This is a genomic window from Pigmentiphaga sp. NML080357 (assembly GCF_002188465.1).
Taxonomy (GTDB): domain Bacteria; phylum Pseudomonadota; class Gammaproteobacteria; order Burkholderiales; family Burkholderiaceae_B; genus Pigmentiphaga.
This window is the reverse complement of record NZ_NINW01000024.1, coordinates 225817-338935: the sequence shown is the minus strand read 5'-3', so window position 1 is coordinate 338935 and position 113119 is coordinate 225817. Positions and strand designations below refer to the sequence as shown.

The window sequence follows — 113119 nt, the reverse complement described above, 5'->3', positions numbered from 1 at the left end:
TGATTTTAGCACAGCGCCCCCTTGCGGCCCAGCATGGAACTGGCCGCGCGGCCGCAGGAAAAAGCCGTTCAACCGCTGCTCGAGCGCATGGGCGATCCATCCGGCGGTTCGGCCCATGGCCCAGAGCGCGCTCGCGCTGCCCGGCGGCAGGTCCCAGGCGGCGCAGGCGGCGGCCAGCCCGAGTTCGATGCGGGGCGGGATGCCCACTTGCGCCTGGATTTCGTCGAGAAACCGCAACAGCATCTCGGCGCGGCGAGTCGGACGCGGATGCTCCCGGGCCATGCGGATCAATTGAGCGGCGCGCGGATCTCCCTGCGGATAGGACTCGATCCCGAAGGCGGACGATCGCGCCCGGTCGCGCACCACCCGCGATACCCAGGCATCGAGGTGGGCGCGCGTACGGATGCCCGCCAGCGTCTCTTCGATGCGGTCGCAGCCGCCGGCCAGCCCCGAGCCGGAAAGCGCCGCCAGCGCCGCGCCGACGCAGGCGTGCAGTTCCGCGCCGACCGAGGCGGCGATCCGCGCGCTGAACGTCGGCGGCGACAACTCGTGGTCGGCGCTGAGGATGAGCATCGCGTTCAGCGCCTTCAAGAACTCCGGCGTCGCTTCGCGGGCCAGCGCTTCGGCGACGTGCTGCGCCAGCGGCTTGGCGCCGGACGGCGGACGGTAGCGGCGCTGGTCCGACAGCAGGCCGCAGCACCCTGCGAAGGCCAGCACGAGCTGGCGCGCGGCGGGAATCTGCGCGCCGCTGCGCACCTCCTCGTCCACCGACCCGCCCCCCAGCGCGAGGGCGGCGCCCTGGAACACGCGCACCATGCGCGGCGTCTCCCCCGGCCCGGGCATCAGGCTCCGCAATGCCTGTCTGGCCCTAGGGGGCAGCGGCTCGACCGGCCATATGCTGGCGCCGTGGGGCAAGACGCCCGTCCAGAGCAACTCTGCCACGTTCTCGAACACGCCCGGATACTCCACCAGTTCGGCCGCGAGCCGCCCCCTGTAGCGAGGCCCCGCCGGGGTGATCTCGGTAATGCCGGTATCGATCACCGGCTGCCCCCACCGCAGGGCCGTGGCCGCCACCGCGCCATGGCCCATGCGCGCCTGGCTGCGGGTGCGCAGCCCTTCGACTTCCTCGCGCAGGTAAAGCCGGGTCTTGCGTCCCGGCTGCGCGACGGGGTGCAGCAGGCCGCGGCTGACATAGGTGTACAGCGTGGCCGCCTTGATTTCCAGGATGCGGCAGGCTTCTTTCGAATCGACGAAGCCGCCTGCGGACCAGGCCTCGGCGGCGGTCTCGGATGCGTTCATGAGCGATGCTCGCGCGCCCGCGAGGGCGCGGTGGGTGGGTGATACATCGATTATGCAATCGAGATTGATTCGACGTAAATCGATCCATACACTCTGCGCCATATTCCCCATCGAGCGGACGCCGGCCGCGCTTTCCCTCCGGCGCAAGACAGGAGACATCACCATGACCCAGTACATGGTCCGTGCGGGCCGGACAGTGCTCGCGCTCGCCCTCGCCGGCGCTTTCGCCGCCCCCGCCTTCGCGCAGCCGGGCGCCTACCCTTCCCGTCCGGTGACCATCGTCGTGCCGTTCCAGGCCGGAGGCGGCGCCGACACCATCGCCCGCATGCTGGCCACCAACGTCACCCGCCACTTGAACGGCCAGACAGTCATCGTGGACAACCGGGCGGGCGCGTCGGGCAACATCGGCGCCAACTACGTCTCGCGCGCCGCGGCCGACGGCTACACCCTGCTGCTGACCAACAGCACCATGACGATCAATGCCGCGCTGAACTTCACCCAGGGCTACGACGTCCAGAAGGACCTGCAACCCGTCGCCATGCTCGTGTCCTCGCCCGTGGCGGTAGGCGTGAACAGCGGCTATCCCGCCAAGACGGCCGCGGAACTGGTGCAGCACGTCCGCGCCCACCCCGGCAAGGCCAACTACTCGTCGTGCGGCAACGGATCGCCCCAGCATTTCGCCGGCGAGGCCTTCAACCAGTCGGCCAAGGTCGACATGGTGCACGTACCCTACAACGGCTGCGCCCCGGCCGTCAGCGACGCGCTGGGCAACCAGGTGCCGATCCTGTTCAGCACTATTCCCAACATGGCGCCGCACGCCAAGACCGGCAAGCTGCGCCTGCTGGCCGTGGCCTCGGCCAAGCGCCTCTCCTTCATGCCCGAAGTTCCGGCCCTGTCGGAAACTCCCGAGTTCAAGGACCTGGACATCACGGTCTGGTTCGGCCTGTTCGCCCCCGCCGCGACGCCGGCCGACGTCCGCAGCCGCATCGAGCAGGCGGTGCTCGCCACGCTCAAGGATCCCAAGCTGCGGCAGGAATTCCAGGCGCGCTACTACGAAGTCGACGCCCTGGGCGCCGACGGCATGGCGCAACAGGTGCGCAAGGACCTCGCCATGTATTCCCAACTGGCCAAGCAGGCCGGCATCAAGCTGGAATAGCGCCGCAGCGCCCACCCTTTTCCATCACAGAGGAACCACGCATGTCCAATTCCGCCTCCTCCGCCGGCGCGCCCCTGGAGCAGCACGTCGACGACCTGGTCGTCGCCAACCGCGTGCTGGCGAAATACAACGTGCTCGACGGCTTCGGCCACGTCAGCATCCGCCATCCCGAGCGGCCCGGACACTTCCTGCTGTCGCGCTCGCTGGCACCCGAGCTGGTTACGGCCGCCGACATCATGGAATTCGACGCGAACTCCGACGCGGTCGGCGGCGACACGCGCACGCCTTACCTCGAGCGGTACATCCATGGCGAGATCTACCGGGCCCGGCCGGACGTGAACGCGGTAGTCCATAGCCATTCGCCCTCGGTGATCCCGTTCGCCGGCTCCTCGGTTCGGCTGCGGCCCATCTATCACATGGCGGGTTTCCTCTCGGGCGGCGCGCCGGTCTTCGACATACGCTGCTGCTTCGGCTCCACCGACCTGCTGGTGCGCTGCCGCGAGCACGGCGAAGAGCTCGCCAAGACGCTGGGCCAGCAGAACGTGTCGCTCATGCGCGGCCACGGATTCGTGGCGGTGGGCGCGGACGTGCGCATCGCCGTGTACCGGGCGATGTACACCGAGACCAACGCCGCCCTGCAGCAGAAGGCCATCGGGCTGGGCGGCGAGATCACCTACCTGAGCGAAGAAGAAGCGGCCAAGGCCGACGCCATGATGGCGGGCGTGATGTTCCGGCCGTGGGAGCTGTGGAAGAAGAAGGCGATGGAGGGCTGAGCCGGAATGGACCAGCCGGGGAGCAAGCCGATTCGGCTTGCCTCGACGGCCGGTCGGCCCCGTGGCCTAGATGGTCTGCGGGAATGGCAGGTTGCGAAGGCGCTTGCCGGTCAACCTCGCCACGGCATTGGCCACGGCCGGCGCCACGGGTGGCAGGCCGACCTCGCCCATGCCGCCCGGCGGGTTATCCGTCGGCAATACCGTCACCTCCACCACGGGCGCCTGGTTCGCGCGCAAGAGCGGATACGTGTCCAGGTTGTGCTGCTGCACCTGGCCGCCCTTGTAGACCAGCCTTTCACCCAGGGCGGCCGACAGGCCGAACAGCGCGGCCCCCTCGACCTGGGCCTTGATGTTGGCAGGACTGATCGCATGGCCGCAATCGACCGCGGCCCAGAGGCGATGGACCACCGGCCGCCCCTCGCTCATGGAGACCTCGGCCACCATGGCGATGAACGTGCTCCATGCGTCCGAGAAAGCCAATCCCAATGCATGGCCGGGCTTGCGCGAACCGCCCCAACGCGCCATGGCGGCCGCTTCGCGCAGCACCGCCTGGGCGCGCGGCGTATCCGAGGTCAGATCGAGCCGGTACTGGAGCGGATCCTTGCCCGCCGCGCCGGCGATCTCGTCGATCAATGTCTCGATGGAGAACTTGGTATAGCCCGCCCCTACGGCCCGCCAGAAGCTGACGTCCACGCCGCGCTGCTCGCGGCAATGCTCGACCAGTTGGTCCGCGATCTGGTAGACGCCGTCCGCGCCTTCCATCACCGGGGCGTCCCTGCCGCCCGATTTCTGGTAGGCGGCTGGAGCGGTACGGGCCACGATGCCCTCGGACACCAGGCGGTGGCGCCAGCCTACTATGCGTCCCTCTGCGTCGATGCCTGCCACCAGGTGCTGCGCGGTCATTGGACGGGGCCGCGCTCGCTGGAAGTCGTCTTCGCGGGTCCAGATCACCTGGATCGGCACGCCCGGCATGGCCTTGGCCAGCAGCGCCGCGTCCAGGCTGTAGTCCGCCTCGGCGCGCCGGCCGTAGCCGCCGCCCAGCAGCGTGATGTGCACCTTGATGTTCTCCGGCTTGTAGCCGGCCCCCGCGGCCACGATGCCGATCACCCCGGACGGCGACTGCGAAGGCACCCAGATCTCGATCGCTTCGCCTTCGGCGCGTGCGGTGCAGTTCATGGGTTCCATGGTGACATGGGCGACGTGGTCGGTGGTGTACGTGGCCCGAAAGACGCGGGCGGCTCCCGACAGTTTCTGCGCCGCGTCGCCATGCTTGTGCCAGACGGCTCCCCCTTCGTCCAGCCGTTCGGCGCGGGCCGCGAATTCCTTGAGCGCCGCCTCGCTATCGTAGGAACGGGCCTTGGCTTCTTCGCTCCACTTCACTTCCAGCAGGTCCCGCGCCTTGCGGGCGGTGGCGAAGGAGTCGGCCACCACGGCAACCCCGGCGGGCAACCGCACGACCTTCTTGACGCCCGGCACGGCGAGGGCCGCGGAATCGACGACCGCGAGCGGCTTTTCGCCCTGCACGGGCGCATGCAGGATGGCCGCCCACAGCATGCCCGGCAGGCGCACGTCGATACCGAACGCGGCGGAGCCGTCGGACTTGGCCGGCACCTCCACCCGCGGCAGGTCCTTGCCGATGATGGCAAAGGCCGACATGGGCTTGAGCATGCTCTTGTCCACCTTGGGCAGTTCCGCCGGCACCCGCGCGCCGTCGACCAGGTCGCCGTAGGCCATGCGGCGCCCGGTGGGCACGTGGATGAGCGTGCTGCGCTCCGCGCGGATGTCAGCGGCCGGCACGCCCCATTTCCCGGCAGCCGCCTGGACGAGGACGAGCCTGGCCTGCAAACCGGCCAGGCGCAGGGCGTCGTAATAGCCTTTGACCGTGCGCGAGGAGCCCGTCACCATGGCTCCGCCGAATCCCGGATTGCCGAATCGCCGGGGATCGGCGGGCGCCTGCTCCACCCGCACCTTGTGCCAGTCCAGTTCCATTTCCTCGGCGACGATCATGGGAATGGCGGTCATCGTGCCCTGCCCCATTTCGGAAGCGGGCGAATAGATCACGGCCGTGTTGTCGGGAGCAAGGCTGACCCAGGCAACGGGGCTGAAGGATGCGTCCGCCGCGGCCGCCTCGGGCAGCAGCAGGCTGGCGCCGCCGCGCGCCCCCGTCCATCCGCCCAGCATGACTCCGAGGGCGACCGAGCCGGAGCCGGCGATGAAGGCACGGCGGGATAGCTTGTTCGTTTCCATGCCTGCCTCCTAGGTCGCCGATTTCTGGACGCTGACGACCGCGTCCGCGATCCGGTTATAGGTGCCGCACCGGCACAGGTTACCCGCCATGCCTTCGAGCACCTGCTCGCGCGACAGCGGTCCGTCCGCGCCGGCCAGCATGCCGGCGGCAGTCATCAACTGGCCGGACTGGCAGTATCCGCACTGCGGCACCTGGTGCGCGACCCAGGCCTTGCGCAGCGCCTGGCCGGCGTCCGTGCGCATCAACCCTTCGACGGTGGTGACGGATGCGCCCTTGACGGCAGCCGCTGGCAGGACGCACGAACGCGTGGGCTGCCCGTTGAAATGCACCGTACAGGCGCCACACTGCGCCATGCCGCATCCGAACTTGGTGCCGGTGAGCTGGAAGTCTTCCCGCAGCACCCACAGCAGGGGCTTGTCGTCGGCGACGTCGGCCGACACCTGCTTGCCATTGAGCATGAATTCGATCACGGACTCCTCCTTGGATTGCCTGGCCTCTCCTGGGCATGACCTCGCGCCATGGCTCGGCGTCACGCCGATCCTACCGGAGGAGTGAAGCAAATTCCACAAATTTTGAGCACGTTCATCCATTTTCCGCGAAAGCGCGCGCCTGGACCGTTATGTTCTTATTTTGGCAACATCATGTTCGCAATACGCTTCTTTTTGTCAACTAACCCGCGTGGTAGATTCCTTGCGCTCCCTCCCCCAAGGAACCCCACATGCCCCGCTCGCTCTCGATCCGCCTGCCCCGCGCACTGGCCGGGCTTGCCGCCGCCTGCCTCGCCGTCTCCGCCGCCACGGCCACGGCCGCCGCTCCCGCCAAGCCGCTCAAGAAAGTCACCATCACCGTCGGCACGCAGGTCCTCAACGTCGCCTATCCCTGGCTGATGCTTCCGATCGCCAAGGGGTACTGGCGCGACGAGGGCTACGACGTGGAAGTCATAGGGGTGTCCGGTTCCGCGCAAGGCCTGCAGCAGCTCGCCACCGGAGGGATCCAGTTCGCACAGCTGAATTCCACCGGCCTGATCCAGGCCAATACCGACGCCAACCTGGCCGTGCGAGGCATCCTGGGCACCGGCGTCATCGACTGGGGCGTGGCGGTCATGGACGACAGCCCCATCAAGAAGGTGTCGGAATTCAAGGGCAAGCGCATCGGCATCGTCAGCCTGGCGACGGGCGGCTATCCGCTGCTCAAGGGCTATCTGCGCAACAACGGCGTGAATCCCGACACCGAGGTCCAGATCATCGCCGTAGGCGCCGGCGCGCCCGCGCTGGACGCCCTCAAGAACAACCGCGTGCAGGGCCTGATGTTCTGGCAATCGGCGCTGACCGGGTTCGAGAATGCCGGGGCCAAGCTGCGGGTCTTCCGCTCCCCGGATTGGCGCAGCATGCCCGACTTCACGCTGGGCACCATGCAGAAGACCATCGATTCCGACCCCGCCATGGTCGAGGCCATCGCGCGCGGCGCCGCCAAGGGATGGCTGTTCGCCATGACCAATCCCGACTGCGCGCGCAAGGTCCACTGGGCCGCCTTTCCCAGCACCAAGCCCACCGGGGCCGATGAAGCCACGCTCGCCAAGTGGGACCTGGCCTTGCTGAACGCCCAGCTCGACACCATGCGCGATGCGCACAAGATGAATGGCGGCAAGCTCATCGGCGCCATGGACCTGGGCGCCTACGGCCGGTTCCAGGACTTCATGTTCCAGGAAAAGCTGATCAAGCGCACCCTGCCGGCCGCCACGTTCATCATCGACAAGCCCGGATTCATCGAAGCCGTCAACCGTTTCGACCACGAGGCGATCATCGCCGACGCCAAGGCCTGCAAGTGAAAGCCCCCCTACGCGCTGACGCGCGCCCCCCAGGGGGCGGCACTGGCGGACCGGCAAAGCCGGATCCGCTGTGCCCTGGATCGGGCAGCGTACTTTCATGCGTCGCACTTGGCGCACAGCGACCTGGAGAACTGACATGGCACTAGACGCTGCGCGCTACGTGGCCGGGCTGCCCAAGGCCGAATTGCACATGCACATCGAAGGCTCGATCGAGCCCGAGCTGATGTTCGAGCTGGCCGCGCGCAACGGCGTCCCGCTGCGCTGGAAAACGGTCGAGGAGGTGCGGCAGGCCTACCGGTTCCATAACCTGCAGTCCTTTCTGGACCTCTACTACGACGGCTGCAGGGTCCTGGTGACCGAGCGCGACTTCCACGACGTCACTCGCGCCTATCTGCGCCGGGCCCATGCCGACCGCGTCCGGCACGCCGAGATGTTCATCGGTCCGCAGGGGCATACGCGCCGCGGTGTCGCGCTCGAGACCGTGCTCGAAGGCGTCCTGGCGGCAATGGATGCCGCCGAGCGCGAGGACGGCATCACCTCCGGGCTGCTCCTCGGCGCGCAGCGCCACCTGCCGGAGGAAGACGCGCTGGCGATGCTGGAGGCGGCCGAGCCGTGGCGCGACCGCATCCTCGGCTATGGCCTGGGCGGAGCCGAAGTGGGCAACCCGCCGTCCAAGTTCGCGCGCTTCTTCGCCGCCTGCCGCGAGCGGGGCTTTCGCGTCACGGCCCATGCGGGCGAGGAAGGTCCGGCCAGCTACGTGCGCGAATCGGTGGAGCTGCTGCAGGTGGACCGCATCGACCACGGCAACAGCTGCCTGGACGATCCCGCTCTGGTGGCCGAGCTGGCGGCGCGGGGCACGCCGCTGACCGTCTGTCCGCTGTCCAACCTGCGGCTGCGCGTGGTCGAGGACATGACGCGCCACCCGCTCGCGACGATGCTGCGGGCAGGCTTGAATGCCACGGTCAACTCCGACGACCCCTCCTACTTCGGCGGCTACGTCAACGACAACTACCTCGCCTGCCACGAGGCGCTCGGCCTGGACATCGACGATCTCACGCTGCTGGCCCGCAACAGCATACGGGCCTCGTTCCTGCCCGCCGAGCGGCAGGCGGCGCTGCTGGCCGACATCGATGCCTGGCGCGCGGCCGCCGAGGCACCATGATCTCGACCACCGCGCTCCGGTACTTTGCCGAAGTGGTGCGCAGCGGCTCGTTCCGGGCGGCTGCCGACAGCCTCTACGTCGCGCCGTCGGCCATCAGCCGGCAGATCGCGGCGCTGGAAGAAGACCTGGGCGCGCCGCTGCTCGAGCGCGGCCGCGGGCGCACCACGCTGCGGCTGACCGCCGCCGGCGAGCTGCTGATGCAATTCGTGCAGACGGTGGGCAACGAAATCGACCGCGTCCGCTCCGATATCGAGGCGCTCAAGCAATTGCGCCGCGGCCAGATCCGTTTCGGCGCGCCCGAGACCTTCGCCCGCGACTTCATTCCCGATTTCCTGGCGAGCTTCAACCAGCGGTATCCCGGTATCACCTACCAGGTCCAGGTACACGGCACGCCGCGGCTGGTCGAGATGGTGGCCGACGACGAACTCGAGGCCTCCCTGGCCTTCAACCCGCCCCCGGTCACCGACGTGCGGCACATCTACGAGCGATTGCTGCCTACCCGTGTCCTGGTGAGCGCGGGCCATCCCCTCTGCGAACGCGAGTGGGTCAAGCTGTCCGACTGCGCCGACTACGGGCTGGCGCTGCCCGATGCCAGCATCGGCTCCAAGCGCGACTACGACGAAATGTTCGCCAGGGCCAAGATCCGCCCGCGCGCCGTGCTGGTCTCCAATTCCTACGAGTTGCTGCGCAGCGCCGCCACGGCCGGCCTGGCGGTCTCGCTGGTGAACGAAGAACTGACCTACAAGCGGGAGGCGCCGCTCGGCTACCGCTACGTGCCGCTGAAGGACTCCCGCGTCAAGCCGCAGCGCCTGACCCTGTGCGTGCGGCGGGGACGCAATCTTCCCGTCTCCACCCTCGCCTTCATCGACAACCTGGTCGAGACCCTGAAACAACTGGAGCAAGAGTGACTGCCGCCGCCTTTGGCTTTTCTTCCATCAACAAGTCGTTCCGCAGCAAGGACGGCGGAGACGTCATCGCCCTGCATGACGTCGAATTCGACGTGCGCCACGGAGAATTCGTGACCGTGGTCGGCCCCAGCGGCTGTGGCAAGAGCACGCTGCTGCGCATCCTGGCTGGCCTGGAGACCCCGAGCGCCGGGACGGTGTCCATGGGCGGCGTGCCGGTATCCGGCCCCAGCCGCGACATAGGCGTGGTCTTCCAGGCGCCGGTGCTGCTGCCCTGGCGGACGGTGCTGCAGAACGTGCTGGTGCCGGCCCAGATCCAGCAGCGCGACATGGCCGGTGCTACCGCCAAGGCGCGCGAGTACCTGGACATGGTCGGCCTGCGGGGCTTCGAGACCAAGTATCCCGGCGAGCTCTCGGGCGGCATGCAGCAGCGGGTCGGCATCGCCCGCGCCCTGGTCAACGATCCCAAGGTGCTGCTGATGGACGAACCATTCGGCGCGCTCGATGCCATGACACGGGAAACGATGAACCTGGAGCTCTTGCGCATCAAGGAGCGCAGCGGCACCACCATCATGCTGGTCACCCACAGCATTCCCGAAGCGGTGTTCCTGGGAGACCGCGTGGTAGTCATGTCGCCCCGGCCGGGACGGGTCACGCAGATCGTCGACGTCGACCTGCCCAAGCCCCGCCCCCTGGACATCATCAACTCGGACGCTTTCGGCGCCTACGTATCCGGCATACGCGGCAACCTCCAAGCCGTCGGCGGACTGGACTGACCTCATGCCCAACCTCGTATCCTATTCCCAGACTCCGAACGGCCGCCGCACGCTGGTCGCCGCCTTCTTCGTCCTCGTCATGCTGGCCTGGCATTTCGGCCTGCGCGTGTTCGAGGTCTCGCCCCTGGTCTTTCCAGGCCCCGTGGACGTGGCGAAATCGCTGTATGCCGGCTTCGCGACCGGGGAGTACTGGGAGCACCTTGGCGTCACGCTCTACGAGATCCTGGTGGGCTTTGCCATCGGCGCGGCGGCGGGCTTCCTGCTGGGCGCGGCCATCGGGCAGTCGTCCCTGCTCGAAGCCGTGCTCTACCCCTACGTCGTCGCCTTCCAGGCCATGCCCAAGGTAGCGGTCGCGCCGCTGTTCGTGGTGTGGTTCGGCTTCGGCGCGGCGTCCAAGATCGTCATTACCGCCACCATCGTCTTCTTTCCCGTGCTGGCCAACACCATCGTCGGCCTGCGCTCGGCGCCGCGCGACCAGATCGACCTGATGCTGGCATTCACCGCCTCCCGCTGGCAAGTGTTCCGCATGGTGCGGCTGCCCCAGTCCCTGCCCTACGTCTTCGTCGGCCTGGACATAGGCATCGTACTGGCCGTCATCGGCGCCATCGTGGGCGAATTCGTGGGCTCCCAGTCCGGCCTGGGATACCTCATCCTGCAACGCAATTTTTCGCTCGACACCCCCGGCGTATTCGCCATCCTGGTGGTGCTGTCGGTCATCGGTATCGGCCTGCACATCGCCATGAAGACCATCGCCCGCAAGGTGATTTTCTGGGCGGACTCGTTCGCCGACCTGACCGGCGCCTGAGCCCAGGATACGGCTGCGCCCATTTTCGATCACAAGGAGAAGGCGCCAGGCGCCTTCATCGACGAGGAGCCCATCATGCTGCAAGCACCCCGCAAGGCCTCAACCACCGAAGTCCCCATCCTCGACCTTTCCTCCTGGCTGGCCGGCGGCCCGCCCGACGAGCTGGTCGCGCAAATGCGCGCGGCCTGCCAGGGCACGGGCTTCTTCTACGTAGCCGGCCACGGCGTGCCGGAGGAGGTCATCTCCGGCATATTCGACGCGACGCGCCGCTACTACGACATTCCGGAAGAGATCCGGCTGGCGGACAAGATCGATGAACGGTTCCGCCGCGGTTTCATGCCTTATGGCATCAACCAGCATCCGGGCTACGACCCGGACCTCAAGGAAAGCTACGAATTCGCGATGGACCTGCCGCTGACCGATCCCGACGTCGTGGCGGGCCGCCCCCTGCACGGCCCCAACCGCTGGCCGGACTGCGCTCCCTGGCTGCGGCCCGCGGCGGAAGCGTATTTCAACCATACGCTGCGGCTGGGCAAGGACTTGCTGCGGCTGTTCGCGCGGTCCCTGGACCAGGAGGAAGGCTTTTTCCTCCAATGGTGCAAGAAGCCCATGGTGCAGAGCCGCCTCTTCCACTACCCGCCGCAGATCCCGGACGTGGAGAAGGCGCTGGGCGTGGCGCCTCATACCGACTACGGGATGATCACCATCCTGACCCAGGATCCGATAGGCGGGCTGGAGCTGAAAAAGCGCGACGGCGAATGGATCGCCGCGCCGTATATCGAAGGCACCTTCGTCATCAATCTCGGCGACATGGTCAAGGTCTGGACGAACGACACCTATGTGTCCAACCTGCACCGCGTCGTGAACCGCACCGGCAGGGAACGGTTCTCCATTCCCACCTTCTTCAACCTGGACTACGACGCGCCGGTGCGCTGCCTGCCCAACTTCCAGTCGGAAACGAATCCGCCCAAATACGAACCGATCAAGTCCGGCGACTATCTGGTCAAGCGCTTCCGCGAGGTGCAGAAGTACAAGGCTTGATCCCGCGGCCCCGCAAACGCTCCACCGTAGCCTAACCGGAAGTTAACCTCAGGTGGAGCGCTCACCCGCGCGCGCGCCGCGCGGATGCACCCAATGATCGCCCCTTCAGACCGGCCGCGACCGCTTGCACGTGGCCGACCAGCGCCGCTGCCTCGGCCGAGAGCGGGCGCACGGCCGAGTAGTACACCTCGGTCCAGAGCACGATGCGGGGCCGGAAGGGGCGCACTACGATATCGGAGAAAATGCCGCCCGCCAGCAGCAAAGGATTGATCAATGCAATGCCGACCTGCTCGCGCACGAGGGCGCACGCCGCCAGCGAATTCCTCGCCAGCACCGGCGCACGCACACGCACGCCGGACTCTTCGAGCGTCGCCTCGACGAGGATCGTGGTCGGCGAATCGTCCGGCAATGCGATCAGGGTCTCGCCCAGCAGGTCGTCCGGCCGGATGAGCGCACGTCCGGCAAGCCGATGCCCGGGCGGCAGCGCCGCCACCAGCAGGTCCTCCGAGATCGTGCGCCGTTCGCACAGTTCGAGGTTGCTGGCGGACTGCGGCAGCGGCTGGTTGGTGACACCCACGTCTATCTCCTGGTGGGCGACCAGTTCCAGCGTGTCGTGCGGCGTCTCGACTCTCAGGTCCACCTCCACGTCCGGCATCTCGCGCCGCAGCCTGCTGACCGCCTCGGGCACGATTGCAATCAACGGCGGCGCATGCGCCGCGATGGTCACCCGGCGCTGCTTTCCACGCGCGAGCGTATAGGCCATGTCGAGGGCGAAATCCAGTTGCTGGGCCGCCCGGTGGGCATGAGGCAACCACTGTTTGGCAGCGGCCGTGGGCCGCAAGCGCCCTCCCGAGCGATCGAACAAGGCCACGCCCGTCTCGTGCTCCAGGAGCCGGAGGATCTTGCTGACCGCAGGCTCGGACACGCCCAGCTTGAGGGCGGCCTCGGCCAGGTTGCGGCTCTTCATGACCGCCGCGAATACGCGCAGGTGGCGGCTGGTCAGGACGCGCGGCATGGGTATTCACCTTAACTGAAAGTTAAGTAAATGTAGGCGAATCGAGGCCGGACGGCAACCTACACTGGCTTTCCCATACGCCTCGCGGCGCCGGCCGCTGAACCAGGAGTCGCCATGCCAGTCCGACTGTTCGGCTTGTTCTTGCTCTGTATGCCTCTTTCCCTGGCCGCCCAGCCCGCGGCCTTTCCCAACCGCCCGGTCAGCATCGTGGTCACGACGGCGGCCGGCGGTTCGGTGGATGCCATAGCCAGGGCCGTCGCCGCGGATCTCGGCAAGACGCTCGGACAGCCGGTGGTGGTCGAGAACCGGCCCGGCGCCAACGGCAACATCGCCGCCCAGCATGTCAAGACCGCCGCGCCCGACGGACACACGCTGCTGATGCTGAGTTCCAGCACGTTCACCCTCAATCCCTTCGTCCTGGAACGCGTCCCCTTCAATCCCGAGAAAGATTTCGTCCCCGTGGCCATGACGGCCGGACTCAACATGGTCCTGGTGGTCGGCCCGAGCATCAAGGCGGCCACGCTGAAGGAACTGGTCGCCGCGATGAAAGCACGGCCAGGAGAACTGAACTACGGATCGTCCGGCAACGGATCGCTGCCGCAGGTCGCGGCGGAGCTGCTCGCCATACGGACCGGCACTCGCGCCACCCACGTCCCTTACAAGGGCATCGCACCCGCCTTGAACGACCTCCTCGCGGGCCAGATCGACTTCATGTTCGATTCCGGCACGGCGATGTCCCACATACAGGCCGGCAAATTGCGCGCGCTGGCCGTAATCGGCCCCAACCGGCTACCCATTTTCCCGGACGTACCGACATTCAAGGAAGCCGGCGTCGACGGCATGGAAGTGGCCGCCGGCTGGCATGGCATCTTTGCACCGGCAGGCACGGATCCGGCCATCGTCGATCGGCTCAATGCCGGCATCAACAAGAGCTTGCAATCGGCCGCGATGCGGGAACGGATGAACGCCATGGGATTCGAGAGCGTCGCCCTGCCTGCCGCCGAACTCGGCCGCGCGCTGCGCCAGGACCTGCAACGCCTGGGACCGATCGTCAAACAGGCCGGCATCACTGCCAATTGAGCCGAGCACGGAACCGTTCCACGATGAATCGCGATGCCCGCGCCCCACTGGTGCTTATTCCCGGCCTGCTCTGCAACGAAGTCTTGTGGGAGCCGCAGCGGGCGGGCCTGCATGACTGTGCCGACATCTGGATTCCCGACATATCGCGCCACGCCAGCCTTCCCGAGGCGGTAGATCAAATTCTCGCCGACGCGCCATTCCAGCGCTTCGCGCTGGCCGGCCTGTCGATGGGAGGCTATATGGCGGCGCTCGCGGCCTTGCGCGCGCCCGGCAGGATCGAGCGGCTGGCCCTGCTGAATACACGTGCCCATGCCGAGGAGACCGAAGCCGGACGCCGGCGCCGCGCCGCCCAGATCGAACTGGCCCGCGAGGACTTCCCGGCGCTGATCGAGCAACTGCTGCCCGCCCTGCTCCGGCCGCAAGCGCTACGGGACCCGGCCCTGACGCATGCCGTCCGCGGCATGTCGCTGTCGCTGGGCGCCGATGTATTCATCCGCCAGCAAGAGGCCAACATGAAGCGGCCGTCCATCGCCGGCATGCTGGACAGCATCGCCTGCCCGACCTGGGTCATCGGCGGCGACCAGGACGCCATCGCGCCGCAGGAAAGCCAGCATTCCCTGGCGCAGGCCATCGCGTCCGCGCGCTTGCACGTGCTGCGCGATTGCGGTCACCTGTCCACGCTGGAGCATCCCGGCGCGGTCACACAATTGTTGAGACAGTGGCTCCGCCACCCGAGCCATCACCCACTACACCAAGGAGCAACATCATGACGTCCCGCACCACGGCTGCCGTGCCGGCTTCCACCTGCCTGACGATCGAGCAGATCGGGCTGCGCCAGGTAGCACGCTTCCGTGACCGCAAACCCGACTGGGAGGCGTTCGAAGACGCCAAGCTCGACGGCTTCCGGCGCGCCCAGCACCGCTTCATCGGCGCGGGCGGATCCGGCAAGCATGGCGACCCCAGCGTCATCCCGCCGCTCGGTTTCACCCTGAGCGTGATGTTCGTGCCGCCGGGCCAGGGCAACGCCGCTCACACCCACGAAGTGGAGGAAGTGTTCTTCGTTTTGCAGGGGTTTCTGGACGTCTTCCTCGAAGACGAAGCCGGCAACCGATACGAAACCCGCCTGGGACCGTGGGAGTGCATATCCTGCCCGCCCGGCGTCATGCACGGCTACCTGAACGCCAGCCTGGAGCCCGTCTATTTCCAGGTCATGCTGGGCAAGTCCCGCCCCGGCGCGCTCAATTATCAGGACGAAGCCCTGCGCGCCGCGGTGGCTGCCCGCCCGGCCTGAGCCCTGTCCGGGCACCAGCCGGCTGGGCATCGAACCGCCAGCGCCCGAGCAAAAGCCATGCAAAAAGGCCCGGCACGAAAATTCGTGCCGGGCCCCGGGAATCTGGTAGGCGCGATTGGATTCGAACCAACGACCCCCACCATGTCAAGGTGGTGCTCTAACCAACTGAGCTACGCGCCTGCTGTTTGTGCAGCAAAGAATTGAATTCTACAGGGAATTTTCGAAGTGTGTCAAACACGGCCCTCGATCAATCGCCCGCGTAGAGATCTTCGTACAGGAACGTATCCGGCCTCCTCGTCAGCAGGGCCACGACGGTCGCGGCAATGCCCTCCTTGCGTCCGAGGAAACCCAGGGATTCGTTGGTCTTGGCCTTGATGTTGACGCACGGGACCGGCACGCCCAGGTCAGCCGCGATGTTGGCCGCCATGGCGCCCGCGTGTGGCCCGATCTTGGGCGCCTGGGCATGCACCGTGGCATCGATGTTGATCGCCATCCACCCGGCCTCGGCCACGCGCTGCATGGCGGTACGCAGCAACAGCCGGCTGTCGGCGCCCGCATAGGCCGGATCGGTATCGGGAAAATGGCGGCCGATGTCGCCAAGGCCCGCGGCCCCCAGGATCGCATCCGTGACCGCGTGCAGCAGCACGTCGGCATCGGAGTGGCCGAGCAGCCCGTGCGTATGTTCGATCCGCACGCCGCCGATGACCAGCGGCCGGCCCTCGACCAGGGCATGGACGTCGTAGCCCTGCCCGATGCGATAAGGATAGGCGGCGGGGTCGATGGGTTTGTCTTTGTTCATGTCTGATCCAGCAGTTTTTCCATCAAGGCGAAATCCTCGGGCCAGGTCACCTTGAAATTCGACAGCGTGCCGGGCACCAGCCTGGGCGCCAGGCCCAGGGCCTCGATCGCGCCCGCCTCGTCGGTCACGGGCAGGTTGCGCACCTCGGCATGGGCCAGCGCCTTGCGCAGCAGGCCCGCACGGAACATCTGCGGCGTCTGCGCCTGCCACAGGCCTTCGCGCGGCACGGTGCGCGCCACCCTCGGGGCCTGCGCATCGTCCTGGGCCTTGATGGTGTCGGCCACGGGCATGGCGACCAGGCCCCCCACTTCGTCGTCCAGGCAGGCATCGATCAATGCCCCCAGGACGGCGGGCGGCAAGCCCGGGCGCGCGGCGTCGTGCACCAGGATCCAGTCGTCGGCCCCGGCGTCGCAGCGCGCCAGCGCGTTGGCCACGGTCCGGGCCCGCGTCTCGCCGCCGCAAGGCAGGCAGACCACGCGCGGCAGGCCGTCCAGGGCGGCCTGCGCGTGGCTGTCGCCCGGACCGACGGCGACCACCACACGAGCGATGCGTTCGTCCCCCAGCAACGCCCGGACGGCATGGCGCAGCATGGGCTGGCCGGCGATCCGGCGGTATTGCTTGGGAAGCACGGGTGCCCCGTCCCGCGGCGGCTCGGCCGCGCGCGCGCCCACGCCGGCGGCGGGCACGATGGCGATCAATCGGATACTCGGTCTCATGGCTTCTATAATACGGAATTGCCGTCACGCCCGCGCCGGCCCGCTGGCGACGCCCTTTCCACGATACCGATGTCCCTCCCAGCCAGTACCGCGTCCACATCCCCCGTCCGCACGCCATCCGCCTTGCCCTCGGCGCTGACGCAGGCCGTGCTGGCCGCGCTCAGGCCTGGCGACCGCTACGCCCAGCCGCGCCCTCCCGGCGCCGGCGATGCCTGGCTGCTGGCGGATCTCGCCCGCCAGGCCGGCAAGCCGCTCGCCGTCCTGACCGCGGACCCGCTCGATGCCCAGCGCCTGGCCGAGGAGATCCGGCAATTCGCCCCAGAATTGCGGGTTCACCAGTTCCCCGACTGGGAAACCCTGCCCTACGATGCGTTCTCGCCGCACGAAGACCTCATTTCCGAACGCCTGAAGGCCTTGCATGCCTTGCTGCAGCAAGGGGTGGACGTGCTGACGGTTCCCGTCACGACGGCGCTCTACCGGCTGGCCCCGCCGGCGTTCCTGGCCGCCTACACCTTCTCGTTCAAGCAGGGCGACACCCTGGACGAGGCGGCGCTGCGCGCGCAGCTGACGCTGGCCAATTACGCCCACGTCACGCAGGTCACGGCCCCCGGCGAGTTCTGCATACGCGGCAGCCTGATCGACCTCTTTCCCATGGGCTCGGCCCTACCCTACCGGCTGGACCTGTTCGACGACACCATCGAGTCCATACGCAGTTTCGACATCGACACCCAGCGCAGCCTCTATCCGGTCAAGGAAATCCAGATGCTGCCCGGGCGCGAATTCCCGATGGACGAGGCTGCCCGCAATGAGTTCCGGGCACGATTCCGGGAGGTATTCGAGGGCGATCCCTCGCGCGCCATGCCCTACAAGGACATCGGCAACGGCATCGCGTTTCCGGGCGTCGAGTACTACCTGCCGCTGTTCTTCGACGAAACGGCCACGCTGTTCGACTATCTGGGCGCGCAGGCCATCGCGGTCACGGTGGGCGATACGGAAGACACCATCCGCCGCTTCCTGCAGGACACGGCCAGCCGCTACGAATTCCTCAAGAGCGACCGCGAGCGCCCCATCCTGCCGCCGTCGCGGATCTTCCTCGACGCCGAAGGCCTGTTCGGCCACCTCAAGCGCTTCGCCCGCCTCGCGCTGACCGGCGAACGCCAGCACCCCGCCTTCACGTCCCCGCCCGAGGTGGCGGTGCAGCGCAAGGCCGAGGATCCGGTGGCGCGCCTGCGCGCGCTGGCTTCGCGGCCGGACCTCAAGGTGCTGCTCTGCGCGGAGTCGGCCGGCCGGCGCGAGACCATCGCCCAGATGCTGGCCGAATTCGGGCTCGATCCCGAGCCGGTCGATTCCATCCAGGACTTCCTGGCCCGGCCCAGCGCCTTCGCCATCGGCATCGCCCCGCTGTCCTCGGGCTTCGGCCTGGCCGAGGCGCAGTTGCTGTTCCTGACCGAGAGCGACCTGTTCGCCGGCCACGCGGTGCGCCGCGGCAAGCGCGGGCAGGAGCGCGCCAGCAACGTCGAGTCCATGGTGCGCGACCTGTCGGAACTGCGCGTGGGCGATCCGGTGGTCCATGCGCAGCACGGCATCGGACGCTACCAGGGCCTGGTCAGCATGGACATCGGCGAAGGCGAGATGGAATTCCTGCACCTGGAATATGCCGGGGGCAGCACGCTGTACGTGCCGGTCTCGCAACTGCACGTGATCTCGCGCTACAGCGGCGCCGACCCCGATACCGCGCCCCTGCACCAGCTGGGTTCCGGCCAGTGGGAAAAGGCCCGGCGCAAGGCCGCTGCCCAGGCGCGCGACGCCGCCGCCGAGCTGCTGAACCTCTACGCCCGGCGCGCGCTGCGGCAAGGCTACACGTTCAAGCTGCCGATGTCGGACTACGACGCCTTTGCCGAATCCTTCGGCTTCGAAGAGACGCCCGACCAGGCGGCCGCCATCCAGGCCGTGATCCAGGACATGACATCGGGCCGGCCCATGGACCGGCTGGTGTGCGGCGACGTCGGCTTCGGCAAGACGGAAGTGGCGTTGCGCGCGGCGTTCATTGCCGTGGCCAACAACAAGCAGGTGGCGCTGCTGTGCCCGACCACGCTGCTGGCCGAACAACATGCCCAGAACTTCTCCGACCGCTTCGCGGACTGGCCGGTCAAGGTGGTCGAGCTGTCGCGCTTCAAGTCGGCCAAGGACATCAACGCCTCCATCGAGCAGATCAACGACGGCCGGGTCGACATCGTGATCGGCACGCACAAGCTGCTGTCGGACAAGGTCAAGTTCAAGAACCTCGGCCTGGTGATCATCGACGAGGAGCATCGCTTCGGCGTTCGCCAGAAGGAAGCGCTCAAGTCCTTGCGCGCCGAGGTGGACGTGCTCACCCTGACGGCTACGCCGATTCCCCGCACGCTGGGCATGTCGCTGGAAGGCATACGCGATTTTTCGGTCATCGCCACGGCGCCGCAGAAGCGGCTGGCGATCAAGACCTTCGTGCGGCGCGAGGACGGCAGCACCATACGCGAAGCCCTGCTGCGCGAACTCAAGCGCGGCGGGCAGGTGTACTTCCTGCACAACGAGGTCGAGACCATCCACAACCGCCGCGCCAAGCTCGAGGAACTGGTGCCCGAGGCGCGCATCGCCGTGGCCCATGGGCAGATGCCCGAGCGCGAGCTGGAACAGGTGATGAAGTCCTTCTACCAGCAGAAGTACAACGTCCTCCTGTGCACCACCATCATCGAGACCGGCATCGACGTGCCCACCGCCAACACCATCGTGCTGCACCGGGCCGACCGCTTCGGCCTGGCCCAGTTGCACCAATTGCGCGGGCGCGTCGGCCGTTCCCACCACCAGGCCTATGCCTACCTGCTGACGCCGGGCGAGGACGCCATCACCAGCAACGCCAAGAAGCGCCTGGAAGCGATCCAGGCCATGGAGGAACTGGGCTCGGGCTTCTATCTCGCGATGCACGACCTCGAGATCCGCGGCGTAGGCGAGATTCTGGGCGAATCGCAGTCAGGCAACATCCAGGAAGTGGGCTTCCAGATGTACACCGACATGCTCAACGAAGCGGTCAAGGCGCTCAAGAACGGCCGCGAGCCGGACCTGAACGCGCCGCTGTCGGCCACCACCGAGATCAACCTGCACGTGCCCGCGCTGCTGCCGCAGGACTATTGCGGCGACGTTCATGCGCGGCTGGCCATCTACAAGCGGCTCGCCAACTGCGAGGACGCCGGCGACATCGACGCGATCCAGGAAGAGCTGATCGACCGTTTCGGCAAATTGCCCGATGCGGCTCGCGCCCTGATCGAGATCCACAGGCTGCGGCTGGCTGCCAAGACGGTGGGCGTGATCAAGATCGACGCCAGCGAAAGCGCGGCCGTGCTGCAATTCGAACCCAATCCGCCCATCGATCCCATGCGGGTCATCGGCCTGGTCCAGAAGAACCGCCACATGCGGCTTTCGGGCCAGGACAAGCTGCGCATCGAGATCAAGGGCGCCGACCTGAAAGCCCGCGTGGACGCCGTGCGCGCGGTGCTGCGCTCGCTGGCGTGAACGCCCTTTTCCTTCCATCCTCACCATGCCCCATCTCGTCATCCAGTCCCCCCACCTCGCCTCCGAGGCCGTCGAACATCTGGCGCGGCTCACGCAGGCCGGAAAGACCGTCGAACTGGCGCCCGGCGCCGTTCGCCTGACCGACGCCGGCGAGGCGCCGGCCGTACGCGCCCAGGTGGCCGCCTACTGCCAGCAGGCCGGCGTGGACTGGGCCTACGTGGCGCCGGGGGCTCGGCTGGCCGACTGGAAGGTCCTGGCCATGGACATGGATTCGACCCTGATCAATATCGAGTGCATCGACGAGATCGCCGACATGGCCGGGCTCAAGCCGCAGGTGGCCGCCATCACCGAGGCCGCCATGCGGGGGGAAATCGCCGACTTCAGCGAAAGCCTCATCCGCCGCGTCGCGCTGCTCAAGGGCCTGCCGCTCGAAGCGCTCGAACAGGTCTACGTCGAGCGGCTGCGCTTGAACCCGGGCGCCGAGCGGCTGCTGCTGGCGGCCCACCGGCTGGGCCTGAAGACGCTACTGGTCTCAGGCGGGTTCACCTGGTTCACCAGCCGCCTGCAGCAGCGCCTGCAACTGAACGAAGCTCACGCCAACACCCTGGAGGTGGAAGACGGCCGGCTCACCGGCAAGGTCCTCGGCGCCATCCTGGATGCCGACGGCAAGGCCGCGCACCTGCGCGACTTCGCCGGGCGGCACGGCGCGCCGCTTTCGCGCGCGATCGCCATCGGCGACGGCGCCAACGATCTGAAGATGCTCGGGCTGGCGGGCCTGAGCGTGGCCTACCACGCCAAGCCTGTCGTGCGCGAGCAGACCACCCATGCGCTCAACGTCTGCGGCCTGGACGGCATTCTGAACTGGTTCGAGGATACCCTGGGCTGATCGGCGCGCGCTTCTGTTGTAGTGTTACGCTCCAGTTCATTTTCAGGACATCGCCGCCATGCCTGCACGCCCAGCCAAGCTCGCTGCGGACGCCCCGCGCATCCGCGATGCCGAGCGCACGCGCCAGATCATCCTGGAAGCCGCGACCGACGAATTCGCCGCACTGGGCCTGGGCGGCGCGCGCATGGACCGCATCGCCGAGCGCGCCAAGGTCGACAAGCGGCTGATCTACTACTACTTCAACAACAAGGACGACCTGTTCCTGTCCGTGCTCGAACGCGCCTACGCCGCGATCCGGCAGGCCGAGCAGGAACTCCACCTGGAGGCGCTCAGCCCGCCCGAGGCGGTGCGCAAGCTGGTGGAGTTCACTTGGCAGTACTACCTGGAAAACCCGGAGTTCCTGTGCCTGCTCAATAGCGAAAACCTGCACCAGGCGGCTCACCTCAAGCGCTCCTCGCAGGTACGGGAGATGCATTCGCCCTTCGTGCAGTGGCTGGCCGACATCCTCAAGCGCGGACACGAGCAAGGCCTGTTCCGGGACGGCGTCGACCCGGTCCAGCTCTACATCTCGATCGCCAGCGTGGCCTATTTCTACCTGTCCAACAAGTTCACGCTGTCGGAGATCTTCGGGCGCGACCTGATGGCGCCCGAGGCGCTGGACGTGCGCCTTGCCCACATGGTGGACGTCATCCTGGGCTACCTGCGGCCCTGACCCGGCCTGCTTCGGCTACCCGTGGCGCGTTATCCCCAGCCACTGTGGAAAAGCTTGGGGATAGCCGCGGAACAACCGTCCTGCAGCCAGAATCCACGCGGGTTTTCGGCCGGCGATGAAAAAACGGGCAGTCAGTTGCCGTCGCGATACACGGTAGGCGCCACCCCGGCCAGGCGCCGGAAAGTGGCGGCGAAATGGCTGGGTGTGGCGAATCCGACGTCGAGCGCGATGTCGGCCACGCTCCGGTCGGTCGAGACCAGCCAGGCCTTGGCCTGTTCGATGCGCGTGCGCAGCAGGTACTGGTAGGGAGTCGAACCGGTGTGCGCCTTGAACCCGGCCACCAGGCGCGACACGCTGGTGCCGGCCAATTGCGCCAGCCTCTCTACGGACAACGGCTCGGCCGGGCACGCATGGATGTGATCGATCGCGCGGCGGATCGCGGCCGGGGGCGCATCAGCGCCCTCGTCTTCGTCGGCCAGCACCGCGGCATGGCGCGTCGCCAGGTGCATGACCGCGGTGCGGGCCAATTGGCCCGCATAGGCCGGATCCGCCGCAACCTGCCGCCGCAGGCACGCCAGCAGGGCCAGGCTCAGCTGCTCCAGCAAGGGGTCGAACTGCGCCACCTTGGGCGTCAGCGCGGCGTCGGCAGGAGCCATGCCTGGCAGCAGCTCCGCCTTCAGGCGCGCATGCAGATACACCAGCAGGATGTCGGGCGTGCCGCTCACCGACCACTCCGAGGCCCGGTCGGCCGGGATGATGCTGAACATCCGCGGCTTGAGCAGGGCCTGCCGCGCGTCGGCGCCTTCGACCGAGCGCTCGATGCGGGCCTTGCCCGCCAGGCAGTACACCAGGCAATCGTGCGGCAGCGGGGCAAGCCTCGCGCGCCATGGACGCTCGGCCGCAAGCGACACGTAGACGCCGCCCCACCCCCTCCCGCGGCTATCGGCAATGAGGCGATTCTCGGGCATGGCGGGAATGCGGTGGGTGTCCCGCTCGCTCAGTGGGCGCGGGTCATCGGCTCTCGGTCGGAAGTACATGGACGGCCCCGTCTGCGGACGATGGTGCAGATCCCATCGTAACCGGCGCCGGCTCGGACGGGCCAGCGGTGGCCGGGGCGAAGAGCTCGCCGAACGGCGCGGCAACGGGATGCGCGCCGAAATTGGCCGCCAGCCGCAGGATGTCCGGCCGCGCATAGTGGCCGGCCGAATCGCAGGCGTACTTGAGATAGACGATCTCGCCCAGATCGACGTCTGCCACCAGCACCGCCTCCTGGTCCAGGTTCGGTCCGGCCAGCATGCGTCCGGTAGGCGACACGATGGCGCTCCAGCCGCCGCCGGTGCGTATCATCTCCGGCTGGCCGACCAGGTCCAGGCGCGCCAGCACCTCGTCGTCGATGACCGAGCTGGCATTGAGCACGAAGGTCTGCGCGGCCCAGGCATGGTAGCGGGCCGCGGTCTCCACCACCCCATTGAAGAAGCCCGAGTTCGGATCGTGGGTCAAGGCCGAAATGCCGGGCCACGCGGCGATGTGCACTTGTTGCCCTTGGCTGGTCAGCGCGTAGCGCGCCAGGTCCATGGTGTGCTCCCAGCAGATCAGCCCGCCGATGCGGCCGATGTCCGTATCGAATACCTTCAGATCCGAACCGTCGCCCCTGCCCCAGATGGTGCGCTCCACGTGAGTGGGCTGCAACTTGCGATGCCGGCCCGCCAGGACCCCGCGGCGGTCGAAGAAAAGCTGGGTGTTGTAGAGGGTGCCGCCGTCGCGCTCGGACACGCCGAGCGCCACATGGATGCCGGCGCGGCGCGCGGCCGCCGCGATCCGGTCCGTGGCCGGGCTGCCGGCCACGACGCTGTTCGTGAAGAGCTCGTAGAACAGCGGTGCCCCCCGCGTCGGCGTGTGCGTCCAGATCCAGAACGGATAGCCCGGTACGAAGGTCTCGGGAAAGGCCACGATGTCGGCGCCTTGCTCCGCCGCCTGTTCGATCAGGCGGCAAGCCTTTTCGATGGATGCGTCGCGATTCAGGAAAACCGAGGCGGCGTGGACGACCGCTGCCCGGAATCGTGGAAAGGTATCGGCCATGTCGATCTCCGTAGTGACGAGACGATTGAAGCACCGGCAACGCGCGGCCGCTGTCCAGAAACCCGGGCGACTTTCGTAAAAACCGCAGGCCGGCGCTGCCCCCGGCCGACGAAGGCGCTCTCCCGGGGCGAAACGCATCCATTGCGCAATTTTTGCCCGCCGCCGCAATTTCCTGGCATCGCCTCGCGCGGGCCGGCGCTATGTTGCGCGTTCGTCCACCCTGCACCCGGAGGCAAGATGTCCCCATCCGTCCCCCTAGACAAGAACAAGGCGGTCCTGCTGGTCATCGACATGCAGAACGATTTCGTCCGCGAACGCGCTCCCATGGAAGTCCCGGCCGCGCGCCAGCGGGTTCCCGCCATGGCGGCGCTCGTCGCCCAGGCCCGCCGGACCGGCGTTCCCGTGATTTATACCCAGCACGTGCTGTACGACGAGTTCGACGTCTCCCCGCTGGAAACGACCCAGATTCCGCACTTGCGCAACGGCGGCATGCGCGCCGGGACCGCGGGGGTCGAAATCATCGACGAACTGGCGCCGCGGCCCGGGGAAATCGTGATTCCCAAGCATCGCTACGACGCGTTCTACAACACCCGCCTGGAGACCGTCATCCGCAACATCCGCGGCCGCAACGTGGTCGACAGCGTCATCATCACGGGCACGGTCACCAGCGTCTGCTGCGAATCCACGGCGCGCAGCGCCTTCATGCGCGACCTGCGCGTCTTCTTCGTCGACGATGCCACCGGCGGTTTCGACGATGCCTCGCACCAGGCCACGCTCGCCACCATCGACCGCGTGTTCGGCAAGGTCGTGACGACGCGGCAAATCCTCGACGCGCTGGGCGGGGCATGAACATGGCCAAACCATCCGCCCACGATACGTCGTACGAGTGGAAGGCCGTCACCATCCTGGCGCTGGGCTTCGGCCTGATGGGGCTGGACCGCTGGCTGCTCGCACCCATGTTCCCCTTCATGATGAAGGACCTGAACCTCTCCTACCAGGACCTGGGCCTGCTGATCGGCACGCTGGGCCTGGCGTGGGGGGTGTTCTCCATCACCATGGGCCGCGTGTCGGACGGCATCGGGCGGCGCAAGGTGCTGATCCCCGCCGCCATCGCCTTCTCGTGCCTGTCCGGTCTTTCGGGCGTGGCGACCGGACTGGTCAGCCTGCTGGTGATCCGCACGGTGATGGGCATCGCCGAGGGCTCGTTCTGCCCCACCAGCGTGGCCGCAGCCGGCGAAGCCTCGCACCCCAAGCGCCGCGGCCTGAACCAGGGCCTGCAGCAGAGCGCCTTCCCGCTGTTCGGGCTGGGGCTCGCGCCCATCATCGCCACGCAGCTGATGGGCGTGCTGCCTTCCTGGCATTACGTCTTCTTCCTGTCGGCGGTGCCCGGGCTGATCCTGGCATGGCTCATGTACAAAGTCATACGCGAGCCGGGGGCGGCGGCGCCGAGCGGCCTGCCGGCAGCGCCAGCTCGCGGCGAAACGCTGTCCTGGAAAGAACTGCTGCGTCGCCGCAACCTGCTGCTGGGCGTGGGCTCCATGCTGTGCGCGATGACCGGCATCTTCGTGGTGGGCGCCATGGTGCCCAACTACCTGACCGACTATCTGAAGCTGACGCCGCAACAGATGGGCCTGGTGGTGTCCGCCATCGGCATAGGCGGCTTCTTCGGCGAGTTCGGCGTGCCGGGCATCTCCGATTTCATCGGCAGGAAAGCCGCCGCCTTCCTGTCCTTCATCGGCGCGGCGCTGGCGCTCTACGGTTTCGCCCGGCTCGGCGCTTCCCCCTGGGCGCTGTTCGGCGTGCTCCTGCTGGTGTCCTTCTTCTGCTTCGGCCTGCTGGCGCTGATGACGGGGCCGGTGGCGACCGAGGCGGCGCCGCCCGGCATGGTTGCCTCGGCCATCGGCATCGTGAGCGGCCTGGGCGAGATCTTCGGCGGCGGCGTGGCGCCCGTCGTCGCGGGGTTCATCGCGCAGCACCACGGCATCCAGTACACCCTTTACCTCGCGCTGGGCGGTGTGGCGGTGGGCGTCGTGATCTCGTTCTTTCTCAAGGAGACCGCGCCCCGCAAGGTTGGCTACCGTCCGCAGGCTCAGGCATCGTAGTGCCCGGCGATGGCGCGATAGGCCGAGGCCGAGCTGCCCACCGCCTTCTTCAGGGCACGGCCCATCGCGCCGGCCGACGCGAAACCGCATGCGCTGGCTACGTACGAAACCGGATAGGCCGTCGTCGCAAGCAGGTGGCGGGCACGCTCGACGCGCATGGCCGTCAGGTAGCGATAAGGCGACACACCCAGCGCGGCCTTGAAGCATCGCAGGAAGTGATAGCGGCTCAGGCCGCATAACGCCGCCAGCTCGGCCAGCGAAATATCGTCGGCCAGCCGCTCGTCCATATAGCGGGTGACCTTCTTGAGCGCCTGGGCGCTCAGCCGGGACGACGTGCCGGTTCCCGGCTCGATGCGCCACTTCTTGCCCAGCTCGTTCAGCACCAGCGCGCCGAAGCTGTCCGACAACAGCCGGGAGGCATGGCCCGCGCCGAGGTCCTGCATGAACGAGCCCAGCGCCGTATAGATCAGCGGACTGACGAAACCGCGCTGGGCGACCGACCACAGGCCATCCACCGGCTGGCAAAGACCCAGCTCGTCGAACATCTCCAGTGCCGCCCGCTGATCGAAGGTCAGCAGGGATACCCGCGCCGCGCCATCCTTCACCCACCGGAACGCGGTGCCCGGGGGTATCAGGTGCAGCGGGTTGATGAAGTTGACGAAATGGTCGCGGTATCCCCAGCCAAGGTCGAACATCGCCGACTTCAGGTGATACTCGTGCGATACCAGGAGGACAATGTGGGGCAAGGCCGGGCAGTGCAGTTCATGCGCGTCGAAACTGCAATGGATGATGCCGCCGGCCAGCCGTCCGCCATAGTCGAACGACTGGTGCAAGGTGTAGGCGCCGGTTTCCATCAAGACCTGGCGCAACGGCTGGACGGCGGACGGATGATGGTTGAGGCTCACGGGACCTCCGGGACGGGAAGAACGGACTCGTCATCCCCATATACTACCCGGCGCCCCGCCTACGCGGCTGACAGGGAAGCCGCCAGATTTCCCTTGACGATCTTGCCCGCCGAATTCCGCTCGAAGTCGCTGACGAAGCGGAAATGCTTCGGGACCTTGTACGGTGCCAGCCGTTCCCGGCACCAGGCCGCGAGCGCGGCGGCGTCCTGCGCCCCTCGCGGCAGTACGAAGGCGGCCACTTCTTCGCCGAACTCGGTCGAGGGCACGCCCACGACCGCGGCCTCGAGCACGCCGGGATGGGTCATCAGGACGGATTCGATCTCCAGGGGATAGATGTTCACCCCGCCACGGATGATCATGTCCTTGGCTCGCCCGCAGAGGAAGAGATAACCCTCTTCGTTCAGGTAGCCCAGGTCGCCCGGATAGAAGAATCCGTCCCGGAAGGCTTCCCTGCTCGCGTCGTCGTCCCGGTAGAACCCCCTGGCCACGGTGGCGCCGTCGTAGCGGATGCGCCCCACCTCGCCGCGGGGCAGCGGACGGTCGTGCTCGTCCACGATTTCCAGGCGTACCCCGAACACCGGCCTTCCCACCGAGGCGGGGTATGCGGCCTGCTCCTGCGCCGACAATACCGTCACCCCTCCCCCTTCGGTCGAGCTGTAGTATTCGATGAAATCGGGACAGATCTCGTCACGGATGCGGCCACGCTCCTCGGCCGTCAGCGGCGAGCCGGAGGCGATCAGCGTGCGCAGCCGCCGGAATGGCGCCCTGGCGGCCGGCTCGGCCTGCAGGATGCGGCGCAGGAGCGTGGGGACCAGGAAGGTAATGGTGGCGGCGCGGCGTTCGATTTCCGCGGCGAGCTCTTCGACCTTATAGGGCGGCGCGCACAAGACCACGGTCGCGCCCACGTACAGCGACGACACCGAAAATGCGCGTCCGCCGCCGAAGTACAGCGGCGTGGCGTTGACATAGACCTCCCGGCTGCCGAAACCGAGATCGGCATAGTGGGTGAAGAACCGGCTCATGAATTGCGCGTGCGACAGCAGCGGCCCCTTCGGCCGCCCGGTCGTGCCGGACGACAGCGACAGGCAGAAACCGTGGTCCCCGCCGGGAAACTCCTCCCTTGCCGGGGCATGCTTCCCCTGTGCCAGCCAGGACGCGTCGGCAGCCACGCAAAGACCGGGCGCGAACAGGTCATCCGGCTCGACCATGACGCGGCGGGCGCCGAAGTGCTCCGCCACGCGGCGTTTTTCTTCGCCCGTCCAGCGGCAGTCCACCGGCAGCACGACCGCTCCCGCCCGCGCCACGGCGTAGAGGAGGATCAGGTGCTCGGGCGTATCCTTGAGCGCCACTCCCACGACCTCGCCGGGGCGCACGCCCATCTCGAGCAGCAGCGCGGCGCGCTGGCGCACCATCCGGTCGAGCTGCCGGTAGTCGATGACGGTGTCGCGATGGATGATGGCGGGCTTGGTGGGACGCTGCACGGCATGCAGCGACAACTGGTCGGCGATATTGGGGCCGGGCGTGGCCATGGCGGCGCCCCCTTTCATCGATCCAGCCCGTACACGCGCAGCGCGTTGCCGCGCAGCAGCTTTTCCTTGGGCGCCGGCCGCAACCCCAGCGCTTCGATTTCGTCGCGGGCGCGCCCGAAATCGAGGATGGGGAAATCGGTGCCGAAAATCACCTTGTCCTGGCCGTAGCTGTCGATGTACTTGACGAAGGACTCGGGCCAGTACTTCGGGCTGTGCGCATCGGTGCCGATGTAGACGTTGGGATGCTTCCAGGCCATGGCGATCATTTCCTCAGTCCAGGGAATGCCGATATGGATGCCTATGATCTTGAGCTCGGGAAAATCGCAGGCCACGGCATCCAGGCAGATCGGGCGGCCCACGCTGCGCAGCCGGTGCGAAGGGTCGTAGATCATGGACTGGCCCACCTGCAGTTGCACAGGCACGTCGAGTTCGGCGCATTTCGCGTAGAACGGATACCACTTCGCGTGGTCGGGCGCGAGCTCGAACCAGTGCGGATAGAAGTGCGCCCCGATGAAACCGTATTCCTTGACCGCCTTCTCCAGCTCCCGCACGCCGCGCATACCCTCCGTGGGATCCAGGCCGGCCAGCCCGTGGAACCGGTCGGGATGGCGGTTGACCGCTTCGGCCACCGCCTCGTAGGGCACGTGGTAACTGGCGCGGTGCTGGATAGGGCCGACCTTGGCCGCGATCAGAAAGGCCTTCTCCACGCCCGCGGCGTCCATGCGGCGCAGCATGTCCTCATGCGCGAGCCCTTTCATGATGCCGGTGTCGACATTCATCTTGCCGCTGTAGAACGCGTCGCGTTTGGGACGCTGCGCGAGCAGCTCGGGGGTCCAGATATTGACCACGGCGTCGATGGCCGGGATGTCGTAGCGCTTGTCGTTCATCGCCTTCTCGGTACGGATGTGCGGGCCGGCGGCGGTGCCGCCCGCATCGGGACTATGGGGTCAGGTTGGCGTTGGCCACGGCCCGCTTCCACGCGGCCAAATCCTGCTCGATCTTCTTGCCGAAGGCCTCCGGTCCGGTGAAATTCGGATCGAGGCCGCTGGCCAGGAGGCGTCCCTTGATGTCGGGCATCTCCATGGTCGCTTTCAATGCGGCGGACAGCGCCTGCACGATCTCCACGGGGGTACCCGCCGGCGCCATCAACCCATACCAGACGTTGAAATCGAAGCCCGGCACGGTCTCGGCCACCGCCGGCACGTCGGGCAGCACCGCGGAGCGCGACTGGGTGCTGACGGCGATGGCCTTGAGCTTGCCTGCGCGTATCAATTCCAGCGCCCCGCCCAGGTTGACGAAAGCCGACTGGATCTGCCCCGACATGATGTCGATCTGGATCTGCGACGATCCCCGATAGGGAGCGTGGACCATCTCGATGTCCGCCATCTTGGCCAGGGTCGCCCCGGCCACGTGCGTGCTGCTGCCCAGGCCCACCGAACCGTAGGTGATCTTGCCCGGATGCTTCTTGGCGTAGTCGATGAATTCCCGCATGGTATTGGCCGGGAATGAAGGCGCGACCACCAGCACCGTCGAACCTGAGACGATCTGGCCGATGGGCTGGAAGTCCTTCTGGGAGTCGTAGTTGGGCTTGTCCGGCAGCCACGGGCTGATGGCGATGGGCCCCACGTTGGCGAACAGCAGCGTATAGCCGTCGCTCCTGGCCCGGGCAACGTAGCTCGTGCCGATGCTGCCGTTGGCGCCGCTGCGGTTCTCGAGCACGAAAGGCTGCCCGAACCGCTGCGAGAACTTCTCCAGCAGAGGGCGGATGATGGCGTCGGACGGCCCGCCGGGCGCCCAGGTATTGACCACCATGACCGGGCGCGAGGGATACTCCTCGGCACGGGAGGCTGGCGCCGCCCCCGCCGCCAGCGCGGCGCACAGTACGGCCGGACATGCACGAACAACGTTGATGCCGTATTTCATCTCGAATACCTCATCGTCAACAGGCCGTGGTAGCGGCAATCCGCGCGGGCGGCCCCTGCCCCGCATCACTCGCGCCGCAGGATCAGGTTGCCGTGGTCGTCGGTGGTGGCCGTGAAGCCGGGCTCCAGCCACACGGTCGTATCGGGCTGCTCGAAAATGGCCGGCCCGCGGATGCACGCTCCGACGGGCAGCTCGAGCCGCGCATGGCGAGGCACTTCCATCCAGCGTCCGTCGGCATGGACGCGCTGCACGCCGGCCGGCTCGGTCGATCCTCCCGCCGGCGGCGCCAGCAGCCGCAGATCGAACTTGGGCCGCACTCCTATCAAGGCATAGCGCAGGTTCAGCATGCGCGCGGGAATACCCGGCAACAACCGGCCGAATTCGGCCTGGTAGGTCTTCTCGAAGGCTTCCGCCACCGCCTGGGCGTCCAGCCGCTCGCGCGTCGCCGGCACCATGACCGTGTGGGTCTGTCCCTGGTAAAGCATGTCGAGGAACAATTCCTCCCGCACCGACGCGATGGCCACGCCGGCCGATGCCAGGTGCGCCTCGCATTGGGCCCGCAAGGCGTCGACCAGGTCGCGCAGCTGCCCGAAATCCGCGTCGCCCAACGGTTGGTTGATGGTGCGCACGGCATCGTGGCGCAGGTCCGCCATGACGCAGCCCAGGGCCGAGGTCACCCCCGGATAACGCGGCACGATGCCCGTTGCGACACCGGTCTCCCGCATCATCGCGCACACGTGCAAGCCACCACCGCCGCCGAACGGCATGTAGGCGAATGCGCGGGGATCGTGCCCTTTTTCGATGGATACCAGCCGCATGGCGCCGGCCATCTTGGCGTTGGCGACGGTCAGAATGGCTTCCGCCGCCGCCAGCACGTCGAGCCCCAGCGGCTCGGCCACGTGCGCCTGGATCGCCTTGCGCGCCAGCTCCACGTCCAGGCCGCCGAGCAGCCCGCCTCCCAGCGGCCGCTGCGCGGCGATGCGGCCCAGCAGCACATTGGCGTCGGTCACGGTGGGATAAGGGTTGCCGCGGCCATAGCATGCCGGGCCTGGCCGGCTGCCCGCCGACTCCGGTCCCACCCGCAGCATGCCGCTGGCGTCCACGGCGGCGATCGACCCGCCGCCGGCGCCTATGGTCTCGATCTGTATCATCGGCGTGCGCACGACCATGCCGAAGTCGATACTGGTCTGGTCCGCCAGTGCGACGCGTCCGTCGGCCACCAGGGACACGTCGAACGAGGTCCCGCCGATATCGCCGGTGATCACGTTGGGATAGCCGGCCGCCCGGGCCACCGCGGCGCAGGCGATGACGCCTGCCGCCGGTCCCGAAAGCGCGGTGCGCACCGGCAGTTCGCAGGCGGTCTGGCGCGACATCACGCCGCCGTTGCTCTGCACGATCATCAACTGGCCGTCGAATCCGCGAGCCCGCAAATCACCCTCCAGCCGGTGCAGATAACCGCCCACCACCGGCTGGAGCGATGCGTTCAGGCTCGCCGTCGAGACCCGCTCGAACTCGCGGATCTCCGGCAGCACCTCGGTGGACGCCGTTACGCAGGCGTTGGGCCAGGACGCGCGCACCCGGCGCACCGCCCTGGCCTCGTTGGCCGGATTGGCGTAGCTGTTGATGAAGAATACGCAGAGCGCCTCGCATCCTTGTTCCAGCAGCGATTGCGCGCATTGCTCGACCTGGTCGAGATCGACTTCGGTATGAATGCTGCCGTCGGCCAGTACGCGTTCGTCGACCTCCCGACGCAGGCTGCGCGGAATGAGCGGCAGGTAGTCGCCGCGCAATCCCCACGTCTGAGGGCGGTCGCGGCGGCGCATCTCGAGCACGTCGGCGAACCCGCGCGTGGTGATCAAGCCCGTGCGGGCGGCCTTGCGCTCCAGCAACGCGTTGGTGCCCACCGTGGTGCCATGGATGATGGTGCCGATGCGCGCCGCGCCATCGCCCGTGCGGCCGATGCCGTTCATGAAGCCCACGGCTTCCTTGCCCCGGGTGGAGGGTACCTTGACGATGGATACGGATTGGTCCGCTTCATCGAGCACGAACAAATCGGTGAACGTACCGCCCACGTCCACGCCCACGACCCGCTGCCGATCGCTCACCGCTTGTCCTCCGTTACGTAGCCCATGGCGAGATCGCGCGCATGAGCTTCGGCGCTGCGCGCTGCGGTCTCGCCATATCCGCCGCCTCCCGGCGTCTCCAGCCTTACCCGGTCGCCCCGGGAAAGCGAGATGCCCAGCATCTTGGAGACCATGGGCGGAACATGCCATTGGCCGTTCACGCAATAGCTGAACCGGTTCAACGCGCCATTGCCCCCGCCCGCGATCCCCTTGGGGGGCGATTTGCCGCGCTCGCCGAAAATGAAGGCCTGGGCGCTCTCCTCGAGCAGTTCGATCTCGTAGACGGCTCCCAGGCCGCCGCGATGCATGCCTGGCCCACCGGAATCGGGCCTGAGGGCCCATTGCGTGAAACGAACCGGATAAGCCGCTTCCAGGATCTCCAGAGGCGGTATGGTGGCCGTGGAAATCGGGGCGTTGCCGTGGCTCAGGCCGTCGCCGCCGGCGTGGGCGCCATGGCCGCCCCCGAAGAAACTGAACATGACCCAGCGCTGTCCATGGCGTTTTTCGTCGCTGCGCAGCCCGGCGATGGACAGCGCATTGATGGTGCCGTAGGCCTGGGCCACGGCGCGCGAGGGATCGGCCAGCGCAGCGGCGCTGAAAACCACGTCGATCATGCGCAGGATGGTCTCGGTATAGCCGCCGACCGGCCGCGGCCGCTGGGCCGTGATCAGGAGTCCGTCCGGCATCACGAACTCGACGGCATCGAGCACGCCGGCATTGGCCGGCACGTCGGGAAACAGGTGCTTGAGCGCCACGTAGCAGGCGGCCACCGCGGTGGCGCGCGATATGTTGACCGCCCCTGCGCACTGGCCCGACGTGCGCGAGAAGTCCAGCACCAGCCGCTCGCCCTCTACCGTCATGTCGAGGGCGATGCGCAGCATCTCGTCCCGTATGCCGTCGTTGTCGAGGAAATCTTCGAATGAATAGCAGCCGTCCGGCAGCGAGGCGATGTGGGCCTGCATCAGCTTGCGCGCACGTGCGCGCAGCGCGTGCATCGCGGCCAGGATACGGTCCTCGCCGTAGGCATCGAAGAGTTCGCGCAAGCGGCGATCGCCCAGGTCCAGGGCCGCCAGTTGTCCGTTCAGGTCGCCCCACAGGCTGTCGGGCATGCGGGTATTGGCGCGCAGGATGGCGAGCACGTCGGGATTCACCTGCCCCTCCGTCACGATGCGCACCGGCGGGATCTGGACCGCTTCCTGCCAGCATTCGGTGGCGGCCGGATTGTAGTTGCCCGGGACGTTGCCGCCCACGTCGTGCCAATGCGCAGCCGAGGCGAGGAAACAGACCAGGCGGCCGTCGCGGAAAAAGGGCTTGACGAGCTTGAAGTCGTTGGCGTGCGTGCCGCCGTCATAGGGGTCGTTGAACAACCAGACCTCGCCCTCGCGCATGCCGCCCAGCGGCTGTGCAGCGGCCGCCGCGGCACGCACCGCGAAGGCCATGGCGCCGACGAACACCGGCAGGCCGGACTTGCCCTGCACGAGCGTGTCGCCCGTCGCGCCATCGTAGAGCCCATGGCAGGCATCGTGGGCCTCGGCGATGATGGGATTGAACGCGCTGCGGTAGAGCGTGGCGTCCATTTCGTCGGCGATCTGTTCCAGCCGTCCCTTCAGGACCGCCAGGGTGACCGGGTCGAGCTCGGCTTCAGGCATGCGCTCTCTCGTTCATTCAGGATTCTTCTCGGGCACTGTATGGATGATCTATTGTTCTGTCAATAGGACAATTAAAGTGGAACGCGCGGCTCCGCCCGGCATGCTCACGCGCCCGGCGAAAGGTCCTCCACCGACCAGATGCCGTTCCACAGCGCCCGTGCTTGCGCCTCGGGCAGCGCGGCGCAGGCCAGGCCCAAGAACTTGCGTTCCACACCGCCCCGGTCCAGGGGCGGCACGTTGGTTCCAGGCGGCGAATACGGCCCGTCTTCCGAAGGCGTGCCGTACTCCATCATGCATATGCCCGCGCGGCGCGCGCCGTCGCGCAACGTGACTTCGACCCGGGCCGGCAGATAGCGCGGATAAAGGACCGCGTAGTCTTCATCGACGTGAAGACGGATGCGGGCGCACAGCGCATCCACCTCGGGATCCACCGCGGGCGCACGCACGTTCGACAAATCGTATCGCCCATGCCGCAGCGCGCTGGCCACTGCCCAGACGACGCTCATCAGCCGGTCATACAGTTCGTGCCCCGCCCGGGGCGCCTTCCCGAACCGCAGCGCCACCGGATAGGTATGCACATCGACCCCGGCGATGTCCCGGGCGGCGAGCGGCCCATCGCGCCAGATGGCCTCGATAGCGTCGATGGCCGGCTGCGCGTGGCGGCATGCGGGAATGGGCTTGAAATACACCCCGTCCAGCGTCTGTCCGCGCCATGCTTCAGGCGCGTCCAGGCCGCTGCTGCGCAGCACCGTCAGCACGCCCGGGTCGCCGCCGTCCTCGAAGATGCGTTCGCCCGCGGACAATCCGGCGCATGCCATGCGCACTGCCTCGATCGCGCAGCGGGCCGCCAGGCCGCCATGAAGCGGCACCGCGGAGCCGTGCTCCGTCAGGCCGCGCAGAGCCGCGGCCGGGAACGAGAATGCGGCGTTGCTCAAAGCGCGCGCGAGGGCGTCCTCGTCCAGCTCGAGCAACCGGCCCAGCGCGGCAGTGGCCCCGATGGCACCGGTGCAGGAGGTCGGCGCCAGCCCGGCCAGTGTCAACGCCGGGTGCGCGCTGGCCGCCAACCGATTCGCGACTTCGTAGCCGACCGCGATGGCCATGTGCACCGCCTGCATCGGCCTTGCACCGCGCATGCACCACACCGCCGGAATGATCGTGTTGCAGGGATGATTGCCGCCATGGCCGTACCCGTCGTGCAGTTGCAGCAGCGACCCCATGGCGCCCATCGCGATCGCGGCCGACTCGGCGGTGAGGCCTTCGGCAACCCCGGGAATCCGCACCGGCCCCGGCTGCGCGAGCACCCATGCGCTCGAGGCCTCGGGCAGCGTCGACCCGGCCAGGACACAACCGATGAAATCCGCAAGGATCAGCGCAAGCTTTTCGCGCCGTGCCGGCGACAGGTCCGCGCGGCGCAGGCCGAGGGCAAAGGTCGCGAGGCGCCGCGCCAATGGCGGTGCGGAGGTTGGCTCCCCTTCCATCGCCTGCCCCCTACTTCAGCAGAGCGCGTGCAATCAGCATGCGCTGGATTTCGGAAGCGCCCTCGCCTACCCGGTAGTGGCGCACGTCGCGATAGAAACGTTCGACCGGCACACCCCGGATCAGCCCCGATCCGCCAAAGATCTGCACCGTGCGGTCCGCGACCCGGCCCACCATTTCCGAGCAGAAGAGCTTGACCATGCTGGGAGCCGTCTCCACGTCCTCGCCGCGATCGATGCGGCGCATGGTGTCGTAGGCGAGCGAACGAGCAAGCGCGAGTTCGGTCGCCGAATCGGCGAGCATCCATTGGATCGCCTGGCGCTCGGCCAGCGGCTGTCCGAAGGTGACGCGCGTCTTGGCATAGGCCACGGCATCCTCGAGCAGGCGGTCCGCCGCGCCTATGCAGGCCGCCGACACGCCCATCCGGCCGCTGGCCAGCGATCCCATCGCGATCCCGAAACCACCGCCGACGGTGCCCAGCACCGCATCGTCGGGCACCAGGCAGTCGTCGAAGCGGATCTCGGCCAACTCGATGGGATCGGAACCTATCGTCTTGTCCACCCGCTCCACGCGCATGCCCGGCGTGCCTTGATCGACCAGGAAGGCCGTGATGCCGCCCCGGGCGCGCCGGGCCGCATCGGTCACGGCCAGCACCATGACGACTTGCGCGCGGTGGGCCGCGCTGATGAATTGCTTCAGGCCGCGTATCAGCCAGCCGCCGGCCACTTTCTCGGCCGTGGTGCGCAGGGCCGCCGCATCGGAACCGGCTTCAGGCTCGGTCAGCGCGAAGCTGGCCAGCCATTCGCCGCTCGCCAGCTTGGCGACGTATTTTTCGCGCTGGGCCGGCGTGCCATGCCGCGCGATGGCGATGGGCGTCAATCCGCTCGTGCAATCCAGCATTACGGTGAAGACCCGGTGCGACCGCGCGACCTCTTCCATGACCAGGCAATAAGTAGCCAGGTCGAACCCGCCACCGCCGTACTCGGCCGGCAAGCGCATGCCCAGATAGCCTTGTTCCCGCATCTCGGCCAAGGCCGAAGGCGGTACCGTGCCTTCCCGGTCCATCTGGCGGGCAAGCGGCTCCAGCCGTTCGGTCACGAAACGCCGGACGGCCGGGCGCATTTCCGCCAGTTCTGGCGTGCAATCTTGCTTCATGGGCTGCAAAAATTCACTATATGAATATATAATTCATAAAACGAATTCATTGTGGCTATTGGCACCCCCCGGTGTCAAGGCCCCTCTTCGCCATGAAAGAAACCGATCCCCTCTTCGTCACGGCACTGGCCCGAGGCCTGCAAGTCCTGCGGTGCTTCACGCCGGACCGGGCGGAACTGGGCACGACCGAAATCGCCAAGCTCACCCGATTGCCGCAGCCCACGGCATGGCGGTTGTGCAAAACCCTGGTCGCGCTCGGCTATCTCGTGCCGACGGCGAACGACAAACTCCGCGTAGGCGCCGCCGCCCTGTTGCTGGGCTATGCCGTAGTGGCCCAGACCGAGATCAACCAATATGCCGCGCCATTGATGAAAACCGCCGCCGATGCACTGGGCACCACCGTGCTGCTGGCGGAACGGCACGACGCGAAGATGGTGATCATCCAGCGCAGCGAGCCCGCCAACGTCCGGCGCGTCATGCTGCACATCGGCTCGACCGTGGGCCTGACCGATTCCTCGCTGGGGCTCGCCTATCTGGTCGCGCAGGACGCCGCGGAACGCGACCGCATCGTCCAGATGCTGCAAGCCGAAGGCATGTGGGAGCCGGCCCGCGATCCGGGCCGCCTGCAAGCCGCGCTGGCCGAGTACGAGCGGCACGGCGCGGTGTTCATGCGCTACCCCCAGGAGAATTTCAACGCCCTCGGCGTCCCGGTGCAGCCGGCCGACCGCAACCGCACCCTGGTCCTGACCTGCGGCGCCTCGGACGCGCTCTTCACCGACGAACATCTCGCCGCCACCGTCGCGCCCACGCTGAAGCGCCTGGCCGGCGAGATCGCACCGCTGCTCATGGCTAGACGGTAGGCCCCCCCCCTACGCGCTGACGCGCGCCCCCCAGGGGGCGATGCGGGCGGACTGGCAAAGCCGGATCCGCGGCGCCCTGGGTCTAGTGCCGCTTTCTCCAATTGCCACATTGTTGCTACCGCTGGCAGCCAGCGAAGCACAGGCGCGACAACCCAAGAAACTCCTACTAGACCCCGGATGCGGTGGATCCGGCTCCGCCGGTCCACCTGCATCGCCCTCTGGGGGGCGCCCGTCAGGGCGTAGGGGGGGGGCTACACACTCCCCCAGAGATCGTGATCGTCGGAGCGGGCGATGCGCACCGAGATGATGTCGCCGACCTTGTAGCGCTTCCAGGGCTTGTCGGCGGGGGCGACGTAGACTTTGCCGTCGATGTCCGGCGCATCGGCCATGGAACGGGCCACGCCGCCTTCGGGCGTGACTTCGTCGACGAGGCACTTGAGCACCTTGCCTACCCGGCGGGCGAGGCGTTTGCGGGAGATGCCCTGCTGCACCTGCATGAAGCGGGCCTGGCGCTCCTGCCGCAGTTCGTCCGGCACGGGATCGGGCAGTTCGTTGGCGGCGGCGCCTTCGACGGGCGAATAGGCAAAGCATCCCACCCGGTCGAGCTCGGCCTCGCGCAGGAAGTCCAGCATTTCCTCGAACTCGGCCTCGGTTTCGCCGGGGAAGCCCGCGATGAAGGTGCTGCGGATGGTCAGGTCGGGGCAGATCTCGCGCCACGCGCGGATGCGATCCAGGTTGCGCTCGGACGAGGCCGGCCGCTTCATCAGCTTGAGGATGCGCGGGCTGGCGTGCTGGAAAGGCACGTCCAGGTACGGCAGGACGCGGCCACCGTTCTCATGCACCTCGTTCATCAGCGGCAGCACCTCGTCCACGTGCGGATACGGGTACACGTAGTGGAGCCGTACCCAGGCGCCGAGCCTGGACAGCTCGCGCACCAGTTCGGTCATCCGCGTGCGCACCGCGCGGCCGTTGACGAAGCCGGTGCGGTATTTCACGTCGACGCCATAGGCGCTGGTGTCCTGGGAAATGACGAGGATTTCCTTCACACCGGCCTTGACCAGGTTCTCGGCCTCTCGCATGACCTCGTGGATGGGACGCGAGACGAGGTCGCCGCGCATCGACGGGATGATGCAGAAGCTGCAGCGATGGTTGCAGCCCTCGGAGATCTTCAGGTAGGCGTAGTGCTTGGGCGTGAGCCGCACGCCTTGCGGCGGCACCAGGTCGCTGAACGGATCGTGCGGCTTGGGCAGGTGCAGGTGCACCGCGTCCATGACTTCCTGGGTCGCATGCGGTCCGGTAACGGCCAGGACCTTGGGGTGCATCTTCTGCACCACGCCGGCGCCGTCGGCTTCCTTCTTCGCTCCCAGGCAGCCGGTGACGATGACCTTGCCGTTGGCTTGCAGGGCTTCGCCTATGGTGTCCAGGCTTTCCTTGACGGCATCGTCGATGAAGCCGCAGGTATTGACGATGACCAGGTCGGCTTCTTCGTAGGACCTGGAAGTTTCGTAGCCTTCGGCCCGAAGCTGGGTCAGGATCTGTTCCGAGTCGGACGCCGCCTTGGGGCAGCCCAGGCTGGCGAAGGCCACGCGCGGAGCCGGAGCGCTCATTGGACGGCCCTCCCGTGCCCGCGCGGCATCGCCGCCAGGAAAGAACAGGCCGCCAGCGGACGGCTACAGGAAAAAGCGGCGGCCGCCCGTGACAGGGCGGCGAACGTTGGACGAGCTGACTTGGAAGACATCGGGCGTACCGCGGGCATGGCCCCCGGCCGGAATTTTGCGGAATCCGGGGATTTTACCGGGTTCCGGAACGCCAGCGGCGGCTGCCGCTACTTGCGCTCGTCCTCCTTGGACGTGGGCGCGAACGGGAAGGAGGTGAACATCGACCGGGTCTGGCTCTGCATCTGGTCCTGCATCTGCACGAACAGGTTCTTGCTCTGTTCGATGTAGTTGCTCATCATGCTCTGGATCATCGGCGTCTGGACGTTCATGAACTGCGCCCAGGCCTCGGGCCCGAACTGGCCGCCGTACAGGCTCTTGGACTGCTCGCCGAGCTTGTTCTGGATTTCCATGAACGCCTGGATGTTCTTCTCCAGGTACGAGCCCATGATGCCCTGCATCGCGTGCCCGTAGAAACGGATGATCTGGGCCAGCATGTTGGAGGTGAACATGGGCGCGCCGGCCGTTTCCTCTTCCAGGATGATCTGCAGCAGGATGCTGCGGGTGAGGTCCTCGCCGGACTTGGCGTCGACCACTTCGAAGGCCTCGTTGTCGAGCACGAGCTGCTTGACGTCGGCCAGCGTGATGTAGGTGCTGGTCTGCGTATCGTATAACCGGCGATTGGGATATTTTTTTATCAACCGCAACGCGTTGCCGGCTCCGGCTTGCTGCGCCATGCTTGCCCCCAACTTTGTGTTGTATGAAACCGGCGCGGTCCGCCGACCGCACCAGCCGCCAAGTGTAGATCAACCCGGCGAGAAACGCTGCGGGCCGGATCCGGGCTTACCCCATGTGGAGGCCGCCGTTGAGGGAAAAATCCGCGCCGGTGGCGAATCCCGCATCGTCGGAGGCAAGCCAGGCGATGATGGAGGCGATCTCCTCGGGCGTTCCGAGGCGCTTGACCGGAATGCTGTCGACGATGGACTGGAGCACGTCGGGACGCACCGCCCGGACCATGTCGGTGCCGATGTAGCCCGGCGACACCGTGTTGACCGTGACCCCCTTGGACGCGACTTCCTGCGCCAGCGCCATCGTGAATCCGTGGATGCCGGCCTTGGCGGTGGAATAGTTGGTCTGGCCGAACTGCCCCTTCTGCCCGTTGACCGAACTGATATTGATGATGCGCCCCCACTTGCGCTCGATCATGTCGCCGATGACCTGCTTGGTGACGTTGAACAGGCTGTTGAGGTTGGTGTCGATGACGGCGCGCCAGTCGTCCAGCGTCATCTTGCGAAACAGGCCGTCGCGGGTAATGCCCGCGTTGTTGACCAGCACGTCGATCGGGCCGACCTCTTCCCGCACCTTGGCGAATGCCGCGACCGTCGAGTCCCAGTCCGCCACGTTGCCCACCGAAGCGCGAAAGGCGTATCCGAGCGCCGCTTGCTCGTCCAGCCATTGCTGGAAATTCCGGTTGGGCCCGCAGCCCGCCACGACGGTGAATCCCGCCTTGGCCAGCCGTTGGCAAATGACGGTGCCGATACCGCCCATGCCGCCCGTCACGTAGGCTACCTTTCCGCTCATGATGCCTCCTTGATCGCAGGCACGATCGCCCGCCGCTTGTACTGCAGAATCCGCATGCCCGCGCTCATACCGCCCTCACCTTGACGTATCTGCCCGGCGCCGGCTCGATGGCGGGATGGTCGGGGCTGCCCAGGGTGTCCTTGGCCTTGGCCAGGCGCCCGCCGTGGGACTTGATCCAGCGCGCCCAGTCGTTCCACCAGCTGCCGGGCACTTCCTGCGCGGCGCCGGCCCAGGCGGCAGCGTCGGCCGGCAAGTGGTCGTCCTCGCGCACCCAGTAGCTGCGCCGGTTGCGCGCGGCCGGGTTGATGACGCCGGCGATATGTCCCGAGGCGCCCAGCACGAAGCGCATGGGGCCTCGCAGCAGCGTGGTGGAGGCATAGGCCGATGCCCACGGAACGATATGGTCTTCCCGGGAGCCGTACACATAGGCCGGCATGTCGAGGCTGCTGAAATCGAGCGCGACCCCGCAGGCGCGCACCTTACCGGACACCCTGAGGTTGTTTTCCAGATAGGTATTGCGCAGGTACCAGGCGTAGAACGGCCCGGGCAGATTGGTGCTGTCTGCGTTCCAGTACAGCAGGTCGAAGGCCGACGGCGCCTGCCCTTTCAGGTAGTTGTTGACGACGTAGTTCCAAACCAGGTCGTTGGGCCGCAGGAACGCGAAAGTGGTCGCCAGTTCGCGCGCGGCCAGGACCCCTCCCGCGGCGAACTGCTGCTCGCGAAGCAGGACCTGGGCCTCGTCGATGAAGACGTCGAGCACGCCCGTATCGGTGAAATCGAGCAGCGTCGTCAGCAAGGTCAGAGATGCGACCGGGTCTTCGCCGCGCGCCTTCGCCACCGCCAGCGCCGACGCCAGGAGCGTGCCGCCGACGCAGAACCCCAGGGCGTTGATCTGCTTCTGCCGGCTGATGGCCGAAGCGACCGAGATCGCCTCGAGCACGCCCTCTTCCAGGTAGGCGTCCCAATCCGCGTGCTGGATGCCGTCGTCGTCGGCGGCCAGCGGATTGCGCCACGACACCATGAAGACCTGCAGGCCTTGTTCCAGCGCGAAGCGCACGAAGGAGTTGTGCGGCTGCAGGTCGAGGATGTAGAACTTGTTGATGCACGGCGGCACGATCAGGAGCGGCCGCGCGTAAACGCGCGGGCCCGCGGGCCGGTATTGGATCAGCTGGAACAGCCGGTTCTCGAACACCACCGCGCCTTCGGTGGTCGCGAGGTTGCGTCCCACCTCGAACGAGGTTTCGTCGGTGTGCGAAATGCGCCCCTTGCGCAAGTCGGACAGCAGATTGGCGACACCCTGCTGCAGGCTTTCGCCGCCGGATTCGATCAGGCGGCGCTGGGCCTCGGGGTTGAGGGCAAGGAAGTTCGAGGGCGCCATGGCGTCCACCCATTGCATGGTGGCAAAGCGCAGGCGGTTGAGCATGTGTTCCGGCGCCTCGATGCTGTCGGCCATCTTCAGCAGTGTGCGCGCGGACAGGAGATAGGCATGGGCCAGGAACACGTGCGCCGGACTCGCGGACCACGCTTCGCCGGCAAAGCGCTGATCGGAAGGCGCTTCGAGCGTGCCCTGGGAAGCGGCCTGCCAGAGCCCGGCCCATTCGCGGGTGAACTCCTGCTGGATCTCGAGCAGCTTTTCGGGCGCCATGGCTTGCCCGCCGGACAGGATGTGGCTGGGCGCCTCGGCGGACGGCGGCGGGACGGGGCTCGCCGGACCCAGCATTTGCTGCCACGTTTCCAACCATGCCAAGGGGTTCGTAGAATCCTGCCGGGACTGACTCACTAAGAACACCTTGATGATTCGATTGCGCTAGATGTGATAGTGCATAGCGCGCCTGCGCCTGTCAAATCGCGCGGACGGCCGAACTCGCGTAGATTATCGGCTGTATCGCCGAGTGCGCGTTTTCCCGCCCCCATCCGCTCATGCACTTTTCCGCCATCATCGCCATCGGCTGGCTTTACGTGACGCTACTGATGTCGCTCGCCCAGCCCACCGTGCTTGCCGGCGTCGCCACGCTGCTGTTCTACGGATTGCTGCCGGTTGCCATCCTGCTCTACATCGTCACCACGCCGGCACGCAAGCGCAGGCGACGCGAACGCGAAGCCGCGCAGCCCGGCGGGTCTGCGGCGGATGCCACGCATGCCGACGGGAACGGCCGCCCCCGCTCCCCGTGAAAAGGCCGCTCAGGACGTCAGCCAAGCCAGTGTGGCGAAACGCCCCGTCGCGCCTTCCTTGCGATACGAATAGAAGCGATCGTTCCCGGCCACGGTGCACAGGCCGCTGCGCACGACCATGCCTACGCCACACGCGCGCAGGCGCTGCTCGGCCAAGGCCGGCAGGTCGGCCAGCCACTTGGGCTTGCCGGCGGCGTCGAACGTGCCGGCAGGCGCGAAAGCGCCGTCCGGCGGGGTCTGCCCGAGCCCGAAGGCGGCCCTGACCTCGTCACCCACTTCGAACGCGGCCGGACCGATGGCCGGCCCTATCCACGCGCGCAGCATCCCGGCGGGTACCGCCCCCATCGCGGCAACGGCGTTTTCCAGCACGCCGGCCGCCAGCCCCCGCCAGCCGGCATGCGCCACCGCCAGCACGCCGGCATCGGGGGCTGCGATCACCACGGGCAGGCAATCCGCGGTCATGACCGCCAGCACCTTGCCGCGCGTGCGCGTGACGGCGGCATCGGCCGGGCCGGGGTCCTGCTCACGGTCGGCGTCGGCCACCCGCGTGCCATGGACCTGGTCCAGCCACAGCGGCGCCGACGGCAGCATGGCCCGCAGGCGGGCCCGGTTCTCGGCCACCGCCTCGGGTGCATCGCCCACGTGGGCGCCCAGGTTGAGCGACGCATACGGCGGGCGGCTGACGCCGCCGGCGCGCGTGGTGGCGAATATCCGCACGCCGGGCCAGTCCGGTCCGTCATGCACGGGCAAGCCAAAGCTCTCTGCGGTCATTTCAGGTCCATGACGCTACGCGCCATCCAGGGGTCATGCAGGGGCGTCACATCCAGCCCTCCTCTTCCGGTAGAAGGGAATCCTCTTCCCACTCGATGGCCTCGGCCACGGCCCGCATGTCGTCGGGCGGCGGGGCATGGAAAACCCGCGGCGCGCCGTCGGCGGGGTCGTCGAACTGCAGCCGAGCGGCATGCAGCATCTGGCGCGCGGCCGGCTCCACCATCTTGCCGCCGTACAGCGTATCGGCCAGCAGCGGATGGCCCATGCTCGACAGATGGACGCGTATCTGGTGCGTGCGCCCGGTCTCCAGGCGGCACTCGACTTCGGTCACCGGCATGCCGGTGCGGGCGCTGCCCCGGCGCAGCGGCTCGAAGTGCGTGACCGCCGGCTTGGCGGCGATCGGCCGCTCCACGCTCATCCGCACCGGCACGCGCGGATCGCGGCCGATGGGGCGGTCGATCGTGCCGCCCGTGCGCAGATGGCCCGACACCAGGGCGATATAGCGCCGGCCCACCGTTCGCGCCTGCAATTGCCGCACCAGCGAGGTCTGCGCGGTGATGGTGCGCGCCACCACCATGAGTCCCGACGTATCCTTGTCCAGCCGGTGCACGATGCCGGCGCGCGGCACCTGCGCAAGCTCCGGATAGCGGTGCAGCAGCCCGTTGAGCAAGGTGCCTTGCCAATTGCCCGCGCCCGGATGCACCACCAGTCCCACGGGCTTGTCGACCACGATCCAGCCGGCGCTTTCGGCGACGACGGGAAAATCGACGGGCTGCGGCACGAAAGCCATCGACTCGGGCGCGGCTTCCTCCCAGACGGTCAGTTGGTCGCCGGGGCCGACGATTTGCCGGACCGTGGCCTCTTTGCCGTTGACCAGCACCCCGCCCCGTTCTATCCAGCCCTGGAGCCGGCTGCGGGAATGTTGCGGCAAAAGCTGCGCGAGGACCTTGTCCAGGCGGTCGGCGCGGGTGCCCGCGGGCAGGTCCAGCACGCGCGGTTCCGCTTCCTGGCTCTCGATATCGGGGGACGGCAGAGAAGATGGCATGTTTTGAAAGGCTTGGCCGCCAAGCCCGAATATAATCACGGACAGTCTATTGGTGAGGGACACCACCATGCAGTTGAATACCCTGGCAATGCAAGCGGCTTCCGGCAACGGGCATCGGGCCCCGGCCCGGTGGCAAGGACTTGCGCTGCGACTGGGCTACGCCCTGGCCTGCGTGCTGGCCGCCATCGTTCTGGCCGGCTGCGCCACCAACACCAAGGAACCCGATCCCACCGTGGGGTGGACCGCCGAGAGATTGTACAAGGAGGCCAAGGACGAAATGGACACCGGCAACTGGACGCAGGCGGCCAAGTTGCTGGAAAAGCTCGAAGCGCGCTATCCCTTCGGCGTCTACGCCCAGCAGGCGCAGATCGACATCGCCTACGTCTACTGGAAGGACGGCTCCAATCCCCAGGCCCTGGCCGCGATCGACCGCTTCGAGCGGCTGCATCCCAACCATCCCAGCCTGGACTACATGCTCTACCTGAAGGGCCTGATCAACTTCTACCAGGAAAGCGCCCTGCTGGCCAGCCTGACCAAGCAGGATCCCAGCGAACGCGACCCCAAGGGCGCGCGCGAGTCGTTCGACGCCTTCAAGGCGCTGGTCGCGCGCTTTCCCGACAGCAAGTATGCGCCGGATGCCCGCCTGCGGCTGAATTACCTCGTCAACTCCATCGCCATGAACGAGGTCCACGTCGCGCGCATGTATCTCGAACGCGGCGCCTACGTGGCCGCGGTCAACCGCGCGCAAACCGCGGTCCGCGACTTCCAGGGCGCGCCGGCCGTGGAAGAGGCGCTCTACATCATGGTCCTGGCCTACGACAAGATGGGCATGACCGACCTGCGCGACGATGCCTCGCGCGTCCTGAACCTGAACTATCCCAACAGCAGGTTCGTCAGCGGCGGCTTCGCCCAGGACAAGGGTCCCTGGTGGAAAATCTGGTAGCGGCACACCGGCCGTGCCCAGCGTGCTGCTGATCGACGATCACGCCATGTTCCGCGAGGGGCTGGCGCTTGCCCTGGGGCAGGCGCCGGCCCCTCTCTGCATCTACGCACCGCCGCCAGCGGCGCGCAGGCGCTGGACCTCCTGAAGGAAGGGCCGCCGACATCGCCCTGATGGACTACTACCTGCCCGACATCGGCGGTGCCGCGCTGGCCGCCGGCGCCCACGGGTTCCTGCACAAATCGGCGGACGCCGTGCTGCGCCACTAGGGCACGGCCCTCTACCAGGAGCTGCTGGACGACACCAGTTCCCGCAGTCCTGGCAGGTCCAGGACAAGCTGATCCGGGACGTAGGCTGCCCGGCATCCAGACGACGCTGCGCCGCATTGGGACGACAATCGCGCTGCTACCGGCGGCATCGTCGCCGAACTTCGGCCTGGGCGCCAGAAGCGATGCCGGCTACGATCTCGTGCCGATGGACGGCTCGCTGTACGCGGGCTATGGACTGCCCACGAGCGTGCCGATGTATCTGCAGCCTCGCGGTTTCTTCCCCTTCGTGCGCCCGGCGGTGCGCGACGTGTACGAGGAAACCATCGTTGTTCCGCCCCGCACCAGCGTGTCGGTCGTGGTCCGCTGATGACCGTCCCTTCAATGGCCTCCTTCGGCCAAAAGCTCCCGTCCGGCCCCGGGGGGTGCCGGCTCGACGCCCGGCGGCACGGCGGCGGCGCGTTCCGCATAGAACGCCTCTACGTCCGCCACGTTGCGTGTGCGCGTAAACGGCGGCAGCCCGCGCCATAACAGCTTGCCATATGGCTTCTCGACCAGCCGCCGGTCCGCCACCATCAGCACGCCCCAGTCGGTTTCCGTGCGGATCAGCCGGCCGGCGCCCTGCTTGAGCGCAATCGCCGCCTCTGGCAACTGGTACTCGAAGAACGGGTTGCCGCCGCGCTCGCGGCAAGCGCGGATGCGCGCGTCGAGCACAGGGTCGTCGGGCGGCGCGAAAGGCAGCTTGTCGATCGCCACCAGCGTGAGCGCGTCGCCAGGTACGTCGATGCCTTCCCAGAAGCTCGCGCTTCCCACCAGCACCGCGTGCCGGCTGTTACGGAAGCGTTCGAGCAATTCCCGACGCGAACGGTCGCCCTGCTTGAACAGGGGCCAGTCCCAGTTGCGCTCGCGAAACGCCTCCTGCAACAACTCGGCCACGCGGTCCACGGCCCGCAAGGTGGTGCACAACACGAGCGCAGACCCGCGGCTGGCGGCCAATACCGGCAGCAGTACCTCGACAAAACCTTCGATGAAGCGTGGATCCTGCGGCGCGGGGATGCCGTGCGGCACGAACAGGCGGCCGTTGGCGCCATAGTCGAACGGCGACTCCCAGCGGCCTGTCGTCGCCTCGTACAGGCCGAGCTGGCGCGTGAAATGCGAGAAATCCTCGCGCACCGACAAGGTGGCCGAGGTCAGTATCCAGGCCTGTCCGGCGGGCCGATACTGGGAAAACGCCTGTGCGACGGACAGCGGCGCCGTGTGCAGGCGAATGTGGCTGGCGCCGGTCTCCACCCAGCGCACCCAACCGTCATCGGCTCGTTGGGGAGGCGGCTCGGGGGATGGCGCCGAAGCCGGCTCGGGCCAGGCGGATTCGGCCGGTTTGCCGGTCTGTTGGGGATGCGCGGGCGGGACCCCGTGCGCCTCGGTCCAGCGCGACAGGCGCGCGATCAGGTCCGGACCGCGCTTGGCCACCATGTCCAGGTCGGGATGGCGTTCGCCCACGGCCATCAGGATGCGTCCCAGGGTATGGACCGTTTCGATCACTTGGCGCACCGCCGTGCCGAAATCCTGCGGATTGGGCAGCGTATCGAACGTGCTGCGCTGGCCGGGCATTTTCTCCACCGCCGCGCAGGACAGCCTCAATTCGCGCGTCGCCTGCTCGACGGCCTGCCCCAGGGCCGGCCAGTCGGCGCTCTCGCGGGCATGGGACAGGCCAGCGACCGTGGCGTCGCGCGCGAAGTCCAGCAACTGGTGCGACGATACCGACTCGCCCAGGAAACGCGTCGCGACCGCCGGCAACTGGTGGGCCTCGTCGAACACCACCGTGTCGGCGGCCGGCAGCAGATCGGTGATGCCCTCGTCCTTGAGCGCGAGATCGGCCAGGAACAGCGCATGGTTCACGACTACCACGTCGGCCTCGATGGCCCGCTTGCGCGCCTGCATGACGAAGCACTCGCGGAAGGCGGGGCAGTCCGAACCCAGGCAATTGTCGCGGGTCGACGTGACCTTGTGCCAGATGTCGGCGTTTTCCGGCACCTCGGCGAGTTCCGCCTTGTCGCCGTTGCGGGTGTGCTTGGCGAACAGTTCTATCTTGCGCAGTTGCGCGACTTCCGCGCGCGAGGCCAGCCGGCCGTCGCCCACGGTGCGCTCGAGGTGGTAATGACACAGGTAGTTGGAGCGGCCCTTGAGCAAGGCGATCGTGACCGGCAGCCCCAGCGCATCCCGCACTGCCGGGAGGTCGCGCGCGAACAACTGGTCCTGCAACGTCTTGGTGCCGGTCGAGACCAGCACCTTGCCGCCGTGCATCAGCACCGGCACCAGGTAGGCAAAGGTCTTGCCCGTCCCGGTGCCGGCCTCGGCCACGAGCGTGCCGCGTTCGCCGATGGTCCGCGCGATCGCCTGTGCCAGCTCGATCTGCTGGATGCGGGGACGATAGCCCTTGAGCTTGCGCGCCAGCGGGCCCTCGGCCGCGAACACGGCAGCCACGTCGGCGCCGATGTCCATGATCGAGTCCGTCATGCCGGGATGTCCGGGATCAATTGCATCTGCAAGGCCGCGATGTGGTCCTTGAGCTGAAGCTTGCGCTTCTTCATGCGCTTCAGGCGCAGTTCGTCCACCGCCGGGGAGGCGGCCAGCAACTCGATGGCCGCGTCGAGATCGCGATGCTCGAGCTGCAATTCGACGATACGCGCCGTCAGCGCCTGGATCCTGTCGTCCATCACCGGTTCCCGGCGGGTGCCTGCGCGCCCTCTTCCTGCTGCCGCGCCTTCAGGCGCTCGGCTTCCTCTTCGCGCTCGGCCCGGCGCCGCGCGCGCTTGGCCTCGGCCTCCTCACGCTGCCGCGCCTGTTTCTCCGCATACTCGCGCGCCTCGGCTTGCTTGCGCTCGAAGTCTGCGCGATTCCTCGCCCGTACGGCCGGATCGTCCACGTCGCGGGGCGGACGGGGTTGCGGCGCAGGGAGCTCCCCGCCGGGGCCGGCCGGACGGGGCGCGGCAGGTTCCGGCTCCGCAGCCTGCCGGGGCGGGCGATTGGCCGCTTCTTCGGCGCGGCGGGCGTTCCGGGCATCGCGTTCGGCATTTTCCCTGTCCCGCTCCTCGTGGCGCAGCCGGGCCTGTTCGCGGCGGATATACAGTTCGGCCTCGCGCCGTGCTGCGTCCGAACGCATCACGTTCTCGTTGCGCTCGATCCGCGCCTTCTCGACACAGCGGTTGGCGAAGAACTTGCTCATGCATTCGGCCGCCTCGACGTCGTACTGCTGCTTGAGACGATCGGTTTCCGCCTTGGCGGCATCGGCGGCGGCCTGGGCTTCCTCGATCGAGGAGAATGTGCGCGCCGGGGCCGGCTGCGCCTCGTCGGCGGCCGAGGCCGCCAACGGAGAAACGGCTCCGCAGGCAGCCAGGCAGACCGCAGGCAGCCAGCGCCGCAGCAATCCGGCCAGTCGCGGGCCAAAGGGCCGGCGAGCGCCCGCAGCCGGCGCATGCATGGCCAGACGCCCGGGCGGCTGGACCGATCCGGGGACACATTGCGTAACGCCCTGGCGGGATGCGATTGGGGACATATTCTCAGACTGTGGCAAAATCCGCGGCTTCATTTTCCAAGGTAGGACGGACTCGATGGCTATGGTCACCGACCGAGGCGAGGCGCTCGACGCCCAGGCCCAATCCCGCATTATCGCCCAGCTCGCGGAAGAACTCGGCGCGCGTGCCACGCAGGTCGCCGCCGCGGTGGAGCTACTGGATGACGGCGCCACGGTGCCGTTCATTGCCCGGTACCGGAAGGAAGTGACCGGCGGCCTGGACGATACCGTGCTGCGCAACCTGGAAACGCGGCTGGAATACCTGCGCGACATGGAGAGCCGCCGCGCGGCCATCCTGGCGTCGATCGAGCAACAGGGCAAGCTGACGCCCGAGCTGAAGGAAGCGCTGACCGCCGCCGACACCAAGCAGCGGCTGGAGGATCTTTACGCTCCCTACAAGCCCAAGCGCCGCACCCGCGCCCAGATCGCCCGGGAGGCAGGCCTGGAACCCCTGGCCGACGCTATTTTCGCCGATCCGGCCATCGATCCGCAAACCGCGGCCGCGGACTACGTCAACGCCGAGGCCGGCGTGGCCGACGTCAAGGCCGCCCTGGACGGCGCGCGCGACATCCTGACCGAGCGTTTCGCCGAAAACGCCGAAGTGCTGGAGAACCTGCGCACCTACCTGTGGAACACCGGCCTGGTGTATTCCAAGGTCGCCGAAGGCAAGGAAGCCGAAGGCGCCAATTTCCGCGACTGGTTCGACTTCAGCGAGCCGCTGCGAACCCTGCCTTCGCACCGCGTCCTGGCCATGCTGCGGGGCCGCCAGCAAGGCGTGCTGGAACTGCGCCTGGGACTGGAACCCGAGCTGGAAGAACAGGTCCCCCATCCCTGCGTGGCGCGGGTGGCCAAGCTGGTGGGCCTGGACGGGCTGTTCGGCCCGGACGCCGACGCCCGCCGCAGATGGCTGGGCGAGGTCTGCCGCTGGACCTGGCGGGTCAAGCTGCTGCCCTCGTTCGAGACCGAAAACCTCGCGCGCCTGCGCGAAGAGGCCGAAACCGAGGCCATCCGCGTCTTTGCGCTGAACCTCAAGGACCTGCTGCTGGCCGCGCCGGCCGGCCCCAAGGCGGTGATCGGCCTGGACCCGGGCATCCGCACCGGCGTGAAAGTCGCCGCCATCGACAAGACCGGCAAGCTGCTCGAAACGGCCACCATCTACCCGCACGAACCCCGCCGCGACTGGGACGGCTCGATCGAGGCCCTGGCCCGCATCGCCCGCCGCCACCAGATCGAACTCATCGCCATCGGCAACGGCACCGCCTCGCGCGAGACGGAAAAGCTGGCGGCCGACTTGACGAAGCGCTACCCGGATCTCAACCTGACCCGCATCGTGGTGTCCGAGGCCGGCGCCTCGGTCTACTCCGCCTCCGAACTGGCGGCCGCCGAGTTCCCCGAGCTGGACGTGAGCCTGCGCGGCGCCGTCTCGATCGCCCGCCGCCTGCAGGATCCACTGGCCGAACTGGTCAAGATCGATCCCAAGTCCATCGGCGTGGGCCAGTACCAGCACGACGTCAACCAGCGCGAGCTTGCGCGCATGCTGGACAGCGTGGTCGAGGACTGCGTGAACGCCGTCGGCGTGGACGTGAACACCGCCTCGGTTCCCCTGCTCACCCGCGTTTCCGGCCTGAACGCGGCGCTCGCCAAGAACATCGTTTCCTGGCGCGACCAGAACGGCGCCTTCCCCTCGCGCGCCAAACTGATGGAAGTTCCCCGCTTCGGCGACAAGGCCTTCGAACAGGCCGCCGGCTTCCTGCGCGTGGCCAACGGCGACAATCCGCTGGACTGCTCCGCGGTGCACCCCGAAGCCTATCCGGTGGTCGAGCGCATCCTCGCCAAGCTCCAGACCGACATTCGCCAGGTCATCGGCAACCGCGACGCCCTCAAAGGCGTTTCGCCCGCGCAATTCACCGACGAGCGCTTCGGCCTGCCCACCGTCAAGGACATCTTCAGCGAGCTCGAAAAACCCGGCCGCGATCCCCGCCCCGAGTTCAAGACCGCGACCTTCCAGGAAGGCGTCGAAACCCTGAACGACCTGCGCCCCGGCATGATCCTGGAAGGCGTGGTCACCAACGTCGCCAACTTCGGCGCCTTCGTCGACATCGGCGTGCACCAGGACGGGCTGGTCCACATCTCGGCCCTGGCCGAGAAATTCGTCAAGGATCCGCGCGACGTGGTGCGAGTCGGCCAGACCGTGAAGGTCAAGGTGCAAGACGTCGACCTGCAGCGCCAGCGCATCGCGCTGACGATGCGCCTGAACGACGACTCGGCGCCGGTGCGCCGCGGCGGAGACAGCGGCGGCGCACGCCCGGCCGGCAACCGCGGACGCGACCGCGGCATGAGCTCGCCGGCGCCGGTGGAAAGCGCAATGGCGGCGGCATTCGCCAAGCTGAAGCGGTAGTCCTCATGCCTCCCCAGCCCCCGGGGCGGGGAGCGCGCACGCCGACACGGCGGGCCGAGGCCGTGTCGGTTACCCGCCTACAAGACCACCGCCTCCCGCCGCTCCGCATCCAGGTATTCCCTGGACTGCATCTCCAATATCCGCGACACCGTCCGATGGAACTCGTTCGCCAGCGCTCCCTCGGTATACAGCCCCTCCGGCTCGCATGCCGCCGACATGATCAGCTTGATCTTGTGGTCGTAGAACACGTCCACCAGCCAGGTAAAGCGGCGGGCCTCCGACGCCTGTCTCGGCCCCATGGCCGGCACGTCCGACAGGATCACCGCATGGAAGCGGCTGGCCAGCTCCAGATAATCGTTCTGCGACCGCGGTCCGCCGCACAGCGTGGCGAAATCGAACCACACCACCGTCCCGCTCAGCTTGCGGGCCTTGATCTGCCGGTTCTCGACCGATAGCACCGGCGGTTCGATAGGCGGCGTGTCGGCCAGCGCGGCGAAGGCTTTCTCCAGCGCGGCATCGGCCTCCGGGCCGAGAGGACTGTGATAGATCTCCACCTGCTCCAGCGCGCGCCGGCGATAGTCCACGCCGGAGTCCACATTGAGCACGTCCATCTTCTCCTCGATCAACGCGATCGCCGGCAGGATGCGGTCGCGATGCAGGCCGTCGGGATACAAGGTCGACGGTTCATAGTTGGACGTCATCACGAACGACGTCCCGTTATTGAACAGCGCCAGCAACAACCGGTACAGGATCATCGCGTCCGCCACATCCGAGACGTGGAACTCGTCGAAGCAGATCAGCCGGTAGCGGCGGGAAATGCGGCGCGCGACCTCGTCCAGGGGATCGGCCATGCCCTTGACCTCGTCCAGCTCCCGGTGCACGCCGCGCATGAATTCGTGGAAATGCAAGCGCGTCTTGCGCACCACCGGCACCGTGGCGTAGAAGGCATCCATCAGGAAGCTCTTGCCTCGCCCGACGCCGCCCCACATGTAGACGCCACGCGGCACCCCCGGGCGATTGAGCAGGCGCTTGAGCGCGTTCGAACGCAGCGACTTGAACTCCACCCAGTCATCGTAGTAGCGCTGCAGGCGGTCGATGGCCGCGCGCTGGGCGGCATCCGGCGTGAATCCGCGCTCGGCCAGGGCGTGTTCGTAGTATTCGCGGACGTTCATTACGGTCGGGCAAAAGACGAAAGTATACGACCAGCGCCGCTCTGTCCCGGGCCACGAGGGTCGGCCTCCTCCCCCTCCCACCCTAGGCCATTCGGATGCGCGGGTGCGCCAAAAGGTGACATTTCTCACGGGAATTCGCGAACGGGACACGTCCGATAACAGTCTGCTACCAGTTCGCCGCAGGATGTCACCGCGCGGGCCAAGCGCTCGGATATGCTGGAACGTGACGATTCCGCTACACAAAGGGGACAGCCATGGCAGCCACGGCACGCACTCTCTGGAAAGGCGCCATCAGCTTCGGCCTGGTCCACATCCCGGTGGCGCTCTATACCGCCACCCAGGAAAGCGAACTGGACTTCGACTGGCTGGACAAGCGCACCATGGATCCGGTGGGCTACAAGCGCGTCAACAAGCGCACCGGTCGCGAGATCTCGCGCGAAAACATCGTCAAGGGCATCGCCTACGAGGACGGCCGCTACGTGCTGCTGTCGGAGGACGAGATCCGCGCCGCCTATCCCGAGTCCACGCAAACCATAGAAATCGAGACCTTCGTCGCGGCCGACGAAATTCCTTTCATCTACCTCGAACGCCCTTATTACCTCGCGCCCCTGGGCAAGGGCGCCAAGGTCTACGCGTTACTGCGCGAAGCGCTGCTCAAGACCGGCCGGATCGGCGTCGCGCGGGTGGTGATCCAGACCAAGCAGCACCTGGCCGCGTTGATACCCGCCGGACCAGGGCTGGTCCTGAACCTGCTGCGCTGGGCCGACGAGATCCGTTCCTGGGAGAACCTCGACCTGCCCGAGGAAGGCAGCCATGCGGAAGGTATTTCCGCACGCGAAATGAAGATGGCCGTCCAGTTGATCGACGACATGGCGGGCAAATGGGACCCGGCCCAATACCACGACGAGTTCAAGGAGAAAATCCTCCAGCTGGTGCAGACGAAGATCGAGGCCGAGGAAACCGAGGAAGTCACGAAGATCGAATCCATGGAGGAGGCCCGTCCCACCGCCGACATCGTGGACCTGACCGAGCTCCTCAAGCGCAGCCTGGAGAAGAACAAGCAGGCCGGCGGCGGGCGCGGCGGCCATGCGCGTGGCGGAAAGACCAAGCGCAGCGCGTAACCCGGCGCGGAGGAACGAGCCATGGCCAGGAACGACAGCCTTCGCACCTATCGCGCCAAGCGCGACTTTGCCCACACGCCCGAACCGAGCGAAGGCGGCAAGCCCGGCGGCCACGCCTTGTCTTTCGTCGTCCAGCGGCATGCGGCCCGGCGCCTGCACTACGATTTTCGCCTCGAGCTGGACGGCACGCTCAAGAGCTGGGCGGTTCCCAAGGGCCCCAGCCTGGACCCCGGCGTCAAGCGCATGGCGGTACAGGTCGAGGACCATCCGCTTTCCTACGGCAGCTTCGAAGGCCGCATCCCCGAGGGCCACTACGGCGCGGGCGAAGTGGCCATCTGGGATGCCGGCACCTGGGTACCCCTCGAGGATCCCCGCAAAGGCTACCGCGCCGGCAAGCTCAAGTTCGAGCTGCGCGGCACCAAGCTGCACGGGCAATGGGCCCTGGTGCGCATGCGCAAGACCGAGAAACAACCGGCCTGGCTGCTGATCAAGGAAAAGGACGAGTACGCCGCCGCCGGCCCCCAGGCCGATGCCGAGGAGGCGTCGGCGCCGGCTCCCGCCTATGACGAATTGCCCGGCCGCCTCGAACCGCAGCTGGCCACACTGGTCGACACGGCTCCGCCCGACCACGAGCACTGGCAGTACGAGCTGAAATTCGACGGCTACCGGGTACTGGCGCGGATCGAGAACGGCGAGGTGCGCCTCTTCACCCGCACCGGCAAGGACTGGACCGCCAAGCTCAAGGAGCTGCGCGATGCGCTGGCCGCGATGAAACTGGCCGATGCCTGGCTCGACGGCGAGATCATCGTACCGGACGAACACGGCATCCCGGACTTTCAGGCCTTGCAGAACGCTTTCGAGACCGGCGCCGCGCGCGGCGTGGTCTACTACTTGTTCGACATCCCCTTCTATGCGGGCCGCGACCTGCGCCGTCTGCCGCTGACCGACAGGCGGGCCACCCTGGAGAACCTGCTGCACGACGCCGACCGCGCCCACGTGCGCTTCAGCGATGCGTTCGAGGCGACGCCCCGCGATCTGGTGGCCTCGGCCTGCAAGCTCGGTTTCGAGGGCGTGATCGGCAAGCGCAAGGACGGCGGCTATCGCTCGGGACGATCCTCTGACTGGATCAAGCTCAAGTGCCAGAACCGCCAGGAGTTCGTCATCGGCGGCTATACCGACCCGAAGGGCACCCGCACGGGCCTGGGCTCGCTGCTGCTTGGGGTATACGACGACGAAGGCCACCTGCGCTACGCGGGCAACGTGGGGTCCGGCTTCGATCAGCGCACACTCACATCGCTGAAAAAACGCCTGGACGAACTGCACGCGTCCCGCTCCCCGTTCCAGCGCAACCTCGCGGGCCTGGGCAGGGCGCATTGGGTGCGCCCCGAACTGCTGGCGGAGGTTTCCTTCGCGGAGTGGACCGCGGGAGGCCACATCCGGCAAGGCGTGTTCCGCGGCTTGCGCACCGACAAGCCCGCGGGCGCCGTCGTACGCGAGAAACCCACCGCTCCTCCCAAGGAATCGGAAACCATGCAAAGCAACGGGCTGCCCTCCTCGTTCCGCGTCAGCCATCCCGGCCGGGTCATCGACAAGCAGAGCGGCATCACCAAGCTGCAGCTCGTCCAGTGCTACGCCGCGCTGTCCTCCCTGCTGCTGCCGCACCTGAAAGACCGGCCGGTGGCGCTGGTGCGGGCGCCCGACGGCATAGGCGGCGAGCTCTTCTTCCAGAAGCATGCCGACAAGGCCGCCTTGCCGGGCGTGGTGCGGCTGCCGCAGAAACTGGACCCCGGCCATCCGCCGCTGATGAAGATCGACGACCTCCAGGGGCTGCTGTCGGCGGCCCAGATGAACACTATCGAACTGCATACCTGGAACGGCGTGGACCGCGCCATCGGCACCCCCGACCGGATGACCTTCGACCTGGATCCGGGCGAAGGCGTGGGGTGGGCGCAGATCCAGGAAGGCACCAAGCTGCTGCATGTTTTCCTTCAGGAACTGGGCCTGCCGGCCTTCCTCAAGACGAGCGGCGGCAAGGGCATGCACATCATCGTGCCGCTGCGGCCCCAATACGACTGGGACACCGTCAAGGCTTTCTCGCGCACAATCGTCCAGCACCTGGCGCAGACCCTGCCCCGGCATTTCGTGGCCAAGAGCGGACCGCGGAATCGGGTGGGCAAGATATTCATCGACTACTTGCGCAACGGGTTCGGCGCCACCACCGTCTGTGCCTGGTCGGTCCGCGCGCGCCCCGGGCTGGCGGTATCGGTGCCCATCGCCTGGGACGAACTCGACACGCTCACGAGCTCCGCGCACTGGACGCTGCACGTATTGGGCGACCGCCTGGCCACGGGCAACGCGCCCTGGGCGGATTACGAGCGCTCCCGCGTGTCGCTGGCCGATGCGATGCGGCGCATGGATTTCGATCCGTCTTCCGATGTCTGAACAGGCCCGGCGCGCGCCGACTTGACGCATTCCGCACAACTGGTAGGATCGGGCGGGTCGGGCTGCCTCGCTCCCCCATGGCGCGGGCGGCGCCGCAACCTTCCGTTCTTCTCCGGCTTCCTTGCCGGAGCATTTGCCACCACGACACTGTGTTCGCCCCGATCGCCCGCCGGATCCCCCGAGGCCCGCTGCTGACGGCCCCTCGCCTTTGGCGCCTCGCGCCAGGCCCTGCGATGCACGGCGATTTCGTTCCCTGCGGTTTCTCCAGGCCCTTGCGCGCCACGTTCCTCGACGCCCAGGAAGCCGCCGCCCGTTCCGCGTACGCCCGCTCCAAGCCCGGCTAAACGAGCACCGGGCGCGGCCCACGCCGCGCCTTCCCCGCATCCCACCGGCCGCGATCGACGCGCCGGCCTCCGAGGCCGGCCGCGGTGCCGCGCCGGTTCGGCACGATATCGCGCCACAGCGCGCCGTCGTGCCATCTCGCTCGTTTTGCCTGGATGGCCCATGGAACTCACCAAGAAATTCGTCAAAGCCAAGAACCCCTGCGCCGGCGGCTACCGCTGGTTCGTCCGCGGCCACAATGGCCAGGGAGACTATCAATCCCTCCTGGACGCGCTGGTCGCCGACGGCAGGATCGACGACGCGTGCTGGCTGCTGGATCAATTCGGCCCCATCGACACGGTACTGCGCGTGGACACGATCGACGCCCACGCCATCGTCTTCGCGGGCACGCTCGAAGTGCGCAGCGGCATCAACGTTGACACGATCGTGCGCGCAGGCCGGCACCTCTGCACCGAAGGCGGCATACGCGCGGGCACAGCAATCATTGCCGGCGGCGACATCCAGGCCGCCGGCAACCTCGCCAGCGGCGGCCATATCCGCGCCGGGGGCGACATCTCGGCGGGCTGGGGCATCCAGGCCGGGACCACGCTGGAAGCAGGCGGGCATTGCCGTGCCAAATGGAACATCCAGGCCGGGGGCGACATCTCGGTCAGGCAAGTGCTCCACGCCGACGGCAGCCTCCATTCCGGCCGCACGCTGCGCTGCGAGCGCGGCATCAAGGCCGGTGCCGACGTCACCGCGGCCCACGACCTGCTGGCCGCCCAGGGCATCCTCGCCGGCGGCGCCATCGAGGCCGGCAATCACATCGAGGTCGGCTGGGGCATGAAAGCCGGCGCCGGCATATCGGCCCTCGGCTCAATCCGCGCCGGCGAGGGCATCGAGGCGACCGAGATCGCCTGCGGGCCGGGCTATGGGATCTACGCCGGCCTCCAGGTACGGCGCGATGCCTGGGCCGCCAGCGCGAGGGTCGTCGCCGGGCGGCGGCCAGAGGGGCTGATCAGCGGTCATTGGGAGGAAGCAGACTAGCGCCTCTCCCGCTCGATTCCCTCCGGGCGCCATCAGGCGCGCCAGGCGCTCGCGACGTGGGACAGGCCATGATCCGCGCCCGCAGACAGGCCTTCGGACAACTCGCGCGCGGCCAGGGTCACGCGCTCGGAGAATTCCCTCAGGCGCCGGGGCTTGAACCTGGCATCCGGTCCCGATACGCCTATCGCGGCGATGACGTTGCCCATACCATCGCGTATCGGCGCCGCCACCCCGCTGACCGCCTCGCGCCACTCGCACCGGTTGACGGCGTAGCCGCGCTTGCGAACCAACGCCATTTCCGCCACGAACGCAGCGGGATCGACAATGGTGTGGCGCGTGTATGCCGTCAACTCCTGGGACATCGCCTCCAGCCATTGGGGCGTGCGGAACGCGATCATTGCCTTGCCCGTGGCCACGCAATGCGCGGCGGCGCGGCCGCCTATCTGCGAATAGGCCCGGACCGGATTCAGGCTCTCGACCTTGTGGACGTAGACGACTTCCTTCTGGTCCAGCACGGACAGGTGCACGGACTCCCCCGTGGCTTCCATGAGGGCGTCCATGACGCCTTCTGCGTGGCGGCGCAGGTCGAATCCCGACAACGCCGCGGAGCCAAGTTCCCATAGCTTGATCGATATGCCGTACGAGCCGCCGTCGTGGCGGATCACGTAGCGTTGCTCGGCCAGCGCCTGCAGCAGCCGATGCGCGTTGCTCTTGGGCAGTCCCAGCGCACGCGCGATGTCCGTGACACCCAGCGCCCCTTTGCTGCGCGCCAGCAGCTCGATGATGCCCAGCCCCTTGAGCAGGGTGTTGTTCATATTCGTGTCCCTCTGTTTCGTTCTACATAATAGAACAGTTGTACCGAATCTGAGAACGACAATAAGCTCTGCGCATCAAGGACCGGACCTGCCGGGCGGTCCTTTCCCGAACCGATAAGGAGACATCGCACTCATGAGCGACATCGAAACCCGCGAACTGCCGTTGGCCGGCGTTACCGTCGTCGAGTTCTGCTCGATCGCGGCCGGTCCGTTCTGCGGAATGCTGCTGGCCGACCTGGGCGCCGAGGTCGTCAAGGTCGAAGCTCCGGGTGGCGACGCCATGCGGGGCTGGCCGCCGCTGAGCGACGGCTACAGCGAGAACTTCGCCGCGCTGAACCGCAACAAGCAGTCCGTGGTGCTGGACCTCAAAACCCCGGACGGCCTCGCCGCGGCCAAGGAACTGGTCCGCGGGGCCGATGTGCTCATCGAGAACAACCGCCCTGGGGTCATGGACCGGCTGGGACTCGGCTACGCCGCGCTATCCGTACTGAATCCGGCATTGGTCTACTGCTCGATCTCCGCCTACGGCCAGAGCGGCCCCCGGGCCCAGGAAGGCGGCTTCGACCTGACCATGCAGGCGGCGGCCGGGGTGATGAGCGTGACCGGCGACTCCGACGCCCCGGTCAAATGCGGCGTGCCGGTCTCGGACTTCGCGTCGGGCCTGTACGCGGCATTCGCCGTGGCCTCGTCGCTGCTGAAGGCGTTGAAAGGCGGCCGCGGCGTGCACATCGACATTCCCATGTTCGGCTGCACGCTGGCCATCGGCGCGCTCCAGACCAGCGAGTACTTCGGCACCGGCGCCAGCCCGCGCAAACTGGGATCCGCCCATCCGCGCAACGCCCCCTATCAGGCCTACCGCGCCGCGGATGGCTACTTCGCCATCGCGGCCGGCAACGACAACCTGTGGCGCGCCGTCGTGCGTGCGGTCGAGCTGCCCGAACTCGACCGCGATCCGCGTTTTCGCACCATCCTCGAGCGGGCCCGCCACCAGGCCGCGTTGAAGGAGATCCTGGAGGAGCGCTTCGTGCTGCACGGCGTGGACCATTGGATCGAAGTCTTCCGGCAGGCCGGCGTGCCCCATTCCCGCATCAACGACTACGCATCGGCCCTGGCCGACCCCCAGGTGCGGCACATGGACTGGGTGCGCGAACTGCGCCTGCCCGGCGGACACGAGACCCGGACGTTCGCCTCGCCGGTCCGGCTGAACGGACAATCCCTGCCGATACGCCGCCCACCTCCCGCCCTGGGCGAGCACGACAAGGCGATCCGGCGCGCCGCCGGGGAGGAACTGGCATGACGACGACACCCGCGCTAGCCGCCCGGCTGGCCGCTTTCGTCCGGGACATGGACGCCGCGATCGAGGCCTCGCCTTGCGAGTCCGGGGCGATGCTGGCCTGCGAGGCGCTGCTGCGCGAACTCATCGCCCACGACGACTGGCTACCCGAGGATTGCGCCCGCCCTCACCCGACCTATTACCAGCAATACCTGCTGTATCGCGACCCCGCCGACCGCTATTCGGTAGTCAGCTTCGTCTGGGGTCCCGGCCAACGCACGCCGATCCACGACCATGGCACCTGGGGCGTCATCGGCATGCTGCGCGGTGCCGAGTTCTCGCGCGCATACGCCAAGGTGGACGGGCGTCTCGTGGCCGCTCCCACCGAGGAACGCCTGGAACCGGGCCAGACCGCGCTCGTTTCGCCCACGGCCGGCGACATCCATCTCGTGCGCAACGCGTTCGACGATCAGGTATCCATCAGCATCCACGTCTACGGCACGGATATCGGCAAGCAGACGCGCCACGTCTTCGACCCCGGTACGGGTGCCGCCAAGCCCTTCGTTTCCGGATACGCCAATGCCTGACGACAGTTTGCTCATCGAGACCGATGCCGGTCCGGGCACGCGGCGCATCACGCTCAATCGTCCCGGGACGGGCAACGCCTTGTCCGCCCCGTTGGTGGACGCCCTGGCCGGCGCGGTCGATGCCTGCGTCCGCGACCGCGTGCGGCGCCTGGTGCTGGAAGGAGCCGGCCGCCACTTCTGCACCGGCGTGGATCTATCGGCCCTGCACGAGGAAACCGACGATACCCTGCTGGCGCGATTCATCCGCATCGAACTGCTGCTGCAAGCCGTGCACCAGGCGCCTTTCGAGACGGTCGCCGTCGCCCATGGCAAGGTGGCGGGCGCCGGCGCCGACCTGTTCGCCGCCTGCCGGCACCGCATCGTCCGGGGCCAGGCGTCGTTCGCCTTTCCCGGGGCCGCCGGCTTCGGCCTGGTGCTCGGCACTCGCCGCCTGGCCTCGCTCGTGGGCACCGACATTGCCCGGGACTGGATACGAACCGGACGCTGGATAGACGCCGATGAAGCCCTGGCCAGCGGCCTCGCGCACGAGCGCATCGACGAGCGTGCGAGCGCGCTGGGCGCCTTGCCTTCGGCCGCTGGCCCCTCCCCCGACTTCGTCACCAGCGCGCTGATCGACCGGGTTCTGCATGGCGCGCAGGCCGGGGACACCGATCTCGGCCTGCTGACCCGATCGGCGGCCAGGCCCGGGTTGAAGCAACGAATACAAGACTATGCCGCCCGCATACGCGCGGCCAAGCAGTAGCCCCGCCTTTTCATGACAAGCGCCCGTTCCGGGCGCACGACAGGAGACACCCATGCTTCATCGTCTTGCGGCCGGCACGGCCATTGCACTGCTGAGCTCCCTCTCCCAAGCGGCCCCGGATGCCGCCGGCTATCCGGCGCGTGCCGTCAAGATCGTCGTCGGCTATACGCCCGGCGGCGGCACCGACATGACGGCTCGCCTGCTCGCCCAGCAGCTCGGCGACAAGCTGGGCCAATCGGTGATCGTCGAGAACCGGCCCGGAGCCGGCCAGAACATCGGCGCGACCTATGTTGCCCGGGCCGACCCGGACGGCTACACCCTGTTCCTGAGCTCTTCGGCGCTGGCCATCAATGTCAGCCTGTTTCCCAGGCTGGACTACGATCCCGTCAAGAGCTTCGCGCCCATCGCGGTATTCGGCCAAAGTCCCAATCTGCTGGTCGCATCCAGCAAACTGCCGGTGAACGACGTCAAGCAGCTCATCGCCTACGGCAAGCGGCATCCCGGAACGCTGAATTTCTCTTCGTCCGGCCACGGCAGCACCCAGCACCTGTCCGCCGAGCTGTTCAAGCTGCAAACGGGCATCTCGGCCACGCACGTTCCCTACAAGGGCTCGGGCCCCTCCATCAACGGGGTGCAGACGGGCGAGGTCCAGTTCACCTTCATCAACATTCCGTCCATGTCGGCGCTGATGGGCAGCGACAAGGTCAAGATCCTCGGCCTGACCAGCTCGAAGCGGTCCTCGGCCGTGCCCGACATTCCCACCCTGGCCGAGTCCGGCGTGGACGGCATGGACGTCGCCGCCTGGTATGGCCTGCTGGCCCCGGCCGGTACGCCGCCGGCCATCGTCAGGCGCCTGAACCAGGCCGTGAACGATGCGCTGGCGGACGAGAAATTCCGGACCCAGCTGGCGCACGCCGGCGTGGATCCCATGACCAGCACGCCGGAGTTCTTCGCCTCTTTCCTGGCCGAGGACATCGCCCGCTGGAAGAAAGTGATCGGCGCCGCGGGCGCCAAGGTTGATTGATTCGTCCCGACTTCCCAACAACAGGAGCCATACATGTTCGAAAACTGGAAAGCGTTGCTCGGCACCTTGCGGGCTTCGTCCAGCAAGCTGGGCAACACGAACCCGAAAATGCTCGAGGCCTATCGCGGCCTCAACGCCGCCCAGGGCGCCAACGGCGCGCTGGACGCCAAGACGCGCGAGCTGATCGCCCTGGCCGTGGCGGTGACCACGCGCTGCGACGGCTGCATTTCCTCCCACGCCGCGGCGGCGGCCAAGGCGGGCGCGACTGAGGCTGAGCTGAGCGATGCCCTGGGAACGGCCATCGCGTTGAACGCCGGCGCGGCCTACGTCTATTCCCTGCACGCCATGGAGGCCTTCCTCCAGAACCAGTCCGAGTAGCGCCGCGGCATCGCCTCGCGCCTTCCCCCTTGCCCACCAGGAGATCAGATCATATGAGCGCCTACGTCATCGACAGCGCGCTGTTCCGGGACCAGTTCAGCACCGCCGCCACCCGCGCCATCTTCAGCGATGAACAGACCGTCCAGAAATGGCTGGACGTGGAAGCCGCCCTTGCCCGCGTGCAGGCCCGCATGGGCATCATTCCGCAGAACGCCGCGGACGAGATCCAGGCCAAGGCCAGGGTAGAACTCATCGACCTGGCGGAACTGAAGCAGGAGATGGACCGCACCAGCCATCCCATCGTCCCGCTGCTGCGGGCGATGAAGAAGGTATGCGACGGCGATGCCGGAGAATTCATCCACTGGGGAGCGACGACCCAGGACATCGTCGACACCGGCACCATCCTTCAGGTCAAGGAAGCCCTGGCCCAGATCGAGAGCAATTACCGCCACGCGCACGCCAACGTCGTTGCCCTGGCGCAGCGCCATCGCACGCAGACCATGGCGGGACGCAGCCACGGCCAGCAAGCCTTGCCCATCACCTTCGGCTTCAAGGCCGCGGTCTGGGCGGCCGAGATCGGCCGCAACCTGGAGCGCCTGCGGCAGATGAAGGAACGGGTGCTGGTCGGCCAGTTTGCCGGCGCGGTCGGAACGCTGGCCGCCCTGGGCGACCGCGGCATCGAGGTCCAGGAGGCCTTGTTCAAGGAGCTGGATCTCGCCTGCCCCGAAATCTGCTGGCACGTGGCGCGCGACGGCATCGCCGAACTGGCCTGCGTGCTGGCTATCTGCACCAGCACCGCGGGCAAGATCGCCCACGAGATCTACAGCCTGCAGAAGACCGAGACCGCAGAGCTCGAAGAACCCTTCACCATGGGGAAAGTGGGCAGCAGCACCATGCCGCACAAGCGCAACCCGCCCGCGTGCGAAGGCATCGTGGCGATTTCCCGTGTCGTGCGCAGTACCGTCGCGCTGGGACTCGAAGGCATGATGGCCGAGCACGAGCGGGACAAGATCGTGCTGCAGACCGAGCGCGAGTTCGTCACCCGCCTCTGCTGCATGGCCGATGCCGCCTTCGCCAAGCTGGCCTACGTGACAGCCGGCCTGACCGTCAGGGGCGACAACATGGAACGCAACCTGTCCGTGCAGAAAGGCCTCCTGCTTTCCGAGGCCGTCATGATGAAGCTGGGGGACCATCTGGGCCGGCAGGAAGCCCACGAACTCGTCTATGAAATCTGCATGGACGTGTTCGAGCGCGGCGGCACGTTCAAGGACGGCCTGCTGGCCAACCCGACCATCGCCCGCCATCTCAAGCCGGAGGACCTCGACCGCATGCTGGATCCCCAAGCCTACACCGGCGCTGCCGGCACCTTCGTCGACCGCGTCGTGGCCGCCCATCGCGGCGCCACGACCTGACCACCCTCCAAGGCAAAAAAACGGCCTCACGGCCGTTTTTTCTTAGCATCCCGACTCCAGGGCACAGCGGATCCGGCTCCGCCGGTCCGCCAGTGCCGCCCCCTTGAGGGGGCGCCCGAAGGGCGTAGGGGGTGGGCTTCCCTTGTCAGAAATTCAACGCCCGCTTGTCCACCGCCAGCGCCGCTTCCTTCACCGCCTCGGACAGCGAGGGGTGCGCATGGCAGATGCGCGCGATGTCTTCCGACGCCGCGCGGAACTCCATGGCCACCACGCATTCCGAGATCAGTTCGGAGGCTTGCGGGCCGATGATGTGCACGCCCAGGATCTCGTCCGTCTTGGCGTCGGCGATGACCTTGACCATGCCCGTCGTATCCCCCAGCGCGCGGGCGCGCCCGTTGGCCAGGAACGGGAAGGTGCCGGCCTTGTAGGCGCGGCCTTCGGTCTTGAGCGCCTGCTCGGTCTTGCCCACCCAGGAGATCTCGGGCGAGGTGTAGATGACCGACGGGATGGTGTTGAAGTTGACGTGGCCATGCTGGCCGGCGATCCGCTCGGCCACCGCAACGCCCTCTTCCTCGGCCTTGTGCGCCAGCATGGGGCCGCGCACCACGTCGCCGATGGCCCAGACGTTGGGCAGGCCGGTGCGGCACTCGTCGTCGACGGCGATGAAACCGCGCTCGTCCAGCTTCAGGCCCACGCCCTCGGCGTTCAGGCCCTGGGTGTTGGGCACGCGGCCGATGGAGACGATCAGCTTGTCGACCACCAGCGATTGCTCGGCGCCGGCGGCATCGGTGTACTTGACCGTGACCGTCTTGCCGGCCTTGACCTCGCCGATCTTCACACCCAGGTTGATCTTCAGGCCCTGCTTGGTCAGGACCTTCAGCGCTTCCTTGGCGATCTGCTCGTCGGCGGCCGGCAGGAAGGCCGGCAGCGCTTCGAGGATGGTCACCTCGGAACCCAGGCGGCGCCAGACGCTGCCCAGTTCGAGGCCGATCACGCCTGCGCCGATCACGCCCAGGCGCTTGGGCACGCCGCCGATGGCCAGGGCGCCGTCATTGGACAGGACCTGTTTCTCGTCGAACGGCAGGTCGGGCAGCGCGCGCGGGTTCGAGCCGGTGGCCACGATCACGTGCTTGGCGACGAGCTCTTCCTCGCTGGGGCCGGAAACCTTGATCGACCAGCCGCCGTCGACCTGGCCCGAGAACGAGCCGGTGCCGTGGAAGAAGGTGACCTTGTTCTTCTTGAACAGGAACAGGATGCCGTCGTTGTTCTGCTTGACGACGGTGTCCTTGCGCGCCAGCAGCTTGGGCAGGTCCAGGCCCAGGCCCTTGACCTCGATGCCGTGGTCGGCAAAGTGGTGGCCGGCGTGCTCGTAGTACTCGGACGATTGCAGCAGCGCCTTCGAGGGAATGCAGCCCACGTTGGTGCACGTGCCGCCCGGAGCGGGACCGCCCTTGGCGTTGCTCCAGGCGTCGATGCAGGCGACCGACATGCCCAGTTGTGCCGCACGGATCGCGGCAATGTATCCGCCGGGACCGGCACCGATGACGACGACGTCGAATTGCTTACTCATTTCATTTCTTCCAATTAGAACGACCCTATTCGACCCAGGGCACCGCCGATCCGGCTCCGCCGGTCGGCCAGTGCCGCCCCCTGGGGGGCGCGCGCAAGCGCGTAGGGGGGATCAGATATCCAGCAGCAGGCGCTGCGGATCCTCCAGGGCTTCCTTCATGGCGACCAGGCCCAGCACGGCTTCGCGGCCGTCGATGATGCGGTGGTCATACGACATGGCCAGGTAGTTGATCGGCCGGATGACGATCTGGCCGTTCTCCACCACGGGGCGGTCCTTGGTGGCATGCACGCCCAGGATGGCCGATTGGGGCGGGTTGATGATGGGGGTCGACAGCATCGAGCCGAAGACGCCGCCGTTGGAGATCGAGAAGGTGCCGCCGGTCAGCTCTTCGATGCTGAGCTTGCCGTCCTTGGCCTTCTGGCCGAACTCGGCGATCTTCTTCTCGATGTCGGCCAGGCTGAGCTGGTCGGCGTTGCGCAGGATGGGCACCACCAGGCCGCGCGGGCTGCCCACGGCGATGCCGATGTCGAAGTAGCCGTGGTAGACGATGTCCTTGCCGTCGACCGAGGCGTTCAGGATCGGGTAGCGCTTGAGCGCGGCCACCGCGGCCTTGACGAAGAACGACATGAAGCCCAGCTTGACGCCGTGCTCCTTCTCGAACTTGTCCTTGTACTTGGCGCGCAGGTCCATCACCGCCTGCATGTTGACCTCGTTGAACGTGGTCAGGATCGCGTTCTCGGATTGCGATTGCAGCAGGCGCTCGGCCACGCGGGCACGCAGGCGGCTCATCGGCACGCGCTGCTCTGGGCGGCCGTTGACCAGCGTGGCGGCCTCGTTGATCGGGGCCGGCTTGGCGGCGGGACGGTTCTCGGACGCGGCCAGGGCATCGCCCTTGGTGATGCGGCCGCCGCGGCCGGTGCCGGCCACGGATTCGGGCGAAATGCCCTGCTCGGCCAGCAGCTTGGCGGCGGCGGGCGAAGGAATCGAGGTGGCGGGCGCGGCAGCCGATGCGGCGGCGGGGGTGGCAGCGGGCGCAGCGGCAGGCGCGGCGGCGGCCGGGGCAGGCGCAGCGGCGGCGGGAGCGGCAGCAGCCTTGCCTTCGGTGTCGATCTTGGCGATCACTTCCTCGGAGGTGACGGTGCTGCCGTCGGCCTTGACGATCTCGGCCAGCACGCCGTCGGCGGGCGCCGGCACTTCCAGCACGACCTTGTCGGTCTCGATCTCGATCACGATCTCGTCGCGCGAGATCGTTTCACCGGGCTTTTTCTTCCAGGTCAGCAGCGTGCCTTCCGACACCGATTCGGAAAATTGGGGGACTTTTACGTCGACGATTGCCATGTCAGTTATTCCGCAAGTATGGGGAGTTCGTTCGCCGTCCGGCATTCATGGCCGAACGCCAGGGCCGCGCGATGCGCGGCCCCGGGAAAGAGGTTCACTTGGTCAGCACGATGCCCTTGAGGCGGCCGAACGCCTGGTCCAGCAGGGCCTTGAGCTGCTCCATGTGCTTGGAGTAGTAGCCCACGGCGGGCGAGGCCGAGGCGGGACGGCCCGCGTAGCCCAGCTTCTGTCCGGCCGACATGTTCTCGTACAGGTGATGCTGCACGTAGAACCAAGGCCCCTGGTTCTGCGGCTCGTCCTGCACCCAGACCACCTCGGTGGCCTCGGGATACTTCTTGAACTCGGCGGCAAGGACCTTGTGGGGGAAGGGATACAGCTGCTCGATGCGCGCGATGGCGACGTCGTCGGCACCGCGGTCCTTGCGGGCGTTGATCAGGTCGTAATAGACCTTGCCCGAGCACAGCAGCACGCGCTTGACCTTGGAAGCGTCGATGGACTCGTCGACCTCGCCGATCAGCGTCTGGAACGAACCCTTGCTCAGGTCGGACAGCGGCGAACCGGCATCCTTGTTGCGCAGCAGCGACTTGGGCGTGAAGATGACCAGCGGCTTGCGGAACTGGCGGATCATCTGGCGGCGCAGCAGGTGGAAGATCTGCGCGGCGTTGGTCGGCTGCACCACTTGCATGTTGTTGTCGGCGCACAGCTGCAGGAAGCGCTCGATGCGGCCCGACGAGTGCTCGGGACCCTGCCCTTCGTAGCCGTGCGGCAGCATCAGCACGAGGCCCGACTGGCGGCCCCATTTGGCTTCGCCCGAGCTGATGAACTGGTCGATCACGACCTGGGCGCCGTTGGCGAAGTCGCCGAACTGGCCTTCCCAGATGACCAGCGAGTTCGGCTCGGCGGTCGAATAGCCGTACTCGAAGCCCATGACGGCCTCTTCCGACAGGATGGAATCGATGACGCGGAACGGCGCCTGCGCCTCGGACACATTCTGCAGCGGCACGTACACGCCCGAATCCCAACGTTCGCGGTTCTGGTCGTGCAGGACGGCATGGCGGTGCGTGAAGGTGCCGCGGCCCGAATCCTGGCCGGTCAGGCGCACCGGGTAGCCGGAGGCCACCAGGCTGGCGAAAGCCAGGTGCTCGCCCATGCCCCAGTCCAGGTTCATTTCACCGCGGGCCATGGCGCGGCGGTCGGCCAGCACTTTCTCGACGATGGGGTGGACCTTGAAGCCTTCCGGCACCGTGGTGATGCGCTCGCCCAGGCGCTTCAACTCGGCCTGCGGCATGGAGGTATCGGCGGAGTCCGTCCACTTGCGGCCCAGGAAGGGCGACCAGTCCACGGCGTACTTGTTCTTGTAGTCGGTCAGGACGGGATCGACCGTGTGGCGGCCTTCGTCCATCGCGGCGCGGAAGCGCTTGACGTATTCCTCGCCCTCGCCTTCGCTGATCACGCCTTGCACGACCAGCTTGTCGGCATACAGCTTGCGGGTACCCGGATGCTTGCCGATGCGCTTGTACATCAGCGGCTGCGTCAGGGCCGGGGTGTCCTGCTCGTTGTGGCCCAGCTTGCGGAAGCAGACGATGTCGACCACGATGTCCTTCTGGAACTCGACGCGGAAGTCGAGCGCCAGGCGCGTAGCGAACACGACGGCCTCGGGATCGTCGCCATTCACGTGCAGCACGGGGGCCTCGATCATCTTGACCACGTCCGTGCAATACAGCGTCGAGCGCGCATCGCGCGGATCGGAGGTGGTGAAGCCGATCTGGTTGTTGATCACCAGGTGCACCGTGCCGCCCGTGCCGTAGCCACGGGTCTGGGCCAGGTTCAGGGTTTCCATGACCACGCCCTGGCCGATGAAGGCGGCGTCGCCGTGGACCAGCACCGGCAGCACCTGCTTGCCGCCGTCCATGCCGCGGCGCTCCTGGCGCGCGCGCGCGCTGCCTTCGACCACGGGGTTGACGATTTCCAGGTGCGAGGGGTTGAACGCCAGCGACACGTGGACGGGGCCGCCACGGGTGGAAATGTCGCTCGAGAAACCCTTGTGGTATTTGACGTCGCCGGCAGCCAGGCCGCCGTCGTCGTACTTGCCTTCGAATTCGGCGAACAGGTCCTTGGGCATCTTGCCCAGGGTGTTGACCAGCACGTTCAGGCGGCCGCGGTGGGCCATGCCCAGCACCACTTCCTGGATGCCGCGCTCGCCGGCGTGCTGGATCAGTTCGTCGATGGCGGGAATGAAGCTCTCGCCGCCTTCCAGCGAGAAACGCTTCTGGCCGACGTACTTGGTGTGCAGGTAGCGCTCCAGGCCTTCGGCGGCCGTCAGACGGTCCAGGATGTGCTTCTTCTGGTCGGCATTCAGGTTCGGCGTGGCCAGCGTGCTTTCCAGGCGCTGCTGGATCCAGCGCTTGATGACCGGGTCGGACACGTGCATGAACTCGACGCCGATGCTGCGGCAGTACGTATCGCGCAGCGCCTTCACGATCTCGCGCAGCGTCATGTGCTCGGCGGTCGTGAAGTAGGTGTTGGTGGCGGAGTAGACCTTGTCCATGTCGGCCTCGGTCAGGCCGTAGAAGCTGGGCTCCAGTTCGGGGATGGCCGGGCGTTCCTGGCGCTGCAGCGGATCGAGGTCGGCCCAGCGCGCGCCCAGGTAGCGATAGGCGGCGATGATGGACTGGACGTGGACCTGCTTGCTGGCTACCGACAGATCGCTTTCGGCCGCGCGCGGCAGAAAGGCATTGGCGCGGGCGCGCTGGGCGAAGGATTCGATGACGGGCGCATGGGCCTGGTCACGGGTGGACTCCTGTCCGTCGACCGCCGGCGTGTGCTGCAACTGGTCGAAGTAATTGCGCCAGTTGTCGGGAACGGAACCCGGGTTGTCGAGGTAGGCCTCGTAGAGTTCCTCCACGTACGGCGCATTACCCCCGAACAGATACGAGGTGCTGGACTCTTGGATGCTGGACATGATTTGCGCTTCACCTTGCCGGGTGTTTCACCCGTTCGATGCAGGACGTACCTTCCGCGACACGGCTTGGCCGATTAGCGGATAGCGAGTGCAGAAGGCGGTTGATGGAAACCTTTCGGTTGGTCGGGAAAAAATCAATAAACCTGTAAAGCATAGCACTTAGGGACTTCCCCTGCTTGGAAAACCGACGCGACTGTCGCGGTTTACCCGACGGACGCGGATTCCGCGTCCAGCCTGAAAGACCGGGCGTCCCGCGTATTGGTTCCAGCCCTCATGCAAGAAAGGGTTGCCGTGGCAACCCTTCCCTATTCATACCGCACCGCAGCAAAAATCCCGTGCCACGGGACTGCCCTTCCCTATGCCGCGTGCTGCGCTTCCCGCGGCTCGAACTGGGCCGCCTCGGTCGAGCCGGCCAGCGCGGTGGTGGAGGACTTACCGCCTTCGATGGCCTGGGTCACCGCATCGAAATAACCCGTGCCCACTTCGCGCTGATGCTTGACCGCGGTAAAGCCCCGCTCCGCGGCGGCGAACTCCTTCTGCTGCAGTGCGACGAAGGCGGTCATCTGCTCGCGCGCATAGCCATATGCCAGCTCGAACATGCCGTAGTTCAAGGCATGGAATCCGGCCAGCGTGATGAACTGGAACTTGTAGCCCATGGCGCCGAGCTCCCGCTGGAACCGGGCAATGGTGGCGTCGTCCAGGTTCTTCTTCCAGTTGAACGAAGGCGAGCAGTTGTAGGCCAGGAGCTTGCCGGGGAACCGCGCGTGGATGGCCTCGGCGAACCGGCGCGCATAGTCGAGGTTGGGCGTGGAGGTCTCGCACCAGATCAGGTCGGCATACCCGGCGTAGGCCAGCCCGCGCGAGATCGCCTGCTCCAGTCCTGCCCGGGTCCGGAAGAATCCTTCGACCGTCCTCTCGCCGGTAATGAAAGGCTTGTCGTTGTCGTCGACGTCGCTGGTGATGAGATCGGCCGCATCGGCATCGGTGCGGGCCAGCAGCAAGGTCGGCACGCCCAGCGTATCGGCGGCCAGCCGCGCGGCGATGAGTTTGGAAACCGCTTCCCGCGTCGGCACCAGCACCTTGCCGCCCATGTGCCCGCACTTCTTGACCGAGGCCAGCTGGTCTTCGAAATGCACGCCGGCCGCGCCGGCCTCGATCATGCCCTTCATCAGCTCGAATGCATTCAGCACGCCGCCGAACCCCGCCTCGGCATCGGCAACGATAGGAGCGAAATAATCGACGTATCCGGGCATTCCCGGGCGTCCGCCCTCCATCCACTGGATCTGGTCGCAGCGCTGCAACGCGTTATTGATGCGCCGGACCACGCTGGGGACCGAGTTGGCCGGATACAGCGACTGGTCGGGATACATCTCCCCCGCGAGGTTGGCGTCGCCGGCGACCTGCCAGCCCGACAAGTAGATCGCCTTCAAGCCCGCCTTGACTTGCTGCATGGCCTGGTTGCCGGTCATCGCGCCCAGGGAATTGACGAAGGGTTCGTCGTGCAGCAGCTTCCAGAGTCTTTCGGCACCGCGCCGGGCCAGGGTGTGCTCGGGCTGCACCGAGCCCCGCAGGGCCACCACCCGCTCGGCGTCATAACCGCGCCGGACACCCTTCCAGCGCGGATTCTCCTGCCACTCCTGTTCCAGCTTTTCGACTTCGGCGTTGCGTTGGGACATGACTGTCTCCTTCAAGGTTGAGAACGACGGATGATCCTGGCGGCCGCGGTGCCGGGGAAAACAGGGCCGTCCCTACGCGGTGGCGTCGCATCGAGCGTATTTGCCGTGCGCGGGCGGCATGGCAATCAATCTATATATTTGCTGCGACGCAATCAACGACTTTTCTCTTCTACAAGATGAAAATATTCTCCTTAAATATCAAATAGTTAAAAATATAATTCCATGATAAGAAAAGAAAAATCGAGCTATGAAAGCAATGGATTTTGCGCAGCAACGAAATAACGGGATGGGTTTTGCGATGCGAGCGGCCGATTCAAGATGCGAGAATCGGGGCCATTACGCGCGCCCCGTCCCCGCCTGCCCGCGGGGCCCGGATAGCCGCACCCGTCGCAGCATCGGCGCCGCTTGGCGGCGGGACGAAAAACGCCCCTAAGCCGCTCCGGACCGCCGCTGCCCTTCCTCCGAGGGGTGCTTTTTGCCTTGGGCGGCGGGCGCAAAAAAACCCGCCTGGACTCCAGGCGGGTTCTTGGCGGCACCGCGCACCGGGCCGGCGGCGGCCCGGCCGATCCGGATCAGCGCTTGTCGAGATCCGGCACGTCGCGGGCGGGCGAGCCCGTGAACAGCTGGCGCGGACGGCCGATCTTGTAGTCGGGATCGGAGATCATTTCGTCCCACTGGGCAATCCAGCCCACCGTGCGGGCCAGCGCGAAGATGGCCGTGAACAGCTGGGTCGGGATGCCGATGGCGCGCTGGACGATACCCGAATAGAAGTCCACGTTCGGGTACAGCTTGCGCTGGACGAAGTAATCGTCTTCGAGGGCGATCTTTTCCAGGGCCATCGCCAGCTTGAACAGAGGATCGTCCTGCAGGCCCAGTGCTTCCAGCACTTCGCGGCAGGTTTCCTGCATCAGCTTGGCGCGGGGGTCGTAGTTCTTGTAGACGCGGTGGCCGAAGCCCATCAGGCGCACGCCCGAATTCTTGTCCTTGACCTTGGCAACGAACTCGCCCAGCTTGTCGACGCCGCCGGCGGCCAGCAAGTCTTCCAGCATCTGCAGCGCGGCTTCGTTGGCGCCGCCGTGGGCCGGCCCCCACAGGCAAGCCACGCCCGCGGCGATGGCGGCGAACGGGTTGGTGCCCGACGATCCGCACAGGCGCACGGTCGAGGTCGACGCGTTCTGCTCGTGATCGGCGTGCAGGATGAAGATACGGTCGAGCGCGCGCTCGATGACCGGGTTCACCTCATACTCCTCGCACGGCGTGGCGAACATCATGCGCAGGAAGTTGCCGGTGTACGACAGGTCGTTCTTCGGATAGACGTAGGGCTGGCCGATCGAATACTTGTACGCCATGGCCACCAGCGTGGGCATCTTGGCGATCAGGCGGATGGCCGAAATCTCGCGGTGCTTGGGCTGGGTGATGTCGATCGAGTCGTGGTAGAACGCCGACAGCGCGCCGACCAGGCCGGTCAGCACGGCCATCGGATGGGCGTCGCGGCGAAAGCCGCGCAGGAAGAACTGCAGCTGCTCGTTGACCATGGTGTGATGGGTCACCAGATGGTCGAAGTCAGCCTTCTGCTGGGCGTTGGGCAGTTCGCCGTTCAGGATCAGGTAGCAGGTTTCCAGGAAGTCGCACTTGACCGCCAGCTGCTCGATCGGATAACCACGGTAGAGCAGTTCGCCCTTGTCGCCGTCGATGTAGGTGATGCTCGACGAGCAAGCCGCCGTCGACATGAAGCCCGGGTCCAGAGTGAACATCCCGGTTTGCGCATACAGCTTGCGGATATCGACGACCGACGGACCGACCGTACCCTCGTAAACCGGGAACTCGGCCCCGGGGCTTCCATCGGAAAAGGTCAGGGTTGCTTTCTTGTCGGACAGTTTCATCGGATGTTCCTCTTCCATCAAAATCAAATCATTCGGACTCAGGCCGCTTCATACCGAGCGCAGCCGCTTCAGCAAGTCCTGCATGGCGGGCGTGGCCAGATCGCCGTCGGGCTCCTTGCGGGCCAACAGATAGTCCATCAGCTCGTTGTCGGACAGCTCGAGCAACCGGGTCAGCTCCGCCACGTCGGCGTCGGTAAGCTGCGATTCGTAGGCGTCCAGAAAACGCGTCAGTATCAGGTCGTTCTCGAGCAGGCCGCGCCGGGCGCGCCAGCGCAGGCGCGTCCGGTCATGCAGGGAAAATTCAGGCACCACGGTATCAGATCGCGCGCCGGGCCATCATTTCCTTGATCTTGCCTATTGCCCGCGTGGGGTTCAGCCCCTTGGGACAGACGTCGACGCAATTCATGATGGTATGGCAACGGAACAAACGATATGGATCCTCGAGGTTATCCAAACGTTCCCCGGTCGCTTCGTCGCGGCTGTCCGCGAGGAAGCGGTACGCCTGCAGCAATCCGGCCGGGCCCACGAACTTGTCCGGGTTCCACCAGAAGGACGGGCACGACGTGGAGCAGCAAGCACAAAGAATACACTCATACAGGCCATCCAGCTCTTCGCGGGCCTCGGGCGACTGCAGGCGCTCTTTTTCGGGCGGCGGCGTGTCGTTGATGAGGAAAGGCTTGACCGAGTGGTACTGGTTGAAGAAGTGCGTCATGTCCACGATCAGGTCGCGGATCACGGGCAGGCCCGGCAGCGGCTTGAGCACGATGGGCTGCTTCAGGTCGCGCAGGTTGGTCGTGCACGACAGGCCGTTCTTGCCGTTGATGTTCATGGCGTCGGAACCGCATACGCCCTCGCGGCACGAGCGGCGGAACGACAGGCTGTCGTCGACGTCGTTCTTGATGCGCACCAGCGCGTCGAGGAGCATCTTGTCGTTCGGACCCAGCTCGACCTCGAGCTGCTGCATGTAGGGACGCTCGTCCTTGTCGGGGTCGTAGCGGTAGATCTCGAACTTCACAACACGTTTAGCACTCATTAGGAGCACTCCAAAAAAGTTGAGCCCCCCCTACGCGCTTCGCGCGCCCCCAGGGGGTGGCGCTGGCGGACGGCGGAGCCGGATCCGCGGCGCCCAGGGAAGGGGTTGTCATATCGGTTAGAACGTTCTGGCCTTCGGCGGGAAGCTTTCGACGGTCAGGGGTTTCATGGTCACGGGCTTGTAGTCGAGGCGGTTGCCTTCGGAATACCACAGCGAGTGACGCAGCCAGTTCTGGTCGTCGCGCTCCGGGAAATCGCTGTGCGCGTGCGCGCCGCGGCTTTCGTTGCGGGCGGCGGCCGACACGATGGTGGCCTTGGCGACCTCGATCAGGTTGTCCAGTTCCAGCGCCTCGACGCGGGCCATGTTGAAGACCTTGGAGTGGTCCTTGATGGCGACCGCCTTGGCACGCTCGGCCAGCGCGTTGATCTGCTGCACGCCCTCGTCCAGCAACGCCTGGGTGCGGAACACCCCGCAGTGGCGCTGCATGGAGTTGCGGATGTCGTTGGCGACGTGCTGGACGCGCTCGCCTTCCTTGCGGCTTTCCATCGCGTCGACGCGGCCCAGCGTGAAGTCGGCGGCGTCGGCGGGCAGCGCCTTGTGGCTGCGGCGCTTGAGGTCGGCCGCGACGATGTGGTTGCCGGCCGCGCGGCCGAACACCACCAGGTCGAGCAGCGAGTTCGTGCCCAGGCGGTTCGCGCCGTGCACCGACACGCAGGCGCACTCGCCGATCGCGTACAGACCGTTGACGACGGAGTTCGGGTTGCCATCCTTGGGCACCACGACCTGACCATGGTAGTTGGTCGGGATGCCGCCCATCTGGTAGTGGATGGTCGGGACGACCGGGATCGGTTCCTTGATGGGATCCACGTTGGCGAACTTGATCGCGATTTCGCGGATCGACGGCAGGCGCTTGTTGATCGTCTCGGCGCCCAGGTGGTCGAGCTTGAGCAGCACGTAGTCGCCGTGCGGACCGGCACCGCGGCCTTCCTTGATCTCCTGGTCCATCGAGCGCGACACGAAGTCGCGGGGCGCCAGGTCCTTCAGGGTGGGCGCGTAGCGCTCCATGAAGCGTTCGCCATCCTTGTTCAGCAGGATGCCGCCCTCGCCGCGCACGCCTTCGGTGATCAGCACGCCGGCGCCGGCCACGCCGGTGGGGTGGAATTGCCAGAATTCCATGTCCTCGAGCGGCAGGCCCGCGCGTGCCGCCATGCCCAGGCCGTCGCCGGTGTTGATGAAGGCGTTGGTGGAGGCGGCCCAGATGCGGCCCGCGCCGCCCGTGGCCAGCACGGTGGTCTTGGCTTCGAAGATATAGATGTCGCCGGTTTCCATTTCCAGCGCCGTCACGCCGACGACGTCGCCTTCGGCGTCGCGGATCAGGTCCAGCGCCATCCATTCGACGAAGAACTGGGTGCGGGCGGCGACGTTGCGCTGGTAGAGCGTGTGCAGCAGCGCGTGGCCGGTACGGTCGGCCGCGGCACAGGCACGCTGCACGGGTTTTTCGCCGAAGTTGGCGGTATGGCCGCCGAACGGACGCTGGTAGATGGTGCCGTTGGGATTGCGGTCGAACGGCATGCCGAAGTGTTCGAGCTCGTAGACCGCGTTGGTGGCCTCGCGGCACATGAATTCGATCGCGTCCTGGTCACCCAGCCAGTCGGAGCCCTTGACCGTGTCGTACATGTGCCAGAACCAGTTGTCCTCGCTCATGTTGCCCAGCGACGCGCCGATGCCGCCCTGCGCGGCGACGGTGTGCGAGCGCGTGGGGAATACCTTGGAGAAGACGGCGACGCTCAGGCCGGCTTGCGCGAGCTGGAGCGAGCAACGCATGCCGGATCCACCGGCGCCGACTACCACCACATCGAACTGGCGGCGCGGGAGAGAAGATTTAACGGCGGCCACGACTTAGATTCTCCACAGAATTTGAGCGGCATAGACGACGGAGCCGACCAGCCACAGAACGGTCAGGACTTGCAGGGCCAGGCGAAGGCCGGCGGGCTTGACATAGTCCATCCAGATGTCACGCACGCCGATCCAGGCGTGATAGGCAAGCGACAGGAAGGCCAGCATGGCCAGCAGCTTGCCGAGCGGGAAACTGAGCACTTCAAAATTGAACAGGCGCACCCAGTTTTCGTAGGTGAATTCCGGAGTGATCAGGGCGCCGATGCCCAGCACCAGCGTGTAGATGACCAGCACGACGGCGGTGATGCGCTGGATGATCCAGTCCTTGACGCCGTAGTGCGCGCCCACGACCAGGCGCTTGGGACCGATATTTTGCGGGGCCGACATCAGAATACTCCGAACAGTTTCAAACCGAAGACGAGGGTCAGCGCCAGGCTGACGACCAGCACGACGCCCGCGGAACGCTGCGCCTTGTACTTTTCCAGTCCCATGTGCAGATCCAGCGCCAGGAACCGGATGCCCGCACAGAAATGATGCAGGTAGGCCCAGATGAGGCCCAGCAGGACGATCTTGACCACGGGATGCGTGACGAAATCGTGGAACTGCGCAAAGCCGATTTCAGAGATCACGCTGCGCTCGAACAGCGGCAGCAGCACCAGCGGCAGCGCCAGGAACAGCGCGAAACCGGAAACGCGATGCAGAATCGACACCTTGCCGGCCAGCGGAAGGCGGTAGCGCGCGATCTGGGTGATATTGATATTTCTGAACTGCGGGCGGGGTTTTGCGGCAGAGTCGGACATCACGACCTCGGGTAAAGTAAGCAAACCATGAAAAAAACCATTGTTGCGTGATTGCGCATCAGGAGATTCGTCTCGGGGAACCCGCGCTGGCGCGCCGGTTCCCTCCGGGGTTTCCAGGGCTGGCGGAAAGCGCCGCGCCCAGGCCGCCGGTAAAGGCAAACGTGCTATTTTCGCCCATTCATCGCCACCGTATCAAATCGTGTCCCAAATCGGCGTCAGTTGAGGCTGTTCCGATAGTGGTAGCGGGAGGTCAGATACAGCCCGCGGCGCATCTCGACCGGGCGGTCGCCATAGGTGAACGATATGCGCTCCACCTGCAGCAGCGGGGTGCCCGCCGCGACGCCCAATAGCTCGGCTTCGGGCTCGCCGGCGGCAACCGCGCGAATCTTCTCGTCGGCCCGGATCATCCGGACACCGAACTCGCTTTCGAACAAACCGTACATCGGGCCCTTGTACTCGGCCAGGCGCTCGGCGGTCAGGCCCTTGAACAGGGAGCCGGGCAACCAGATCTCGTCGATGACGGTAGGCACCTCGCCGAACGACAGCACCCGCCGCACCAGCACCACGCTGTCGCCGGCGCGCAGCTCGAGCGCCTTGGCGACCTCCGCCGGCGCGCGCAGACGGCGGCACTCCAGGAAGCGGCTGCGCGAACGGGCATGCTGACCGTCGTCGGGCGCCAGCCGCAGGAACCGGAACCGGACCCGGTCCTCGTGGTGGGTGGCGACGAAAGTGCCCTTGCCCTGGCGGCGCAGCAGGATGTTGTCGGCCGCCAATTCGTCGATCGCCTTGCGCACCGTCCCCTGGCTGACCTTGAAACGGGCCGCGAGGTCGAGCTCGCTGGGAATGGCCTCGCCCGGTTTCCACTCGCCGCGGTCGAGGCTCTGCAGGATCAGCGCCTTGATTTGCCTGTATAAAGGACTGAAGGCCGCTCCCGGCGCCCCCGGCCCGGCGGCCGCGGACGCGCCGGCCGTCGCGGGCGCGTCGGACGAGGCGGACATGCAAGGCGAGTGCGGCTTGATCGGCATGGCCCGGATTGTGTCACAGCGTAAGCCGCAGTGTCCAACCAAAACGGTGAAAAATCTTATGTCTTATATAAAACATAAGATATGTTTATTGACGGTCCGAGCCGATTTTTCTAAACTCGGCGGATTATGCCCATCCACGCTTGCCGCGCCGTCAGCTGTTCCCTGGCGCACCGCCGCTTCCTGCCCGCCGTGGATGCCGGCCCGTCTCCCCGCCTCTCCCTTCGTGCATCGCGCCGTGCCCTCCCCCCGCGGAGTTACACTGCGCGTCGCGTCATTCCAACTCACCATCCTCTTCGGAGACTTACATGACCAAGCCCGCAATGCGCGTCGCCGTCACCGGCGCCGCCGGCCAGATCGGCTATGCCCTGTTGTTTCGTATCGCCTCCGGCGAAATGCTAGGCAAGGACCAGCCGGTCATCCTGCAACTGCTGGAAATCCCCGACGAGAAAGCACAGAAGGCCCTCAAGGGCGTCATCATGGAGCTCGAGGACTGCGCCTTCCCGCTGCTGCAGGAAGTCACCGCCCATAGCGATCCCATGACCGCCTTCAAGGACGCCGACGTCGCCCTGCTGGTGGGTGCCCGTCCCCGCGGCCCGGGCATGGAGCGCAAGGACCTGCTGACGGTCAACGCCCAGATCTTCACCGCCCAGGGCAAGGCCCTGAACGCCGTCGCCAGCCGCAACGTCAAAGTGCTGGTCGTGGGCAACCCCGCCAACACCAACGCCTACATCGCGATGAAGTCGGCCCCGGACCTGCCCGCCCGCAACTTCACCGCCATGCTGCGCCTGGACCACAACCGCGCCTTGTCGCAACTGGCCGCCAAGGCCGGCTGCGCCGTCGGCGACATCGAGAAGCTCATCGTCTGGGGCAACCACTCGCCCACGATGTACCCCGACTACCGCTTCGCCACCCTGGCCGGCAAGCCCGCCCTGTCGGTGGTCAATGACGACGAGTGGAACCGCAACGTGTTCATCCCCACCGTCGGCAAGCGCGGCGCCGCCATCATCGATGCCCGCGGCCTGTCCTCCGCCGCCTCCGCCGCCAACGCCGCCATCGACCACGTCCGCGACTGGGTCCTGGGCAGCAACGGCAAGTGGGTCACGATGGGCGTTCCCTCGGACGGCTCCTACGGCATCCCCGAAGGCATCATCTACGGCGTGCCGGTCATCACGAAGAACGGCGAATACGCGGTCGTCAAGGACCTCGAGATCGACGCCTTCTCGCGCGAGCGCATGGACCTGACGCTCAAGGAGCTGATGGAAGAGCGCGACGGCGTCAAGCATCTGCTCTAAGGGAAGCCTCCCTACCGGGTACAACCGGGCTGGCGGGGAACGGCGTTCTTTCGGCCCGGCACAGAAGCACGCGAGTACGATATCGTCTCGCGTGCTTTTTTTCGCCCCCCACAAGCCCACCGCCTCCAGCACGGCCGTCTCAAGAACCCAGACAGAACAACGCGCCCATGAAACACCCCGCTGAAGTCCTGCACGAATCCGGCAAACAACCCGCGGTCCTCCCCGTCTGCGACCACTATGCCGGCTCCGAAAAACTCATGCAGAAAAGCCTCGAACGCCAGGCCCAGGCCGGCCCCGTCTTCGACGTCACCCTCGACTGCGAAGACGGCGCCGCCGTCGGCAAGGAAGCCGAGCACGCCGAAATGGCCGCCCGCCTGGCCGCCAGCGACGCCAACCGCCACGGCCGCGTGGGCGTCCGCGTGCACGACGTCAACCATCCCTCGTTCATCAGCGACCTCGAAATCCTGATCGGCATCGCCGGCCACAAGCTCGCCTACATCACCGTCCCCAAGCTCAACTCCGCCAACGACGCCCTCAACGCCGCCGAATCCATCGAGCGCATCGGCCTGGAAATGGGACTGGGCCGCAAGATTCCCGTGCACGTGCTGATCGAGACCCACGGCGCGCTGCGCGAAGTCTTCCGCATTGCCGCACACCCCGCCATCGAATGCCTGTCGTTCGGACTGATGGACTTCGTGTCCTCCCATCGCGGCGCCATTCCGGCGCATGCCTTGACCGCCGAAGGCCAGTTCGACCATCCCCTGGTGGCTCGCGCCAAGCTGGAAATCGCCGCCGCCTGCCATGCCTATGGCAAGGTGCCCTCCCACAACGTCGTCACCGAGCTGAACGCGCCGGAAGTCATCGCGCGCGCCGCGCTGCGCGCCGGCCGCGAATTCGGCTACACCCGCATGTGGAGCATCCATCCCTCGCAGATCGATCCCATCGTCGGCGCCCTCTCGCCGACCGCGACCGACGTCGAAGATGCCGAGCGCATCCTGCTGGCCGCCGCGCGCGCCGACTGGGGGCCGATACGCGACGGCGATCCCCGCGCCGGGCGCCTGCACGATCGCGCCAGCTACCGCTACTACTGGGACGTGCTGCGGCGGGCGCACGCCGCAGGCATGCGGGTATCTGCCGAAGCCACACGGCAATTCTTCTCGTAAGCCGGCAACCGCATGCAATCCATCCTGTCGGCCGTCCTTCTCCTGCTGCTCGGGATGCTGCCCGCGGCCGCGGCGCGGGCGCACCCCCATGCCTGGATCGACGTTCGCAGCACCGTGGTCCTGTCCAACGCGGGGCTGGTTACGGCCATCGAGCAGCAGTGGCTGTTCGACGAGCTCTACACCACCTACGTCATCGAAGAGATGGCGGGCGGGCGCAAGCCCAGCGCGAAAGTCGTCGAGGGCTTCGCGGGCAAGGTCATCGAAAACCTCGGCCCATACGGCTATTTCACGAAGATCCGGGCCGGCGACAAGCCGGTCAAGATAGCGCCGGTCACCCAGTACCGAAGCGAAATGCAGGGCGACCGTCTGCTCCTGCGGTTCACCGCCCCGCTGGCGCAGCCCGTGGATCCCCTCCTCCACGCGTTCGAATTCTCCGTCTACGACCCGACCTATTACATCGAAATGCTGCACGACAAGCAGGCCCCTCCCGCCATCCGAGGAGGCGAGCCGGGCCGCTGCCGGCTGGAGTTGCGCAAGCCCCGGCCCAGTGCGGCGACGATCGCCCGCGCCTTCGCCATGGACAAGGGTGCGCCCGCGGACGATACACTGGGGCGTCTGTTTGCCGAGAAAGCGGTGATGGCATGCAAGTGAGCCGCAACCCGCAGCCCGCCCCAGAGCCGACACGGGAAAACCGGCAGCCGCCGCGCTGCGGTGCACTGAGGCTCCTGGGCTATGGCCTGGCGCTCGCCGCCATAGTGGTCGGCATGGCATGGCTGCTCCGTACCGACGCCTGGAACGAGGTGACGCTCTGGATACAAGCCACGCAGCGCGAACTGCACCGGCACCTGGCCGCGGCGATGCGCGGCCTGGCCGAAGACGGGCCACGCACGGCCTGGGCGTTGGCCGGCATGAGCCTGCTCTACGGCGTGTTCCATGCCGCGGGCCCCGGCCATGGCAAGGCCGTGATCGCCACCTACCTGGGAAGCAACCGGGTCCAGCTCCGGCGTGGCGTGCTGCTATCCGTGCTGTCGGCGCTGGCACAGGGCATCACGGCCATCCTCATCGTCGAAATCGCCATGAACCTCTTCGGCCTGTCGATGCGGCACACGCAGCGCGTGGGCATGCAACTGGAGAACGCCAGCTTCGCGCTGGTCGCGCTGCTGGGCGCCGCACTGGCGCTGCGCAGCGCGATCACGCTATGGAAAAGGCATCGCGCCGGCGCAGCGGAGGAACACGTGCCGGCAGGTTTGCCATCGCAGACCGGTTCGCTGTTCTCCACAGGCGGGAACATGCGAGCCTATTGCGCCGAATGCGGCGCCCTTCACGGGCCATCGCGCCGGCATATCGAACAACCGCTTGCGCTACGCACCGCGGGCGCCATCATCCTGTCCATCGGCCTGCGGCCTTGCACCGGCGCGCTGCTCGTGCTGCTCGTCGCTTATTCGCTGGACATGCGATGGGCCGGCATCGCATCCGTGCTGGCGATGTCGGCGGGCACGGCGGCGACGGTCAGCATGCTTGCCGCGGCCACGGTCTTTACGCGCCAGGGAGCGTTTCGGCTGCTGCGAACGTTTACCCGCAACGGCCGGCTCATGCAGGCCGCATTCGACCTGCTCGGCGTTCTCGGCGGACTGCTGATCCTGGCCATGGGAAGCAGCCTGCTGTTGGAGGAGTTTCAGACGCAGCCGCACCCGCTTTTTGCCAGGTAGGCGAGCGCCGCTTCCAGACCTCTCGTCCATGCGGGGCGCATTGCCTTACTTCCCCCCGCCGTCCTCGGCAAACGAGCCCAGCAACGCCACGAAGCGCTCGACGACTTCTTCGCGATTGCCGTCCGAGGTGCCGGCCATGTGGGGCGTCACCAGAAAATCCGGGCACGTCCAGAGCGGATCGTCCGCGGGCAGGGGCTCCGTATCGAACACGTCCAGATGCGCGTGCCGCACCAGCCCCCGCTCGTGGGCGGCCAGCAAGGCCTTGGTGTCGACGATGGGGCCGCGTGCCACATTGACGATGTTCAAGGGACGGTCGGCGCGCAGGACATCCAGCGTGCGCCAGTTGAACAGCGCCTGGGTCTCGGGCGACAGCGGGCAGGCGAAGAACGCCCAGTCCACGCTTGCCGCCCACTGGCCGAAGGCGTCGTAGCCGGCGGTCGGCCAGCCGTGCGAAACCGGCGTGCCGCTGTGGCGCAGCACGCGGCACCGCACGCCGAATTGCGAAAGATGCGCGCCGATGCGCTGTCCGATCTCGCCCCACCCCACCACCATGGCGTCCAGGCGATGCAACGCGCGGACTTCGTCGTGTGCCATCGGCTGCCAGGCACGCTGCAATTGCTGGTCGCGCGCCGCATGCAGCTTGCGGGCGAAATACAGGAAGCTCGCCACCGCCGTCTGGGCCACCGCGCCGGCATTGGCGCCCGCGGAATTGGTGACCCGCACGCCGCGGGCGCGCAGGTCCCGATAGATGCGGCGATCGGCGCCCGACGCATAGGTATGGACCCAGCGCAATCCCGGCGCGGCCAGCATCGCGTCGTAGAACGCGGCAGTGGCCGGCGCGAGCCAGGTATCGGTGGATGGCCAGACGATGTCCCGCGTCACGAACGCTATATCCGCCTCGGCTGCATCCTGCAGTCCGATCAGCCTCGCGCGGCCAGGCCATTTCCGCAAGACGCCCGCCTCGGTCAGTTCTTGCGCGCCTCGCCCGGAACAAAGAATATTCATGGCCTCACTTCTGCAATGACATCAGGAACTGCCTGCGGTCCGAGACCTCCTTCGCGACGAAGCGCTGCAGGTCCGGCTGCGACAGCGGCAGGCTGTCCTGCATATTCTCGCGCATGAAAGCCTGCCAGGAAGGCCGCTTCTCCACGTCCTCAAGGGCCTGCGCCAAGCGCGCCGTCACCGTCGGCGAAGTTCCCTTGGCCACCATCACGCCCCGCCACAGGGTCTCCACCACATCGTATCCCTGCTCGCGGAACGTGGGCACGTCGGGAAAGAACTCGCTGCGCGATTCGCTGCTGATGCCCAGCAGCCGCACGTCGCCGCTGCGGATCTGCGCCATGGCCGTGCTCGGCGTGATCACCGCCGCGTGCAGATGACCGCCCATCAAGGCCAGCAGCGCCTGGTTCCCTCCCTGATAAGGCACCCACGTGGACTTGAAGCCCGCTTTCTGCTCCAGCCGGTACAACACATACTGGTGGAATCCGGCCGTGGCATATCCGCCGATGTTCACCTTGTCGGGCTGCTTCTTCAGCGCCTCGACCAGGTCCTTCAGGCTGCGGTACGGGCTGTCCTTGCGCACGGCCACGCTCGACGGCTCGGTTTGCAGCGCGCGCAGGAAAATGAAGTCGGATGGCTGGAAGCGGCTGTCTTTCTCTGCCATCAGGAACGAGGTCGAACCGGTGGCCGAGACGACGGTATAGCCATCGGCCGGCGCGTTCAGCGCCATGTTCATGCCCACCGCTCCCGTGCCGCCCGGGCGGTTCTCCACCACCACCGTCTGGCCCAGTATCTCGCCCAGCTCCTTGCCCAGCGCGCGCATCATGCTGTCGAGCGGCGATCCGGCAGCCGACGTGGTGATGAAATGGAGCGAACGCTCGGGCCATTCGGCGGCGCCGGCCGGCACGCTCGCTGCGGCGAGCGATCCCGCGAGCGCACAAGCGCCGAACCATCGGCTTACGGATTTCATGATGTGTCTCCTTGATATCGTTATAAGTCGCCAGGCTTCAGAACGTCGCGGCCAGGTCGTCCTCGCTGTGCCGCAGGCTGCGGGTCGGATAAGGCTGGGCCGGCATGGACCGCAGCACCTGCTCGTCGATCTGCAGCCCCAGCCCCGGCAGCTCGGGGACCGCGATGCAGCCGTCGACGGGCTTGAGCGCCTGCGGCGACACCTGTTGCGAGAAAGACTCGAAGGGTACGAAGTATTCGGTAATGGTGAAGTTGGGCATGCATGCCGACGCATGCACGGTCGCGGAAAGCGAGAGCAGCGTCGAGTTGTAGTTATGCGGCGAGACCGCGATCATTTCCGTTTCCGCCTGAGCGGCAATGAACAGCAGCTCCAGGATGCCCCCGCAGTTGGAGACGTCCGGATTGATGATGTCCGCGGCCCGGCTGCGGAAGACGCTGCGGAAGTCGGCCCGGCCGTACAGCGCCTCGCCGGTGACCACCGGTATGGTCGTGGCCGCGCGCACTTCCTGGATGGCCTCCATGTTTTCCTTCTGGCACGGCTCTTCTATCCAGTACGGGTCCAATTCCTCCAGCCGCTTCGCCAGCTCGATGGCATGTACCGGCGCGAGCCGGCGGTGCAGGTCGAGCAGCAGCTCCACGTTCGGGCCGACCGCGTTGCGCACCGCCCGTACGACGGCCACCGCATGCTGGATGTGGTCGCGCGGAACGTAGGTGCGCCAGGGCCGCGGCAGCGGATCGAACTTCAGCGCGGTGTGGCCGTCCGCCACCACCTGCTCCGCGGCGCGGGCGTAGTCGTCCGGCGTCTTGAGCTTGTATCCCCAGCCGTTGGCATAGACGCGTACGCGCTCGCGGCAACGGCCGCCGAGCAGCCTGTAGACCGGCTGCTCCAGCAGCTTGCCCACGGCGTCCCACATGGCCATCTCGATGCCCGATAGGGCGCTCCAGAATTCCAGCGAAGAACGGCGCTGGGCATAGTCGTCAAACGCGACCTGGCAGAAATACCGGATGTTGAAGACGTCGCGCCCCACCAGATAGCGCAGCAGTTCGCGGGCCTGCGCCGCAACCGCCTCGTCGCGGTCGTACTGGCTGTAGCTTTCGCCCCAGCCGACCGTGCCGTCCTCCAGCTCCAGACGGATGAAGATCAGGTTCTTGCGCCAGCCGGGATGGACGGCCAGGCACTCCGCGTTTCGGACTTTCACGACTAGCCCCTTGCATGGGTTGGAATGCCGTCAGCGTACGCAAGGCAAGATAATTTGAAAATGATATGAATATGAGATATATCGATATCAGATTCATATCCCCTTCACGAGCCTGTCATGAGCAAATCCGTGGAACTGCGCCACCTGCGGGCGGTGCTGGCGACCGCCGAGACCGGGTCGCTGCACCAGGCGGCCGCCTCCCTCGGGACCTCCCAGCCGGCGCTGTCGCGGCTGCTGCGCGAGGCGGAGGAACGCATGGGCGTGCGCCTGTTCGAACGTTCGGCCCTGGGCAGCCGCGCCACCGCGGCCGGAGTCCTGGCCGAGCAGGTGGCGCGGCGCATCGCGGCCGACGTGGCGCGGTTGCACGACATGGCGAGCGACGGCCGTTGGCACTTGCGGGTGGGGTGTATTCCGCGCGCCCTCGACCTGGTCGTGCCCGGCCTGTTGCATCGCCTGCCGGGCGAACTATCGGACCAGGTCGAGATCGATCTGCTCGAGGACGACAGCCTGAGCCTGCTCGCGGCCCTGGCCCGCGGCGAGCTGGATCTGGCGATCCTGTCCCTGTTCGGAGAAATGCCCTCCCACCTGGTGTCGCGCAAGCTCTACCTGGACCGCAACGTGTTCGTATGCGGCGTTCCCGGACCCCAGATCCCGGACGGCCGGCTCACGCCGCAGGCTCTGGCGCGGCACCCCTTCGCGGCGCCCGCTCCGGGCACGCCATCGCGCCTGGAGTTCGACCGCTACTGGCAGCGCCACGACGTCCCGCCGCCCGCGTGCCGGGTGGCGGCGCGGACCTACGATGCCATCGCCAGCGTGCTGCCGGGCACGCCCATGCTGGCCGTCATGCCGCGGCAGGTCGCCCGGCGCCACGCCGGCAATGGCGGCCTGCGGATACTGGATGTCGCACATCCGCTGCCCGAGCGCCCCATCCATGTGGTCTGGCCGCGCCAGGCGCTGCAGCCCGTCACGGACCAGCTCATCGGGCTGATCCAGTCCGCGCAGGCCGGCTCGCGCCCCCCACCCCCTCGAGGGCAGCGCAGCCGGACCTGAGCCGGCTATTGGTCGTTCAAGCTGGCCTTGGCGGCCTCTTCCGGCGTCAGCCCCTCGTAGAACTGGTCGGTGAACCACTCGGCTTCCTGCTCGATGTAGGCCTGCGCTTCTTCGCGGCTCGCGCCCGCCGCCACCAGGAAACCCTCGACTTCGGTGCACCACTGGATGAGGGCCTGCAGATCGGGATCGTTGTCTTTGTCGGTAGCCATGAGGCTTTCCCATTGAATTGTTGCGCCTGACGGCAATCGTCAAGGATAGCCCAAGGCGGCCCGCATTCGGCCCGGTCGGCCGCAGCGCAAGTTCGTGCCTCCCGACGTGCCCTGCTCGATCAGGCGGGCGGGATCGAACGCAAATAATCCTAGGGTTTTCCCTCCTGACGGCATACGTGCGCCTCCGTATAGTTATGAAAAATATCTATTATGTTTTATAACTAATTCCAGGCCCGACCTCCGTGGCCCCTGCGGAGACTCTTTCATGCAGCTCAAAGAAGGCGATGAACTCTGGCGCCCCAGCGCCAGCCAGATAGATGCGACCCGGCTGGCCGCTTTCACTGCCTGGCTGCGCGCAACGCGCGGGCTGCAATTCGCCGATTACCAGGCCCTCTGGCAATGGTCGGTGGACGAGCTGGACGCCTTCTGGTCGGCGGTCTGGGAGTTCTTCGACATCCAGGCCGACGGCAGCCCACAGCCTGTCCTCGCCTCGCGCGAGATGCCCGGCGCGCGCTGGTTCCCCGATGTCCGTCTGAACTATGCCGAGCATGTGTTCCGCAACGCTTCCGACGAACGCCCCGCACTGATCGCCCGCGGCGAGTCGCACCCGCCCCGCATGGTGCCGTGGGCCGAGTTGCGCCGGTCCGCCGGCGCGCTCGCGGCGACGCTACGCGGGCTGGGCGTCGGCCCCGGCGACCGGGTCGTTTCCTACATGCCCAACACGCCCGAGACGGTCATCGCCTTCCTGGCCTGCGCCAGCCTGGGCGCGACCTGGTCGAGCTGTTCGCCCGAAATGGGTGTGTCGGTCGTCGTGGATCGCTTCCGGCAGATCGAACCCAAGGTCATGTTCGCCGTCGACGGCTACCGCTACAACGGCAAGCATCACGATCGCACCGCAGTCGTGGGCGAACTGCTCGAGGCGCTGCCCAGCGTCGCCCACGTCATCCACGTCCCGGAGCCGGGCGGTGGCGCCTTGCTTCCCGACTGGCGCAGCCTGCTGACGTGGGCCGACGCCATCGCGGCCGAGGCTGCGCTGGAGTTCGTCCGCGTGCCGTTCGATCATCCGCTGTGGGTGGTCTATTCCTCCGGCACCACAGGTCTGCCCAAGGCCATGGTGCATGGCCATGGCGGCATCGTGCTGACGCACCTGAAAACCAACCAGTTGCAGCACGATGTCAGGGCCGGCGACCGCTTCATGTTCCTCGGCAGCACCGGCTGGATCGTCTGGAACCTGATGGTGGGCGGACTGCTTTCGGGCGCCACCGTGGTGCTGTCGGACGGAAACCCGGCCTGGCCCGATGCCCAGGCGCTGTGGCAATTCATTGACGACCACCGGGTCACCCATTTCGGCTGCGGCGCCGCCTTCCTGATCCAGAACATGAAGCAAGGGGTCGCGCCCGGTCGCCGGTTCGAAGCGCTGCGCTCCATCAACTCGACCGGCTCGCCGCTGCCGCTGGAGGCCTACGCCTGGGTCTACGAACACATCAAGCGCGATCTCTGGCTGGCCTCGATCAGCGGCGGCACCGATATCGCCTCGGGCTTCGTCGCCTGCGCTCCCACGCTGCCGGTCAACGCCGGCGAGATCCAGTGCCGCGAACTGGGGGTGGCGGCCTATGCCTACGACGAATCCGGCAAGCCCGTGGTGGACGAGGTGGGCGAGCTCGTCATCACGCAGCCCATGCCGTCCATGCCCCTGTATTTCTGGGCCGACCCCGGCCATGCCCGCTACCGCGCGAGCTATTTCGAGGAATTCCCGGGCAAATGGCGCCATGGCGACTGGATACGTTTTACGCCGCGCGGCACCGCCGTCATCTACGGCCGTTCCGACACCACCATCAACCGCCATGGCATCCGGATGGGCACCGCGGAGATCTACCGCGTGGTGGAGGAGATGCCGGAAGTGCAGGACAGCCTGGTGGTGGACCTGGAGTACCTCGGGCGTCCTTCCTTCATGCCGCTGTTCGTGGTGCTCAAGCCTGGCGTCGACCTGGACGATGCCCTCAGGGCCCGCATCCGGGACCAGGTCCGCACCAAGGCGTCTGCGCGCCATGTTCCCAACGACGTCTACGCCGTGAACGAAATCCCCCGCACGCTCACCGGCAAGAAGATGGAGCTGCCCATACGCAAGCTGCTCCTGGGTGCCGAGCCGGCCAAGGTAGCCAGCCCCGACGCCATGGCCAATCCCGGAAGCATGCAGTTCTTTATCGAATTCAAGGCGCGGCTGGACACACTGCTGCAGCAGGCCTGACACGAGGAGCCTTACATGAAAATCGACGATCTCATCGCCATCGACATCCACGTCCACGCCGAAGTCTCGTGCCGCTGCGCGCCCGACGCGTTCGGCAAGGAGTTCGACGAGGCAGCCGAGAAGTACTTCAAGTTCACGCACCGCCCGACCATACCCGAGACCGTCGCGCGCTATCGCGAGAAACGCATCGGCCTGGTCATGTTCACCGTAGATGCCGAGGCCAACATGGGCCGTCGGCGCATCCCCAACGAGGAAATCGCCGAGGCGGCGATGGAGAACAGCGACATGATGCTGGCCTTCGCCAGCATCGACCCGCACAAGGGCAAGATGGGCGTGCGCGAGGCGCGCCGGCTGATCGAGGACTACAAGGTCGCGGGCTTCAAGTTCCACCCGACCGTTCAGGGTTTCTTTCCGAACGACGAACTGGCCTATCCGCTGTACGAAGTAATCGCCGAGGCCGGCCTGCCCGCCATATTCCATAGCGGCCACTCGGGCATAGGCACCGGCATGCGCGGCGGCGGCGGACTCAAGCTGAAGTACTCCAACCCCATCCACCTGGACGACGTGGCGGCTGACTTCCCCGACATGAAGATCATCATTGCCCACCCTTCGTGGCCGTGGCAGGACGAGGCGCTGTCCGTCTGCCTGCACAAGCCCAATGTCTACATCGACCTGTCAGGCTGGTCCCCCAAGTATTTCCCCAAGGAGCTGGTGCACTACGCCAACACGCAGCTCAAGCACAAGATGCTGTTCGGCTCGGATTTCCCCCTGATCACGCCCGAAAGGTGGATGCAGGATTTCGAAACCGCGGGTTTCCGGCCCGAGGTCCATCCCCTGATCCTGAAGGACAACGCCGCCAAGCTGCTGGGCTTTGCGTGATGAAACCCGCACCTCCGGCTCCCCATGCCGCAGGACCGGACGCCGACGGGCCGTCCGAAGCGCTCGACCAGACCTTCCTGCTCGGCCTGGTCGGCCACAGCGCACGGCTGGCCTCGTCCAGCATTCGTCCCTACTTCACCGAGCGCATGGAGGCCTACGATCTTCGCCAGGCCGAATTCGCGGTCCTTTCGCTGCTGGACGCCAATCCCGGCATCAGCCAGAAGCGCCTGGCCGACGCGATCAACGTCTCTCCCCCCAACATGGCGACGGTCCTCGGCCGCCTGCTCGAGCGCGGGCTGATCCGGCGTGAACGGCATGCAGCCGACCAGCGCACGCAAGTCTTGCGCCTTACCGCCGCCGGCGAACGCCTCTACCGCCAGGCTGAAATAACGGTGACCGAACTCGAACGGGAAGCGACTTCCATGCTGACCGAGACCGAACGGCGCGAACTGCTCAGGCTGCTACGCAAAGTGTCTAAAAGATAGCCCCCCCCTACGCGCTTACGCGCGCCCCCCAGGGGGCGATGCGGGTGGACCGGCGGAGCCGGATCCACCGCATCCTGGGTCCGGGGCCGCTTTCTTGGGTTGGGGCACTTGTGCTTCGCTGGGTGCCAGCGGTAGCAGCGGCGTGGCAATTTGAGAAACCCTCGCTAGACCCAGGGCGCCGCGGATCCGGCTTTGCCGGTCCGCCAGCGCCGCCCCCTTGAGGGGGAGCGCGAAGCACTAGGGGGTGAGCTTCCCCCTACGGCCAAGGAACCTGATAGTTCAGGGTCGCGGAGACCGAGCGGCGGGCGCCTGCCGTGCAGCTGTCGGTGTAGCAGTACGACGCGTACTCGTTATCGAACATGTTGTTGGCGCTTGCGCGCAGCTTCAGCCCCTTCAGGCTGGGGCTGAGGTGGCCGAAGTCGTAGTTGATGCCGGCGTCCACCAGCGTATAGGAGACGGCCAGCCCGGGCTGGGCCGAGCTGGTGTAGATGGCCCCCGCCCGCCCCACCCTGCCGTCCAGGCTCAAGCCCGCCAGGCTGCCGCGGGTGACGGCATACTTGGCGCCCAGGGAAATGCGTTGTTCCGACACGTCCGGATAGCGATTGGCGAGCATCGTGGCGTAGGCGTCGTCGCTGGCGCTGGCCACGGTCGAGCTGGTCACCGCATAGGTAGCCACCAGGTTCAGGCCTTGCAATGGCTGCATGCGGCTTTCGACCGTGGCGCCCTGGATGCGCAGTTCGGCCCAGGCGCTGCAACCCGAGATGGCGCATCCCTCCTGGGCATCGCTGGTCTGGGAATTGTTCTGGATCTGGTTGAAGGCGGTGATGGTCACCAGCTGTCCCAGCGCCGGCGGCTGGTAGCGCACGCCAGTCTCGTACTGCTGGCTCGCGGCGGAGGCCGCCGCGGCCGTCCGCGGGGCGTAGCTCTGCGAATAATTGACGTAGGGCGCCAACCCGATGTCGAACTGGTAGCGCAGGCCCAGGCGGCCGCTGTAGACGTCGTCCTGCTGGATGCCGGTACCGTCGTCCGCGGCGTTCAGGTCTATGGTCCGGTGGGTATTCTGGTCGCGCCGCCCTACCATGGACAAGGTCCACTTCTTGTACTGCACCTGGTCCTGGACGAAGAAACCGAGCTTGCTCTGCTCGGCGAACGAACGCGCCACGATGCGGGGCTGGCCGATCGTTGTGCCATAGGCCGCATCGAAAATATCGAGCGAGGGAGACGGCGCGATCCGGCTTTCGTAGAGATCGCGCGACTTGAGGTAATCGAAGCCGAACTTGAAGCTGTGCCGCAGCCCGACCGTGGTGAAGTTGGCTTGCGCCTGCGTACCGACGTTGAAAGTGCCCAGGCCGGGGCCGAGCGCATCCTGGCCCGAAACGGGCGAACCCGTGATCCAGTCCATCCCGGGCTGGTTCTCGGGCTTGCCATAGCGCACGCTCTGCTTGACCACCCAGGTATCGTCCAGCTTCTGCTCGAACTCGTAGCTCGACTGCCGCATGGGCCCGGGCTGGCCGTACGCCTGCGCGCCCGTGCGGCCATCCACCGGGAAATCGGCATTGGGATTCCAGCCGGGCGTCGTGGGCGCCGCAACCGCGCCCGCCTCGCCAACCGCGTAGGTGATGGCGACCGGCGTATAGGGCAGCTCGGGTTCGGGAGGCGTGGGCTCGGGCTGCGGCGGAGGTCCGGGCGGCACGGCCGAAGCGGACTCAGGCTCGTGCAGCGAGACGGCAGGCGCGCAGCCTCCCAAGGCCAGCAGCGCCGCGACCAGCGCGGCCAACCGGACGGGCCGCGCGCGTATAGAGAAATGATGCGGTAACTTCAAACCCATGCTCATCCGTCTTTGCCATGGCCGGCGGCATGGTCGAACCGGCCCGTCCGCAGCGCGGACGCCCCTATGCGGCCAGGATGCCGCCTAGAGGCGCTAGGCCTCCTCGATCCATGCCATTTGTATGGCTTCGAGAATTTTCTCCCCGGATCGTTTCGGATCGTCGTCGAACCCGGGAAGTTCCAACACCCAGTTGTGCAAATCCGTGAACCTCACCTGCGCCGGATCCACATCGGGATGCGCGTCGGCCAGGGCCGAGGCGATTTCGTAGATGTCCGTCCACTTCATCTGGTTTCTCCGCGTCGGCGCCGGGGCTGCTGCCCCCGGACAAGGGCCGGCAAAGCGTAGGGGCGTCCCGGGAAAGAACGGGTACACCGCCGGGTGGCGCCCCACCGTTCCAGTGTACCGGGGCGGGCGCCCATCCTCCACCGGGATGGGCCCACCCGCGTTTCAGTGGTTTTCGCTGGCGTGGTTGATGGTGTATTTGGGGATCTCGATCGTCAGGTCGGAGTCCTCGATCACTGCCTGGCACGAAAGCCGCGACGTCGAGGTCAGGCCCCATGCCTTGTCGAGCAGGTCTTCCTCGTTGTCGCTGGCGGACTCCAGGGAAGAAAATCCCTCGCGCACGATGACGTGGCAGGTCGTGCACGCGCACGACAGCTCGCAGGCGTGCTCGATCTCGATGTCATGATCGAGCAGCACCCGGCAAATGGACTTGCCCGTGGGGGCATCCTCGATGACCGTGCCTTCCGGACAAAGTTCTGGGTGCGGAAGCACCGTGAGTTTGGGCATGATGACAACCTGATAGTGATGCGACGGGAAGCGCCTGACGGACAGGACGCTCTCCCCTACACGATTTCGTCGACGCGGCGGCCCGACAGGGCGCGGCGTATGCTGCGGTCCATCCGGCGGGCGGCGAAGTCCTCCGTGGCGCGGGCCAGGGCTTCGACCTGGACGCGCACCGCGTCGCTGTCTTCCCCGTTCGCCACGCTCGAAGTGCGTTCGAGCTCGGCGCGTATCGCCGCGAGTTCGTTCTCGTCGAGCAGGTCGGCATCGGCCTGCAGCGCCGCCTCGACCGACTCGACCAGGCGCCGCGCCTCGACCTGTTGTTCACGCAAGGCCCGCAACTGCATGTCGGTGTCGGCACTCCGCATGCCGTCGGCCAGCATGGCCGCCACTTCGTCGTCCGACAATCCGTACGAGGGCTTGACCGAGATCGAGGCCTCCACGCCGGAGCTCTGTTCACGCGCGGTGACACTCAGCAGTCCGTCGGCGTCCACCTGGAACGTGACCCGTATACGCGCAGCTCCCGCCACCATGGGCGGGATGCCGCGCAGTTCGAACCGCGCCAGCGAACGGCAATCGGACACGAGCTCGCGCTCGCCTTGCACCACGTGGATCGCCATGGCCGTCTGGCCGTCCTTGAAGGTGGTGAAATCCTGAGCCCGGGCGACGGGAATGGTGCTGTTGCGCGCGATAACGCGTTCCACCAGCCCTCCCATGGTTTCCAGGCCCAGCGACAGCGGGATGACGTCCAGCAGCAGCCATTCGTCGTCGGCGGTACGGTTTCCGGCCAAGAGGTTGGCCTGCATGGCGGCGCCCAGCGCCACCACCTGGTCCGGATCGAGGTTGATCAAGGGCTCGGTGCCGAACAACTCCGCCACCATGCGCCGCACGATGGGCATGCGCGTCGCGCCGCCGACCATGACCACGCCCTTGATCTCGTCGGCCGCCAGGCCGGCATCGCGCAACGCGCGCCGGGCGCTCGACAGCGTGCGGGCCACCAGCGGCCGCGCCAGCGTCTCGAAATGCTCGCGGCTCAGCCGTACCGCCACCGCCCGGCCGTTCGCCAAGGTCAGCGCCAGTTCGGCCTCTGGGGCGTCGGTCAACGCCTCGCGCGTCCGGCGCGCCGCCACCAGCAAGGCCCGCTGGTCCTCCGGCCCGAGTCCGGCCAGCTTCTGGTCGTGCGCCACCCAGGCCACGATGGCGGCATCGAAGTCGTCGCCGCCCAGGGCCGTGTCGCCGCCGGTAGCGATGACTTCGAATACACCCTTGGACAGCCGAAGGATGGATACGTCGAAAGTGCCGCCGCCCAGGTCATAGACGGCGTAGATGCCCTCGGCTGCGTTGTCCAGGCCATAGGCGATGGCCGCCGCCGTGGGTTCGTTGAGCAGGCGCAGCACGTTCAGGCCCGCCAGCTTGGCCGCGTCCTTGGTGGCCTGCCGCTGGGCGTCGTCGAAATAGGCGGGTACCGTGATGACCGCGCCCACCAGGTCGTCGCCAAGGGCGTCCTCGGCCAGCTGCCGCAGCTTGGCCAGGATCTGCGCCGACACCTCGACCGGGCTCTTCTCGCCTTGCACGGTGCGGATCCGCACCATGCCCGGCGCATCGACGAACTCGTAAGGCACGCGCAGCTTCTGCGTGTCGGCCAGGCCGCGCCCCATGAAACGCTTGACCGACACCAGCGTATTGTGCGGATCCTGGGCCTGCGCCTGCAGCGCCTTGCGGCCGATCACGACGTCGCCGCCCGGCAGGTAGCGCACCGCCGACGGCAACAGGGCATGCCCCTCGTCGTCGCGCAGGACTTCCGCCATCCCGCTGCGTACCGAGGCCACCAGCGAGTTGGTCGTGCCCAGATCGATACCCACCGCCAGACGGCGCTGGTGGGGGGCTTCGGACATGCCGGGTTCGGCTATCTGCAAAAGCGCCATGCGTTCCTAGTGTTTCAGTCTTGTTCCGCCAGAGCGTCGACGGCCGCGTCGATCTCTTCGGAGAATTTTTCAATGAACATCCACTCCCGCACGCGAACGGCGGCAGCGGCGTAGTCATGCCTGTGGTCCAGCAGTTCCCCGACCTCGGCGATCATGCGGCGGCGCGCCGCGGCCAATTCGGCCGACAACGCCTCGAGGGCCGCTGAATCGCGCGCCGTCCTGGCGTCGTCCAGCGCCTCGCGCCATTCCATCTGCTGCATCAGGAAGGCGGGCGTCATGGCCGTGTTGGTCTCGACCTGCAGGTCGACGCCGGCGCGTTCGCACAGATAGCGGGCACGGGCGAGCGGCGATCGCAAGGTACGGTAGGCCTCGTTGGCCCGCGAGGCCCATTGCATGGCCACGCGCCGCTCTTGCGCCGACCCGGCCGCGTGACGGTCGGGATGCACCTTGGCCTGGACCTCGCGCCAGGCCCGGTCCAGCGCGTCGCGATCGACGGCGAAACCGGGACTCAGGCCCAATAGTTCGAAATGATCCGGTTCGTGTTGCATCAGACGGTGAAAGACTCACCGCAACCGCAGGACGCCTTTTCGTTGGGGTTGTTGAACTTGAAGCCTTCGTTGAGTCCTTCCCGCGCGTAGTCGAGCTCCGTGCCCGCCAGGTAAGGCAGGCTCTTGGGATCGACGACCACTTTCACTCCCTGGCTCTCGAAGATCTGGTCTTCGGGCTGGACTTCGTCCACGTACTCGAGCTTGTAGGCCAGGCCCGAGCATCCGGTGGTACGCACGCCCAGGCGCAGGCCTATGCCCTTGCCGCGCTTTTCCAGATAGCGGTTCACGTGGCGTGCAGCGCGTTCGGTCAACGTTACCGACATGGCTCCCTCTTAGCTGTTGCCGTGCTTGGCACGATAGTCGTTCACCGCCGCCTTGATGGCGTCTTCGGCCAGGATCGAGCAGTGGATCTTGACCGGCGGCAGCGCCAGCTCCTGGGCGATGTGCGTGTTGCGGATGTCGAGCGCCTGGTCGAGCGTCTTGCCCTTGACCCATTCGGTCACCAGCGAGCTCGAGGCAATGGCCGAGCCGCAGCCATAGGTCTTGAAGCGGGCGTCCTCGATGATGCCCTGCTCGTTGACCTTGATTTGCAGCTTCATGACGTCGCCACAGGCCGGCGCGCCCACCATGCCCGTTCCGACGGAATCGTCGCCCTTGTCGAACGAACCGACGTTGCGGGGGTTTTCGTAATGATCGATGACTTTTTCGCTATAGGCCATGTTTCTTCTCCTGGTTCAGTGTGCAGCCCACTGCACCGTGTTGATGTCGATGCCGTCCTTGACCATTTCCCACAGCGGGGACATTTCGCGCAGCTTGTCGACCTTGCTGCGGATCAGCTTGACGGTGAAGTCGATTTCCTCTTCCGTGGTGAAACGGCCGAGGGTAAAGCGTATGGAGCTGTGCGCCAGCTCGTCGCTGCGGCCCAGCGCGCGCAGCACGTACGAGGGCTCCAGGCTGGCGGAGGTGCAGGCGGAACCGCTGGAGACGGCCAGCTCCTTGACCGCCATGATGAGCGACTCGCCTTCCACGTAGTTGAAGCTGACGTTCAGGTTGTGCGGGATGCGCCGTTCCATGTCGCCGTTGAGATAGACCTCTTCGATGGTCGACAGGCCGGCCCACAGGCGGTCGCGCAGCATGCGCACGCGCTCGTTTTCCGTGGCCATTTCTTCCTTGGCGATGCGGAAGGTCTCGCCCATGCCGACGATCTGGTGCGTGGCCAGCGTGCCCGAGCGCATGCCGCGCTCATGGCCGCCGCCGTGCATCTGCGCCTCGATCCGCACGCGTGGCTTGCGCCGCACGTACAGCGCGCCGATGCCCTTGGGCCCGCACATCTTGTGCGCGCAGAACGACATCAGATCGACCTTGAGCCTGGCCAGGTCGATGACGACCTTGCCCGTGGCCTGCGCCGCGTCGACGTGGAAGATCACGCCCTTCTCGCGGCAGATCTCGCCCAGCGCCTCGATGTCCTGGATCACCCCGATCTCGTTGTTGACGAACATGACCGAGGCAAGAATGGTGTCCGGACGGATCGCCGCCTTGAAGGCCTCCAGGTCGAGCAGGCCGTTTTCCTGCACGTCGAGGTAGGTCACCTCGAAACCTTCGCGCTCGAGCTCGCGGCAGGTATCCAGCACCGCCTTGTGCTCGGTCTTGACGGTGATGATGTGCTTGCCCCGCTCGGCATAGAAATGCGCGGCGCCCTTGATCGCCAGGTTGTCGGATTCGGTCGCGCCCGAAGTCCAGACGATTTCGCGCGGATCGGCGTTGACCAGCGCAGCCACTTGCTCGCGCGCGGTCTCCACCGCCTTCTCGGCGTCCCAGCCGTAGGCGTGGCTGCGCGATGCCGGGTTGCCGAAGCGCTCGTACAACCAGGGCACCATGGCGTCGACCACGCGCGGATCCACCGGCGTGGTGGCGGAATAGTCGAGATAAACCGGCGTCTTGATCATGACATCCAACCCTATGTTGCTGCGGCGGCGGTCAGGCCGCCGCGGTGGATTCGGCGGCGCCCGAGCGGCGGTCCATCAGCACCGACTTGGCCGCATTGGCCTCCTGCAGTTCGCGCATGCGTTGCTGATCGACCAGGTCTTGCAGCGATACCGAGTCCAGGTATTCGACCATCTTGCGGTTGAGCGTGGCCCACAGCTCGTGCGTCATGCACTTGCCCGCCTTGCCGTCGTTGCCCCGGGTGCAGTCCTGCTTGCCGCCGCAATCGGTGGCGTCCAGCGGCTCGTCTACCGCGAAGATGATGTCGGCGACGGTCACGTGCCGCGCCAGCTTGGCCAGCGAATAGCCGCCGCCCGGCCCGCGCATGCTGTCCACCAGCTCGTGCCGGCGGAGCTTGCCGAACAACTGCTCCAGGTAGGACAGCGAGATGTTCTGTCGCTGGCTGATGGCGGACAGGGTGACCGGACCGCTGTGCTGGCGCAGCGCCAGGTCGATCATGGCCGTAACGGCGAAACGTCCTTTGGTAGTAAGTCGCATTCGAGACCCCTGAGGTGACCCCGCCCCTGCGCGCTTCGCGCCCCCCTCGAGGAGGAGCGCTGCGTACCGGCCTGGCCGGATGCGCGGCGCCCTGGGACGGGTCTTGCCGATTCATGCATCGCGGTGGAAACGCCCGGCGTCGGAGTGCACAGCGAGCAAATCCTTAACGATTTGCTCAAGTATAGCCAATTCCCGAACGTTTTTCTAGGGATTTCTTCGGGAAACCACTGAGGTAGATTTGCGCAGCGCACAACACCCTGGGAGCTGCCAGCGCCCGAGGCCGCGCCCGGCCGGCGAAGCCGGCAAAACAAGGCCCGGAACAATCCGGGCCTGCAATGGAGGAAAGATTGGATGACGACCGGGAAGGCTCAGGCAGCCTGGTATTGCGTGGCGCGCTTGCGCACCACCTCCAGCAAGCCCTGGCAGGCATCCTCGATGTAGTCGAGCACCTTGGCGAACCCCTCGGGGCCGCCGTAGTAGGGATCGGGCACCGTAGCTTCTTCGTACTCGTTGGCAAAACGCATCAGCAGCATCAGCTTGTGCTGGTATTGCTTGGGCGCCTGCTGCTGCAGCAGCGACAGGTTGTCCCAATCCATGGCCAGGATCATGTCGAATTCGCGGAAATCGTCGACACGGATCTGGCGCGCGCGGATTTCACTGATGTCGTAGCCACGCTTGCGGGCGGCAGCCTGCATACGGGCGTCGGGAGGCTCGCCGATGTGGAAGGCGTGAGTCCCGGCCGATTCTATACGGACAACGTCGGAAAGACCGGCGTCTTTCACCAGGCGGCGAAATACGCCCTCTGCGCTCGGCGAGCGACAGATGTTGCCCATGCACACAAACAGTACCTTGGTCATCATGTCCGAAAGTGTGCGGGAAAACCCCGGATAGTTCAAGCTTTTTTTAATAAGCACATGAAAATGTGGTGCATAAAAACCCTTTTAGAATCAGGCCGTTACGCCCGACTCGCTAGAGATGCGGCACCATGGGCGCACGCCGTGCACATTTGTGGTATGGCGTGCCCTCCTGCCCGCGGGGCACGTTCGCGCACCACGCTGGTGCAAAATTATCTCGCATTGCACAAGGGTTCTGGCCGGAACGGCAGGCTCACCCGCGCGCCGCATCCGGGGCGTTCAGCGCGTCCTCGTCGGCCTGCTGGCCCCCGGCTCCGAACAGCTTCTGCTTGAGCGCCAGCAACTGGTCGCGGGCGCGCGCGGCCTTCTCGAATTCCAAGTTGCGCGCGTACTCGAGCATCGCTTTTTCCAGCTTCTTGATCTCCTTGGCGATCTGCTTCTCGCCCATGGCCTCGAGACGCGCCGCTTCCACGCTGTCGCCGTCCTGCGCGCCGGGCGGGACATAGACGCCGTCGATCAGGTCACGCACTTCTTTCTTGACCCCTTGCGGCACGATCCCGTTCGCCTCGTTGAAGCGGAGCTGCTTCTCGCGGCGGCGCGAGGTCTCGCCCAAGGCCCGCCGCATCGAGTCGGTCATCGTGTCCGCATAGAGGATCGCCTTGCCGTTCAGGTTGCGCGCCGCCCGCCCGATGGTCTGGATCAAGCTGCGCTCGGAACGCAGGAACCCTTCCTTGTCGGCGTCGAGGATGGCCACCAGCGACACCTCGGGAATATCCAGGCCCTCGCGCAGCAGGTTGATGCCGACCAGGACATCGAAGGTGCCCAGGCGCAGGTCGCGCAGGATCTCCACCCGCTCGACCGTGTCGATATCGGAATGCAGGTAGCGCACCTTGACGCCGTGGTCGGTCAGGAAGTCGGTCAGGTCCTCGGCCATGCGCTTGGTCAGCGTGGTGATCAGCACCCTGTCGTTCTGCGCCACGCGCAGGTGGATCTCGCTCAGCACGTCGTCCACCTGGTTCAGCGCCGGGCGCACTTCCACCACGGGATCGACCAGGCCGGTGGGCCGCACCACCTGCTCGACCACGGCATCGGCGTGCTTTTTCTCGTAGTCGGCCGGGGTGGCCGAAACGAAGATGGTCTGGCGCATCTTCGCCTCGAACTCCTCGAACTTCAGCGGCCGGTTGTCGAGCGCGGACGGCAGCCGGAAACCATAGTTCACCAGGGTTTCCTTGCGTGAGCGGTCGCCTTTGTACATGGCGCCGATCTGCCCGATGGTGACGTGGCTTTCGTCGATGATCATCAAGGCGTCGGAAGGCAGGTAGTCCACCAGGGTGGGAGGCGGATCGCCCGGCTTGGCGCCCGAAAGATGGCGCGAATAGTTTTCGATGCCCTTGCAGAACCCCAGCTCCTGCAGCATTTCCAGGTCGAACCGGGTGCGCTGCTCGAGGCGCTGCGCCTCCACCAGCTGACCGTTGTCGACGAAGAACTTCGTGCGCTCGCGCAGCTCCTGCTTGATGGTCTCGATGGCGCGCAGCACGGTCGCCCGCGGCGTCACGTAGTGCGACCCGGGGTAGATCGCGAAGCGCAGGATCTTCTGCCGCACCTTGCCCGTCAGGGGATCGAACAATTCCAGCGTTTCGATCTCGTCGTCGAACAGCGTGATGCGCAGCGCCAGCTCGGCATGCTCGGCCGGGAAGACATCGATCAGTTCGCCCCGCACGCGGAAGGTGCCCCGCATGAACTCGGTGTCGTTGCGGGTGTACTGCATCGCCACCAGCCGGGAAATGATGTCGCGCTGCCCGATGCGGTCGCCCGTGCGCAGCAGCATCACCATGTTGTGGTAGTCGTCGGGATTGCCGATGCCGTAGATGCACGAGACGCTCGCCACGATCACGGTGTCGCGCCGCTCGAGCAGGCTCTTGGTGGCCGACAGCCGCATCTGCTCGATGTGTTCATTGATGGACGAGTCCTTTTCGATGAACAGGTCGCGCGTTGGCACATAGGCCTCGGGCTGGTAGTAGTCGTAGTACGAGACGAAGTACTCCACCGCGTTGCGCGGGAAAAACTCGCGCATCTCGGCGTACAGCTGGGCGGCCAATGTCTTGTTGGGCGCCAGGATGATGGCCGGCCGCCCCAGGCGGGCGATCATGTTGGCCATGGTGTAGGTCTTGCCCGAACCGGTCACCCCCAGCAGGGTCTGGTACATCAGGCCGTCTTCTATGCCCTCGCACAACTGGTCGATGGCTGCGGGTTGATCGCCGGCGGGAGGATAAGGCTGGTAGAGCTGGAAGGGGCTGCCTTCGAACGTGACGAAACCGGGTTCGAAACCCCGCGCATCGGCCGCAGCCGCCACGAGTTCCGCGCTTTCGGCCGCGGCCCGCAGCCCTTCGGGAGACGTAGTCTGCATGCTAGACTCTTGTTTCATCAGGAAAACTTCGGCAGCAAATCGGCTCCAGAGTTCCGAGCCCACTGGATTTCGCATTGTAAAAAGCAATCTGCCATTATCCCCTGCACAACCCCTTCATTCAACCCCGCGCGCTTAACGGACGCTTTCAATGACTTCGCTCTTCGCAGCCGTAGAACTGGCTCCTCGCGACCCGATTCTGGGTCTCACCGAACAATTCAACGCCGATACCCGCAGCAACAAGGTCAACCTGGGCGTGGGCGTGTATTACAACGATGAAGGCCGGATTCCACTTCTGAAGGCTGTGCGCAAGGCCGAGCAGGCCCGCATCGACGCCGCCGCGGCGCGTGGCTACCTGCCCATCGAGGGCCTGCCGGGGTATAACCGCGCGGTGCAGGAACTGCTGCTGGGCGCCGATTCGCCGCTGATCGCCCAGGGCCGGGTACTGACCGCCCAGAGCCTGGGCGGCACCGGCGCGCTCAAGATCGGCGCCGATTTCCTCAAGCGCCTGGTGCCCGAGGCCAAGGTCGCCATCAGCAACCCGAGCTGGGAGAACCACCGCGCGCTGTTCGAATACGCCGGCTTCGAAGTCGTCAACTATCCCTATTACGATCCGGCCACCCATGGCGTCGACTTCGCCGGCATGATCTCTGCGCTGGAAGGCTATCCGGCCAACACGGTGGTAGTGCTGCACGCCTGCTGCCACAACCCCACCGGCGTGGACCTCACCGGCGAGCAATGGACGAAGGTGGTCGAGGTAGTCAAGGCGCGCGGGCTCATTCCCTTCCTCGACATTGCCTATCAGGGCTTCGGCGACGGCATCGACGCGGACGCCACGGCGGTGCGCCAGTTCGCGGCGGCCGGCCTGACCTTCCTGATCAGCTCGTCGTTCTCGAAGTCGTTCTCGCTCTATGGCGAACGCGTGGGCGCCCTTACCCTGGTGGCGGCGGACAAGGACGAAAGCAGCCGCGTCCTGAGCCAGTTGAAGCGCGTCATCCGCACCAACTACTCCAACCCGCCCACCCATGGCGGCACGGTGGTGGCGCAGGTCCTGACCTCGCCGGAGCTGCGCGCCGAGTGGGAAGCCGAACTGGGCGAGATGCGCGACCGCATCCGCGCCATGCGCGCCGCCCTGGTCGCCAAGCTCAAGGAGCGCGGCGTGGCGCGCGACTTCGGCTTCGTGCTGCAGCAGCGCGGCATGTTCTCGTACTCGGGCCTGACGGCGGCGCAGGTGGACCGCCTGCGCGAAGAACACGGCATCTATGCCGTATCGACCGGCCGCATTTGCGTTGCCGCGCTCAATAGCCGCAACATCGATGCCGTGGCCGACGGCATCGCAGCCGTTTTGAAGTAGGACGCGGCTTTGAAACTGTAACGATTCATGCTATATTTTTTGGCTCGATTCCCCGATAGCTCAGTCGGTAGAGCGACGGACTGTTAATCCGCAGGTCACTGGTTCGAACCCAGTTCGGGGAGCCAAGAAATTCAGCAAAAAACGGACGCCGGGAAGAAGCGTCCGTTTTTTTATTTGGAGAGCGGCGCCACCGCTGCGCCCGCCACGCGCAGCAACTCGGCGCCGGCGATTTCCATAGTCGTGTCGCTGCGCCCCGTCCCGCAGAACACCACCGCCATGGCGGGCACTGCCTCGTCGACCACCACCCTCGCCCCGTTGATCGGCAACGGGCAGACTCCGCCCGGCACCATGCCCAAAGCCTCCTCCACGTCGTCGGGTCCGGCCAGCGCCAGGTCGGCGCGCCGCACGCCGAACGCCTCGGAGATCTTCTTGTAGTCGGCGCGTTCGGCCGCCCGCAGCGCGGCAACGGCATAGCCCCCGCCAGGCAGGCGAAAGGCCAGGCTCTTGACCATGGCGGCGGGATCGAAAGGCAGCGCGGCCCGGGCATCGTCGAACGACACGATGGGGCGATGCTCGTGCAACGCGTAGACCGCCTCGCGGCGCTCCAGGAAGGCATGGACTTCCGGACTCATGGCAATACCCTCGCAATCCTCGCGCGCAAGGCGCAGTGCCGGCATTCTTGCCGGCCGCGAGACCAGGCGCAAGCGGCGCAGCGGCCGTGGCCGCCAAAGGTTTATTCAACATTCAATCTTGATCAATGCGATGCCCTTCGGTAATTTGCCGCAGCACGACGGCCCGCCGGCCCAAAGACAACGACACCGCGAGCATCCTCGCGCCGGCGAGCGACTGGAGGAGACACCATGAAAAAGCGCGCATTCCTGTGGGCCGCGCTGCTCGCCCTGGCCGGCGCGGCAGCCCAGGCCGATACCTTTCCTTCCCGCCCCATCCGCTTCGTGGTGCCGTTCGGACCCGGAGGCGGCACCGACATCGTCGCGCGCCTCATCGCGCCTTACCTGTCGGCCGAACTCGGCCAGCAGGTGGTCGTCGAGAACCGGCCCGGCGCGGGCGGAGTGATCGGGTCCAACATGGTCGCCAAAGGACCGGCCGACGGCTATACGATTCTCTTCGCCGACAGCGCGCGCTCGATCGCGCCGTCGATGCAGAAGGACCTGCCCTTCGACATAACGAAAGACCTCGACCCGATCGGCCTGATCGGCGGCACGCCGCTGCTGCTGCTCGCCCACCCGCAGGCTCCCGTCAAGACGCTGGACGAGCTCATCAGCCATGCCAAGGCGAATCCCGGCAAGCTGACCTACGGCAGTTCGGGCAACGGCACGCCGCAGCACTTCGCGGTCGAACTGCTGAAATCGGCGGCCGGCATCGATCTGGTGCACGTGCCCTACAAGGGTGCGGCGGCGGTCGTGGCCGACGCGGTCGGCGGCCAGATCAACCTGGCCTCGGCCACCTATGCGCCGTCCGCCGAATACATACGCAGCAACCGCCTGGTGCCGCTGGCGGTCATGGAGCCCAGGCGCCTGTCCGCCCTGCCCAACGTTCCCGCCGCGGCGGAACGCTACCCGGAAGTCGTCATGAGCATCTGGTTCGGCATCATGCTGCCGGTCGGCGTCGAGCCGGGCGCCCGTGCCAGGCTCGCGGATGCCGTCGGAAAGGTCGTAGCCAATGCCGAGTACGCCGGCAAGCTGCGGGCGGCCGGCTTCGAGCCCATGCAGGAGACGGCCGCACAGATGAAGGCGCGCATCGAGCGCGAGGTGAAGCTCTTCGGCGACGTGGCGAGGAAGGCGCGCATCAAGCCCGAGTGATCCGCCGCCTCGGCGTTGCGAGGCCGAGGCCGGGACTGGGGTATCATCCGCCCCATGGCCGCTTACGCTTCCCTCCGCCTCGCCTGGCTGGCACTGCTGTGCGCGCTCTGGCATGCCGCCATGCCGATGGCGCATGCGGCCGCCGCCCGGCCGGCGCTGCTGGCGGCCCTGTGTTCCCAGCAGGGAACGGTGGCCGTGCCGCTACCCCCCAAGGACGGCGATCCGCATGTCCTGGCGGCCTTGCAATGTCCCTTGTGCCTGGCGGGCGCCCATGTCGCCACCCTGCCTCCGCCCGTCGCCGGGCCTGAGATTTCCGTCGCGCTCGACCTTGGTCCCGCTTACCGGACCGCTCGCGCGGCATGCGATTTCCCTGCCACACCGCATCTGCATTTTTCGCCTCGTGCACCCCCGGCCTGAAACGCCCGTTCCTGTGCGTACCACGCCGGACGGTACGGCCACGCGCCGCGCCCGGCATTGCCGATCACGATTTCCTCGACGAGACAAAGCATGCAGATTCGTACCCTTACCCTGAGCCTCCTGTTCTCCCTGCTGGCCGCCGGCCCGGCCGGCGCCCACGACTACACCGCGGGCGGCATCCAGATCGGCCACCCCTGGGCCCGCGCCACGGTGGCCGGCCAGCCCAGCGGCGGCGGCTTCCTGAAACTCACCAACACCGGCGCCGACGACAAGCTCGTCGCCGTCCGCGCCGACATCTCTGCCACGGCCGAACTACACACCATGCAGATGGACGGCGACGTCATGCGCATGCGGCAGGTCGACGGCATCGCACTGCCTGCCGGGCGCACAGTGGAACTCAAGCCCGGCGGCTACCACATCATGTTCATGCGCCTGAAGGCGCCCCTGAAAGAAGGCTCGAGCTTCCCCGCCACTCTGATTTTCGAAAAAGCGGGCGAAGTCAAGGTGGACTTCAAGGTTCAGGCGGCAGGCGCCGGGGCCGGCGGGCACGGTTCGGGCGGCACGCATCACTGATGCGGCGGTCTGGACGGGGAGCCGGCACGGGTCTTGCAATAGAGCTTGAAAGGATGAATTCTTCTGCTTCGGACACTTTGGCTGCAACCCGTGATCATGATTTCCTTGCTCCCCGCCTGGACCGGAATAGCCGCATGACTGCGCTGTACAACGGAATGACCCGGGAAGCGCTCGATGCCTCCTACAACAATTCCGCCGCCGTGCTCAACAGCGCGGTGCTGATGGCGGAATTCGACGAGCGCAGCGCCAAGCTGCGCGCCGCCCACCCCCAATACCTGGACTTGCGCTACGGGCCCGCGCCGCGCAACCGGATCGACTATTTCCCCGCCGCCCGCCCGGGCCCCCTCATGGTCTTCATCCATGGCGGCTACTGGCAGTCCCGCTCCAAGGAAAGCTTCAGCTTTCTCGCCGCCGGCCCGCTAGCCCACGGCTTGCACGTGGCGCTAGTGGGCTACACACTCGCTCCCGAGCAATCGCTCGGCGGTATCGTCGGGGAAATCCGCTCGGCCATCGGCTGGCTGACGCGGCACGCTTCACAATGGGGCACGGATCCGGAACGGCTCATCGTCAGCGGCTGGTCGGCCGGTGCCCATCTGGCCGCCATGGTGCTGGATGAGCCCGGCGTGCGCGGCGGGCTCGCCGTCAGCGGCATCTACGATCTCGAGCCCATACGCCTGAGCTACCTGAACGACAAGCTTTGCCTATGCCCGCCGGACGTGCAACGGCTCAGCCCCCTGCACCGCCCGCCCAGCAAGCGCGAGCTGATCCTGGCCTACGGCGCGGCCGAGCTTCCCGAGCTCCAGCGCCAGTCCGAGACCTTCGCCGCGGCCCGCGCCGGCCTGCCGGGCGAACTGCTGCGGCTGGCCGACCGCAATCATTTCACCATCCTGAACGACCTCGCCTCGCCCGACGGCATCCTGGCCCAGCGCGCGTGCAAGCTCGCCGGCCTCTAAAGCACGCAAGGACTTCGCCTCAAGGCTCGTCGAGCACTTCCAGCATGGACCGGCCGCGGCTCAGGTCCGCCAGTACGCGCCGCAGTTCCTCCAGGTTCGGCCGCGGCACTTTCAGCGCCAGGCGCGCCCCCTGCTCGTCGAAACGCTCCTGGACTACTTCGGCGCCGTGGTCGCGCAGCCGTGCCTTGAACAGCGGCAGCTCGGCGAAGGTGCAGGCGATTTCCGCCTGCGCCAGGTCGAGCAGCGGCACCCGGCGCCCTTGCCTGAGGCAATTCGCCGCGCAGCTGCCGTAGGCGCGCACCAGCCCGCCGGCCCCAAGAAGCGTGCCGCCGAACCAGCGCACCACCAGTACCGCGACGCGGTCGCAGGCCTGCCCGTCGATGGCCTGCAGGATGGGGCGGCCGGCGGTGCCGCCGGGTTCGCCGTCGTCGTTGAAACGATATGAAGCGCCGATGCGATAGGCCCAGCAATTGTGAGTGGCCGCCGCATCGGCATGCCGGGAGAAGAACGCCAGCGCGTCGTCCGCGCTCGCGACCGGCGCCGCGTGGGCGATGAACCGGCTCTTGCGGATCTCCTCGCGGTAGCTGCAAGGCGCCTCGAGCGTGAAGAGAGGACTCATGCCGGCGAGTTTACCGCGCGCCTTCCCCTTTCTTTGACGAAACTTCTTTTTCTGCTATAGTTATGGGCTCGATTCCCCGATAGCTCAGTCGGTAGAGCGACGGACTGTTAATCCGCAGGTCACTGGTTCGAACCCAGTTCGGGGAGCCAAGATATCCATGAAAAACGGACGCCCCTGGCGTCCGTTTTTCATTTTGGCGTTCCATCGCGGCGCAAGCACAAGCAGAACGCAACGACAATCCGTGCCACCAGCCACTTCTGCCCTCACCCACCGGCGCATCCTCGCGATGGCCTTGCCCATCGTCCTTGCCAACCTGACCCAGCCCCTGATGTCGGCGGTCGATACGGCCGTGGCGGGCCACCTGCCCGGTCCCGAATACCTGGCGGGCGTGGCGCTGGGCAGCCTGCTGTTCAGCTTTCTTTTCTGGGGCTTCGGCTTCCTGCGCATGGGCACCACCGGCCTCGTCGCCCAGGCCTGGGGCAAAGGCGACGAACCGGCGATGGCCGCCAGCGTGGCGCGGGCCCTGATCCTGGCGGCGGGAATCGGACTCGTCCTGCTGGTCCTGCAACGGCCGCTGATCGTGCTCGTGCTGGGCCTGCTGGGCGGCAGCGCCGATGCCACGCGCCAGGCCATGGAATACTGCCTGGGCCGGATCTGGGCGGCCCCCTTGGCGCTGGCCAACTACGTCGTCCTGGGCTGGCTCCTGGGATGCCAGCGAGTCCGCATCGCGCTCGGCCTGCAGATCCTCATCAACCTGGTCAACCTTGCCGCGGTGCTGCTGTTCGTCCATGTCTTCGAACTGGGAGTGGCCGGCATCGGCGCGGCGACCGCGGTGGCCGACGGCGCCGGCACGCTGGCCGGCGGCTTCCTGCTGTGGCGCGCGCACCGCGCCGCCTGGCCTCGCCTGCGCCTGACGGCGCTGCTCGATTCCTCGGCCATGCGGCGGCTGGTCGGCATCAACTTCCACATTTTCGTGCGCACCGCCTGCCTGCTGGCCAGCATGGGCTGGTTCGCCCACCTGGGCGCCACCCAGGGCGACACGGTGCTCGCGGCCAATGCGCTGCTGCTGAACTTCCTGACCTTCATGGCCTTCGGGCTCGACGGTTTCGCCCATGCGGCCGAAGCGCTGGTCGGCTCGGCCGTGGGCGCCGGCGACGCCCCCGGATTGCGGCGCGCGGTGCGCCTGTGCATGGGCTGGGCCGCCGCCGGCGCGCTGGCCTATGCGCTGGTGTACGCGGTGGCCGGCCCCTCGATCGTCGGCGTGCTGACCGACCAGCCCGCGCTGCGCGAAACGGCCATGCGCTTCCTGCCCTGGATCGCGCTGGCGCCTATCGCATCGGTCTGGGCCTATTTGTACGACGGAATGTTCATAGGCGCCACCCAAACGCGGGCGCTGATGCAATCCATGCTCGTCTGCGGCGCGGCGTTCCTGGCGCTGTCCCTCGGCCTCTTGCCGCTCTTCGGCAATCATGGGCTGTGGCTGTCATTCCTTGCGTTCAACGCCCTGCGCGGCCTTACCCTTCACCTGGCCGCGCCCCGCGTGCTCTACCGAGCGTCCGGTGTCTCGGCCTCGGCGAACTAGCGGGTTATCCCCGCATCCTGTGGACAAGGCTGGGGACAGCGGCAGGACGAGCGGAAACGACCCGCATGGCTGCGCGCTTTGAGGTTCTCCGCTCATGAATTGAGCACCCCCGGATGCCCTTGCCTTGACAACGGCTCGCATGGCCGATTAAGGTCACGCCCCTTGCATTGAGATGGTGATCCCATGGTTGTCTGGCTGAAGGTGCCCTTTGCCGAGAAGGACGAAGCCAAGGCGCTCGGAGCCAGATGGTCTCCCGCGCAGAAAAAGTGGTACGTCAAGGACGCCGCCGACCTCGCGCCCTTCCAGCGCTGGCTGGACGCCGCTTCGGCCACTGCGCCGCTCGCGCCGGTCGCCCCCCTTCCTGCCGAGGACGAGACGCCGCCCGCGGGTGGCGCGGTCATTTATTGCGACGGCGCGTGCCGCGGCAATCCGGGAGGTCCGGGAGGCTGGGGCGCGCTGATCCGCACGCCGGCAGCGACCGTGGAGATCTTCGGCGGCTCGCCCGACACCACCAACAACCGCATGGAACTGACCGCGGCCATCGAGGCGCTGCGCTGGCTGCCGCAGACCTGCGAGGTGGTCGTCTACACCGACTCGCAATACGTCGTGAACGGCATGACGCAATGGCGCCACGGCTGGGTGCGCAAGAACTGGAAGGACGTCAAGAACGTCGAGTTGTGGAAGACGCTGATCGCCGAGGCCGACCGGCATCGCGCAACCTTCCGGTGGGTGCGCGGACATAGCGGGCATCGCGGCAACGAACGCGCGGATGCGCTGGCCAACGAAGGGCTGGACCACGCCAAGCGTACCGGCCGCGGCGAAGTGGTGGTGCGCATCGTGGCCGAGCACGGCGCCGCAGGATAACGGTCGGACAGCCATCTGGCGGGGCCCCCCCCCCGGGGGCACCCGGCGGGGCCGACATGCTCTATCCTTGTCGCGTCGACGTCAGCGCGTTCACGCCATGCAAGCCGCCCCGCTCGCTCCGGATGAAGAACAACGCCTCTCCCTGCTGCAGGCCCTCGACCTGCTCGACACGCCGTCCGAACCGGCCTTCGACCTGATCACGCGAATGACCGCGAATGCCATCGGCGTGCCGATCGCGCTAGTGTCGCTGATCGACCGGGACCGCCAGTGGTTCAAGTCCAAGGTCGGGATGGACATCTCTGAAACGCCGCGCGAATACGCCTTCTGCGCCCACTGCATCGTGGGCGGCGAACGTCTGCTCGTGCCCGACGCGACCCAGGACGAACGCTTCTTCGATAATCCCCTGGTCTGCGGCGCGCCGGGTGTGCGCTTCTATGCCGGGATCCCCTTGCGCAGCATCGACGGGCTGGCCCTGGGCAGCCTGTGCGTGCTGGATACCGTGCCGCGGCAGTTGAGCGCCAACCAGCTCGATCTGCTGAGCGACGCGGCTCAACTGGCCAACCACGAGATCATGCGGCGCGAAGCCACCCTGCGCGTGCGCACCACCACCGAGTCCTCGCTTGCTGCCGGATTGGCCGCGCTGGAGAAACAGGTCGAGCAGCGCACCCGCGAATTGAGCCATGCGCACGCGCAACTGCAGACCTTGACGGACCACCTGCCGGCCATGATCGGGTACTTCGGCCCCGACCTGCGCTACCGCTTCGTCAACGAAGCGTACCGGGTCGCCGTAGGCAAGCCATCCCGCGACATCATCGGCCGTTCCCTGGCCGAGACCTTCGGCCCCGAGAAGGCGCACGACATCGAACGGCACGTGAAGCGGGCCACGCGGCGCCACAAGCGGGTCTCGTTCGAGATGCCGCTGGTCTTCCCCGACGGCACGACGCACTACGGCGCGGTCACGCTGATTCCCGACATCGTCGAGGACAGGATCGTGGGCTTCCACAGCATCGTGCACGACATCACCGAACGGCGCACGCGCGAACAGGCCACCCGGCTCGAGGCTCGCCGCGACACGCTGACCGGCCTTCCGAACCGCCGCGCGGTCCAGGAGCGGCTGCCCCGGGCCATGGCCTCGACCGACCGGCGCGGCGGCGTGCTGGAGGTCCTGTTCCTGGACCTAGACGGTTTCAAACAGGTCAACGATACCCTGGGACACGACCAGGGCGATCAGCTGCTGAAAGAGATTGCGCGGCGCCTGAAGGCCGGCCTGCCCGGCGCAGAACTGGTCGCGCGGTTGTCGGGGGACGAATTCGTCGTGATCGCCCGGGACGATGGCGGCCATGCGCAAGGTGAAACCATGGCCCGGCAGATCCTGGCCGACATCGCCGCTCCCATGCGGCTTGCCGGACAGCCGGTGCAGATCCATGCCAGCCTGGGCATCGCGATCTACCGCGCGGGGTCCGGCATCAACCCCGCTCATCTGCTGCGCGCGGCCGACATGGCCATGTACGAAGCCAAACGGGCCGGCAGGAACCAGTATCGCGTCAGTCCCGAGACCCGCTGAGGCCGACAGCGAACCCGCCTCAGGCGGGCAGCCGGATCGCCCGGTCAGAAGCCCCCAGGTCCCTGAGCGTGTCGACCAGGATCTCCTGGAACTTCGTGATGCCCAGGCTGATGGGCCGATCGATGCGCCGCACGAGATAGCGCGACAGAAACAGGCCCTTCACCGGGCCGCCGTCGAAGTCCCCGCGCTTGATGTCGGCGCCTATGCCGGAGTACGGCGAAATGTGGGCCCCTACCCCGCGGCGCACGAGATCCTTGATGACCTGGAAGGCATCGGTCTCCACCGTCACGTTCAGCGCCACGCCCAGGCGCGCGGCCTCGCTCTCGATGTGCTGGCGCGCCAGTTGCGCGCGTCCGGGCTGGATCAGCGGCAGCCCGGCCAACTCCTTCAGCGAGTAGGTCCTGAGCGCATGCCGGCTTTTGCGGCGGCGGGGCATCATCACCCAGAACTCCTCGTCGCACAGGTGCGTGCTGACGAGCAGCGGATTGGCGCCCCCGGCCAATACCGCGAGGTCGAGCCTGTCGGCCAGCAGCCGGTCGCGCAATTCGTTGCTCAGGCCCTCGCACAGGTCGAACGTGGCCTGCGGGTACATCTTCTGGAACGCGGCCGCGACCGTGCCGATCACGAAGCCGCCCAGCGAAGGCGGAAAGCCGATCCGCAGCGTGCCGGCGACAGTGGTGCTGGACGCGATGACGTTGGCGCTGACTTCGCGCACCAATCGGAAGATGGCCTCGGCTCCCGACAGCAGCCGCATGCCGGCCTCGGTCGGTTCGACGCCGCGGCTGTGGCGGAACAGGAGCTGCACGCCCAGTTCGTCCTCCAGCAGCAGCACCTGCCGCGTCAGCGCGGGCTGTGCGATGTGCAGCGCCACCGAGGCCTTCGTGAAGCTCTTCAACTGCGCGACGCGCACGAAATACCGGAGTTGAACCAGATCCATCGCTGCCTCGCCATGCGTTTTCGCTATCGAATTATTTTATAGCTCGCCCCGAAAAACGGCATTTCTCCTGCGCCGCGAGTCCGTCCAAAATGTCCTGGCACATGAACAAGACGGAGACACCATGCAACGCCATCTCATCGCGCCGCGCCTTGTCCTTGCCGCCGCGTCGCTGCTGATCGCGGCCACGGCGGGCGCGCAGGCCTATCCCACCCGGCCGATCCGGCTGATCGTGCCCTTCCCCGTGGGCGGTTCCACGGATACCTATGCCCGCCTGGCCGGCAAGCTGCTGGGCGAGGCGCTGGGCCAGCCCGTGATCGTTGACAACCGCGCCGGCGCCACCGGCCTGATCGGCAGCCGATTGGTCAAGGATGCGCCAGCCGACGGCTACACGCTGCTCTACACCACCAACAGCGCCCACGTCATCGGCCCGCTGCTGCACAAGCAGCACACCTTCGACCCGGCCGCCGATTTCACGCCCATCACCGAGGCGCTGCGCTTTCCCGCCTACCTGGTGGCCTCGGCCAAGCTGCCGGCCAGGACCTTCAAGGAATTCCTCGCCCTGGCCAAGTCCCGGCAAGGCGCGTTGAGCTACGCCAGCGCGGGCACCGGCGGCGGCAGCCACCTCGCCTGCGAACAGATGCTGGATGCGGCGG

Annotated in this window: 103 protein-coding genes, 3 tRNA genes and 1 pseudogene (2 of these 107 running past the window's edge); 50 read left to right on the top strand and 57 right to left on the bottom strand. The window is 66.8% G+C overall.

The annotated features are described in order from the left end of the window. A protein-coding gene (locus CDO44_RS08860; RefSeq protein WP_158213233.1) for a citrate synthase crosses the window boundary here: on the bottom strand, positions 1 to 1299 show its 5' portion. The gene continues 12 nt to the left of window position 1, outside the view; the window shows 1299 of its 1311 coding nt (coding positions 1-1299); the start codon lies at positions 1297 to 1299; the stop codon falls past the left edge of the window. Positions 1300 to 1462: 163 nt separating this feature from the next. Here CDO44_RS08860 and CDO44_RS08855 point away from each other — a divergent pair, with 163 nt between their 5' ends. Further along, positions 1463 to 2455, top strand: coding sequence for a tripartite tricarboxylate transporter substrate binding protein (locus tag CDO44_RS08855; RefSeq protein ID WP_087779857.1), 993 nt, complete (start codon positions 1463 to 1465; stop codon positions 2453 to 2455). A 41-nt stretch (positions 2456 to 2496) separates the two neighbouring features. Next, positions 2497 to 3228, top strand: a complete 732-nt coding sequence (locus CDO44_RS08850; protein WP_087779856.1) for a class II aldolase/adducin family protein — start codon at positions 2497 to 2499, stop codon at positions 3226 to 3228. A 66-nt stretch (positions 3229 to 3294) separates the two neighbouring features. Here the strand turns inward: CDO44_RS08850 and CDO44_RS08845 are convergent, their stop codons facing one another. Continuing rightward, the gene (locus CDO44_RS08845) at positions 3295 to 5475 is read right to left on the bottom strand and encodes a xanthine dehydrogenase family protein molybdopterin-binding subunit (RefSeq protein WP_087779855.1); all 2181 of its coding nucleotides are present in this window, start codon (positions 5473 to 5475) and stop codon (positions 3295 to 3297) included. Between the two features lie 9 nt (positions 5476 to 5484). Further along, positions 5485 to 5946, bottom strand: coding sequence for a (2Fe-2S)-binding protein (locus CDO44_RS08840; protein WP_087779854.1), 462 nt, complete (start codon positions 5944 to 5946; stop codon positions 5485 to 5487). Between the two features lie 248 nt (positions 5947 to 6194). On the opposite strand from CDO44_RS08840, the gene CDO44_RS08835 reads away from it, so the two are divergent. The 6 genes from CDO44_RS08835 to CDO44_RS08810 all read left to right on the top strand — a co-directional run bounded on the left by CDO44_RS08835 (position 6195) and on the right by CDO44_RS08810 (position 11993). Beyond that, a complete protein-coding gene (locus CDO44_RS08835; RefSeq protein ID WP_087779853.1) occupies positions 6195 to 7304 on the top strand; it encodes an ABC transporter substrate-binding protein in 1110 nt (369 codons plus the stop codon). A gap of 136 nt (positions 7305 to 7440) precedes the next feature. Next, complete coding sequence (locus CDO44_RS08830; RefSeq protein WP_087779852.1) at positions 7441 to 8466, top strand: adenosine deaminase; 1026 nt, start codon at positions 7441 to 7443, stop codon at positions 8464 to 8466. Continuing rightward, positions 8463 to 9374 (top strand): LysR family transcriptional regulator, encoded by a 912-nt coding sequence (locus tag CDO44_RS08825; RefSeq protein ID WP_087779851.1) that lies wholly within the window; start codon positions 8463 to 8465, stop codon positions 9372 to 9374. Before CDO44_RS08830 ends, CDO44_RS08825 begins: the two co-directional genes overlap by 4 nt. Continuing rightward, on the top strand, positions 9371 to 10147 hold the full coding sequence (locus tag CDO44_RS08820) for an ABC transporter ATP-binding protein (RefSeq protein ID WP_087779850.1): 777 nt from the start codon (positions 9371 to 9373) through the stop codon (positions 10145 to 10147). Before CDO44_RS08825 ends, CDO44_RS08820 begins: the two co-directional genes overlap by 4 nt. Positions 10148 to 10151: 4 nt before the next feature. Next, the gene (locus tag CDO44_RS08815) at positions 10152 to 10952 is read left to right on the top strand and encodes an ABC transporter permease (protein WP_087779849.1); all 801 of its coding nucleotides are present in this window, start codon (positions 10152 to 10154) and stop codon (positions 10950 to 10952) included. Between the two features lie 75 nt (positions 10953 to 11027). Continuing rightward, positions 11028 to 11993 carry an isopenicillin N synthase family oxygenase gene (locus CDO44_RS08810; RefSeq protein WP_087779848.1) on the top strand — a complete coding sequence of 322 codons (966 nt, stop codon included), beginning with the start codon at positions 11028 to 11030 and terminating at the stop codon, positions 11991 to 11993. 61 nt (positions 11994 to 12054) lie between these two features. Here the strand turns inward: CDO44_RS08810 and CDO44_RS08805 are convergent, their stop codons facing one another. Next, complete coding sequence (locus tag CDO44_RS08805) at positions 12055 to 13008, bottom strand: LysR family transcriptional regulator (RefSeq protein WP_087779847.1); 954 nt, start codon at positions 13006 to 13008, stop codon at positions 12055 to 12057. A gap of 114 nt (positions 13009 to 13122) precedes the next feature. On the opposite strand from CDO44_RS08805, the gene CDO44_RS08800 reads away from it, so the two are divergent. From CDO44_RS08800 to CDO44_RS08790, 3 genes are read left to right on the top strand one after another with little or no spacing between them, the layout of a single operon-like run. Next, positions 13123 to 14088, top strand: a complete 966-nt coding sequence (locus CDO44_RS08800) for a tripartite tricarboxylate transporter substrate binding protein (protein ID WP_087779846.1) — start codon at positions 13123 to 13125, stop codon at positions 14086 to 14088. Between the two features lie 23 nt (positions 14089 to 14111). Then, on the top strand, positions 14112 to 14858 hold the full coding sequence (locus tag CDO44_RS08795) for an alpha/beta fold hydrolase (RefSeq protein WP_087779845.1): 747 nt from the start codon (positions 14112 to 14114) through the stop codon (positions 14856 to 14858). Then, positions 14855 to 15379, top strand: coding sequence for a cupin domain-containing protein (locus tag CDO44_RS08790; RefSeq protein WP_087779844.1), 525 nt, complete (start codon positions 14855 to 14857; stop codon positions 15377 to 15379). The genes CDO44_RS08795 and CDO44_RS08790 overlap by 4 nt, the downstream gene beginning before the upstream one ends. Before the next feature lie 103 nt (positions 15380 to 15482). Here the strand turns inward: CDO44_RS08790 and CDO44_RS08785 are convergent. The 3 genes from CDO44_RS08785 to ispD form a co-directional block, all read right to left on the bottom strand. After that, positions 15483 to 15559: transfer RNA gene (locus CDO44_RS08785), tRNA-Val, on the bottom strand. Between the two features lie 67 nt (positions 15560 to 15626). Beyond that, positions 15627 to 16178 (bottom strand): 2-C-methyl-D-erythritol 2,4-cyclodiphosphate synthase, encoded by a 552-nt coding sequence (gene ispF, locus CDO44_RS08780; protein ID WP_087779843.1) that lies wholly within the window; start codon positions 16176 to 16178, stop codon positions 15627 to 15629. Then, a complete protein-coding gene (gene ispD / locus CDO44_RS08775; RefSeq protein ID WP_087779842.1) occupies positions 16175 to 16894 on the bottom strand; it encodes a 2-C-methyl-D-erythritol 4-phosphate cytidylyltransferase in 720 nt (239 codons plus the stop codon). The genes ispF and ispD overlap by 4 nt, the downstream gene beginning before the upstream one ends. Before the next feature lie 69 nt (positions 16895 to 16963). Between ispD and mfd the strand changes: the two genes are divergently transcribed. Genes mfd through CDO44_RS08760 form a run of 3 tightly spaced genes read left to right on the top strand, consistent with a single transcriptional unit; the run spans position 16964 to position 22038 of the window. Continuing rightward, on the top strand, positions 16964 to 20440 hold the full coding sequence (mfd, locus tag CDO44_RS08770) for a transcription-repair coupling factor (protein WP_087779841.1): 3477 nt from the start codon (positions 16964 to 16966) through the stop codon (positions 20438 to 20440). Between the two features lie 25 nt (positions 20441 to 20465). Further along, on the top strand, positions 20466 to 21326 hold the full coding sequence (gene serB / locus CDO44_RS08765; RefSeq protein ID WP_087779840.1) for a phosphoserine phosphatase SerB: 861 nt from the start codon (positions 20466 to 20468) through the stop codon (positions 21324 to 21326). A gap of 58 nt (positions 21327 to 21384) precedes the next feature. Beyond that, positions 21385 to 22038, top strand: coding sequence for a TetR/AcrR family transcriptional regulator (locus CDO44_RS08760; protein ID WP_087779839.1), 654 nt, complete (start codon positions 21385 to 21387; stop codon positions 22036 to 22038). A 131-nt stretch (positions 22039 to 22169) separates the two neighbouring features. Here the strand turns inward: CDO44_RS08760 and CDO44_RS08755 are convergent, their stop codons facing one another. Together CDO44_RS08755 and CDO44_RS08750 are read right to left on the bottom strand one after the other, a co-directional pair. Continuing rightward, positions 22170 to 23006, bottom strand: coding sequence for an AraC family transcriptional regulator (locus tag CDO44_RS08755; protein WP_144389492.1), 837 nt, complete (start codon positions 23004 to 23006; stop codon positions 22170 to 22172). Positions 23007 to 23049: 43 nt separating this feature from the next. Further along, the gene (locus tag CDO44_RS08750) at positions 23050 to 24117 is read right to left on the bottom strand and encodes a carbon-nitrogen hydrolase family protein (RefSeq protein WP_158213232.1); all 1068 of its coding nucleotides are present in this window, start codon (positions 24115 to 24117) and stop codon (positions 23050 to 23052) included. A 237-nt stretch (positions 24118 to 24354) separates the two neighbouring features. On the opposite strand from CDO44_RS08750, the gene CDO44_RS08745 reads away from it, so the two are divergent. Then, positions 24355 to 24966, top strand: coding sequence for an isochorismatase family protein (locus CDO44_RS08745; protein ID WP_087779836.1), 612 nt, complete (start codon positions 24355 to 24357; stop codon positions 24964 to 24966). A gap of 2 nt (positions 24967 to 24968) precedes the next feature. After that, the gene (locus CDO44_RS08740; RefSeq protein WP_087779886.1) at positions 24969 to 26219 is read left to right on the top strand and encodes an MFS transporter; all 1251 of its coding nucleotides are present in this window, start codon (positions 24969 to 24971) and stop codon (positions 26217 to 26219) included. Here the strand turns inward: CDO44_RS08740 and CDO44_RS08735 are convergent. From CDO44_RS08735 to CDO44_RS08700, 8 genes are all read right to left on the bottom strand, one after another. After that, positions 26207 to 27124 (bottom strand): helix-turn-helix domain-containing protein, encoded by a 918-nt coding sequence (locus CDO44_RS08735; RefSeq protein WP_087779835.1) that lies wholly within the window; start codon positions 27122 to 27124, stop codon positions 26207 to 26209. The two genes, CDO44_RS08740 and CDO44_RS08735, sit on opposite strands and share 13 nt — an antisense overlap. Before the next feature lie 59 nt (positions 27125 to 27183). Next, on the bottom strand, positions 27184 to 28653 hold the full coding sequence (locus CDO44_RS08730) for a class I adenylate-forming enzyme family protein (protein WP_158213231.1): 1470 nt from the start codon (positions 28651 to 28653) through the stop codon (positions 27184 to 27186). A 14-nt stretch (positions 28654 to 28667) separates the two neighbouring features. After that, entirely contained in the window at positions 28668 to 29540 is an 873-nt protein-coding gene (locus tag CDO44_RS08725) for an amidohydrolase family protein (protein ID WP_087779833.1), read from the bottom strand. Between the two features lie 52 nt (positions 29541 to 29592). Further along, positions 29593 to 30576: a tripartite tricarboxylate transporter substrate binding protein gene (locus tag CDO44_RS08720; RefSeq protein ID WP_158213230.1), complete on the bottom strand. Its 984-nt coding sequence runs from the start codon at positions 30574 to 30576 to the stop codon at positions 29593 to 29595. Between the two features lie 65 nt (positions 30577 to 30641). Further along, positions 30642 to 32681: a hydantoinase/oxoprolinase family protein gene (locus tag CDO44_RS08715; RefSeq protein ID WP_233146091.1), complete on the bottom strand. Its 2040-nt coding sequence runs from the start codon at positions 32679 to 32681 to the stop codon at positions 30642 to 30644. Next, entirely contained in the window at positions 32678 to 34348 is a 1671-nt protein-coding gene (locus tag CDO44_RS08710) for a hydantoinase B/oxoprolinase family protein (RefSeq protein WP_233146090.1), read from the bottom strand. The genes CDO44_RS08715 and CDO44_RS08710 overlap by 4 nt, the downstream gene beginning before the upstream one ends. 104 nt (positions 34349 to 34452) lie before the next feature. Further along, complete coding sequence (locus tag CDO44_RS08705; RefSeq protein ID WP_087779830.1) at positions 34453 to 35826, bottom strand: MmgE/PrpD family protein; 1374 nt, start codon at positions 35824 to 35826, stop codon at positions 34453 to 34455. Positions 35827 to 35836: 10 nt separating this feature from the next. Next, a complete protein-coding gene (locus tag CDO44_RS08700) occupies positions 35837 to 36979 on the bottom strand; it encodes an acyl-CoA dehydrogenase family protein (protein ID WP_087779829.1) in 1143 nt (380 codons plus the stop codon). 92 nt (positions 36980 to 37071) lie between these two features. Here CDO44_RS08700 and CDO44_RS08695 point away from each other — a divergent pair, with 92 nt between their 5' ends. After that, positions 37072 to 37839, top strand: coding sequence for an IclR family transcriptional regulator (locus CDO44_RS08695; RefSeq protein ID WP_087779828.1), 768 nt, complete (start codon positions 37072 to 37074; stop codon positions 37837 to 37839). A gap of 251 nt (positions 37840 to 38090) precedes the next feature. Here the strand turns inward: CDO44_RS08695 and rimO are convergent, their stop codons facing one another. From rimO to phaC, 4 genes are all read right to left on the bottom strand, one after another. Next, positions 38091 to 39446 (bottom strand): 30S ribosomal protein S12 methylthiotransferase RimO, encoded by a 1356-nt coding sequence (rimO, locus tag CDO44_RS08690; RefSeq protein ID WP_087779827.1) that lies wholly within the window; start codon positions 39444 to 39446, stop codon positions 38091 to 38093. 218 nt (positions 39447 to 39664) lie between these two features. Then, positions 39665 to 40231 (bottom strand): polyhydroxyalkanoate synthesis repressor PhaR, encoded by a 567-nt coding sequence (gene phaR, locus CDO44_RS08685; protein WP_087779826.1) that lies wholly within the window; start codon positions 40229 to 40231, stop codon positions 39665 to 39667. Between the two features lie 106 nt (positions 40232 to 40337). Further along, entirely contained in the window at positions 40338 to 41075 is a 738-nt protein-coding gene (gene phbB, locus CDO44_RS08680; RefSeq protein ID WP_087779825.1) for an acetoacetyl-CoA reductase, read from the bottom strand. A gap of 64 nt (positions 41076 to 41139) precedes the next feature. Then, on the bottom strand, positions 41140 to 42720 hold the full coding sequence (gene phaC / locus CDO44_RS08675) for a class I poly(R)-hydroxyalkanoic acid synthase (RefSeq protein WP_233146096.1): 1581 nt from the start codon (positions 42718 to 42720) through the stop codon (positions 41140 to 41142). Between the two features lie 275 nt (positions 42721 to 42995). On the opposite strand from phaC, the gene CDO44_RS08670 reads away from it, so the two are divergent. Beyond that, positions 42996 to 43247 carry a hypothetical protein gene (locus CDO44_RS08670; protein ID WP_087779823.1) on the top strand — a complete coding sequence of 84 codons (252 nt, stop codon included), beginning with the start codon at positions 42996 to 42998 and terminating at the stop codon, positions 43245 to 43247. A 9-nt stretch (positions 43248 to 43256) separates the two neighbouring features. Here the strand turns inward: CDO44_RS08670 and pgeF are convergent, their stop codons facing one another. Together pgeF and CDO44_RS08660 are read right to left on the bottom strand one after the other, a co-directional pair. Beyond that, a complete protein-coding gene (gene pgeF, locus CDO44_RS08665) occupies positions 43257 to 44018 on the bottom strand; it encodes a peptidoglycan editing factor PgeF (RefSeq protein WP_087779822.1) in 762 nt (253 codons plus the stop codon). Positions 44019 to 44064: 46 nt separating this feature from the next. Continuing rightward, complete coding sequence (locus CDO44_RS08660; RefSeq protein WP_087779885.1) at positions 44065 to 45063, bottom strand: RluA family pseudouridine synthase; 999 nt, start codon at positions 45061 to 45063, stop codon at positions 44065 to 44067. 88 nt (positions 45064 to 45151) lie between these two features. Here CDO44_RS08660 and CDO44_RS08655 point away from each other — a divergent pair, with 88 nt between their 5' ends. Together CDO44_RS08655 and CDO44_RS08650 are read left to right on the top strand one after the other, a co-directional pair. Continuing rightward, positions 45152 to 46006, top strand: a complete 855-nt coding sequence (locus tag CDO44_RS08655) for an outer membrane protein assembly factor BamD (protein ID WP_087779884.1) — start codon at positions 45152 to 45154, stop codon at positions 46004 to 46006. Positions 46007 to 46321: 315 nt separating this feature from the next. Next, a complete protein-coding gene (locus CDO44_RS08650; protein ID WP_233146095.1) occupies positions 46322 to 46639 on the top strand; it encodes a hypothetical protein in 318 nt (105 codons plus the stop codon). An 11-nt stretch (positions 46640 to 46650) separates the two neighbouring features. Here the strand turns inward: CDO44_RS08650 and CDO44_RS08645 are convergent, their stop codons facing one another. Genes CDO44_RS08645 through CDO44_RS08635 form a run of 3 tightly spaced genes read right to left on the bottom strand, consistent with a single transcriptional unit; the run spans position 46651 to position 49750 of the window. Next, the gene (locus CDO44_RS08645) at positions 46651 to 48786 is read right to left on the bottom strand and encodes an ATP-dependent DNA helicase (RefSeq protein WP_369824578.1); all 2136 of its coding nucleotides are present in this window, start codon (positions 48784 to 48786) and stop codon (positions 46651 to 46653) included. Continuing rightward, positions 48783 to 48986, bottom strand: coding sequence for a YdcH family protein (locus CDO44_RS08640; RefSeq protein WP_087779820.1), 204 nt, complete (start codon positions 48984 to 48986; stop codon positions 48783 to 48785). The genes CDO44_RS08645 and CDO44_RS08640 overlap by 4 nt, the downstream gene beginning before the upstream one ends. Beyond that, complete coding sequence (locus CDO44_RS08635) at positions 48986 to 49750, bottom strand: hypothetical protein (RefSeq protein ID WP_144389491.1); 765 nt, start codon at positions 49748 to 49750, stop codon at positions 48986 to 48988. The genes CDO44_RS08640 and CDO44_RS08635 overlap by 1 nt, the downstream gene beginning before the upstream one ends. Positions 49751 to 49880: 130 nt before the next feature. Between CDO44_RS08635 and CDO44_RS08630 the strand changes: the two genes are divergently transcribed. After that, positions 49881 to 52241, top strand: a complete 2361-nt coding sequence (locus CDO44_RS08630; RefSeq protein WP_087779818.1) for a Tex family protein — start codon at positions 49881 to 49883, stop codon at positions 52239 to 52241. A 77-nt stretch (positions 52242 to 52318) separates the two neighbouring features. On the opposite strand, the gene zapE is transcribed toward CDO44_RS08630, so the two are convergent. Continuing rightward, positions 52319 to 53413, bottom strand: coding sequence for a cell division protein ZapE (zapE, locus tag CDO44_RS08625; RefSeq protein WP_087779817.1), 1095 nt, complete (start codon positions 53411 to 53413; stop codon positions 52319 to 52321). A gap of 254 nt (positions 53414 to 53667) precedes the next feature. Here zapE and CDO44_RS08620 point away from each other — a divergent pair, with 254 nt between their 5' ends. The 3 genes from CDO44_RS08620 (at position 53668) to CDO44_RS08610 (ending at position 58344) form a co-directional block, all read left to right on the top strand. Beyond that, the gene (locus tag CDO44_RS08620) at positions 53668 to 54534 is read left to right on the top strand and encodes a Ku protein (protein ID WP_087779816.1); all 867 of its coding nucleotides are present in this window, start codon (positions 53668 to 53670) and stop codon (positions 54532 to 54534) included. A gap of 21 nt (positions 54535 to 54555) precedes the next feature. After that, positions 54556 to 56976, top strand: a complete 2421-nt coding sequence (ligD, locus tag CDO44_RS08615; RefSeq protein WP_087779815.1) for a DNA ligase D — start codon at positions 54556 to 54558, stop codon at positions 56974 to 56976. A 504-nt stretch (positions 56977 to 57480) separates the two neighbouring features. Next, on the top strand, positions 57481 to 58344 hold the full coding sequence (locus CDO44_RS08610) for a hypothetical protein (protein WP_087779814.1): 864 nt from the start codon (positions 57481 to 57483) through the stop codon (positions 58342 to 58344). Between the two features lie 32 nt (positions 58345 to 58376). Here the strand turns inward: CDO44_RS08610 and CDO44_RS08605 are convergent, their stop codons facing one another. Then, entirely contained in the window at positions 58377 to 59159 is a 783-nt protein-coding gene (locus CDO44_RS08605; RefSeq protein WP_087779813.1) for an IclR family transcriptional regulator, read from the bottom strand. Between the two features lie 133 nt (positions 59160 to 59292). Here CDO44_RS08605 and CDO44_RS08600 point away from each other — a divergent pair, with 133 nt between their 5' ends. The 6 genes from CDO44_RS08600 to purB are packed head-to-tail and all read left to right on the top strand — an operon-like array spanning position 59293 to position 64575. After that, the gene (locus tag CDO44_RS08600; RefSeq protein WP_087779812.1) at positions 59293 to 60456 is read left to right on the top strand and encodes a CaiB/BaiF CoA-transferase family protein; all 1164 of its coding nucleotides are present in this window, start codon (positions 59293 to 59295) and stop codon (positions 60454 to 60456) included. Beyond that, the gene (locus tag CDO44_RS08595) at positions 60453 to 61019 is read left to right on the top strand and encodes a cysteine dioxygenase (protein ID WP_087779811.1); all 567 of its coding nucleotides are present in this window, start codon (positions 60453 to 60455) and stop codon (positions 61017 to 61019) included. Before CDO44_RS08600 ends, CDO44_RS08595 begins: the two co-directional genes overlap by 4 nt. Continuing rightward, a complete protein-coding gene (locus tag CDO44_RS08590) occupies positions 61012 to 61761 on the top strand; it encodes an enoyl-CoA hydratase/isomerase family protein (protein ID WP_087779810.1) in 750 nt (249 codons plus the stop codon). The genes CDO44_RS08595 and CDO44_RS08590 overlap by 8 nt, the downstream gene beginning before the upstream one ends. 52 nt (positions 61762 to 61813) lie before the next feature. Beyond that, on the top strand, positions 61814 to 62785 hold the full coding sequence (locus CDO44_RS08585) for a tripartite tricarboxylate transporter substrate binding protein (protein WP_087779809.1): 972 nt from the start codon (positions 61814 to 61816) through the stop codon (positions 62783 to 62785). Between the two features lie 33 nt (positions 62786 to 62818). Then, positions 62819 to 63163, top strand: a complete 345-nt coding sequence (locus tag CDO44_RS08580) for a carboxymuconolactone decarboxylase family protein (RefSeq protein ID WP_087779808.1) — start codon at positions 62819 to 62821, stop codon at positions 63161 to 63163. Positions 63164 to 63216: 53 nt separating this feature from the next. Continuing rightward, entirely contained in the window at positions 63217 to 64575 is a 1359-nt protein-coding gene (gene purB, locus CDO44_RS08575) for an adenylosuccinate lyase (protein ID WP_087779807.1), read from the top strand. Positions 64576 to 64720: 145 nt separating this feature from the next. On the opposite strand, the gene lpdA is transcribed toward purB, so the two are convergent. The 11 genes from lpdA to CDO44_RS08520 form a co-directional block, all read right to left on the bottom strand. Beyond that, positions 64721 to 66145: a dihydrolipoyl dehydrogenase gene (gene lpdA, locus CDO44_RS08570; protein ID WP_087779806.1), complete on the bottom strand. Its 1425-nt coding sequence runs from the start codon at positions 66143 to 66145 to the stop codon at positions 64721 to 64723. Between the two features lie 111 nt (positions 66146 to 66256). Continuing rightward, positions 66257 to 67483 carry a 2-oxoglutarate dehydrogenase complex dihydrolipoyllysine-residue succinyltransferase gene (odhB, locus tag CDO44_RS08565; RefSeq protein ID WP_087779805.1) on the bottom strand — a complete coding sequence of 409 codons (1227 nt, stop codon included), beginning with the start codon at positions 67481 to 67483 and terminating at the stop codon, positions 66257 to 66259. A gap of 94 nt (positions 67484 to 67577) precedes the next feature. Next, on the bottom strand, positions 67578 to 70445 hold the full coding sequence (locus CDO44_RS08560; RefSeq protein ID WP_087779804.1) for a 2-oxoglutarate dehydrogenase E1 component: 2868 nt from the start codon (positions 70443 to 70445) through the stop codon (positions 67578 to 67580). Positions 70446 to 70801: 356 nt separating this feature from the next. Continuing rightward, positions 70802 to 72121, bottom strand: a complete 1320-nt coding sequence (aceA, locus tag CDO44_RS08555) for an isocitrate lyase (RefSeq protein WP_087779803.1) — start codon at positions 72119 to 72121, stop codon at positions 70802 to 70804. A 572-nt stretch (positions 72122 to 72693) separates the two neighbouring features. Further along, on the bottom strand, positions 72694 to 74004 hold the full coding sequence (gltA, locus tag CDO44_RS08550; protein ID WP_087779802.1) for a citrate synthase: 1311 nt from the start codon (positions 74002 to 74004) through the stop codon (positions 72694 to 72696). A 48-nt stretch (positions 74005 to 74052) separates the two neighbouring features. Next, complete coding sequence (locus CDO44_RS08545; RefSeq protein ID WP_087779882.1) at positions 74053 to 74313, bottom strand: succinate dehydrogenase assembly factor 2; 261 nt, start codon at positions 74311 to 74313, stop codon at positions 74053 to 74055. A gap of 7 nt (positions 74314 to 74320) precedes the next feature. After that, positions 74321 to 75037 carry a succinate dehydrogenase iron-sulfur subunit gene (locus CDO44_RS08540; protein ID WP_087779801.1) on the bottom strand — a complete coding sequence of 239 codons (717 nt, stop codon included), beginning with the start codon at positions 75035 to 75037 and terminating at the stop codon, positions 74321 to 74323. Between the two features lie 117 nt (positions 75038 to 75154). Then, the gene (sdhA, locus tag CDO44_RS08535) at positions 75155 to 76933 is read right to left on the bottom strand and encodes a succinate dehydrogenase flavoprotein subunit (protein WP_087779800.1); all 1779 of its coding nucleotides are present in this window, start codon (positions 76931 to 76933) and stop codon (positions 75155 to 75157) included. Between the two features lie 3 nt (positions 76934 to 76936). Continuing rightward, complete coding sequence (gene sdhD / locus CDO44_RS08530; RefSeq protein WP_087779799.1) at positions 76937 to 77320, bottom strand: succinate dehydrogenase, hydrophobic membrane anchor protein; 384 nt, start codon at positions 77318 to 77320, stop codon at positions 76937 to 76939. Further along, positions 77320 to 77733 carry a succinate dehydrogenase, cytochrome b556 subunit gene (sdhC, locus tag CDO44_RS08525; RefSeq protein ID WP_087779798.1) on the bottom strand — a complete coding sequence of 138 codons (414 nt, stop codon included), beginning with the start codon at positions 77731 to 77733 and terminating at the stop codon, positions 77320 to 77322. Before sdhC ends, sdhD begins: the two co-directional genes overlap by 1 nt. A 215-nt stretch (positions 77734 to 77948) precedes the next feature. Next, entirely contained in the window at positions 77949 to 78731 is a 783-nt protein-coding gene (locus CDO44_RS08520; protein ID WP_087779881.1) for a GntR family transcriptional regulator, read from the bottom strand. A gap of 332 nt (positions 78732 to 79063) precedes the next feature. On the opposite strand from CDO44_RS08520, the gene CDO44_RS08515 reads away from it, so the two are divergent. From CDO44_RS08515 to CDO44_RS08500, 4 genes are all read left to right on the top strand, one after another. Then, positions 79064 to 80050 (top strand): malate dehydrogenase, encoded by a 987-nt coding sequence (locus CDO44_RS08515; RefSeq protein ID WP_087779797.1) that lies wholly within the window; start codon positions 79064 to 79066, stop codon positions 80048 to 80050. Between the two features lie 167 nt (positions 80051 to 80217). After that, positions 80218 to 81213 (top strand): CoA ester lyase, encoded by a 996-nt coding sequence (locus CDO44_RS08510; RefSeq protein ID WP_087779796.1) that lies wholly within the window; start codon positions 80218 to 80220, stop codon positions 81211 to 81213. A 12-nt stretch (positions 81214 to 81225) separates the two neighbouring features. Further along, complete coding sequence (locus tag CDO44_RS08505; protein ID WP_087779795.1) at positions 81226 to 81864, top strand: DUF1007 family protein; 639 nt, start codon at positions 81226 to 81228, stop codon at positions 81862 to 81864. Beyond that, complete coding sequence (locus tag CDO44_RS08500) at positions 81855 to 82922, top strand: nickel/cobalt transporter (protein WP_087779794.1); 1068 nt, start codon at positions 81855 to 81857, stop codon at positions 82920 to 82922. The genes CDO44_RS08505 and CDO44_RS08500 overlap by 10 nt, the downstream gene beginning before the upstream one ends. Positions 82923 to 82967: 45 nt before the next feature. Here CDO44_RS08500 and CDO44_RS08495 read toward each other — a convergent pair whose 3' ends face one another. The 3 genes from CDO44_RS08495 to CDO44_RS08485 are packed head-to-tail and all read right to left on the bottom strand — an operon-like array spanning position 82968 to position 86089. Beyond that, positions 82968 to 83927: an NAD(P)-dependent oxidoreductase gene (locus CDO44_RS08495; RefSeq protein ID WP_087779793.1), complete on the bottom strand. Its 960-nt coding sequence runs from the start codon at positions 83925 to 83927 to the stop codon at positions 82968 to 82970. Between the two features lie 4 nt (positions 83928 to 83931). Continuing rightward, positions 83932 to 84891, bottom strand: coding sequence for a tripartite tricarboxylate transporter substrate binding protein (locus CDO44_RS08490; protein WP_087779792.1), 960 nt, complete (start codon positions 84889 to 84891; stop codon positions 83932 to 83934). A gap of 37 nt (positions 84892 to 84928) precedes the next feature. Then, positions 84929 to 86089, bottom strand: coding sequence for a mandelate racemase/muconate lactonizing enzyme family protein (locus CDO44_RS08485; RefSeq protein ID WP_087779791.1), 1161 nt, complete (start codon positions 86087 to 86089; stop codon positions 84929 to 84931). 117 nt (positions 86090 to 86206) lie between these two features. On the opposite strand from CDO44_RS08485, the gene CDO44_RS08480 reads away from it, so the two are divergent. Continuing rightward, on the top strand, positions 86207 to 87139 hold the full coding sequence (locus tag CDO44_RS08480) for a LysR family transcriptional regulator (protein WP_087779790.1): 933 nt from the start codon (positions 86207 to 86209) through the stop codon (positions 87137 to 87139). 5 nt (positions 87140 to 87144) lie between these two features. On the opposite strand, the gene CDO44_RS08475 is transcribed toward CDO44_RS08480, so the two are convergent. Beyond that, complete coding sequence (locus CDO44_RS08475) at positions 87145 to 87348, bottom strand: hypothetical protein (RefSeq protein ID WP_087779789.1); 204 nt, start codon at positions 87346 to 87348, stop codon at positions 87145 to 87147. A 265-nt stretch (positions 87349 to 87613) separates the two neighbouring features. Here CDO44_RS08475 and CDO44_RS08470 point away from each other — a divergent pair, with 265 nt between their 5' ends. Genes CDO44_RS08470 through CDO44_RS08460 form a run of 3 tightly spaced genes read left to right on the top strand, consistent with a single transcriptional unit; the run spans position 87614 to position 90960 of the window. Next, a complete protein-coding gene (locus tag CDO44_RS08470; protein WP_087779788.1) occupies positions 87614 to 89596 on the top strand; it encodes an acetoacetate--CoA ligase in 1983 nt (660 codons plus the stop codon). A 15-nt stretch (positions 89597 to 89611) separates the two neighbouring features. Then, positions 89612 to 90475, top strand: a complete 864-nt coding sequence (locus CDO44_RS08465; RefSeq protein ID WP_087779787.1) for an amidohydrolase family protein — start codon at positions 89612 to 89614, stop codon at positions 90473 to 90475. After that, positions 90475 to 90960 (top strand): MarR family winged helix-turn-helix transcriptional regulator, encoded by a 486-nt coding sequence (locus CDO44_RS08460; protein ID WP_087779786.1) that lies wholly within the window; start codon positions 90475 to 90477, stop codon positions 90958 to 90960. The genes CDO44_RS08465 and CDO44_RS08460 overlap by 1 nt, the downstream gene beginning before the upstream one ends. A 256-nt stretch (positions 90961 to 91216) precedes the next feature. Here CDO44_RS08460 and CDO44_RS08455 read toward each other — a convergent pair whose 3' ends face one another. The 11 genes from CDO44_RS08455 to uvrB all read right to left on the bottom strand — a co-directional run bounded on the left by CDO44_RS08455 (position 91217) and on the right by uvrB (position 101786). After that, positions 91217 to 92788 (bottom strand): TonB-dependent siderophore receptor, encoded by a 1572-nt coding sequence (locus CDO44_RS08455; protein WP_158213229.1) that lies wholly within the window; start codon positions 92786 to 92788, stop codon positions 91217 to 91219. Positions 92789 to 92881: 93 nt separating this feature from the next. Further along, a complete protein-coding gene (gene iscX, locus CDO44_RS08450) occupies positions 92882 to 93073 on the bottom strand; it encodes a Fe-S cluster assembly protein IscX (RefSeq protein ID WP_087779784.1) in 192 nt (63 codons plus the stop codon). Positions 93074 to 93235: 162 nt separating this feature from the next. Further along, positions 93236 to 93577, bottom strand: coding sequence for an ISC system 2Fe-2S type ferredoxin (fdx, locus tag CDO44_RS08445; RefSeq protein ID WP_087779783.1), 342 nt, complete (start codon positions 93575 to 93577; stop codon positions 93236 to 93238). A 56-nt stretch (positions 93578 to 93633) separates the two neighbouring features. After that, positions 93634 to 95496: a Fe-S protein assembly chaperone HscA gene (hscA, locus tag CDO44_RS08440; RefSeq protein ID WP_087779782.1), complete on the bottom strand. Its 1863-nt coding sequence runs from the start codon at positions 95494 to 95496 to the stop codon at positions 93634 to 93636. A gap of 14 nt (positions 95497 to 95510) precedes the next feature. Continuing rightward, positions 95511 to 96044: a Fe-S protein assembly co-chaperone HscB gene (hscB, locus tag CDO44_RS08435; protein WP_087779781.1), complete on the bottom strand. Its 534-nt coding sequence runs from the start codon at positions 96042 to 96044 to the stop codon at positions 95511 to 95513. Continuing rightward, positions 96044 to 96367, bottom strand: coding sequence for an iron-sulfur cluster assembly protein IscA (iscA, locus tag CDO44_RS08430; protein WP_087779780.1), 324 nt, complete (start codon positions 96365 to 96367; stop codon positions 96044 to 96046). Before iscA ends, hscB begins: the two co-directional genes overlap by 1 nt. 9 nt (positions 96368 to 96376) lie before the next feature. Next, a complete protein-coding gene (gene iscU / locus CDO44_RS08425; protein ID WP_087779779.1) occupies positions 96377 to 96763 on the bottom strand; it encodes a Fe-S cluster assembly scaffold IscU in 387 nt (128 codons plus the stop codon). Positions 96764 to 96778: 15 nt separating this feature from the next. Beyond that, entirely contained in the window at positions 96779 to 97990 is a 1212-nt protein-coding gene (locus CDO44_RS08420; protein WP_087779778.1) for an IscS subfamily cysteine desulfurase, read from the bottom strand. Between the two features lie 31 nt (positions 97991 to 98021). Next, positions 98022 to 98525 carry an Rrf2 family transcriptional regulator gene (locus CDO44_RS08415; protein WP_087779777.1) on the bottom strand — a complete coding sequence of 168 codons (504 nt, stop codon included), beginning with the start codon at positions 98523 to 98525 and terminating at the stop codon, positions 98022 to 98024. Positions 98526 to 98893: 368 nt separating this feature from the next. Further along, positions 98894 to 99385 (bottom strand): low molecular weight protein-tyrosine-phosphatase, encoded by a 492-nt coding sequence (locus CDO44_RS08410; protein ID WP_087779776.1) that lies wholly within the window; start codon positions 99383 to 99385, stop codon positions 98894 to 98896. Between the two features lie 247 nt (positions 99386 to 99632). Further along, positions 99633 to 101786 carry an excinuclease ABC subunit UvrB gene (gene uvrB / locus CDO44_RS08405; RefSeq protein ID WP_087779775.1) on the bottom strand — a complete coding sequence of 718 codons (2154 nt, stop codon included), beginning with the start codon at positions 101784 to 101786 and terminating at the stop codon, positions 99633 to 99635. Between the two features lie 148 nt (positions 101787 to 101934). On the opposite strand from uvrB, the gene CDO44_RS08400 reads away from it, so the two are divergent. Both CDO44_RS08400 and CDO44_RS08395 read left to right on the top strand, forming a co-directional pair. Then, positions 101935 to 103137 (top strand): amino acid aminotransferase, encoded by a 1203-nt coding sequence (locus CDO44_RS08400; protein WP_087779774.1) that lies wholly within the window; start codon positions 101935 to 101937, stop codon positions 103135 to 103137. A 49-nt stretch (positions 103138 to 103186) separates the two neighbouring features. Next, positions 103187 to 103262, top strand: a tRNA-Asn gene (locus CDO44_RS08395). A 45-nt stretch (positions 103263 to 103307) separates the two neighbouring features. On the opposite strand, the gene CDO44_RS08390 is transcribed toward CDO44_RS08395, so the two are convergent. After that, positions 103308 to 103769 carry an aminoacyl-tRNA deacylase gene (locus CDO44_RS08390; RefSeq protein WP_158213228.1) on the bottom strand — a complete coding sequence of 154 codons (462 nt, stop codon included), beginning with the start codon at positions 103767 to 103769 and terminating at the stop codon, positions 103308 to 103310. 228 nt (positions 103770 to 103997) lie between these two features. On the opposite strand from CDO44_RS08390, the gene CDO44_RS08385 reads away from it, so the two are divergent. The 4 genes from CDO44_RS08385 (at position 103998) to CDO44_RS08370 (ending at position 106900) form a co-directional block, all read left to right on the top strand. Continuing rightward, positions 103998 to 104957, top strand: coding sequence for a tripartite tricarboxylate transporter substrate binding protein (locus tag CDO44_RS08385; RefSeq protein WP_087779772.1), 960 nt, complete (start codon positions 103998 to 104000; stop codon positions 104955 to 104957). Between the two features lie 54 nt (positions 104958 to 105011). Further along, a complete protein-coding gene (locus tag CDO44_RS08380; protein ID WP_087779771.1) occupies positions 105012 to 105374 on the top strand; it encodes a DUF2946 family protein in 363 nt (120 codons plus the stop codon). Positions 105375 to 105464: 90 nt separating this feature from the next. After that, the gene (locus CDO44_RS08375; RefSeq protein ID WP_087779770.1) at positions 105465 to 105947 is read left to right on the top strand and encodes a copper chaperone PCu(A)C; all 483 of its coding nucleotides are present in this window, start codon (positions 105465 to 105467) and stop codon (positions 105945 to 105947) included. Positions 105948 to 106081: 134 nt separating this feature from the next. Continuing rightward, positions 106082 to 106900 carry an alpha/beta hydrolase gene (locus tag CDO44_RS08370; protein WP_087779769.1) on the top strand — a complete coding sequence of 273 codons (819 nt, stop codon included), beginning with the start codon at positions 106082 to 106084 and terminating at the stop codon, positions 106898 to 106900. Between the two features lie 19 nt (positions 106901 to 106919). On the opposite strand, the gene CDO44_RS08365 is transcribed toward CDO44_RS08370, so the two are convergent. Further along, positions 106920 to 107519, bottom strand: coding sequence for a YigZ family protein (locus CDO44_RS08365; RefSeq protein ID WP_087779768.1), 600 nt, complete (start codon positions 107517 to 107519; stop codon positions 106920 to 106922). Between the two features lie 73 nt (positions 107520 to 107592). Here CDO44_RS08365 and CDO44_RS08360 point away from each other — a divergent pair. The 5 genes and pseudogenes from CDO44_RS08360 (at position 107593) to CDO44_RS08345 (ending at position 111529) form a co-directional block, all read left to right on the top strand. Further along, a tRNA-Asn gene (locus tag CDO44_RS08360) sits at positions 107593 to 107668 on the top strand. A 92-nt stretch (positions 107669 to 107760) separates the two neighbouring features. Beyond that, positions 107761 to 109101 (top strand): MATE family efflux transporter, encoded by a 1341-nt coding sequence (locus CDO44_RS08355; protein WP_158213227.1) that lies wholly within the window; start codon positions 107761 to 107763, stop codon positions 109099 to 109101. 183 nt (positions 109102 to 109284) lie between these two features. Continuing rightward, positions 109285 to 109404 (top strand): annotated as a pseudogene (locus tag CDO44_RS28250) (DUF5710 domain-containing protein); the annotation flags it as partial. Positions 109405 to 109500: 96 nt separating this feature from the next. Beyond that, positions 109501 to 109965 carry a ribonuclease HI gene (gene rnhA, locus CDO44_RS08350; RefSeq protein ID WP_233146094.1) on the top strand — a complete coding sequence of 155 codons (465 nt, stop codon included), beginning with the start codon at positions 109501 to 109503 and terminating at the stop codon, positions 109963 to 109965. A gap of 97 nt (positions 109966 to 110062) precedes the next feature. Continuing rightward, the gene (locus tag CDO44_RS08345; RefSeq protein WP_158213226.1) at positions 110063 to 111529 is read left to right on the top strand and encodes a diguanylate cyclase domain-containing protein; all 1467 of its coding nucleotides are present in this window, start codon (positions 110063 to 110065) and stop codon (positions 111527 to 111529) included. Between the two features lie 19 nt (positions 111530 to 111548). Here CDO44_RS08345 and CDO44_RS08340 read toward each other — a convergent pair whose 3' ends face one another. Next, a complete protein-coding gene (locus CDO44_RS08340) occupies positions 111549 to 112466 on the bottom strand; it encodes a LysR family transcriptional regulator (protein WP_087779764.1) in 918 nt (305 codons plus the stop codon). 121 nt (positions 112467 to 112587) lie between these two features. Here CDO44_RS08340 and CDO44_RS08335 point away from each other — a divergent pair, with 121 nt between their 5' ends. After that, positions 112588 to 113119 carry the 5' portion of a tripartite tricarboxylate transporter substrate binding protein gene (locus CDO44_RS08335; protein ID WP_087779763.1) on the top strand. Its footprint extends 443 nt past the window's final position, so 532 of the gene's 975 nt are visible here — the first part of the coding sequence; its start codon is at positions 112588 to 112590; its stop codon lies beyond the right edge, outside the window.

Excerpts from the sequence above, each read along its gene's own strand:
- CDO44_RS08415 (WP_087779777.1), bottom strand. The coding sequence starts at position 98,525 with ATGCGACTTACTACCAAAGGACGTTTCGCCGTTACGGCCATGATCGAC.
- CDO44_RS08720 (WP_158213230.1), bottom strand. The coding sequence starts at position 30,576 with ATGAAATACGGCATCAACGTTGTTCGTGCATGTCCGGCCGTACTGTGC.
- CDO44_RS08760 (WP_087779839.1), top strand. The coding sequence starts at position 21,385 with ATGCCTGCACGCCCAGCCAAGCTCGCTGCGGACGCCCCGCGCATCCGC.
- phbB (WP_087779825.1), bottom strand. The coding sequence starts at position 41,075 with ATGAGCGGAAAGGTAGCCTACGTGACGGGCGGCATGGGCGGTATCGGC.
- gltA (WP_087779802.1), bottom strand. The coding sequence starts at position 74,004 with ATGAAACTGTCCGACAAGAAAGCAACCCTGACCTTTTCCGATGGAAGC.
- CDO44_RS08560 (WP_087779804.1), bottom strand. The coding sequence starts at position 70,445 with ATGTCCAGCATCCAAGAGTCCAGCACCTCGTATCTGTTCGGGGGTAAT.
- CDO44_RS08805 (WP_087779847.1), bottom strand. The coding sequence starts at position 13,008 with ATGCCGCGCGTCCTGACCAGCCGCCACCTGCGCGTATTCGCGGCGGTC.
- CDO44_RS08655 (WP_087779884.1), top strand. The coding sequence starts at position 45,152 with ATGCAAGCGGCTTCCGGCAACGGGCATCGGGCCCCGGCCCGGTGGCAA.
- CDO44_RS08645 (WP_369824578.1), bottom strand. The coding sequence starts at position 48,786 with ATGACGGACTCGATCATGGACATCGGCGCCGACGTGGCTGCCGTGTTC.
- iscU (WP_087779779.1), bottom strand. The coding sequence starts at position 96,763 with ATGGCCTATAGCGAAAAAGTCATCGATCATTACGAAAACCCCCGCAAC.
- CDO44_RS08500 (WP_087779794.1), top strand. The coding sequence starts at position 81,855 with ATGCAAGTGAGCCGCAACCCGCAGCCCGCCCCAGAGCCGACACGGGAA.
- CDO44_RS08700 (WP_087779829.1), bottom strand. The coding sequence starts at position 36,979 with ATGAAGCAAGATTGCACGCCAGAACTGGCGGAAATGCGCCCGGCCGTC.
- CDO44_RS08830 (WP_087779852.1), top strand. The coding sequence starts at position 7,441 with ATGGCACTAGACGCTGCGCGCTACGTGGCCGGGCTGCCCAAGGCCGAA.
- CDO44_RS08705 (WP_087779830.1), bottom strand. The coding sequence starts at position 35,826 with ATGGAAGGGGAGCCAACCTCCGCACCGCCATTGGCGCGGCGCCTCGCG.
- CDO44_RS08815 (WP_087779849.1), top strand. The coding sequence starts at position 10,152 with ATGCCCAACCTCGTATCCTATTCCCAGACTCCGAACGGCCGCCGCACG.
- ligD (WP_087779815.1), top strand. The coding sequence starts at position 54,556 with ATGGCCAGGAACGACAGCCTTCGCACCTATCGCGCCAAGCGCGACTTT.
- sdhD (WP_087779799.1), bottom strand. The coding sequence starts at position 77,320 with ATGTCGGCCCCGCAAAATATCGGTCCCAAGCGCCTGGTCGTGGGCGCG.
- CDO44_RS08630 (WP_087779818.1), top strand. The coding sequence starts at position 49,881 with ATGGCTATGGTCACCGACCGAGGCGAGGCGCTCGACGCCCAGGCCCAA.
- phaR (WP_087779826.1), bottom strand. The coding sequence starts at position 40,231 with ATGGCGCAGCAAGCCGGAGCCGGCAACGCGTTGCGGTTGATAAAAAAA.
- CDO44_RS08505 (WP_087779795.1), top strand. The coding sequence starts at position 81,226 with ATGCAATCCATCCTGTCGGCCGTCCTTCTCCTGCTGCTCGGGATGCTG.
- CDO44_RS08610 (WP_087779814.1), top strand. The coding sequence starts at position 57,481 with ATGGAACTCACCAAGAAATTCGTCAAAGCCAAGAACCCCTGCGCCGGC.
- CDO44_RS08390 (WP_158213228.1), bottom strand. The coding sequence starts at position 103,769 with ATGAGTCCGGAAGTCCATGCCTTCCTGGAGCGCCGCGAGGCGGTCTAC.
- CDO44_RS08810 (WP_087779848.1), top strand. The coding sequence starts at position 11,028 with ATGCTGCAAGCACCCCGCAAGGCCTCAACCACCGAAGTCCCCATCCTC.
- CDO44_RS08370 (WP_087779769.1), top strand. The coding sequence starts at position 106,082 with ATGACTGCGCTGTACAACGGAATGACCCGGGAAGCGCTCGATGCCTCC.
- CDO44_RS08375 (WP_087779770.1), top strand. The coding sequence starts at position 105,465 with ATGCAGATTCGTACCCTTACCCTGAGCCTCCTGTTCTCCCTGCTGGCC.
- CDO44_RS08495 (WP_087779793.1), bottom strand. The coding sequence starts at position 83,927 with ATGAATATTCTTTGTTCCGGGCGAGGCGCGCAAGAACTGACCGAGGCG.
- CDO44_RS08385 (WP_087779772.1), top strand. The coding sequence starts at position 103,998 with ATGAAAAAGCGCGCATTCCTGTGGGCCGCGCTGCTCGCCCTGGCCGGC.
- CDO44_RS08465 (WP_087779787.1), top strand. The coding sequence starts at position 89,612 with ATGAAAATCGACGATCTCATCGCCATCGACATCCACGTCCACGCCGAA.
- hscA (WP_087779782.1), bottom strand. The coding sequence starts at position 95,496 with ATGGCGCTTTTGCAGATAGCCGAACCCGGCATGTCCGAAGCCCCCCAC.
- ispF (WP_087779843.1), bottom strand. The coding sequence starts at position 16,178 with ATGAACAAAGACAAACCCATCGACCCCGCCGCCTATCCTTATCGCATC.
- CDO44_RS08835 (WP_087779853.1), top strand. The coding sequence starts at position 6,195 with ATGCCCCGCTCGCTCTCGATCCGCCTGCCCCGCGCACTGGCCGGGCTT.
- CDO44_RS08520 (WP_087779881.1), bottom strand. The coding sequence starts at position 78,731 with ATGTCCGCCTCGTCCGACGCGCCCGCGACGGCCGGCGCGTCCGCGGCC.
- CDO44_RS08515 (WP_087779797.1), top strand. The coding sequence starts at position 79,064 with ATGACCAAGCCCGCAATGCGCGTCGCCGTCACCGGCGCCGCCGGCCAG.
- CDO44_RS08365 (WP_087779768.1), bottom strand. The coding sequence starts at position 107,519 with ATGAGTCCTCTCTTCACGCTCGAGGCGCCTTGCAGCTACCGCGAGGAG.
- CDO44_RS08745 (WP_087779836.1), top strand. The coding sequence starts at position 24,355 with ATGTCCCCATCCGTCCCCCTAGACAAGAACAAGGCGGTCCTGCTGGTC.
- CDO44_RS08670 (WP_087779823.1), top strand. The coding sequence starts at position 42,996 with ATGCACTTTTCCGCCATCATCGCCATCGGCTGGCTTTACGTGACGCTA.
- CDO44_RS08475 (WP_087779789.1), bottom strand. The coding sequence starts at position 87,348 with ATGGCTACCGACAAAGACAACGATCCCGATCTGCAGGCCCTCATCCAG.
- zapE (WP_087779817.1), bottom strand. The coding sequence starts at position 53,413 with ATGAACGTCCGCGAATACTACGAACACGCCCTGGCCGAGCGCGGATTC.
- CDO44_RS08740 (WP_087779886.1), top strand. The coding sequence starts at position 24,969 with ATGGCCAAACCATCCGCCCACGATACGTCGTACGAGTGGAAGGCCGTC.
- CDO44_RS08605 (WP_087779813.1), bottom strand. The coding sequence starts at position 59,159 with ATGAACAACACCCTGCTCAAGGGGCTGGGCATCATCGAGCTGCTGGCG.
- CDO44_RS08585 (WP_087779809.1), top strand. The coding sequence starts at position 61,814 with ATGCTTCATCGTCTTGCGGCCGGCACGGCCATTGCACTGCTGAGCTCC.
- serB (WP_087779840.1), top strand. The coding sequence starts at position 20,466 with ATGCCCCATCTCGTCATCCAGTCCCCCCACCTCGCCTCCGAGGCCGTC.
- CDO44_RS08470 (WP_087779788.1), top strand. The coding sequence starts at position 87,614 with ATGCAGCTCAAAGAAGGCGATGAACTCTGGCGCCCCAGCGCCAGCCAG.
- CDO44_RS08420 (WP_087779778.1), bottom strand. The coding sequence starts at position 97,990 with ATGATCAAGACGCCGGTTTATCTCGACTATTCCGCCACCACGCCGGTG.
- CDO44_RS08595 (WP_087779811.1), top strand. The coding sequence starts at position 60,453 with ATGACGACGACACCCGCGCTAGCCGCCCGGCTGGCCGCTTTCGTCCGG.
- CDO44_RS08710 (WP_233146090.1), bottom strand. The coding sequence starts at position 34,348 with ATGCCTGAAGCCGAGCTCGACCCGGTCACCCTGGCGGTCCTGAAGGGA.
- CDO44_RS08825 (WP_087779851.1), top strand. The coding sequence starts at position 8,463 with ATGATCTCGACCACCGCGCTCCGGTACTTTGCCGAAGTGGTGCGCAGC.
- CDO44_RS08460 (WP_087779786.1), top strand. The coding sequence starts at position 90,475 with ATGAAACCCGCACCTCCGGCTCCCCATGCCGCAGGACCGGACGCCGAC.
- CDO44_RS08635 (WP_144389491.1), bottom strand. The coding sequence starts at position 49,750 with ATGCATGCGCCGGCTGCGGGCGCTCGCCGGCCCTTTGGCCCGCGACTG.
- iscA (WP_087779780.1), bottom strand. The coding sequence starts at position 96,367 with ATGTCGGTAACGTTGACCGAACGCGCTGCACGCCACGTGAACCGCTAT.
- lpdA (WP_087779806.1), bottom strand. The coding sequence starts at position 66,145 with ATGAGTAAGCAATTCGACGTCGTCGTCATCGGTGCCGGTCCCGGCGGA.
- CDO44_RS08750 (WP_158213232.1), bottom strand. The coding sequence starts at position 24,117 with ATGGCCGATACCTTTCCACGATTCCGGGCAGCGGTCGTCCACGCCGCC.
- CDO44_RS08590 (WP_087779810.1), top strand. The coding sequence starts at position 61,012 with ATGCCTGACGACAGTTTGCTCATCGAGACCGATGCCGGTCCGGGCACG.
- CDO44_RS08855 (WP_087779857.1), top strand. The coding sequence starts at position 1,463 with ATGACCCAGTACATGGTCCGTGCGGGCCGGACAGTGCTCGCGCTCGCC.
- CDO44_RS08455 (WP_158213229.1), bottom strand. The coding sequence starts at position 92,788 with ATGGGTTTGAAGTTACCGCATCATTTCTCTATACGCGCGCGGCCCGTC.
- CDO44_RS08620 (WP_087779816.1), top strand. The coding sequence starts at position 53,668 with ATGGCAGCCACGGCACGCACTCTCTGGAAAGGCGCCATCAGCTTCGGC.
- CDO44_RS08725 (WP_087779833.1), bottom strand. The coding sequence starts at position 29,540 with ATGAACGACAAGCGCTACGACATCCCGGCCATCGACGCCGTGGTCAAT.
- odhB (WP_087779805.1), bottom strand. The coding sequence starts at position 67,483 with ATGGCAATCGTCGACGTAAAAGTCCCCCAATTTTCCGAATCGGTGTCG.
- CDO44_RS08660 (WP_087779885.1), bottom strand. The coding sequence starts at position 45,063 with ATGCCATCTTCTCTGCCGTCCCCCGATATCGAGAGCCAGGAAGCGGAA.
- hscB (WP_087779781.1), bottom strand. The coding sequence starts at position 96,044 with ATGCAACACGAACCGGATCATTTCGAACTATTGGGCCTGAGTCCCGGT.
- ispD (WP_087779842.1), bottom strand. The coding sequence starts at position 16,894 with ATGAGACCGAGTATCCGATTGATCGCCATCGTGCCCGCCGCCGGCGTG.
- purB (WP_087779807.1), top strand. The coding sequence starts at position 63,217 with ATGAGCGCCTACGTCATCGACAGCGCGCTGTTCCGGGACCAGTTCAGC.
- rimO (WP_087779827.1), bottom strand. The coding sequence starts at position 39,446 with ATGAGCGCTCCGGCTCCGCGCGTGGCCTTCGCCAGCCTGGGCTGCCCC.
- CDO44_RS08845 (WP_087779855.1), bottom strand. The coding sequence starts at position 5,475 with ATGGAAACGAACAAGCTATCCCGCCGTGCCTTCATCGCCGGCTCCGGC.
- CDO44_RS08600 (WP_087779812.1), top strand. The coding sequence starts at position 59,293 with ATGAGCGACATCGAAACCCGCGAACTGCCGTTGGCCGGCGTTACCGTC.
- CDO44_RS08795 (WP_087779845.1), top strand. The coding sequence starts at position 14,112 with ATGAATCGCGATGCCCGCGCCCCACTGGTGCTTATTCCCGGCCTGCTC.
- CDO44_RS08800 (WP_087779846.1), top strand. The coding sequence starts at position 13,123 with ATGCCAGTCCGACTGTTCGGCTTGTTCTTGCTCTGTATGCCTCTTTCC.
- CDO44_RS08640 (WP_087779820.1), bottom strand. The coding sequence starts at position 48,986 with ATGGACGACAGGATCCAGGCGCTGACGGCGCGTATCGTCGAATTGCAG.
- CDO44_RS08730 (WP_158213231.1), bottom strand. The coding sequence starts at position 28,653 with ATGGCCACGCCCGGCCCCAATATCGCCGACCAGTTGTCGCTGCATGCC.
- CDO44_RS08345 (WP_158213226.1), top strand. The coding sequence starts at position 110,063 with ATGCAAGCCGCCCCGCTCGCTCCGGATGAAGAACAACGCCTCTCCCTG.
- CDO44_RS08410 (WP_087779776.1), bottom strand. The coding sequence starts at position 99,385 with ATGATGACCAAGGTACTGTTTGTGTGCATGGGCAACATCTGTCGCTCG.
- CDO44_RS08510 (WP_087779796.1), top strand. The coding sequence starts at position 80,218 with ATGAAACACCCCGCTGAAGTCCTGCACGAATCCGGCAAACAACCCGCG.
- aceA (WP_087779803.1), bottom strand. The coding sequence starts at position 72,121 with ATGTCCCAACGCAACGCCGAAGTCGAAAAGCTGGAACAGGAGTGGCAG.
- CDO44_RS08850 (WP_087779856.1), top strand. The coding sequence starts at position 2,497 with ATGTCCAATTCCGCCTCCTCCGCCGGCGCGCCCCTGGAGCAGCACGTC.
- uvrB (WP_087779775.1), bottom strand. The coding sequence starts at position 101,786 with ATGCAGACTACGTCTCCCGAAGGGCTGCGGGCCGCGGCCGAAAGCGCG.
- sdhC (WP_087779798.1), bottom strand. The coding sequence starts at position 77,733 with ATGTCCGACTCTGCCGCAAAACCCCGCCCGCAGTTCAGAAATATCAAT.
- fdx (WP_087779783.1), bottom strand. The coding sequence starts at position 93,577 with ATGCCCAAACTCACGGTGCTTCCGCACCCAGAACTTTGTCCGGAAGGC.
- CDO44_RS08755 (WP_144389492.1), bottom strand. The coding sequence starts at position 23,006 with ATGCCCGAGAATCGCCTCATTGCCGATAGCCGCGGGAGGGGGTGGGGC.
- CDO44_RS08400 (WP_087779774.1), top strand. The coding sequence starts at position 101,935 with ATGACTTCGCTCTTCGCAGCCGTAGAACTGGCTCCTCGCGACCCGATT.
- CDO44_RS08380 (WP_087779771.1), top strand. The coding sequence starts at position 105,012 with ATGGCCGCTTACGCTTCCCTCCGCCTCGCCTGGCTGGCACTGCTGTGC.
- CDO44_RS08340 (WP_087779764.1), bottom strand. The coding sequence starts at position 112,466 with ATGGATCTGGTTCAACTCCGGTATTTCGTGCGCGTCGCGCAGTTGAAG.
- CDO44_RS08580 (WP_087779808.1), top strand. The coding sequence starts at position 62,819 with ATGTTCGAAAACTGGAAAGCGTTGCTCGGCACCTTGCGGGCTTCGTCC.
- pgeF (WP_087779822.1), bottom strand. The coding sequence starts at position 44,018 with ATGACCGCAGAGAGCTTTGGCTTGCCCGTGCATGACGGACCGGACTGG.
- CDO44_RS08490 (WP_087779792.1), bottom strand. The coding sequence starts at position 84,891 with ATGAAATCCGTAAGCCGATGGTTCGGCGCTTGTGCGCTCGCGGGATCG.
- CDO44_RS08540 (WP_087779801.1), bottom strand. The coding sequence starts at position 75,037 with ATGAGTGCTAAACGTGTTGTGAAGTTCGAGATCTACCGCTACGACCCC.
- phaC (WP_233146096.1), bottom strand. The coding sequence starts at position 42,720 with ATGGCGCCCGAAAAGCTGCTCGAGATCCAGCAGGAGTTCACCCGCGAA.
- CDO44_RS08790 (WP_087779844.1), top strand. The coding sequence starts at position 14,855 with ATGACGTCCCGCACCACGGCTGCCGTGCCGGCTTCCACCTGCCTGACG.
- CDO44_RS08480 (WP_087779790.1), top strand. The coding sequence starts at position 86,207 with ATGAGCAAATCCGTGGAACTGCGCCACCTGCGGGCGGTGCTGGCGACC.
- mfd (WP_087779841.1), top strand. The coding sequence starts at position 16,964 with ATGTCCCTCCCAGCCAGTACCGCGTCCACATCCCCCGTCCGCACGCCA.
- CDO44_RS08695 (WP_087779828.1), top strand. The coding sequence starts at position 37,072 with ATGAAAGAAACCGATCCCCTCTTCGTCACGGCACTGGCCCGAGGCCTG.
- iscX (WP_087779784.1), bottom strand. The coding sequence starts at position 93,073 with ATGAAGTGGACGGACATCTACGAAATCGCCTCGGCCCTGGCCGACGCG.